This window comes from Pseudomonas putida, assembly GCF_001941965.1.
GTDB classification, from domain to species: Bacteria; Pseudomonadota; Gammaproteobacteria; order Pseudomonadales; family Pseudomonadaceae; genus Aquipseudomonas; species Aquipseudomonas putida_L.
In genome coordinates, this window is record NZ_MKZO01000012.1 from 171,558 (window position 1) to 284,271 (window position 112,714).

Genomic DNA, 112,714 nt, shown 5'->3' on the forward strand with positions numbered 1-112,714 from the left:
AAGGCCTCCTGCCCGGCTATGAAAATGGCTGGACCGGCGCCAACGAATGGCAGAAAGAGATGGAACGTGCCGACGCCAAGTACGGCCCGATCTTCGCCAAGTTCGCCGCCATGCCGGTGGAAGAAGTGGCCAAGGACCCGCAAGCGCTGAAGATGGGCGGTCGTCTGTTCGCCTCCAACTGCTCGGTGTGCCACGGTTCCGACGCCAAGGGTTCCTACGGCTTCCCCAACCTGACCGACAAGGACTGGCGCTGGGGCGGCGAGCCGGAAACCATCAAGACCTCGATCATGCTCGGGCGTCATGGTGTGATGCCGGCCTGGTCGGAAGTCATCGGTGAGCAGGGCGTGGCCGACGTGGCCGCCTTCGTCCTGACCAGACTGGATGGCCGCAGCGTGCCGGAAGGCACCAAGGCCGACCCGGCCAATGGCGAGAAGATCTTCGCCGCCAACTGCGTGGCCTGCCACGGTGCAGAAGGCAAGGGTACTCCAGCGATGGGCGCACCTGACCTGACCCACCCGCAAGCCTTCATCTACGGCTCGAGCTTCGCCCAGTTGCAGCAGACCATCCGTTACGGCCGCCAGGGCCAGATGCCTGCCCAGCAGGACATCCAGGGCAACGACAAGGTCCACTTGCTGGCCGCGTACGTCTACAGCCTTTCGCAGGAAGGCGACAAGACTTCTGCACAGTAAGACTTCAATCCATCTGAGGATTGACTGAAACCGCCGCATCCGACCCGGATGCGGCGGTTTTTTTTGCTGCTGCGACAGAGTGTCGCACCCCTCCGGCGTACCGCCTTGCACCCCCTCCGAACGGGACTAAGCTTGTTGCCTCATGCGGCTTCAGGCGATGTCGGCCCTACACCCCTGTTGGGTAATCTCACTTCGCCATACCCGCGCAAAGGCCGATGGCTCTTTGCTTTCCCCTATTTTTCGCAGGGAGAAAGCGCGGATTGTCGGCAGGTTTCCAAGCCTTGTTGAGCGTGCAATCCACAATAAAAATGGTGCACATAAATAATTGATTATTGTGTACAATTTGCGCGGTAGTTGGGTCGGAAGGGCCGGAACAAAGGCCCGGGAGAGCCGTGGGACGGTACCCCTTGCGTTGCAATACCCACACTCCCTGTAGATACTTGCGCCGATTTCTCTACCTACAAAAACACCTAAAAACCGTGGAACCTTAGAATGAGCACAGCAATCAGTCCGACTGCTTATAACTATAAGGTCGTCCGCCAGTTCGCCATCATGACGGTGGTCTGGGGGATCCTTGGCATGGGCCTCGGTGTCTTCATCGCCTCGCAACTGGTCTGGCCGCACCTGAACCTTGACCTGCCGTGGACGAGCTTTGGACGCCTGCGCCCCCTGCACACCAACCTGGTGATCTTCGCCTTCGGTGGTTGTGCACTGTTCGCCACTTCCTACTATGTCGTGCAGCGAACCTGCCAGACCCGACTGATCTCCGACAGCCTCGCGGCCTTCACCTTCTGGGGTTGGCAAGCGGTCATCGTCAGTGCGCTGATCACCCTGCCCATGGGCTACACCACCACCAAGGAATACGCCGAGCTGGAATGGCCGATCGCCATTTTGCTGGCCATCGTCTGGGTGACCTACGCGGTTGTATTCTTCGGCACCATCGTCAAGCGCAAGACCAAGCACATCTATGTCGGCAACTGGTTCTACGGTGCCTTCATCCTGGTCACCGCGATGCTGCACATCGTCAACCACATCTCGCTGCCGGTGAGCTTCTTCAAGTCGTACTCGGCCTATGCCGGCGCCACCGACGCGATGATCCAGTGGTGGTACGGGCACAACGCCGTGGGCTTCTTCCTGACCACCGGCTTCCTCGGCATGATGTACTACTTCGTACCGAAGCAGGCCGAGCGTCCGATCTACTCCTACCGCCTGTCCATCGTGCACTTCTGGGCGCTGATCACCCTGTACATCTGGGCAGGTCCGCACCACCTGCACTACACCGCCCTGCCGGACTGGGCCCAGTCCCTCGGCATGGTGATGTCGATCATCCTCCTGGCCCCCAGCTGGGGCGGCATGATCAACGGCATGATGACCCTCTCCGGCGCCTGGCATAAGCTGCGCACCGACCCGATCCTGCGCTTCCTCGTGGTGTCCCTGGCGTTCTACGGCATGTCGACCTTCGAAGGCCCGATGATGGCCATCAAGACCGTCAACTCGCTGTCCCACTACACCGACTGGACCATCGGCCACGTGCACGCCGGCGCCCTCGGCTGGGTGGCGATGATCTCCATCGGCGCCGTGTACCACATGATTCCGAAACTCTACGGTCGTGCGCAGATGCACAGCGTCGGCCTGATCAATGCGCACTTCTGGCTCGCCACCATCGGCACCGTGCTCTACATCGCCTCGATGTGGGTCAACGGCATCACCCAGGGCCTGATGTGGCGTGCGATCAACGATGACGGCACCCTCACCTACTCCTTCGTCGAAGCGCTGCAAGCCAGCCATCCGGGCTACATCGTCCGCGCCCTGGGCGGTGCGTTCTTCGCCTCGGGCATGCTGCTGATGGCCTGGAACGTCCTGCGCACCGTGCGCGAGTCGAAACCGGCCGAAGCGGCAGCCGCCGAACAGATCGTCGTCGTGGGAGCGCACTGATGAAGCACGAAGTAGTCGAGAAGAATATTGGCCTGCTGGCCTTCTTCATGGTCATCGCCGTGAGCATCGGCGGCCTGACCCAGATCGTTCCGCTGTTCTTCCAGGACGTCACCAACAAGCCGGTCGAGGGCATGAAGCCGCGTACCGCGCTGGAACTGGAAGGCCGCGACGTGTACATCCGCGAAGGCTGCGTCGGCTGCCACTCGCAGATGATCCGTCCGTTCCGCGCCGAGACCGAGCGCTACGGCCACTATTCGGTGGCCGGTGAAAGCGTCTGGGACCACCCGTTCCTCTGGGGTTCCAAGCGTACCGGTCCGGACCTTGCGCGGGTCGGCGGTCGTTACTCCGATGACTGGCACCGTGCGCACCTGTACAACCCGCGCAACGTGGTACCCGAGTCGAAGATGCCGGCCTATCCGTGGCTGGTGGAAAACAAGCTCGACGGCAAGGACACCGCGAAGAAGATGGAAGTCCTGCGTACCCTCGGCACCCCGTACACCGACGCCGACATTGCCGGCGCTCGTGACGCGGTCAAGGGCAAGACGGAAATGGACGCCCTGGTCGCGTACCTCCAGGGTCTTGGCACCATCATCAAAAGCAAACGGTGACTGCGATGGATATCGGGATGATTCGTGGCCTGGGCACCGTCGTGGTGATGGTGGCCTTCGTGGGCCTGGCGTTGTGGGTGTTCAGTTCTCGGCGCAAGTCCGAGTTCGACGAAGCGACCATGCTGCCCTTCGCGGATGATCCCGAGGCCAGCAAGCACGTCGAGCAAGCGCAAGAGAAAGCGTCTAGGAGTAACAACGAATGACTACCTTCTGGAGTCTGTACGTCACCGTTCTGAGTCTGGGCACCATCTTTGCCCTGACCTGGCTGCTGCTCTCCACCCGCAAGGGCCAGCGCAGCGAAACCACCGAGGAAACCGTCGGCCATTCCTTCGACGGCATCGAGGAATACGACAACCCGCTGCCGAAGTGGTGGTTCATGCTGTTCGTCGGCACCATCATCTTCGCCCTGGGCTACCTCGCGCTGTACCCGGGCCTGGGCAACTGGAAAGGCATCCTGCCGGGCTACCAGTACCTGGATACCGAGAAGCAGGTGCAGTTCGCCAACGGCCAGGCCGGCTGGACCGGCGTGCACGAGTGGGAAAAGGAAATGGCCCGGGCTGATGCCAGGTTCGGTCCGATCTTCGCCAAATTCGCGGCCATGCCGATCGAAGAAGTGGCGAAAGATCCGCAGGCGCTGAAGATGGGTGGCCGTCTGTTCGCCTCGAACTGCTCGGTCTGCCACGGCTCCGACGCCAAGGGTTCCTACGGCTTCCCCAACCTCACCGACAACGACTGGCGCTGGGGCGGCGAGCCGGAAACCATCAAGCAGACCATCATGGCCGGCCGTCACGGCGTGATGCCGGCCTGGGCCGAAGTGATCGGCGAGCAGGGCGTGGCGGATGTCGCCGCGTTCGTGCTGACCAACCTCGATGGCCGCACCCTGCCGGAAGGCACCAAGGCCGACTCGGCGGCCGGGCAGAAGATCTTCGCGGCCAACTGCGTGGCTTGCCATGGTCCGCAGGGCAAGGGCACGCCGGCCATGGGCGCGCCTGACCTGACCCACCCGCAGGCGTTTATCTACGGTTCCAGCTTCGCCCAACTGCAGCAGACCATCCGTTACGGCCGTCAGGGCCAGATGCCGGCGCAGCAGGAAATCCAGGGCAACGACAAGGTCCACCTGCTGGCGGCCTATGTCTACAGCCTGTCGCACAAGGATGAGAAGCCGGCCGAGGCGCAGTAAGGCCCGGCGGTAGACAAGGCCCCGTCAGTGCAGGCTGGTGGGGCCTTTTTTCTTGGCGGGTGGATGCAGTGGTGTTCTTCAGGGCCTCATCGCTGGCAAGCCAGCTCCCACAGGGAACGCGGTGACTGTGGGAGCTGGCTTGCCAGCGATGAGGCCCGAAAGAACACCCTCAATTGACCTGCATCAATTGACATCGCCAATACACCATTGCCCGCCCCAAACCAACGCGACCTAAGGTCGCACCCGCGCCCCGGGGCCCCTGCACAGGCGTATGATGCGGGCCAGAGCAGCAACACTTCTGACTGCGGTTGGCATGCACTGGCCGCGGCATTTTTCCACTGCCGTGGGACTGTAAACGATGAGCAAACAGATTCCTGTACAAGACATCACCCCACCCGCCAAGAATAAAAAAGACACTGGCGTCGACCTCTACGCCGCCCGGGAAAAAATCTACACCCGGGCCTTCACCGGTATCTTCCGCAACCTGCGCATGGCCGGTGGCGCCCTGCTCTTCCTTCTCTATTTCGGCACCGTCTGGCTCAACTGGGGCGGGCACCAGGCCGTCTGGTGGAACCTGCCGGAGCGCAAGTTCTACATTTTCGGCGCAACCATCTGGCCGCAGGACTTCATCCTCCTCTCCGGCATCCTGATCGTCGCCGCCTTCGGCCTGTTCTTCATCACCACCTTCGCCGGACGCATCTGGTGCGGCTACACCTGCCCCCAGAGCGTGTGGACCTGGATCTTCATGTGGTGCGAAAAGGTCACCGAAGGCGACCGCAACCAGCGCATGAAACTCGACAAGGCGCCGATGAGCGCCAACAAGCTGGTGCGCAAGTCGGCCAAGCACAGCCTGTGGCTGCTGATCGGCTTCGTCACCGGGATCACCTTCGTCGGCTACTTCGCGCCGATCCGCGAGCTGCTGGTGGACTTCTTCACCGGCGAAGCGGATGGCTGGTCGTACTTCTGGGTCGGCTTCTTCACCCTCGCCACCTACGGCAACGCCGGCTGGCTGCGCGAACAGGTGTGCATCTACATGTGCCCGTACGCGCGCTTCCAGAGCGTGATGTTCGACAAGGACACCCTGATCGTCTCCTACGACCCGCGCCGCGGCGAGACCCGTGGCCCGCGTAAAAAGGACGCGGACTACAAGGCCCAGGGCCTCGGCGACTGCATTGACTGCACCATGTGCGTCCAGGTCTGCCCGACCGGCATCGACATCCGTGACGGCCTGCAGGTCGAATGCATCGGCTGCGCCGCCTGCATCGACGCCTGCGACAACATCATGGACAAGATGAACTACCCGCGCGGGCTGATCAGCTACACCACCGAGCACAACCTGTCCGGGCAGAAGACCCACATGATCCGGCCGCGCCTGATCGGCTACCTGGTGGTGCTGCTGACCATGATCGGCCTGCTCGCCACCGCCTTCTTCATGCGCCCGCTGGTCGGTTTCGACGTCAGCAAGGACCGCGTGCTGTACCGCGAGAACGCCCAGGGCTGGATCGAGAACGTCTACAGCCTGAAGGTCATGAACAAGGACCAGCACGACCACGTCTACGTCCTCGAAGCCAAGGGCCTGCCGAACCTGCGTCTCGATGGCGCCAGGGAAATCCGTGTCGCGGCCGGCGATATCGTCAGCCTGCCGGTGCAGTTGTCGGTCTCCCCCGAGCAGTTGCCGTCGACCACCAACGAAGTCATCTTCGTGCTTCGTGACGCTGACGACAGCGATTCCGAAGTCGAAGCCAAGAGCCGGTTCATCGGCCCGCAAATCCGTTAAGAGAGCACGCCAATGCCTGCAACGCCCACCGTTCACAGCGTCTGGTACAAGAACCTCTGGCCCTGGATCATCATCGGCATCCTCGCCACCTCGGTGACCCTGAGCCTGACCATGGTCAGCATCGCGGTGAACAACCCGGACAACCTGGTCAACGACAACTATTACGAAGCGGGCAAGGGCATCAACCGCTCGCTGGACCGCGAGCTGCTGGGGCAGACCCTGAAGCTCAAGGCCGATGTGCACCTGGACGAGGTGACCGGTGAAGTGGAACTGCGCCTGAGCGGCGACAGCCAGCCGCAGACCCTGGAGCTGAACCTGATCTCGCCGACCCAGCCGGAGAAGGACCGCAAGGTGGCGCTGACCCTGAGCGGCGAGCCGGGGCGCTACCTGGGGCAACTGGAAGACAAGGTCGAAGGCCGGCGCTTCGTTGAACTGCTGGGGACCGAGAAGGGGCAGACCTGGCGCTTGTTCGAGGAAGAGGATGTGGCCCATGGGGTGACCCTGGTGCTGGGGGATGAAGAGCTGAAGGGAGCCGAGCATCTGGACAAGTGAAATTGTGCTGTTGCTAATGGCCTCATCGCTGGCAAGCCAGCTCCCACAGGTTTTGTGTACACCGCGAACCCTCTGGGAGCTGGCTTACACAGGTTTTGTGCACGCCACGAACCCTGTGGGAGCTGGCTTGCCAGCGATTGGGGTCACCACCGAAAGACCTGCGATAAGACAGTCATGACCACCCCCACGCCTTGCTACCACTGTGCCCTGCCCGTCCCTGCCGACAGCCACTTCACCGCCGTCGTCCTCGGCGAGCCCCGGCCATTCTGCTGCCCCGGCTGCCAGGCCGTGGCCGAGGCCATCGTCGCCGGCAAGCTGGAGAGCTACTACCAGCACCGCAGCGAAGCCAGCGCCAACCCCGACGCCCTGCCCCGCCAGCTCAGCGACGAACTGGCCCTGTACGACCGCGCCGACGTCCAGCAACCCTTCGTCCGCCATGAAGGCGAACTGGCCGAAACTACCCTGCTCATCGAAGGCATCAGTTGCGCCGCCTGCGGCTGGCTGATCGAAAAGCACCTGCGCAGCCTGCCCGGGGTCGCCGAGGCCCGCCTGAACCTGTCCAACCACCGCCTGCTGGTGAACTGGGCCGACAGCCAGTTGCCCCTGTCCAAGCTGCTCGCCGAACTGCGCCAGATCGGCTACGCCGCCCACCCCTACCAGGCCGACCGCGCCGCCGAGCAACTGGCCAGCGAAAACCGCACCGCCCTGCGCCAGCTCGGCGTCGCGGGCCTGCTGTGGTTCCAGGCGATGATGGCGACCATGGCTACCTGGCCCGAATTCAATATCGACCTCAGCCCGGAGATGCACACCATCCTGCGCTGGGTGGCGATGTTCCTGACCACGCCCATCGTCTTCTACAGCTGCGCGCCGTTCTTCCGCGGTGCCGCCCGCGACCTGCGCACCCGTCACCTGACCATGGACGTCTCGGTGTCCCTGGCCATCGGCCTGGCCTATGTCGCCGGGATCTGGACCGCCATCACCGGCAGCGGCGAGCTGTATTTCGATGCGGTGGGCATGTTCGCCCTGTTCCTCCTGGCCGGCCGCTACCTGGAACGCCGCGCCCGCGAGCGCACCGCCGCCGCGACCGCACAACTGGTCAACCTGCTGCCGGCCTCGTGCCTGCGCCTGGATGCCACCGGCAACAGCGAGCGCATCCTGCTGCGCGAACTGCAGATCGGCGACCGCGTACAGGTCCAGCCCGGCGCGGTGATGCCCGCGGACGGGCGCATCGTCGACGGCCAGTCGAGCATCGACGAGTCCCTGCTCACCGGCGAATACCTGCCCCATCCGCGGCAGACCGGTGACAGCGTCACCGCCGGCACCCTCAATGTGGAAAGCGTGCTGACCGTGGAAGTCCAGGCCCTCGGCCATGACACCCGCCTGTCCGCCATCGTCCGCCTGCTGGAACGGGCGCAGTCGGAGAAACCACGCCTGGCCGAGATCGCCGACCGCGCCTCGCAATGGTTCCTGCTGTTCAGCCTGGTCGCCGCCCTCGGCATCGGCCTGCTGTGGTGGCAGATCGACGCTGAGCGGGCCTTCTGGATCGTCCTGGCGATGCTGGTGGCGACCTGCCCGTGCGCCCTGTCCCTCGCCACCCCGACCGCCCTGACTGCCGCCACCGGTACCCTGCACAGCCTCGGCCTGCTGCTCACTCGCGGCCATGTGCTGGAAGGCCTGAACCAGATCGACACAGTGATCTTCGACAAGACCGGCACCCTCACCGAAGGCCGCCTGACCCTGCGGGCGATTCGTCCGCTGGCCGGGCTGGATGCCGATCACTGCCTGCGCCTTGCCGCGGCCCTGGAAAACCGCTCCGAACACCCGATAGCCCGCGCCTTTGGCCGTACCGTGGCGGTGGCCGAAGCGGTCCAAAGCACGCCGGGGCTGGGCCTTGAAGGCCAGGTGGAAGAGCGCTTGCTGCGCATCGGCCAACCGGCCTTCGCTTGTGAATTGAGCGCTGCCGCAGTCCCGCCCATGCCCGACGAGCCCGGCCAATGGCTGTTGCTCGCCGACCGGCAAGGCCCGCTGGCCTGGTTCGTCCTCGACGACCGCCTGCGCCACGACGCCGCCGACCTGCTCGACGCCTGCCGCGCCCGGGGCTGGCAGACCCTGCTGCTGTCCGGCGACAGTTCGCCGATGGTCGCCAGCGTCGCCGCCGAACTGAAGATCGACCAGGCCATCGGCGGCCTGCGCCCCGACGACAAGCTGCAACGCCTGAAAGCCCTGCAGGCCGAAGGCCGCAAGGTGCTGATGCTGGGTGACGGGGTCAACGACGTGCCAGTACTCGCAGCGGCGGATATCAGCATCGCCATGGGCTCGGCCACCGACCTGGCCAAGACCAGCGCGGACGCCGTGCTCCTGTCCAACCGCCTCGACAGCCTGGTGCAGGCCTTCGTCCTGGCCCGGCGCACGCGGCGGATCATCATCGAGAATCTGTGCTGGGCCGCGCTCTACAATGGCCTTATGCTGCCCTTTGCCGCCCTTGGCTGGATTACCCCGGTGTGGGCGGCGATCGGCATGTCGGTCAGTTCGCTGATCGTGGTGCTCAATGCCCTGCGCCTGACCCGGCTGCGCGGCACCGTGGCGGCGCAACCCGCACCCGCCGCGCCCCATGCCGCGACCGCCTGAGGAACTGCCATGCCCGCGCTCTATGTGATGATTCCCGCCGCCCTGGTCCTGGTCGGCATCGCCGTATACATCTTCTTCTGGGCGGTGGACAGCGGCCAGTACGAGGACCTCGACGGCCCGGCCCACAGCATCCTGTTCGATGACCAGGACCCGAAGCACCAGGCTGCGGTGAAAGGCGAGGAAAGCGCCGAAGACGACCAGCCAGAGCCGCCTGCCCGTGGTTGAACTGCTGCCCCTGCTCAGTTCTGCCCTGATCCTCGGCCTGCTCGGCGGCGGCCATTGCCTGGGCATGTGCGGCGGCCTGATGGGGGCCCTGACCCTGGCCATCCCGCCTGAGCAGCGTGGCCGGCGCCTGCGCCTGCTGATCGCCTACAACCTTGGCCGGGTGCTCAGCTATGCCAGCGCCGGTTTGCTGCTGGGTCTTGCCGGCTGGGCCCTGGCCGGCAGCCCGCTGGCCACGGCGATGCGCGTGGTCGCGGCGCTGCTGCTGATCACCATGGGCCTGTACCTGGCCGGCTGGTGGAGCGGCCTGACCCGCGTGGAAAAACTCGGGCGCGGCCTGTGGCGACATATCCAGCCGGTGGCAACGCGCCTGCTGCCTGTCTCCAGCCTGCCCCGCGCCTTGCTGCTCGGTGCGCTCTGGGGCTGGCTGCCCTGCGGCCTGGTCTACAGCACCCTGCTCTGGGCGGCGAGCCAGGGCAGCGCGGTCAACAGCGCCCTGCTGATGCTGGCCTTCGGCATCGGCACCTGGCCGATCCTGCTGGCCACGGGCCTGGCCGCCGAGCGCAGCAACGCCCTGCTGCGCAAGCGCGGGGTGCGGGTGGCCGGGGGGCTGCTGGTGATCCTGTTCGGCCTATGGACCCTGCCCGGGCCGCACCAGCACTGGCTCATGGGCCACTGACGGCGCCCTTGATACAAATCAACACCCATGTACGTGGCGCTCCCTAGACTCCGGACACTGCCGTAATTCCTGGGACTGCCACCATGTACGACGCCCTCCAATGGGACTCTGACCTGATCCGCCGCTACGATCTGGCCGGCCCGCGCTACACCTCCTACCCGACCGCGGTGCAACTGCACAGCGAGATCGGCTCCTTCGACCTCCTCCACGCCCTGCGTGACAGCCGCCGCACGGCGCGTCCACTGTCCCTCTACGTGCATGTGCCGTTCTGTGCCAACATCTGCTACTACTGCGCCTGCAACAAGGTCATCACCAAGGACCGCGCCCGCGCCCAGCCCTACCTGCAACGCCTGGAACAGGAAATCCAGCTGATCGCCTGCCACCTCGACCCCGGGCAGACGGTCGAGCAGCTGCACTTCGGCGGCGGCACGCCGACCTTTCTCAGCCACGTCGAACTGCGCGAGCTGATGGCCCACCTGCGCCAGCACTTCAACCTGCTGGACGACGATTCCGGCGACTACGGCATCGAGATCGACCCGCGCGAGGCCGACTGGTCGACCATGGGCCTGCTCCGCGAGCTGGGCTTCAACCGCGTCAGCCTCGGCGTGCAGGACCTCGACCCGGCCGTGCAGCGGGCGATCAACCGCCTGCAGACCCTGGAACAGACCCGCGCCATCATCGAAGCGGCGCGCACCCTGCAATTTCGCTCGATCAACCTCGACCTGATCTACGGCCTGCCCAAGCAGACCCCGGAAGGCTTCGCCCGTACCGTCGAGGAAGTGATCAAACTGCAACCGGACCGCCTCTCGGTGTTCAACTACGCGCACCTGCCGGAGCGCTTCATGCCCCAGCGGCGCATCGACAGCGCCGACCTGCCGGCCCCGGCGGCCAAGCTGGAAATGCTTCATCGCACCATCGAGCAGCTGACCAACGCCGGCTACCGCTATATCGGCATGGACCACTTCGCCCTGCCCGACGACGAGCTGGCCATCGCCCAGGAAGAAGGCACCCTGCAACGCAACTTCCAGGGCTACACCACCCACGGCCACTGCGACCTGATCGGCCTGGGCGTGTCGTCCATCAGCCAGATCGGCGACCTGTACTGCCAGAACAGCAGCGACCTGGCCGACTACCAGAACGCCCTCGACGCCGCGCAACTGGCGACCCGCCGCGGGCTGATCTGCAACCAGGACGACCGTGTGCGCCGGGCCGTGATCCAGGACCTGATCTGTCATTTCGAGCTGGATTTCGAGCGGATCGAACAGGCCTTCACCATCGATTTTCGTGGCTACTTCAAGGACCTGTGGCCCGCATTGGAAGGGATGGCCAAGGACGGCCTGATCGAACTGCGCAGCGACGGCATCAGCGTGCTGCCGGCCGGGCGCCTGCTGGTGCGCTCGGTGTGCATGGTGTTTGACGCCTACCTGGACCTGACCAATCGCCAGCGTTTCTCGCGGGTGATCTAGGCCAGCAGCTTCATCGCCTTGCCCACCTGGTCCGGTGTCAGAGCGGCCTGACTCATGGCCCGGACCAGTCCGAAGTTGACGGTGTTCAACGACGCGGACAAGGCGCTGACCCGGGCCTGCAGGGCCGCGGTCTTTTTCTGCATTTGTACCGGATCGAGGGATCGATCCCGCATCAACGCCTGGAGCTGGCGGTTGGCCTCGGCCAGTTCCTTTTGCAGTTTGCGAATCATCTTGAGCAACTGACGAACGGACTCGGGCAGCCCGCTTTCGTCGATATCGGCGTCGCCCGTTTGTTTGCTGGCGACTTCCAGGCCCTTGAGGGACAGGTCAACCTTGATTCCCTCGGACGGCACTGCACCGCTCTGCCGGGCGTCTTCAGCCTGATTGGCGCGGTTTTCCGCCTGATTGGCGAGGATCGCCTGGCGAGTGTTCTTGATATCGACGGTCAGCATGGCGAGGCCTGCCTGAGGTAAAGATCCATGAGGTTTTATCGGCAACAAACCCGCGAACTTGAGCGGAGCGCGCACCAGAACAGAGCAAGCTGGCCTACAGTAGCCCGGCTGGGTTACCCTTGCGTTCTATGTGTGCTTTCCCACAAGGATCGATGAAATGTCTGAGCCAGTTAAACTGCGTCCTCACAACCAGGCTCATTGCAAGGATTGCAGCCTCGCGCCCCTGTGCCTGCCCCTGTCGCTGAACCTGGAAGACATGGACGCACTGGATGAAATCGTCAAACGCGGGCGACCCCTGAAGAAAGGCGAGTTTCTGTTCCGGCAGGGTGACAACTTCGGCTCTGTCTACGCGGTGCGCTCCGGCGCCCTGAAAACCTTCAGCCTCAGCGATGGCGGCGAAGAGCAGATCACCGGCTTCCACCTGCCCAGCGAGCTGGTCGGGCTGTCCGGCATGGACACCGAGGCCTACCCGGTCTCCGCCCAGGCCCAGGAAACCACCTCCGTTTGCGAGATTCCCTTCGAGCGCCTGGACGAACTGTCGGTGCAACTGCCGCAACTGCGTCGCCAGTTGATGCGGGTGATGAGCCGGGAGATTCGCGACGACCAGCAGATGATGCTGCTGCTCTCGAAGAAAACCGCCGACGAACGGATCGCCACCTTCCTGGTCAACCTCTCCGCACGCTTCCGCGCCCGGGGTTACTCGGCCAACCAGTTCCGCCTGAGCATGTCGCGCAACGAAATCGGCAACTACCTGGGCCTGGCGGTGGAAACCGTGTCCCGGGTGTTCACCCGCTTCCAGCAGAACGGCCTGATCGAGGCCGAAGGCAAGGAAGTGCGGATCCTCGACCCGATCCAGTTGTGTGCGCTGGCCGGTGGCGCACTGGAAGCCTGACCCTGGCGACAAACGGGTATACTGACGGGCGTTTTGCCCATCAGGATACCCGCTCCATGCCCAGCGAAAGCTTTGACCTCAAATCCCTCATCCGCCCGGTCGTGGACTTCCCCAAGCCCGGCGTGATCTTCCGTGACATCACCCCGCTGTTCCAGTCGCCGCGGGGCCTGCGCCATGTCATGGACCAATTCATCGAACGCTATGTCGAAGCCGACTTCAGCCATATCGGCGCGATGGATGCCCGTGGCTTCCTGATCGGCTCGATCATTGCCCATGAGCTGAACAAGCCGCTGATCCTGTTCCGCAAGCAGGGCAAACTGCCGGCCGACGTGATCAGCCAGGGGTACCAGACCGAGTACGGCGAGGCGTTCCTGGAAGTGCATGCGGACAGTCTGTGCGAAGGGGATCAGGTGCTGATCTTCGACGACCTGATCGCCACCGGCGGGACCTTGCTGGCCGCGGCGAGCCTGGTGCGGCGCATGGGCGCGGCGGTGTATGAAGCGGCGGCGATCATCGACCTGCCGGAGCTGGGTGGCTCGCAGAAGCTGCGGGATGCGCAGGTGGAGACGTTCTGCCTGACCGAGTTTTCGCTTAGCGAATACTGATTGGCTTCAGGGCCTCATCGCTGGCAAGCCAGCTCCCACAGGTTCACTGCAAGGCTCTGGCCTGAGGTGATCCCTGTGGGAGCTGGCTTGCCAGCGATAGGGCCCTGAAGAGCAACACAAGACTCAGAGAGAGATTGGTTTACGCCCGGCAAACGAGTGAGCCAAAGTCCCACCATCCACCAACTCCAGCTCCCCACCCAGCGGCACCCCATGGGCAATCCGCGACGCCACCAGCCCCTTGTCCGCCAGCAACTGCGCGATGTAATGCGCCGTCGCCTCGCCTTCCACCGTCGGGTTGGTCGCCAGGATCACCTCGGCAAAGGTCCCCTGCTCCTCGATCCGCGCCATCAGCTGCGGAATCCCGATCGCCTCCGGCCCCAGGCCATCCAGCGGCGACAGATGCCCCTTGAGCACGAAGTAACGCCCGCGATAGCCGGTCTGCTCCACCGCATACACGTCCATCGGCCCTTCCACCACGCACAGCAGCGTGTCGTCACGCCGTGGATCGGCACACTGCGGGCACAGCTCCTGCTCGGTCAGGGTGCGGCACTGGCGGCAATGCCCGACCCCTTCCATAGCCTTGGTCAACGCCTCGGCCAGGCGCGTACCGCCGCTGCGGTCGCGCTCCAGCAGTTGCAAGGCCATGCGCTGGGCGGTTTTCTGACCCACGCCCGGCAAGGTGCGCAGGGCGTCGATCAACTGGCGAATCAGGGGACTGAAGCTCATGGTAAAAGGCCCGGCAAATCATCGAATGGGAGAAACGACGATGGGAGCGACAGCCTCGCGGCCGTGCTCCCACCGTGGGTACAACAGATGCGGTCTTAGAAAGGCATCTTGAAGCCAGGCGGCAACTGCATGCCAGCGGTCATGCCGCCCATCTTTTCCTGGCTGCTCTGCTCGACCTTGCGCACGGCGTCGTTGACGGCAGCGGCGATCAGGTCTTCCAGCACTTCCTTGTCTTCCTGCATCAGGCTGTCGTCCAGGCTGATGCGCTTGACGTCATGACGGCCGGTCATCACCACGCTGACCAGACCGGCGCCGGATTGACCGGTCACTTCGGCGTTCGCCAGTTCTTCCTGCATCTTGGCCATCTTTTCCTGCATCTGCTGCGCCTGCTTCATCAGGCCGGCCATGCCACCTTTCATCATGAGAATCACCTCGGTAGTTGTCTGACGCACCACGCGCGAAGCGCGGCGCTGGATATAGGGTTATGCGCCTTGGGTCACCACGGCGTCGACAGGTTCAATAGTATCGTGGCGCACGCTGGCACCGAACTTCTGGATCATCTGCTGGATGAACGGGTCGTTGTCGATCGACTCCTCGGCCTCGCGCTGACGGTTGGCCCGCTTGCGCGCCGCGGCCTGGGCCGGGGTTTCCTGCTCGGGGCGGATCAGCTCGATGCTCAGGTTCAGGGTGCGGCCCAGGTGCTGGTTCAGCGCGTCGTTCAGGCGGCGCTGCTGGGTGGCGTTGAACAGGGCGCTGTGGTTCGGGTCCAGGTGCAGCAGCCAGTTGTCGCCTTCAGCGCTGATCAGCGTGCAGTTGGCGGCGATGCTCCCGGTCATGCCGGAAATCGGCAGGTGCGGGAACAGCTCCAGCCATTGCAGGGCCAGGCCGGTGGCCGGCTGTGCGGCCGGCTCGGGCTCCGGTTCAGGCGCGGGCTCGTCGCTGAGTTCGGCGGCGTGCTCGGTGGCCAGCTCGTCCAGGTAGCTGTAGCCCGCCGGGTCGGCTTCGCCCATGTAGTAATCGTCGTCCGGCGGCGGCTCGTCGTCGCGGTCCATGCCGGCCGGGGCGTAGGCCTGGTCGTCGTGGGGCGGTTCTTCACGCGGGGCGGCAGGCGGCGCGGCGGCGACAGGGGCCGGGGCGGGCTCGGGCTCTGGGGTAGCGACAGGCGCGGGAATCGGATCTTCCCAGGGCAGGTCGGTGACTTCCTCGATTTCCGGCTCGGGCTCGGCTGCGACGACGGGCTCGGGTTGCGGTTCGGGTTGCGGCGCTGGCTCGGGCTCAGGCTCAGGCTCGGGCACCGCCTCGACGACCGGAGCGGGAGCACTGGCAGGCTCCGGGGCGGGTGCGGCGATCGCAACCGGGGCCACCGGTGCCGGGGAATCAGTCGTGGCCTGGCTGATCCCCACTGGCTTTAGCGTCGTACCCGGGGCATCGCCGCTGTCGGCCGGACGGAACGCCAGCATGCGCAGCAACACCATCTCGAAGCCGCCCCGCGGGTCCGGCGCCAGGGGCAGGTCGCGGCGACCGATCAGGCCCATCTGGTAGTAGAACTGCACATCCTCGGCCGGCAATGCCTGGGCCAGGGCCAGCACGTTCTCGCGATCGCCCTGGCCGTTGTCCACCGCCTCCGGCAGCGCCTGGGCAATCGCCACGCGGTGCAGGACGTTGAGCATTTCCGACAGCACGCCATTCCAGTCCGGCCCCTGCTCGGCCAGATGGCGCACGGCCTCCAGCAGTGCGCGGGCATCGCCGTCCAGCAGGGCCTGGAGCACGCCGTAGACCTGGCCGTGGTCCAAGGTGCCGAGCATGGCCCGCACATCGGCGGCCAGGACCTTGCCTTCCCCGAAGGCGATGGCCTGGTCGGTCAGGCTCATGGCGTCGCGCATCGAACCGTCGGCAGCGCGGCCCAGCAGCCACAGGGCATCGTCCTCGAACGGCACGTTCTCCACGCCGAGCACATGGCTCAGGTGCTCGACCACGCGCTCGGGGGTCATGTTCTTCAGGGAGAACTGCAGGCAGCGGGACAGGATGGTCGCCGGCAGTTTCTGCGGATCGGTGGTCGCCAGGATGAATTTGACGTAGGGCGGCGGCTCTTCCAGGGTCTTCAGCAGGGCGTTGAAGGAATGGCTGGACAGCATGTGCACTTCGTCGATCAGGTAGACCTTGAAGCGCCCGCGGCTTGGTGCGTACTGCACGTTATCCAGCAGTTCGCGGGTGTCCTCGACCTTGGTCCGGCTCGCGGCGTCGATCTCGATCAGGTCGACGAAGCGGCCCTCGTCGATCTCCCGGCACACCGAGCAGGTGCCGCAGGGGGTCGAAGTGATGCCGGTTTCGCAGTTCACGCACTTGGCGATGATCCGCGCGATGGTGGTCTTGCCGACCCCGCGGGTCCCGGTGAACAGATAGGCGTGGTGCAGGCGCTGGTTGTCCAGCGCGTTGATCAGGGCCTTGAGCACATGGGTCTGGCCGACCATTTCGCGGAACGAGCGCGGACGCCATTTACGTGCAAGGACCTGATAACTCATGAAAAACGTCGCAACCTGAACGAGCGGGAATAGGCTGCTAATGCTAGCGGAGCGGGGGCAAAATTGCATCCTGCCATTCAGGGGTCGGATCTGCGACCGCTGACCCTGTGGGAGCTGGCTTGCCAGCGATTGCTGTAGTGAATTCACCATCGCAATCGCTGGCAAGCCAGCTCCCACAGGGTACGCGGTGTGCTTCAGAGGAGGCATGCCGCCAGGAACAGCCCACAGCCAAACACCGCGTGCGTCATCAAACTCCGCCCCCGGTTCCGCCACGGCGTCGGCGTTTTGCTGGCAAAGAACCCCGCCCCCATGGCCGGCTGCATCACGCACCAAGGCGCCAGCACCGTCACCACACCAAAGATCAAGGCGGGAACCAGCGTCGGCCCGCGCAACCATCCTTCCCCCGCCAGCCCCACCAACCCGGCCGCGAACACCAGCCCGATGGCGTAATGCAGCACCCAGCCCCACACCCGCTCATTGGCGATCGGCTCACTTTTGGCGATCCCCTGATGATGCACACGTCCCTTCAGCAAATGCCCGGCCCAGCGCCCGAGCATCGCGTAGTTCAAGGTCACGACCCCAAGCCGCTTGAGCAACAGCGTCCACAGGTCCATGACCAGCGTGGCCCCTACCCCGATCAACACAATGGAAAACATGGCAAAACCCCCGGCACGTTGACGAAATCGAAACATGCCGCGCAGGATAGAAGTTGAAGTCAACTTCAAGTCAAGGGTCAGCCCATGGACATTGCCGATGTCGCCAAACGCACCGGAGTACCGGCTTCGACGCTGCGTTACTACCAGAAGATAGGTTTGCTCCAGTCCCTCGCCGGGCATGGCCAGCGCCGCCAGTTCGCGGCGGATGTGGAGGACCGGCTGGCGTTGATCGCGCTGGGCCAGGCGGCAGGGTTTTCACTGGATGAGGTCGGGGCGATGCTGGTGGATCTGCAGGTGGACCGGCAGATGCTGGTGGCTCGGGCGGATGAGATCGATATGCAGGTGAAGCGGCTGCAGGCGATGAGCAAGGGGTTGCGGCATGCGGCGGAGTGTCCGGAGAAGGATCACCTGGCGTGCCCGACGTTTCGGCGGTTGATGAAGGTGTCGTTGCTCAAGCGTTAGCCTGATGGCTACCACAGGATCTGTGTGCACCGCAAAACCCTGTGGGAGCTGGCTTGCCAGCGATGAGGCCGGAAGAAACAAAGCTGGACATGGAGACCAGACACAAACACCCCGGCCCCCACTGTCCAGCTTCAATCAAGCAAGAAAATCAGCAAACGCCTTATCCTGCTCCAACAACTCCGGCAGCTTGTCGAACACCGCGTCGAGGTTCACCCCCTCGAACAACGGCCCGCCCACTGCCTCCCGCGCCTCGGCGCCCGGCCCACCGTGCTGCTGCAGCGCATCGCTGATTTCCATGGCCTGGGCCACGACCCCGCGCACCCCGGCGCCGACTTGAACGCCCCGATCCCCGCCAAGGCCAGCATCAGACTCGGTGTGCTAACCTCAAATCCACGTCTTTTTCACACTTCTAGTTACTTTTGCCATGAGCAGCGGCCACCAGCACTCAAAAGACCTTAGCTTTGCGGAAATGATGAGCGTTAAAAGGAGTTCACGTGACCGCTTGGTTGACGCTGTCTATGCCGCTGATCCTCAGATACTTGAAATAAGTGCTGCCCGCGCCAAAGCCGCCCTTCGTGGTCGCGCTGCATCAATCCCTCGCCCACAACGATTCTCTGCGCTTAGCAACTTATGACCTAAAGCGGAAAACGAAGGTGCTCGTTCGTCCGACTTGAATGTTCACCTGATCTCCTTCAACCACTCATTCACTTGCTCACGATCAAAAGCCGCTGGATCGAAGGCTTCGCCGTACCATTCCATCATCGTTTCATGCTCCGGATGATCGGGGTCTGCCATCGCCTCGAGAAACGCGGCATAACCCGGCTCGCCGCCCACATCTTCGGGAGGGCAGGCATTGGCACCCCCGATGCAATACGGCACCTGCGGACAGGCAATTGCAGGCAGTACTTTTTCGACTTTGACCCGGTGATCCCAGCTGTCGCCAAAGTCATACACATAGCGAAATGTCTTCTTCCCGCACAAAGCTTTGACGAGGGTCTTGCGGGCTTCCGGCTTGACGGGCGGGCCCCATCCGTCGGGGGTGGGTATGCCGTAGCTTTCACCGGCAATTTCAAATTCATGAAGATGCCCGTCTTCCCAGCCCATGGCGAGCTGGATCACGGAGTGCAATCTACCCAGGGTGATATTTTCCGGCACAGCCACACGACGCCAAATCGTAGGCTGAACGTATTTCAATTCAATGCGCAGCAACAACAGATCTGCTTCAGGTTTTGGCAAACGAACTGGGTTGGCCATGGATTAATCCGCTTCGCAGTGTGCATTAGGGCTGAGGAAAACGTTCCAAGGCAACAGCTCGTCGAATCCGATTGATCGGGTCCGCGGCGATACACTCCAGGACGTAGGTCAAATAGACTGGCGGGGTCAGGCCTTTCAGCGTGGCCAAATGTACCAGCATGTATAACGCAGCCTGCCCCAATAGCTTTCGCATGGGACAGAAGATTGTCCCAGTTCCGTGATGCCGTTTCGAGCCAATGATGCCTGCTCTCCTACGGCGATCAGGGTAACTGTTACCCCCTGCGGAAAGGTGTCGCATTTAGCCGCAAAACTTCCCCGGTTTCCGACTTTCTTGTAGGCAATTTCCCAAGCATACTGCCAGCCCCCTCCTGGTGGTTGCGTCCCGTGGAAACGGTGCCTAGGCTGCGTCAGTCGTCGCACATTCGACGACCGGATTAGCAGTCCGACATTGGTAACCACCAGCAGCCTTTATGGCGGCTGTACGTGTGGGCACCTCCGGGTGCGCCGGGTTCCCAATGTCCTGGTCTGCTAACTCACGTACGGTCGCCACCCTTCGTCTAGCAGCGACTCGTGGCGACTCCGATCCCGACATTGGAGTTACACCATGAAAAAGCTCGTACCCGATCCACCGCCTACGCTCTGCGTCGGCCCCGGACTCTCCCATGAAGAAGCCATCAAGCGCGCAGCGGAGCATCTCAACAGAGCCATTCTTGACTCTGCTTACCTTCCTGACCCTCCCGATGCCCGCCACAAGGAAATGCTCGACGGCGCACGGCTGAACATGAGGATTACCAAGGCATTGCTGGCGCTCGCGGTAGCGGCATCGCCGGTGACCGTAGCAGTATGAAGGAAGGCCGCGGAGTTCAACTCCGCGGCCTTCTCGCAGTTCGGATTTGCACTGCGAAGCCCAACCATTGGACGGTACCTACATGCTCGACCTCGACACCACCTTATTGATCCTCGCCCTCTTCGCCTTCTGCGGCGGCCTGATCGACGCGGCCGTCGGCGGTGGCGGTCTGGTCCAGGTTCCCGCCCTGCTCCACGCCCTCCCCCAGCAAAGCGTCGCCACCGTCCTGGGCACCAACAAACTGGCCGTGCTGGGCGGCAACCTCGCCTCGATCTTCAGCTACGCGAAACGCATCCGCATCGTCTGGAAGCTGATGCTGCCGACCATGCTCTCGGCCTTTCTGTTCGCCTTCGTCGGCGCCTGGTCGGTGTCCCTGATTCCCAAGTCGGTCATGGAGTCGGTGGTCTTCGTCATCCTGATCGCCATGGCGGTCTACACCTTCGCGAAAAAGGACCTGGGCCAGACCCATGCGGATCTGACGCTGGGCAGGAAACAGGTGCTCCTGGGTGTGTTGATGGGTGGCCTGATCGGTTTCTACGACGGCCTGTTCGGCCCAGGCAGCGGCAGCCTGCTGCTGTTCGCCTTCGTCAAATGCTTCGGCTTCGATTTTCTCAATGCCTCCGCCTCGGCCAAGCTGGTCAACCTCGCCACCTTTACGGCTGCCCTGCTGTTTTTCATTCCGGCAGGTCATGTGCTGTGGGCCATTGGTGGGCTGGTGTGCCTGAGTAATATGGCCGGGTCGGTGACCGGGACCTTTCTCGCGCTGCGCTATGGCAGCGGGTTTATTCGGGTGTTCTTTTTGATTCTGCTGGTTTTCCTGATTGGGCGGATGGCGCTGTCGATCTTTGGTATCACTGCATGACCAGCAGCAGACAGAGCTGCAGCGACGCCGAACGCACCCAACTCATGGATGCCGCTCAGCGCGTACTGGTCGGATGGCAACCCAGCGCCGAACAGCAACCGGTGGAGGAAAAACTGGTCAAGCTGATGCAGGAGCGATTCAAGGGGCGGACCACCTGAATAGCTGATTCCGATCGCCAGAAGATGTCGCATTTAGCGGCAAAACTTCCTCGATTTCCGACTTTCTTGTAGGCAATTTCCCAAGCATACTCCCCGACCCATCTTGGTGGTTGCGTCCCGTGGAAACGGTGCCTAGTCTGCGTCAGTCGTCGCTCATCGACGACACGGATTAGCAGTCCGTCGAAATGATGAAACCACCAGCAACCAGTTAATGGCGGCTGTGCGTGTGGGCACCCTTTGGTGCGCCGGGTTTTCTCATTTCACCGGTCTGCTAACCCACGCGCAGTCGCCACCCTTCGTTTAGCAGCGAATCAAGTGGCGAATTCATCGATGAAATGAGGAAACACGCCATGAAAAAGCTCGTACCCGATCCACCGCCCGTACTCTGCGTCGGCCCCGGACTCTCCCATGAAGAAGCCATCAAGCGCGCAGCGGAGCATCTCAACAGAGCCATTCTTGACTCTGCTTATCTCCCCGACCCTCCCGGTGCTCGCCACAAGGAAATGCTCGACAGCGCACGGCTGAACATGAGGATTACCAAGGCGTTGCTGGCGCTTGCCGTGGCGGCGTCACCGGTGACCGTGGCTGTATAAGTAAAGGCCGCGGAGCTCAGCTCTGCGGCTTTCTTGCGTCTCCGCTCGGCCCAACCGAAGGACCATGGCTGAGAGGGAAACGGGTTAATGTTCCAACTGAAAGTAAATCTGTCCTCGTTTTCTGAAAATAAATCTGTCCCCGTTTTCATGGTCGGCCAGCAAGCCGGTGCCGAATAGCAATCAGCAGCGGAAAGCTGGTCAACCTGATGCAGGATCGATCCAAAGACGTGAGCTATAGGGAGAAAGGCAAGAAGCTGCATGAGGCGATTCTTGCTGACCTGGATAGCTGATCCTGCTAGCCAGAAGATGTCGCATTTAGCGGCAAAACTTCCTCGATTTCCGACTTTCTTGTAGGCAATTTCCCAAGCATACTCCCCGACCCTTCTTGGTGGTTGCGTCCCGTGCAAACGGTGCCTAGTCTGCGTCGGTCGTCGCTCATCGACGACACGGATTAGCAGTCCGTAATGTGGACGCAGCAGCACGCCTGTCATGGCGGCTGTGCGTGTGGGCACCTTCGGGTGCGCCGGTTTCCATGTTCCGGTCTGCTAACCCACGTACAGTCGCCACCCTTCGTTTAGCAGCGATCCGTGGTGCATCCATCCACCAACATGGAGATTCACCATTGAAAAAACTCGTACCCGATCCACCGCCCGTGCTCTGCGTCGGTCCTGGCCTCTCTCATGAAGAAGCCATCAAGCGCGCAGCAGAGCATCTCAACAGAGCAATTCTTGACTCTGCTTATCTCCCCGACCCTCCCGATGCTCGCCACAAGGAAATGCTCGACAGCGCACGGCTGAACATGAGGATTACCAAGGCGTTGCTGGCGCTTGCAGTGGCGGCGTCACCGGTGACCGTGGCTGTATAAGTAAAGGCCGCGGAGCTCAGCTCTGCGGCTTTCTTGCGTCTCCGCTCGGCCAAACCGAAGGACCATGGCTGAGAGGGAAACGGGTTAATGTTCCAACTGGAAATAAATCTGTCCCCGTTTTCCTCTGGGGAAAAGAACTCAGCTTCCTCCTCCTGAAAATAAATCCGTCCCCTTCTCAGTCCCTTCTCAGCGGCCCACTTTTCAGCGGTCCTTCCAGGGAAGAAATATCTCGCAACACTTACAGCATTGAAATGATGGCACACAGTCCCTATGAATTTCTTTTAAATCAGAGGGAGTTGCATATGTCTAGTTTCAAGAAAGGTGACGTGGTGGTGATGCGCAGCGGTGGTCCGAAGATGACTGTTACTGACATCGGGGATTACAGTGGTTCTGGACTCGGCCCAGAGGATGGCGTCAAGTGTCAGTGGTTTGAAAAAACAAAACTCTTCGAAAAAGTTTTTGACGCCGTAGCTTTGAAAATCTATACAGCACCGTCAATAGGAGTTGTGTCGACCCGCGCCTGACTCTATCGTGCGCAACATGTTGCTATCTTGCGCAAAAACGGACGAATTTATTTTACAGCCAACTCTAATACTGAAAAATAAATCCGTCCCTTTTCGGAAGGGCCTTTTGGTAAAACAGAAACAGTATTAAATTAAGCAATCGAGAGCGAAATCCACATACAAAGCCATTCAAATCAAGACACACCCAACCATCTAGACACATCAAAAGGATCTAAAGAATTGAAATATTCATCTAGAGATTATGAACAGTTCACCCAGGCTTTACACCAGCGAATAATCGAAGAAGAAGGCTATAGCAACGTCGACGTCTTGCACAACCAAAACTTCATAGGGAAAAGCAAAGCAAAGCACCAGATAGATGTATGCTGGACGTTAGAAATCGGCAGAATTCAACAACTTTTCTGTGTTGAATGCAAATACTGGAAAAACAAAGTTAAAAAAGATCACATCGCAAGCTTTATTACAAAGCTGGAAGACATCGGCAATGCAAGAGGGATTTTTGTTACAACTAACGGCTTCCAGCTAGGAGCCACTAGACTTGCAAAACATAGCGGAATAACACTGATAAACGCCACCTACACAATAGAAAATAGAGAAGCCACAATGAGCTTCTGCGCGCCTCGATTCCACGACTTTCGCACAACTTTTGAAGATGTATCATCCGAGATACTTGAAGAACTTGGAAGACTAGAAAGGTCGTCAGCCAGTGCAGCCGATGTAAAAATCTTTGACTCCACTGGCGAGCATATTGGCTCACTTACCGATCTAACGGAACAATTTAGCCACGAAAATGACGGTCATTACCAGCAAGCAATAGAAGATAGATTTATATATGTGCTAGGAAACCCGATTCAAATAAAGTACGTGGAATACACATACGAACAAAACATAATAGGAACACCACTAAAAGGCAACTATGAAATAGCCAATGCCAAAGCTCACTACATATTTGATGACAGAGAAATTTCGGCGATATTAAACTCACACAGAAGCCCCTCATTTGACTGAACCAGAGAAGAAAAGAGCGGATCGCACGTTCTGCAGCGTTATTGTCAATCGGCAAATAGCCGTGCTCGACATAGCGCTCCAGCTTGCGCCAGTTGCTGACCAAACTAATGGTTGATTCGAGGTTTTTGACATTGAAACCATGCCGCGGGTTATACCGAATCAGGCGACGCAACGAAGCGTAAAACTTGTCATTGAGCATTGCGCCAGAGATCGAAACCGTCCAGCAACCAATTGAGCTCTTGCATGGTCAGGACGAAGGCCAAGTCTGTGGGGGGACGATTTTGCGAACCGCCCTAAGCCCAAGTGTTTGCCAGAGACTGAAGCCGTTTTGCTCCAGCATAGGACTTTCACTCGATTGCGCAAATTGTTGAGGAAGACGAAAGGCACGGGGTCAAACACCGCCAACTTGACATTGAGTTCGGCTAGGGAAGCCAAGCCACCAATGGGTTTTCGGAAGTGAACGGGCTTGAGGTAGAGATAGACTTTTTGACTTTGGCGTCGTGCCGCATCATGGCTGCGGGCTCCAGAGAGAGATTGGAGCACGGCATTCAGATTCCCGCATGGAGCCTGAATATGGGGTACAGGGACCGCTTAAGTTACTTCCCCAGCTTGCAACCAGACAACACCTTCAATTACGTGAATATCGCGGCGCAGGAGACTAAACACCCACTTCTTACGTGCTAAGCCACTACTAACATTAAGGCTTTTTAGGCAACCATGAAAATACCGACCATACCTTAACCAATTCTTTTTATCTTATAAGCTCTCGGCCCTTTAGCCTCTATTCGAATCTGAAAACGAACTATTTCACCTGGCACCAAGCCCTCCACCCCATCATCAATATCATCGTAAAAAAAGAATACATCTCGCCCCTTATCCCTCCTAATGAAACCGAAACCTTTAAACGAATCATATGTATTCACAACACCTTGACCCATCACATCCTCATCCGACATAGCTACTCCCACATCATTACTTTTGATGGCACACCTGAAAATCTAGCTTTTAGCTGGCGTCGCAAGCTTTTTGCCAACGGCCGATTAGTACGCGTCATGATACCTAGCTTATTAATAAGCCGACGATAAGACTGTATGACAGCTATTTTTTTGTGAGAAGAAAGCGGCCGCCTCAACATCCTATCCGCTTCACGCCATATGCTTGCGATAGCCTTGCTATCATATAGAGGCAGTATCTCACCCATCCTCTCGCGCAGCTTAGGAGCTTGCGAGTGATCTAACCGAGTCAGCTTAGCGACCTGACCAGAAACCTTATTCCACATGACGTGGTACGTATCAGAGAAAGGATCCTTGGAATATTCTTGCTCACAGATGTAAACAGAATGTCGTATCATATCCCGCTCACTTCGGCGTAACTTCGGGATACCATGTCCAACCCAAACACCGGTAACTTTGTAGGGAGCACTCAGGTCATCTGAACGCTCCAACTTAGTTTTACTCTGCCTGAGACGTAGGCCGTGCTCTTTAAAAAGCCCGGCCAAATATCGGATTCGCTGACTTGCTTCATCTTGTGAAATCAGACGAGGCGAGGAGATTGTGACATCATCCAAAAGTCTAGAATAGGAGAATCCTTCGTCACGCATTTTTTTCACGTAACTGTATTCTGAATTGTGAAACACCAAGTTCGCCACATAGCTGGAGGTACACCCTCCTTGCGGAACTCTACCGTCGCGAGTCACGATCCGAGTGAGCACATCACTAACATCATCAGGGAACTTGAAAAAATGCTTAAAAATAGAGATAACGCTTTCCAACGGAATACTATCGTAGAAATTCCGAATATCCAAGCTTATTAGAAACTTCGACCCAGCATGGATTCTGCTGTTCTCGATATAGTCCCTTGGATTAGACTCGTCTTTTATACCACCCTGCAGGTAGCTAGGAAACTGTACCTTTTCAAAGAGACGGGAATTAATTCTCTTCTGTAGTTTTTTAAGCTCATATTTAGGCTCGTATACGTCCCTATCCTTGCCTTTGGTGGAAACCAAGAAATGAGTATACGACTTTGAGGCCTTACTGGCCAAGTCAGTAAGAACCTTAGGATGGACACCTAAGGTTTTAGCCAACATCGCCAAAGAACCAATAGATGCGTGAGGATAGTACGGCTTATCCTTAGCCACAATATGACCTAATCCATTAAGTTTTAAAGCAAAGGTTAAAAGTCAGTTAGATTTCGTCATTCCCCATAAACATGGCAAACAATTTACGTCCAACCCAGCTCAAGAAAGCCATCACGGTCATTCTCAAAACTGCATTCGAGTCAATTCTTTTCCGCGAAGGACTATCTCTAGGCACCCCACGAACGCTCTCTTTGTTACCAGTCACAAGTACAACTATTTTGATTTGAAGCATTGCTTTTTCCTTTCAGAACGCGAAGGTGAGGAATTCACCTCCGACGCCAGACCAATTGGATCAAGCAAATCAGGGAATATTAATATTGACTTGAATGGACTCTTAACTTTTACGCCAGACAACGGTCGCAAGCGCTAGCTTTGGGAGCGAACATCACACCCCAAGCCGTGCGGAGGCCACCGAGACGCCGGTCATGACCCTAAAGGGTCGCCAAGTAAAAGGCATCGATTTCCCTGAAAAATTGTGACTTTAAAGAGCAAGAACAGGTGGATACACCTGCTGATCCAAGCATAAAAAATCGAACGGCATGATGTTAACAGGCCAGCAGAAAAATAACTGAACTTTTTGAACGCGGAAGGACGACGAGGCGTCAAAAAACCTCAAAATTCGCTGACTACTTTGCCAACGACTTGCCAACATTCAATATATGCATGCATTGATGGGACAATCTAACGTAGCAGGAGTTAGAGCGACAGGCGGAGATGATATCCAGCGACCCACACCACCTTGGTGTATCTAAACGCTGTCACTCTCGAGATTTTTAGCTGAGAAATCCTCGATAAATCAAGGACTTTGAGAAAGGAGGCGGCCCCACCAGCCACACCCCGGCACACAATGTTCCCGCTATGGCTGCTCCCTTCCGGGCCTGACCAGGTTTACGGGTAATCGTTGCGGGGGGACCGATGGGGCCACCATTACGCAGCTCGCCATCTGGTGACGAGCCGCGCCATTGTACCGGTCTTAGGCAGAGTTACAACCTTTGGGTGAGAAAAAATCATCATTTCTCAAGGACTTGTCCGAAGCGAGGGGCCAACTGCGGGTCTTTTTGCAATGGGTGACGACGCTGTCGGAGAGCCTGAGCGCCAGTTGCCTCAGGCATACCAAAATGGGGGCTGACTGTGAGGGCGGCGGACCGCTGCGATTACGAGGCTGAATTCAACGACGCAATCGCTGGCAAGCCAGCTCCCACAGGGGTCCGTGTCGCCCATGGGAGCGCGGACACCGCGAGGGGTCTTAGATAGCGATGCCCTGCCCCGCCAGAAACTCGATGAACGCATCCTCATCCAGCACCTTGACCCCCAGCTCATTGGCCTTGGTCAGCTTGGAACCCGCTCCCGGCCCCGCCACCACGCAGTGGGTCTTGCCCGAGACCGAACCCGCTACCTTGGCACCCAGGCCTTCCAGCTTGTCCTTGGCGATATCCCGGTTCATGCGCTCCAAAGTACCGGTGAGCACCCAGGTCTGGCCGGCCAGGGGCAGACCTTCGGCAACCTTTTTCTCGCTGGTCCAGTGCATGCCGAATTCCAGCAACTGCGCTTCGATCGCTCGGGCCAGGTCGCGGTTGGCCTCGATGAGGAAGAATTCGCGCACCGCTTCGGCCTGCTTGGCCGCCAGGGCCTGGCGCAGGTCGATGCCGTCGGCGGCGAAAATCGCGTCCAGGCTGTCGAGCCTGGCCACCAGCTTTTCCGCGCCAGTCGGGCCGACAGAGGAAATATCCAGTTTGGCGATCAGGCCAGCCAGGGTGGTGCTGCGGGCGAACTCGGCCGCCAGGTCGCCTTCGTCCTGCAGGACCATACCGCAGTCCAGCAGTTGCTGGATGACGCTGCGGTTGTGCTCGTCCTCGAAGAAGTTGTGGATCTCGTACGCCACTTCCAGCCCGATATCCGGCAGGTAGGTGAGCACCTGCGGCAGCGCCTTCATGACCCGCTGCAGCGAGCCCAGCGAGCGAGCAAGAACCTTGGCGGTCTCTTCACCGACATCAGGAATGCCGAGCGCGTAGATAAAGCGAGCAAGGCTCGGACGCTTGCTGTCTTCGATGGCAGCCAGGAGCTTGTTGCTGGACACCTCGGCAAAGCCTTCCAGCTCGACCACCTGCTCGAAGGTGAGGCGGTAGAGGTCTGCCGGAGAAGCAATCAGCCCTTCATCCACCAGTTGCTCGACGCTCTTTTCACCCAGACCGTCAATGTCCATGGCCCGACGCGAGACGTAGTGGATGATCGCCTGCTTGAGCTGTGCAGCACAGGCGAGACGGCCGACGCAGCGGTAGACGGCACCTTCGCTGACGGTTTCCTTGCCCTTGCTGCGCTTGACCAGTTGCGTGCGCTCGACTTGTGAACCACACACCGGGCATTCGGTAGGAATCTGCACCGGCCGCACGGCCTCGGGGTCGCGGCGCTCCAGTACCACCTGCATGACCTGCGGGATGACGTCGCCAGCTCGGCGGATGATCACGGTGTCGCCGATCATCACGCCCAGGCGCGCGACCTCGTCCATGTTGTGCAGGGTGGCGTTGGCGACGGTGACGCCAGCGACCTTGACCGGCTTGAGCCGCGCCACCGGGGTCACGGCGCCGGTGCGGCCGACCTGGAATTCGACGTCGAGGACTTCGGTGAGCTCTTCCATGGCCGGGAATTTGTGGGCGATGGCCCAGCGTGGTTCGCGGGCGCGGAAGCCGAGCTCGCGCTGCGAGGCGAGGCTGTTGACCTTGAATACCACGCCGTCGATTTCGTAAGGGAGGTCGTTACGCCGGGCGCCGATGTCCTGGTAGTAGGCGAGGCATTCTTCGATGCCGGCCGCGTGCTTGAGCTCGCGGCTGATGGGCATGCCCCAGGCCTTGAGCTGTTCGAGGATGCCGATGTGGGTGTCGCCCACCGGCGCGGAAACTTGGCCGATGCCGTAGCAGCAGAATTCCAGCGGGCGGCTGGCGGTGATCTTCGAGTCAAGCTGGCGCAGGCTGCCGGCAGCGGCGTTGCGCGGGTTGGCGAAAGTCTTGCCGCCGACTGCGGCCTGAGCGTCGTTGAGCTTTTCGAAGCCGGCCTTGCTCATGAAGACTTCGCCACGCACTTCGAGGACGTCCGGCCAGCCTTCGCCCTGCAGCTTGAGCGGGACGTTGCGGATGGTGCGGACGTTGACGCTGATGTCTTCGCCGGTGGTGCCGTCGCCGCGGGTGGCGCCCTGGACCAGTTGGCCGTTGCGGTAGAGCAGGCTTACGGCGAGGCCGTCGAGCTTGGGTTCGCAGCTGTAGTCGACCGGGGCACCACCGCCGAAGAGGTCGCCGGCCGGGAGGTCGAGGCCTTCGACGACGCGACGGTCGAATTCGCGCAGGTCGGTTTCCTCGAAGGCGTTGCCGAGGCTGAGCATGGGGATTTCATGGCGGACCTGGGTGAAGGCCGAGAGCGCCGTGCCACCGACGCGCTGGGTCGGGGAGTCCTCGGTGACCAGCTCCGGGTGCTCGGCTTCCAGGGCCTGGAGTTCGCGGAACAGGCGGTCGTACTCGGCGTCGGGGATGCTGGGTTCGTCGAGGACGTAGTAGCGGTAGTTGTGCTGGTCGAGTTCGGCGCGCAGTTCGAGGATTCGGGTTTCGGCATTCATGGTTCGGGGTCTCTTGCTATGCGAAGAGCAGTCGGGCGATGGACGGTTGAAATGGAAAACCAGAGAACGGCGCTGACCCTGTGGGAGCTGGCTTGCCAGCGATTGCTGTGGTGAATTCACTGCCGCTATCGCTGGCAAGCCAGCTCCCACAGGGTTCACCGGTGCTCGCACCAGCGCAACAAGCACAAGGGCCGCTAAGCGGCCCCTGTGGTATCAACTGCGTGTTTCAGCGTTTCTGGGTCAGCGCACGGCGCTCGAATTCGACGATGCGCTGGCGGTAGTGCTCGATGGTTTGCGCGGTCATCACACTGCGCTGGTCATCCTTCAGCTCGCCATTCAGTTCATGGGCCAGCTTGCGCGCCGCCGCCACCATCACGTCGAAGGCCTGCTTCGGATGACGCGGGCCCGGCAGGCCGAGGAAGAAGCTGACGGCACGGGTGCTGAAGTGGTCGATGTCGTCCAGGTCGAAGACGCCCGGCTTGACAGCGTTGGCCATGGAGAACAGGACCTCGCCATTGCCGGCCATGCTTTCGTGACGGTGGAAAATGTCCATCTCACCGAAACGCAGACCGCTTTCGAGGATGTTCTGCAGCAGCGCCGGGCCCTTGAAGCCGCCTTCGTCACGGGAGATCACGCTGATCACCAGCACTTCTTCAACCGGTGGCAGTTCCTTGCCTTCAGCGGCAGTGCCGTAGCCGGTGGTCGTGGTGGTGCGGGTGTTCTCGGCGGGGAAGTCGTCCTCTTCGTCGGCGAACAGGTCCGGCTCGCGCTCGCGCGGTTCGGCGCTGAGGTTGAGGTCGCCCTGTTGCGGCTCGCCGCGCTTGCCACGCTTGCTGGCCTTGCCCGCCTTGGGTTCGCGGACCGGGGCGCTCATCGACGGCAGGTCGTCCTCGTCGAGCTGCGGCTCCTGATGCGTATCCAGCACGCGGGACGGGCCGAGCACTTCGGCGTTGTTTTCTTCGTCAGGAAGATTGGAGAAACTGCGGTCCAGACGGAATTTCAACTTGCCCTTGCCACCGCGCATGCGGCGCCAGCCGTCGAAGAGAATACCGGCGATAACTATGATGCCGATGACGATCAGCCATTCGCGCAGACCGATTTCCATGTAATCCCGTGCCTCTGTAAAAAATGCTGAAAAATAAAAGGGTTAAAACCCTTTAAAACGTGGCGCCAACTCTATGTTCTGACTGACGTTTTACCCACGCACGAAAAATTGACATTAAGCTAGCACGACCAAAGATAACTTTACACCGTCTAGGCCACTTGACCGGTGCATTTGCCCAAAGATCGTGCACAAACGCCCGTTTCAGGCGTCGACCATGGCCATCGCCTCCTCCACATCCACCGCCACCAGCCGCGAACAGCCGGGCTCGTGCATGGTCACCCCCATCAGTTGATCGGCCATCTCCATGGCGATCTTGTTGTGGGTGATATAGATGAACTGAACGGTCTGACTCATCTCTTTCACCAGTCGCGCGTAGCGGCCGACGTTGGCATCGTCCAGCGGCGCGTCGACTTCATCGAGCATGCAGAACGGTGCCGGGTTCAATTTGAAAATGGCAAATACCAGGGCCAGGGCCGTCAGCGCTTTTTCACCGCCGGAGAGCAAATGAATGGTGCTGTTCTTCTTGCCCGGCGGGCGCGCCATGATCGTCACCCCTGTATCGAGTAAATCTTCGCCCGTCAGTTCCAAGTAAGCGCTGCCACCACCGAAAACTTTCGGGAAAAGTGCCTGCAATCCGGCATTTATCTGATCGAAGGTATCCTTGAAGCGGTTGCGGGTTTCCTTGTCGATCTTGCGAATGACGTTCTCGAGGGTGTCCAGGGCTTCCACCAGGTCGGCGTCCTGGGCATCCAGATAGCGCTTGCGCTCGGATTGCTGCTGGTATTCCTCGATAGCCGCGAGGTTGATCGCGCCGAGACGCTGGATACGGCCGTCGAGGCGCTCCAGTTCGGCTTCGGCCTCCTGCTCGTTGGCTTCCGCGGTCAGGGTGGCGATCACGCCGTCGAGGTCGTAGCCGTCGGCGTGCAGTTGTTCGTGCAGGGTCTTGCGCCGCACACTGAGGCCCTGCCATTCCATGCGGTGCTGTTCGAGCTGGCCGCGCAGCAGTTGTGATTGCTGCTCGGCCTGGCTGCGGCGCTTCTCGGCGTCGCGCAGTTCGCGGTCGGCGTCTTCCATGTGCAGGCGCGCCTGACGCATTTCCTCGTCGACGCTCATGCGTTTTTCCAGCAGCTCTTCCAGCTTCAGGCGCAGCTCTTCCAAGGGGGCTTCGCCCTCCTCCAGGTTGAGGCTGAGCTGTTCGCGCTTTTCGGTGAGGCGTTCGGATTGCAGCTCCAGGCGCTCGAGGGCCTGGCGCGTGGAGTCGTGCTGGGCACGCAGCGAGCCGAGGCGCACGGCGAGCTGGTGGGCGTGGTCCTTGTGCTGGCGGGCTTCCTGCCGCACCCGGTCGAGGTGCTCGCGCAGGCCATCGCGCTTGGCCAGCAGCAGCTCGCGCTGCTCGGTGTCCTGGGCCATGAGGTCCAGGGACTCCTGCAGGATCAGCCGGGATTCGCCCAGTTGCTCCTGTTCGATGGAGCGCTGTTCGGCGGCTTCGGTGAGTTCGTCTTCGAGACGCTGGCGACGCAGGTTGAGCTGTTCGGCGCGGGCCTTGCCGGCGGACAGCTTGGCTTTCAGTTCGCCCTGTTGACGAGCCTCTTCCTGAGCCCGGCGACGCAATTGCTCGCGGCTGTCTTCGAGATGACGCTGCTGCTCGCGGACATCGTTCAGTTGCTCGTCGAGCTGGGCCAGACGGGCTTCCTGCTCTTCCTGCTCCAGCCCGAGACGCTCCAGCTCCTGACCACGGGCCAGCACGCCGCCCTGGGCATCGCTGGCGCGGCTGACCCGCAGGAAATGCCGGCCGACCCAGTAGCCATCACGGCTGACCAGGCTTTCGCCCTCGCCCAGTTGGGCACGCTGCGCCAACGCCTGGTCCAGGGTTTCCACCGGACGCACCCGGCCCAGCCATGGCGCCAGGTCCACCGCGCCCTCGACCTTGTCCAGCAGGCTGCCCGGCAGGCGGGGCGCGCCGGCCTTGGCGTCGAGCAGGCGCAGCTCGCCCTGGTCGAAGCCGTCGAAGGCCAGGCCGTCGAAGCCATCCACCAGCACCGCTTGCAGATCGGCGCCGAGCACGGTTTCCACCGCCAGTTCCCAGCCGGATTCGACGCGCAGGCCCTCGGCCAGACGCGGGCGCTGTTCCAGGCCATGTTCGCGCAGCCACTCCGCGGCGCCTTTGCCCGGTTCCAGCGCGGCTTGTTGCAGGGCTTCGAGCGACGCCAGACGCCCGCCCAGGCGCTGCAATTCGCCCTGAGCCTGCTGCTGGGCCTGGGTGGCCTGTTGCAGTTGCTCGCGCAGCGTGTCGAGACGCTCCGCAGCCTGTTGTTCTTCCAGTTGCAGGTCTTCCAGCACCAGTTCGCTGCTGGCGACCTGCTCGGCCAGTTCGAGGATGGCCGCGTCTTCCGGGTCGGCGCTGAGCTGGTCACGCTCTTCATTCAGCTTGCGCTGGCGCTCGGACAGCCGCTCGATACTGTTTTCCAGTTGCTGGATCCGCGACTGCTGCACCTCGGCCTGACGCCGCGGTTCGGCGGAGCTGGAGTTGAAGCTGTCCCACTGCTCCTGCCAGCCGTGCATGGTGGTTTCCGCTTCCTCAAGGGTCGCGGAGGCTTCCTCGGCGGCGGCCAGGGTCATTTCCTGTTCCGGCTCGAGCATTTCCAGCTCTTCGCCGAGGGTCGCCAGCAGGGTGCGGTCGTGGCCGAGGTGGGATTCGGTTTCCTGGCGCGAGCGTTCGGCTTCCTTGAGGTCGTCCTGCAACTGGCGCAGGCGCTGCTGGCCGTGCTGGATGCTTTGCTCGATACGAGCGATATCGCCGCCCACCGAATAGAAGCGGCCTTGCACCAGATTGAAGCGTTCGGACAGCTCATGGTGCCCGTCACGCAGCCTTTCGATGCTCGCATCGGCATTGCGCTGGTCCGCCACCAGTGCCTCAAAGGACACTTCCTGGTCGCCGATCACGCTTTCGCGCTGACGCACCTGCTCGTCCAGCGCGCGCCAGCGCAGGGCCGAGAGTTGCGCCTTGAGCTGGCGTTCCTCGGCCTTGTATTCCTTGTATTTCTCCGCTGCCTGGGCCTGGCGGTGCAGGCGTTCGAGCTGGCGTTCCAGCTCTTCGCGCAGGTCGGTCAGGCGCTCGAGGTTTTCCTGGGTGCGGCGAATGCGGTTCTCGGTTTCGCGGCGGCGCTCCTTGTACTTGGAGATGCCCGCGGCTTCCTCGATGAAGTTGCGCAGCTCTTCCGGCTTGGCCTCGATCAGCTTGGAGATCATGCCCTGCTCGATGATCGAGTAGCTGCGCGGCCCCAGGCCGGTGCCGAGGAAGATGTCGGTGATGTCCCGGCGCCGGCACTTGGTGCCGTTGAGGTAGTAGGTGTTCTGCCCGTCGCGGGTGACCTTGCGACGGATCGAGATCTCGGCGTAGGCGGCGTATTCACCCACCAGGGTGTTGTCGCTGTTGTCAAAGACCAGCTCGATGCTCGCCTGGCTGACCGGCTTGCGGCTGGTGGAGCCGTTGAAGATGACGTCGGTCATCGACTCGCCGCGCAGGTTCTTCGCCGAGCTTTCGCCCATCACCCAGCGCACCGCGTCGATGATGTTGGACTTGCCGCAGCCATTGGGCCCGACCACGGCGGCCATGTTGCTGGGGAAGTTGACCGTGGTCGGGTCGACGAAGGACTTGAAGCCCGCCAGGCGGATGCACTTGAGGCGCATGGTCAGTCAGTCACCAGGGCCGAGAGCACCAGTTCGCAGCTGCGGCTGCAATAGGTGCTGAGCACTTCGCGGACCTGGCCCAGGTCGCGGGCGACCACGGCCTGCAGCAACTGCGCGAAGAGCACGAGGAAGTCGTTCATTTCCGCCTTGCGCCGGTCCAGCGCCAGGTAATAGGCGCGGCTCATGGCCGGCTGGAGGTTCTCGACGGTTTCCTGCAGGTACGGGTTGTTGGCGAAGGGATAGGCGGCGCGCATCACGGCGAAGCTTTCTTCGACGAAGGCCTGGATGTCCTTGCGCTCGCAGGCGCTTTTCAGGCGCTGCTGGATGGCCAGGAACGGCGCCAGGTCGGCCTGGGTCTGGTAGCCGGTGGCCACGGTGTTGCCGAGCAGGATGTACAGCTCGCCCATCAGCGCGCAGAGGCTGCGCAGGTGGTGCTCGTTGAGCACGGTCACGTGGGCGCCACGGCGCGGCAGGATGGTCACCAGGTGACGGCGTTCGAGGATCAGCAGGGCTTCGCGCACCGAGCCGCGGCTGACATTCAGGGCCTGGGTGACCTTCTGTTCCTGGATGCGTTCGGCAGGCTTGAGTTCACCCCGGATGATCCGCTCGGCCAGGTAGTGGGCAATTTGCTCGGAGAGGCTGTCCGGCGCCTTGAACGTCATGGTTTTCCTTCGCAATCGTTGAACGGCTAAAAACCCGGAAGTGTACCGCAAATGCCGGGTGTCAGCATGAAAGGCGCCGTCAACTCGCACGAGCGTTTGCTGTCTGGCGTACGACTTTTCATGCGTTTAAGCGCATTCCTCAGCGTACGCCCAACTCCCCGCGAAGGTTTCAGTCAAGGCTAGTCGATGATTGGGCATGTTGCTTGCAGCTGTTCACTCATCCATCTCAGGGTTTTCCTACATGATCAGTGCTTAACTGAAGACAGGGGAAAGCGCTGCGGATGACCGACCGTGGAAAATTTCCTGACCCTTAGGTCAGAAAATCATTGACCGGAAAGTCAAGGCTGAATACATTCCGCCTCAGTCCGCTCAACAACAATAAATTCGCTTGTGAGGCCCTTCCGTGATCCAGTTTCTCTTGAACCAGGAATTGCGCAGTGAGCATGCCCTGGACCCCAACATGACGGTGCTTGAGTACCTGCGTACGCACCTGGGAAAAACCGGTACCAAGGAGGGCTGCGCCAGCGGTGACTGTGGTGCCTGCTCGGTGGTGGTGGCCGAGCTCGATACCGCCGCCGACGGCAAGGAGAGCCTGCGCTACCGCAGCCTGAACTCCTGCCTGACCTTCGTTTCCTCCCTGCACGGCAAGCAATTGATCAGCGTCGAAGGCCTGAAGCACCAGGGCCAGCTGCACAGCGTGCAACAGGCCCTGGCCGACTGCCATGGCTCGCAGTGCGGCTTCTGCACCCCGGGCTTCGTCATGTCGCTGTTCGCCCTGCAGAAGAACAGCGATGCCCCGGACCTGCACAAGGCCCAGGAAGCCCTGGCCGGCAACCTCTGCCGCTGCACCGGCTACCGGCCGATCCTCGCCGCCGCCGAACAATCCTGCTGCCAGGCCAAGCCTGACCAGTTCGATGCCGCCCAGGCGCAAACCATCCAGCGCCTGAAAGCCATCGCCCCGAGCGAAACCGGCGAGCTGAACAGCGGCGACAAGCGCTGCCTGGTGCCACTGACCGTGGCCGACCTGGCCGAGCTGTATGGCTCGCACCCGGAAGCCCGGCTGCTGGCCGGCGGCACCGACCTGGCCCTGGAAGTGACCCAGTTCCACCGTACCCTGCCGGTGATGATCTATGTGGGCAACGTTGCCGAACTGAAGCGCGTCGAACACTTCGACGACCGTATCGAGATCGGCGCCGCCACCCCGCTGACCGACTGCTACGAGGCCCTGAGCGCCGAGTACCCGGACTTCGGCGAGCTGCTGCACCGCTTCGCCTCCCTGCAGATCCGCAACCAGGGCACCCTCGGCGGCAATATCGGCAACGCCTCGCCCATCGGCGACTCGCCGCCCCTGCTGATCGCCCTCGGTGCGCAACTGGTGCTGCGCAAGGGCGACAGCACCCGCACCCTGAAGCTGGAAGACTATTTCATCGACTACCGCATCACCGCCCGCCAGGACAGCGAGTTCATCGAGCGCATCATCGTGCCGAAGGCCCGCAACAACTGGACGTTCCGCGCCTACAAGGTGTCCAAGCGCCTGGACGACGATATCTCGGCGGTGTGCGCGGCGTTCAACCTGCGCATCGAGAACGGTGTGATCGAGCAGGCCCGGGTCGCCTTTGGCGGCATGGCGGCGATCCCGAAACGTGCCCGCGCCTGTGAAGCGGCGCTGACCGACAAGCCGTTCAACCAGGCGACCCTGGAGAAAGCCTGCCAGGCCCTGGCGGAGGACTTCACCCCGCTCTCGGACTTCCGCGCCAGCAAGGAATACCGCCTGCTGGGCGCGCAGAACCTGCTGCGCAAGTACTTCATCGAACTGCAAACACCGCACATCGAGACCCGGGTGACCGCTTATGTCTAACCATCATCATGTGGCCAAGAGCCAGGCCGAACTGGCCGAACTGTTCAGCCAGGACCTGACCACCGGGGTCGGTCGCAGCGTCAAGCACGACAGCGCCGACAAGCAGGTGTCCGGTGAAGCGGTGTATATCGATGACCGCCTGGAATTCCCGAATCAACTGCACGTCTATGCCCGTACCGCCGACCGTGCCCATGCGCGGATCCTCAAGGTCGATACCAGCCCGTGCTACGCCTTCGAGGGTGTGCGCATCGCCATCACCCACGAGGACATTCCCGGCCTCAAGGACATCGGCCCGGTGGTCGCCGGCGACCCGCTGCTGGCCATCGACAAGGTAGAGTTCTTCGGCCAGCCGGTGATCGCCGTGGCCGCCCGCGACCTCGACACCGCACGCCGTGCGGCGATGGCGGCGATCATCGAGTACGAGGACCTGGAGCCGGTGCTCGACGTGGTCGAGGCCTTCCGCAAGAAGCACTTCGTGCTGGACAGCCACACCCACCAGCGCGGCGACTCGGTGAGCGCCCTGGCCAGCGCCCCGCACCGCCTGCAGGGCACCCTGCATATCGGCGGCCAGGAACACTTCTACCTGGAAACCCAGGTGTCTTCGGTGATGCCCACCGAAGACGGCGGCATGATCGTCTACTGCTCGACCCAGAACCCCACCGAAGTGCAGAAACTGGTGGCCGAGGTACTGGACGTGCCGATGAACAAGATCGTCCTCGACATGCGCCGCATGGGTGGCGGTTTCGGCGGCAAGGAAACCCAGGCGGCCAGCCCGGCCTGCCTGTGCGCGGTGATCGCTCGCATCACCGGCCAGCCGACCAAGATGCGCCTGCCGCGGGTCGAAGACATGACCATGACCGGCAAGCGCCACCCCTTCTACGTCGAATATGACGTGGGCTTCGACGACAGCGGCCGCCTGCACGGGATCAACTTCGACCTGGCCGGCAACTGCGGTTATTCGCCGGACCTGTCCGGTTCGATTGTCGACCGGGCCATGTTCCACTCCGACAACGCCTACTACCTGGGCGATGCCACGGTGCACGGTCATCGCTGCAAGACCAACACCGCGTCGAACACCGCCTACCGCGGCTTCGGTGGCCCGCAGGGCATGGTCGCCATCGAGGAAGTGATGGACCGCATCGCCCGCCACCTGGCGCTCGATCCGCTGGAGGTGCGCAAGGCCAACTACTACGGCAAGACCGAGCGCAACGTCACCCATTACTACCAGACCGTCGAGCACAACATGCTCGAAGAGATGACCGCCGAGCTGGAGGCCAGTGCCGACTACGCCGAGCGCCGCGAGTCGATCCGCCGCTTCAACGCCAACAGCCCGGTGCTGAAGAAGGGCCTGTCGCTGACCCCGGTGAAGTTCGGGATCTCGTTCACCGCCACCTTCCTCAACCAGGCCGGTGCGCTGATCCATATCTACACCGACGGCAGCATCCACCTGAACCATGGCGGCACCGAGATGGGCCAGGGCCTGAACACCAAAGTGGCGCAGGTAGTGGCCCAGGTGTTCCAGGTGGACATCGACCGTATCCAGATCACCGCGACCAACACCGACAAGGTGCCGAACACCTCGCCGACCGCGGCGTCCAGCGGCGCGGACCTGAACGGCAAGGCGGCGCAGAATGCGGCCGAGATCATCAAGAAGCGCCTGGTCGAGTTCGCCGCGCGGCACTACAAGGTGACCGAGGAAGACGTCGAGTTCCGTAACAACCATGTGCGGGTGCGGGAGGAAATCCTCACCTTCGAAGCGCTGATCCAGCAGGCGTATTTCGCCCAGGTGTCGCTGTCCAGCACCGGCTTCTATCGTACGCCGAAGATCTTCTACGACCGCAACCAGGCGCGCGGTCGGCCGTTCTACTACTTCGCCTTTGGTGCGGCGTGCTGCGAGGTGATCGTCGACACCCTGACCGGCGAGTACAAGATGCTGCGCACCGACATCCTGCATGACGTCGGCGCCTCGCTGAACCCGGCCATCGATATCGGCCAGGTCGAGGGCGGTTTCGTCCAGGGCATGGGCTGGCTGACCACCGAGGAACTGGTGTGGAACGCCAAGGGCAAGCTGATGACCAACGGCCCGGCCAGCTACAAGATCCCGGCGGTGGCGGACATGCCGATCGATTTGCGGGTCAAGCTGGTGGAGAACCGCAAGAACCCGGAAGACACGGTGTTCCATTCCAAGGCCGTGGGTGAGCCGCCGTTCATGCTCGGGATTGCGGCGTGGTGTGCGATCAAGGACGCCGTGGCGAGCCTGGCGGATTATCGCGAGCAGCCGAATATCGATGCCCCGGCGACACCGGAGCGGGTGTTGTGGGGTTGTGAACAGATGAGGAAGAAGGTGGCGCAGCAGCAGGCCTCGGTCGAGGTCGAGGCGGTCACCGAGTAACAGGCTGGCCTGTTTGTGAAGGCTGCTGGCCCTATCGCTGGCAAGCCAGCTCCCACAGGTATCGCGTACACCGCCGAACCTTGTGGGAGCTGGCTTGCCAGCGATGAGGCCAGCACAAGCACCACAAGATTCTGGAGAGGACATCAATCATGCACCAATGGATCAACGCCCTCGCCGACCTGCAAGCCCAGGGCGAGCCCTGCGTCCTGGTGACCATCATCGAGGAGCGCGGCTCGACCCCGCGCAACGCCGGTTCCAAGATGGTGGTCAGCGCCTTCCAGCTGTTCGACACCATCGGCGGCGGCCATCTGGAATTCAAGGCCATGCACATCGCCCGGCAGATGCTCGCCGAAGGCCGCGAATCCCCGCACCTCGAACGCTTCAGCCTCGGCGCCAGCCTCGGCCAGTGCTGTGGCGGCGCCACCGTGCTGCTGTTCGAACCCATGGGCGCGGTCCAGGCCCAGGTCGCGGTATTCGGCGCGGGCCATGTCGGCCGCGCTCTGGTACCCTTGCTCGCCGCCCTGCCCTGCCGGGTGCGCTGGATCGATTCCCGCGAGCAGGAGTTCCCCGACACGCTGCCCGCCGGGGTCAGCAAGATCGTCGCCGAAGAGCCGGTGGACGAGGTCGACGAACTGCCCCCGGGCAGCTACTGCATCGTCATGACCCACAACCATCAGCTCGACCTGGAACTGACCGCCGCCATCCTCAAGCGCAATGACTTCACCTGGTTCGGCCTGATCGGCTCGAAGACCAAGCGCGCCAAGTTCGAACACCGCCTGCGCGACCGCGGCTTCGATGCCGAACGCATGCAGCGCATGCGCTGCCCGATGGGCCTGGCCGAGGTCAAGGGCAAGCTGCCGATCGAGATCGCCGTGTCCATCGCCGCCGAGATCATCGCCACCTACAACGCCAGTTTCGGCCAGCACAACCCGGCCGTGAACGCCGAACCCATCGCCCAACTGCTGCCGCCGTCGCGGCGCAGCCACGCCATTTGACGAGACCGTTATGAGCGCAACCCGCAAAGCCTACCGTTCCGCCATCCTGCACAGCATCGCCGACCCCGCCGAGGTGGGCATCGAGGCCTCCTTCGAGTATTTCGAGGACGGCCTGCTGGTGGTGGACAACGGCAAGATCAGCCGCGTCGGCCACGCCGCCGACCTGCTGCCGACCCTGCCCGCCGATATCGAAGTGGTGCATTACCAGGACAAGCTGATCACCCCCGGCTTCATCGACACCCATATCCACTTCCCGCAGACCGGCATGATCGGCTCCTACGGCGAGCAACTGCTGGACTGGCTGAACACCTACACCTTCCCGTGCGAGAAGCAGTTCGCCGACAAGGCCCATGCCGACAAGGTGGCGAAGATCTTCGTCGAGGAACTGCTGCGCAACGGCACTACCACCGCCCTGGTGTTCGGCAGCGTGCACCCGGAATCGGTGAACGCCTTCTTCGAAGAAGCCGAACGCCTGGACCTGCGGATGATCGCCGGCAAGGTGATGATGGACCGCAACGCCCCGGACTACCTGACCGACACCGCCGAGTCGGGCTATGCCGAGAGCAAGGCGCTGATCGAGCGCTGGCACGGCAAGGGCCGCCTGCATTACGCGGTGACCCCGCGCTTCGCGCCGACCAGCACCCCGGAGCAACTGCAACTGGCCGGGCAACTGCTGAGCGAGCATGACGGCCTGTACATGCACACCCACCTGAGCGAGAACCTCAAGGAAATCGACTGGGTGAAATCGCTGTTCCCGGAGCGCAGTGGCTACCTGGATGTGTACGACCACTTCAAGCTGCTCGGCGAGCGCTCGGTGTTCGCCCATGGCGTGCACCTGTGTGATGCGGAGTGCCAGCGGTTGGCGGAGACCGGGTCGGCGGTGGCGTTCTGTCCAACGTCGAACCTGTTCCTCGGTAGCGGGTTGTTCAACCTGCCGCAGGCCGAGCAGTTCAAGGTCAAGGTGGGGTTGGGGACTGACGTCGGTGCCGGCACCAGCTTCTCGCTGCTGAATACCCTGAACGAAGCGTACAAGGTGATGCAGTTGCAGGGCGCGCGGCTGCATCCGTTCAAGTCGCTGTACCTGGCGACATTGGGTGGGGCGCGGGCTCTCAGTCTGGATGACAAAATCGGTAGCCTGAAGGCCGGCAACGATGCGGACTTCGTGGTGCTGGACTACAAGGCGACGCCGTTGCTGGATTACCGCCTGCAGCAGTCCAACAGTATCGAGGAGACCCTGTTCGTGCTGACCACCCTGGGTGACGACCGCACCATCAGCCAGACCTTTGCGGCGGGTGTTTGCGTCCATCAGCGCGGCTGAACGCTGAACCTGTGGGAGCTGGCTTGCCAGCGATAGCTATGGTGAATTCACCACTGCAATCGCTGGCAAGCCAGCTCCCACAGGGTTACTCATTGCCCACAAAAAAGGGGCTCATTCATGAGCCCCTTTTCGCATCTGTGCAGTTTTCAGCCCTTGGCTGACACCGCCCCGCCGCGCTTCTTGCTCTGCAACAAATGCGAAAACACCGCATGCAGATCATCCGAAGCACTTTCCTCATCCAGGTTCAGCTTGCTGTCGATGTGGTCCATGTGGTGCATCATCAGGTCCACGGCCTTGGCCGCATCCCGCGCTTCCAGGGCATCGATCAATTGCATGTGCTCGTCATAGGAACAATGCGAGCGGTTGCCGCTTTCGTACTGGGCAATGATCAGCGAGGTCTGCGACACCAGGCTGCGCTGGAAGCTGATCAGCGGTGCATTGCCCGCCGCTTCGGCGAGCTTGAGGTGGAATTCGCCGGAAAGACGGATACCGGCACCCCGATCACCCCGGGAGAAGCTGTCGCGCTCTTCCCGGACCATCTCGCGCAGTTCGTTCAGTTGCTCGGCAGTGGCGTGCTGGATCGCCAGCTCGGTGATCGCGCGCTCCACCATACGGCGGGAGAAGAACACCTGGCGCGCTTCCTCGACCGTCGGGCTGGCCACCACTGCACCGCGATTCGGCCGCAGCAGGACCACGCTTTCATGGGCCAGGCGCGACAGGGCGCGACGAATGATGGTGCGGCTGACGCCGAAGATCTCGCCCAGTGCTTCCTCACTCAACTTGGTACCCGGGGCCAATCGCTGTTCGAGAATGGCTTCGAAGATATGCGCGTAGACAATATCGTCCTGGGTGCCGCTGCGACCGCCGGTCTTGCCGGCTCGCGGGGCTTTCTTGAGGGGTTGTAACTGTTCGTTCATGGGCACTCGCGCACGAAGATTCACCTATCGGGCCTCGACTGTAATACCAGCCAGTGGGGCGATGGCAAGTCCTGGGTAGAAAAATGACGGCATAAGGTATTGCCGCATTGTACACAGCAATCGGCATTTCTGCAGGCGCCATCATTCGTTATAGCCCTTGTGACAAACAAACTGCGCACATCCAATAAAACAGTATTTGCATTCTTTGTATACAAAAGCATAATCCACCGGGCAACTTCCTGACCCGAAAGTCAACTCACGGTCCGGAGTCGCCGACAACCTTCCCTCGCAGAGCCCCCAGTGATCGTGCAGGACCAGCTCTGAAAAACAAGAAAGACTTGAGGAGTACACGCTGTGGAAAGCCGCAAATCCGACGCCCCTACGCTGGATCTTGCTCCACCGCTCGAAACGAGCTGGCTGGAACGGATTTTCAAACTCAAGCAACACGGCAGCACCGTCAAGACCGAGATGATCGCGGGCCTGACGACCTTCATCACCATGGCCTACATCATCTTCGTCAACCCCAACATCATGGCCGATGCCGGCATCGATCACGGGGCGGCCTTCGTCGCCACCTGCATCGCCGCCGCCCTTGGCTGCCTGTTGATGGGGCTGTACGCCAACTGGCCGGTGGGCCTTGCTCCGGGCATGGGCCTGAACGCCTTCTTCACCTACACCGTGGTCGGGACCATGGGCTACACCTGGGAAGCCGCGCTGGGCGCGGTGTTCGTCTCCGGGGTGCTGTTCATGTTCCTGACCCTTTCCCGCGTGCGCGAATGGCTGCTCAACAGCATCCCGGTCAGCCTTCGCCACGCCATGGGCGCCGGCGTCGGATTGTTTCTCGGACTGATCGGCCTTAAAACCGCGGGCATCGTCGTCGACAGCCCGGCCACCCTGATCAAGCTCGGTCACCTCAACGAGCCCGGTCCGCTGCTCGCGGCGCTGTGCTTCCTGATGATCGCGGTACTCAGCTACCACCGGGTGTTCGGCGCAATCCTCATCAGCATCATCACCGTGACCCTGGCCGGCTGGGGCCTGGGCCTGGTGGAATACGGCGGAGTGTTCTCGCTGCCTCCGAGCCTGGCACCGACCTGGATGGCCATGGATGTGGCCGGGGTGTTCAACGTCAGCATGATCGCCGTGGTCCTGGCGTTCCTCTTCGTGCATATGTTCGACACCGCCGGCACCCTGATGGGCGTGGCGCAACGTGCCAACCTGGTGAATGCCGACGGGCGTATCGAAAACCTGTCCCGTGCCCTGAAGGCGGATAGTGCCTCGAGCGTGTTCGGTGCCGTGGTCGGCGTGCCGCCGGTGACCAGCTATGTGGAAAGTGCCGCGGGCGTCGCGGCTGGCGGGCGTACCGGCCTGACGGCGGTGGTGGTCGGCTTGCTGTTCATCGCGGCGATGTTCTTCGCCCCGCTGGCCGGCATGATCCCGGCCTATGCCACCGCGGGTGCGCTGATCTACGTGGCGATGCTGATGATGGGCAGCATGGCCCATATCGAATGGGATGACGCCACCGACAGCATTCCGGCGATCGTCACGGTGATCATGATGCCGCTGACCTTCTCGGTCGCCGACGGTATCGCCCTGGGCTTCATCACCTTCGTGGTGCTCAAGGCCTTCACCGGCAAGCACAAGGAGATCTCGGCCAGCCTGTGGGTGCTGTGTGCGATCTTCATTGCCAAGTTCATCTTCCTGTAAGGGGTGGATGCAGGGCAGGAGCCTCACCTTCGGGTGGGGCTTTTTTGTGGATCAGACACTGCAAACCAGGTAGGAGCGTGGCTTGCCCGCGAAGGAGTGCGAAGCGCTCCCGAAAATGGTGCTGCCATCGAAATCCTGGGACCGCTGCGCGGTCCTTCGCGGGCAAGCCACGCTCCTACGGGGCCTTATACAGCCTTTGAAAAACAGCAGACGAAAAAAAGCCCGCCAGTGTGAGCGGGCCAAAGACCTACGAAGATTCTTCTAGCGACCAACTAGCTTCCGCGATAGGTCGAGTAACTGTAAGGCGAGATCAGCAGCGGTACGTGGTAGTGGTCCTGCTTGTCGTTGATGCCGAAACGCAGCACCACCACATCCAGGAATGCCGGTTCCGGCAGTTGCACACCACGGGCGCGGTAGTAGTCGCCAGCGCTGAATTGCAACTGGTACACACCGCTGCGGTAGTCATCGCCCTGCAGCAGCGGCGCGTCGACACGGCCGTCGCTGTTGGTCAGCGCGGTGGTCACCAGTTCCAGCTGCTGGCCTTCGACCCGGTACAGCTCGACCTTGATCGAGCTGCCAGGGCAGCCATGTGCGGCATCCAGTACATGCGTGGTCAAACGTCCCATTGCTCGATCGCCTCTTGTTCACTCTATGGGCAAAAAATACCCGCCTGCACCAGAGGGAAACACGGCAGCAAGCGGCTGTGAAAGCATTAAGACACTTTATCGAAAAATTGTACACAATTTTTCTGGCAATTTTACGATTCAGCGCTACGGGCCGCCGTGAATCCTCCATTAGTCGCAAAGCCAGGGCCCATAACGACGCCAACGTCATTAGCTGACCAATCAGGCAGGTTTCTTGCTAGACATATAGAGGCACGCACGACGAAGAAATGGAAAAAAACAGGCTTACAAATCGTAAATAAAGTTGTATACAATTGCTTCATCGTCGTGGCCCAACGCAACCTGCGCATTCGCCACCCCCGCATTCACGTACAAGAAGGAAGACTGCAGTGAGCGCTGATTATCCTCGCGACCTGATCGGTTATGGCAATACCCCTCCCCATCCGCACTGGCCGGGGAATGCGCGCGTCGCGTTGTCTTTCGTGCTCAATTACGAAGAAGGTGGCGAGCGCAACATCCTCCACGGTGACAAGGAATCCGAAGCCTTCCTCTCCGAGATGGTCGCTGCCCAGCCGCTGCAGGGCGCGCGCAACATGAGCATGGAATCGCTCTACGAATACGGCAGCCGCGCCGGCGTGTGGCGCCTGCTCAAGCTGTTCAAGGACAGCGGCGTGCCACTGACCATCTTCGCCGTGGCCATGGCCGCCCAGCGCCACCCGGACGTGATCCGCGCCATGGCCGAGGCCGGCCACGAGATCTGCAGCCACGGCTACCGCTGGATCGACTACCAGAACATGGACGAGGCCCAGGAGCGCGAGCACATGCTCGAAGCCATCCGCATCCTCACCGAACTGACCGGCGAGCGCCCGGTCGGCTGGTACACCGGCCGCACCGGCCCGAACACCCGCCGGCTGGTGATGGAGGAAGGCGGCTTCCTCTACGACAGCGACACCTACGACGACGACCTGCCCTACTGGGAACCGAACAACCCGACCGGCAAGCCGCACCTGGTCATCCCCTACACCCTGGACACCAACGACATGCGCTTCACCCAGGTCCAGGGCTTCAACTGCGGCGAGCAGTTCTTCCAGTACCTGAAGGACGCCTTCGACGTGCTCTACGAAGAAGGCGCCACCGCCCCGAAAATGCTCTCCATCGGCCTGCACTGCCGCCTGGTCGGCCGTCCGGCACGCCTGGCTTCGCTCAAGCGCTTCATCGATTACGCCAAGAGCCATGACCAGGTCTGGTTTGCCCGTCGCGTGGACATCGCCCGCCACTGGCACGCCACCCACCCTTTCCAAGCCGAGATTTCGAAATGACCGCTTTCAAGACCCTGACCCCTTCGTCCCTGGACCGTGTCGCATTCGTCGAGGCGTTCGCCGACATCTACGAGCACTCGCCGTGGGTGGCCGAGAAGGCCTACGACCTGGGCCAGCTCGGCGAAGTGGACCAGATCGAGAACCTGCACCAGCGCATGAGCGACATCCTCCTCAGCGCCGATCACGCTGCCCAGCTGGCGCTGATCAACGCTCACCCGGACCTCGCCGGCAAGGCCGCGATCAAGGGTGAACTGACCGAGTCGAGCACCAACGAACAGGCCGGCGCCGGCATCCACCAGTGCACCGCCGAAGAGTTCGAGCGCTTCACCACGCTCAACGACGCCTACAAGGACAAGTTCGGCTTCCCGTTCATCATGGCGGTCAAGGGCAGCAACCGGCACCAGATCCTCGCCGCCTTCGAAACCCGCATCCACAACGATGCCGAAGCCGAGTTCAAGGAAGCCCTGGCGCAGATCAACCTGATCGCCCTGTTCCGCCTGCTGCAACTGTAAGACCCGCGCCGGCCCGGCCGGCGCCACACAGCCTGACGACTTATAAAACACAGAATTCAGAGAATAAAAGCATGCGTACTCTAGTGATCGAGCCCCTGACCAAAGAAGCCTTCGCCCCCTTCGGTGACGTGATCGAAACCGACGGCAGCGACCACTTCATGATCAACAACGGCTCGACCATGCGCTTCCACAAGCTGGCGACGGTGGAAACCGCCCAGCCGGAAGACAAGGCGATCATCAGCATCTTCCGCGCCGACGCGCTGGACATGCCGCTGACCGTACGCATGCTGGAACGCCATCCGCTGGGCAGCCAGGCTTTCATCCCGCTGCTCGGCAACCCCTTTCTGATCGTGGTCGCGCCAGTTGGCGATGCACCTGTATCAGGTCACGTCCGTGCCTTCATGAGCAATGGCAGGCAGGGCGTCAATTACCATCGCGGCGTCTGGCACCACCCGGTGCTGACGATCGAAAAGCGGGATGACTTCCTGGTGGTTGATCGCAGTGGTTCCGGCAACAACTGCGACGAGCATTTCTTTACCGAGGATGAGCAGCTGATCCTCAATCCCCACCAATAAGAGAAGGCTGGCCACCGGATTCCGGTGACCGGCAAGAGGTACAAGACTGTGGAAGCACATCTGTTGGAATGGCTGAACCTGAGCGTGCGCTGGGTTCACATGATTACCGGCGTGGCCTGGATCGGCGCGTCGTTCTACTTCGTCTGGCTGGAAAACAACCTGAACCGCGCCAACCCGCGCGAAGGGCTGTCGGGTGACCTTTGGGCGATCCACGGTGGCGGTATCTACCACCTGGAGAAGTACAAGCTGGCACCGCCGAAAATGCCGGACAACCTGCACTGGTTCAAATGGGAAGCCTACTTCACCTGGATGTCCGGGATCGCCTTGCTGTGCCTGGTGTTCTACTGGCAGCCGACCCTGTACCTGCTGAAACCGGGCAGCACCCTGACCGGCTTCGAAGGCGTGACCATCGGTGTCGCCTCGCTGATCGCCGCCTGGTTCATCTACGACTTCCTGTGCGACTCGCCACTGGGCAAGCACCCTGCCCTGCTCGGCCTGGTGCTGTTCGTCCTGGTGATCGCGGCGTGCTTCGGTTTCAGCCAGGTGTTCAGCGGTCGTGGTGCGTACCTGCACACTGGCGCCATCATCGGCACCATCATGGTCGGTAACGTATTCCGCATCATCATGCCGGCCCAGCGCCAGCTGGTGGCGGCGATCGAAGCCAACACCACCCCCGATCCGGTCCTGCCGGCCAAGGGCCTGTTGCGCTCGCGCCACAACAACTACTTCACCCTGCCGGTGCTGTTCATCATGATCAGCAACCACTTCCCGAGCACCTACGGCAGTGAATACAACTGGCTGATCCTGGCCGGTATCGCCATCGCTGCGGTGTTGATCCGTCACTACTTCAACACCCGCCACGACAGCAACAAGTTCGCCTGGGCCCTGCCCGCCGGCGCACTGGCGATGATCTGCCTGGCCTACGTCACAGGTCCTGCGCGCATGCCGAGCACTGCACCGGAACAGGCCGCCGCCAAGATCGAGTACCAGCCGCTGCCGGAAACCGCGCTGGGTGGCAAGACTGCCGCCGAGAAGGAAGAGGAAGCCAAAGCCGCCGCCTGGCAGGCCGCCCAGGCCAAGCCCGCCGAACCGGCTGCACCTGCCGCCCCGGCCGCTGCCGCCGAAGCCCCGGCGCAAGCGACCGCTGCCGCGACCGGTGGTGGTTTCGAGAAGATCCACAGCGTCATCCAGGAGCGTTGCACCGTGTGCCACTCGGCCAAGCCGACCAGCCCGCTGTTCAGCACCGCGCCGGCCGGCGTGATGCTCGACACCGCGCAGCAGATCCAGGCCATGGCCCCGCGTATCCAGGCCCAGGCCGTCGCCAGCCAGATCATGCCGCTGGGCAACATCACCCAGATGACTGCCGAAGAACGCAAGCTGGTCGGTGACTGGATCGCCAGCGGTGCCAAGGTGAATTGAGCTTCAAGCTTTAAGCCATAAGCTGCAAGTCAGAGCGGTTTTGCTTCGTCTGGAAGTGCGTCGTTCTGGCTTGCGGTAGTGACAAGCAAAAAAACTGCAAGTCCGGTGCACGCGGCTTCTTCTTGAAGCTTGCGGCTTGAGGCTTGCAGCTAAAAACAAGAACAAAACCGTAGAGGTGCTGCATGTCCGAGTCTCGCAAGGCGTACATCCCCGATGCGCCGCCACGACAGCCCCTGCCCCTGCTGCAACTCATCCTGGTGGGTCTGCAACATGTGCTGCTGATGTACGGAGGCGCCATCGCGGTGCCGCTGATCATCGGACAGGCTGCCGGACTCTCCCGAGAAGAAGTCGCTTTCCTGATCAATGCCGATCTGCTGGTCGCCGGTGTCGCCACCATCGTCCAGTCGTTCGGCATTGGTGCTGTGGGTATCCGCATGCCGGTGATGATGGGTGCCAGCTTTGCCGCCGTGGGCAGCATGGTGGCCATGGCCGGGATGCCCGGCGTCGGCCTGCAGGGGATCTTCGGCGCGACCATCGCCGCCGGGTTCTTCGGCATGCTGATCGCGCCGTTCATGTCCAAGGTCGCGCGGTTCTTCCCGCCGCTGGTCACCGGTACGGTGATCACCTCCATCGGCCTGTCGCTGTTCCCCGTGGCGGTGAACTGGGCCGGCGGCGGTGCCGAGGCGACCACCTTCGGCTCGCCGATCTACCTGACCGTCGCCGCCCTGGTGCTGGCCACCATCCTCCTGGTCAACCGCTTCATGCGCGGGTTCTGGGTCAATGTGTCGGTGCTGATCGGCATGGGCCTGGGCTACATCCTCGCCGGCTCCATCGGCATGGTCGACCTGTCCGGCCTGGACGAAGCACCGTGGCTGCAAGTGGTCACCCCGCTGCACTTCGGCATGCCGACCTTCAGCCTGGCGCCGATCCTGTCGATGTGCCTGGTGGTGGTGATCATCTTCGTCGAGTCCACCGGCATGTTCCTCGCCCTGGGCAAGGTCACCGACCGTGAAGTCACTCCGGGCATGCTGCGTCGCGGCCTGCTGTGCGATGCCGGTGCGTCCTTCGTCGCCGGGTTCTTCAACACCTTCACCCACTCCTCCTTTGCCCAGAACATCGGCCTGGTGCAGATGACCGGGGTGCGCTGCCGTTATGTCACGGTGGTGGCGGGTGGCCTGTTGATCCTCTTGAGTCTGCTGCCGAAAGCGGCCTTCCTGATCGCCTCGATTCCGCCGGCGGTACTGGGCGGCGCGTCGATCGCCATGTTCGGCATGGTGGCCGCTACCGGGATCAAGATTCTCCAGGAAGCCGATATCAGCGACCGGCGCAACCAGTTGCTGGTGGCGGTGAGCGTCGGCATGGGCCTGATTCCGGTGGTCCGTCCGGAGTTCTTCGCGCAGATGCCGCAATGGATGGAACCCATCACCCATAGCGGTATCGCCATGGCAACGGTCAGCGCGCTGGTGCTGAACCTGTTGTTCAACATCCTCGGCGGCGCCGAACGCGCCTCGCACAACGAAGCCGCCGCGCACCATTGATGCCTTTTGGGTGGTCCCATGACCACCCGGCAGACCCCGAGCAACATGCAGTACCGCCGACCCGTGGGAGCGGGTCGGTCGGGGCGCTTCGCGCCAAAGAAAGCGCAACGAACAACAATAATTAGCCGGGAATCACAACATGAAACGCACCACCACTTCCCTCCTCCTGGGCAGCAGTTTGCTGGCGAGCCTTCCAGCGGTAGCGGGGGATCTTTTGCTGTGGCAATCCAACAGCCTCAGCTATTTGTACGGCAAGGACTTCCAGGTAAACCCTGCGATCCAGCAGACCATTACCTTCGAACACGCCAACAAGTGGAAATACGGCGACACCTTCCTGTTCGTCGACAAGATCTTCTACAACGGCCAGGCCGACCGCGGCAAAGGCTATCGCACCTACTACGGCGAGTTCACCGAGCGCTTCTCGTTCGGCAAGATTTTCGACAAGAAGATCGAGCTGGGCCCGATCAAGGACGTGCTCCTGGCGGTGAGCTACGAATCCGGCGAAGGCGACAACGAGGCCTACCTGATCGGCCCGGGCTTCGACCTGGCAATTCCCGGCTTCAACTACTTCACCCTGAACATCTACAACCGCCATACCGAGGGCAGCCGTCCGGGCGACAACGTCTGGCAGATCACCCCGACCTTCTCCTACACGATTCCCGTGGGTTCGTCCGACATCCTCATCGATGGCTACATGGACTGGGTGGTGGACAACGACGAGACCAAGCGTCGCGGCACCTACCACGCCAACCTGCAGTTCAACCCGCAGGTCAAGTACGACCTGGGCAAGGCCCTGAAGCTCGGCGCCAAGCAGCTCTACGTGGGTATCGAATACAGCTACTGGAAAGACAAATACGGTATCGAGAACAGCAGTCGCCTCGACACCAACCAGAGCGTCACGAGTGCGTTGGTCAAAGTGCACTTCTAAAAAAACCTGATCTGCGTCAGGTGCTCCCTGGAAGGAGTACTTGAGGGCCAGCGCGCAAGTCAGTAATCTGCGCGCCCCCTCGACCCGGGCGGAGGGATTCCGCCCGCGTTTGCTGACCGTCCAGTCAATGAATACGGGCGGTTGGCAGGCGCAAGCGCTAACAGTCGTAACCGTTTGAACTGTTCAGAAAGATGTCGAGCAGGATTGCTGCACCCTTCCGGGAAGGTTGGCTCAGCTCTTGCCATTTTGCTGTGGCCGGTCGCAAAAACCTGACCCGAAAGACAAACCTTTCATACCGACGGCGCCAACCCAAGAGCGCCGCAAACAGAATCAATCAAGGGAGCAACGCGATGCGTTTCAACAACAGCCTGATCCTCGCCGGGGGCCTGCTGGCCGCCAGTTCCGCGATGGCCGACGACCTGCTGCTGTGGCAGAACAACAGCCTGACCTACCTGTACGGCAAGGATTTCGCCGTCAACCCGGAAATCCAGCAGACCTTCACCTTCGAGCACGCCGATGCCTGGAAGTACGGTGACAACTTCCTGTTCATCGACAAGATCTTCTACAACGGCCAGAAAGACGCGAACAACGGCCCGAATACCTACTACGGCGAGTTCAGCCCGCGCCTGTCGTTCGGCAAGATCCTCGGCCAGGACCTGTCGTTCGGCCCGGTCAAGGATGTGCTCCTGGCCATGACCTACGAGTTCGGCGAAGGCGATACCGAGTCGTACCTGATCGGCCCGGGCTTCGACCTGGACGTGCCGGGCTTCGACTACTTCCAGCTGAACTTCTACAACCGTCAGACCGAAGGCAGCCGCGCCGGCGACAACGTCTGGCAGATCACCCCGGTGTGGGCCTACACCATTCCCGTGGGCAAGTCCGACATCCTGATCGACGGCTTCATGGACTGGGTGGTAGACAACGACGAGAACAAGAACGGCACCTACCACGCCAACCTGCACTTCAACCCGCAGATCAAGTACGACCTGGGCAAGGCCATGAGCCTCGGCGAGAAGCAACTGTACGTCGGTATCGAGTACGACTACTGGTCGGACAAGTACGGCATCAAGGACAGCAAGTTCTTCGATACCAACCAGAACACCGCCAGCCTGCTGGTGAAAGTGCACTTCTAAGTGCATGAGGGTCCGCATCCGGACCCTGGGTTGTTGCTGATGGCCTCATCGCCGGCAATCGGATCGCCGGCGATGGGGACATCAGCGGCAACTCAGCTTCCCCGAACCGCTTTCCACAGCTTGCCCACCACACTGACCACCGCCAGCACCACGGCCCCGGCCATCACGCCCAGCACACCGTTGATCAAGGCAGCGGTCACCGCTCCGCCATTGGCATCGCTGAAGCCCTGCACCGCATGGTGCAGCGGCTCGATGCCATGCACGAGAATGCCACCGCCGACCAGGAACATCGCCGCCGTGCCCACCACCGACAGGGTCTTCATCAGGTACGGCGCGGCACGCAGGATGCCGTGACCAACACTTTTTCCGACACCCTTGCAGGTCTCGGTCATCCACAGCCCCAGGTCATCCAGCTTGACGATCCCGGCCACCAGGCCATACACGCCGATGGTCATGACCAGGGCGATGCCGGAGAGCACGATGATCTGCTGGGTCAGTGGCGCATCGGCGACGGTGCCGAGGGTAATGGCAATGATTTCGGCGGAGAGGATGAAGTCGGTGCGGATCGCGCCCTTGATCTTGTCCTTCTCGAAGGCCACCAGGTCCAGGGCCGGGTTGGCGGCAGCTTCAGTCAGCGCCGCATGGTCGGCCTGCTTTTCCTCGGCGCCATGGAGGTACTTGTGCGCCAGCTTCTCGAAGCCCTCGAAACACAGGTAGGCGCCGCCGAGCATCAGCAGCGGCGTCACCGCCCAGGGAATAAAGGCGCTGATCAGCAGCGCCGCCGGCACCAGGATCAGCTTGTTGAGCAGTGAGCCCTTGCACACCGCCCATACCACCGGGATCTCCCGCTCGGCGCGCACGCCGGAGACCTGTTGCGCATTGAGCGCCAGGTCGTCACCCAGTACACCGGCGGTTTTCTTGGCCGCCACCTTGGTCATCACGGAAACGTCATCGAGTACTGCGGCGATATCGTCGATCAGTAAAAGAAGGCTGCTTCCTGCCATGTTCTGTGACTCTCGTGTAAGGGGATGTTGCCAAAGAATAGCTGCTTGCCTGACTGAAAACATCCGCTATTACTGGCACAGACGTGCTGCAAGCCCCCGCCTTGAGCGCCCTGCGAGCCCGGTGCTACCATGCGCCACCGCCTGCCCGGGCCTGCCTGGGGCGGGCCGAGACCAAGGAACAGCGCCAACCATGAGCAGCATTCGCGAGCGCAACAAAGAACTGATCCTGCGCGCGGCCAGTGAAGAATTCGCCGACAAGGGTTTCGCCGCCACCAAGACCAGCGATATCGCGGCCAAGGCCGGCTTGCCCAAGCCCAACGTCTACTACTACTTCAAGTCCAAGGAAAACCTCTACCGCGAGGTGCTCGAGAGCATCATCGAGCCGATCATGCAGGCCTCGACGCCGTTCAATGCCGAGGGTGATCCGGAAGAAGTGCTGAGCGCCTACATCCGCTCCAAGGTGCGCATCTCCCGCGACCTGCCCTTCGCCTCCAAGGTGTTCGCCAGCGAGATCATGCACGGCGCCCCGCACCTGAGTACGCGCCAGGTCGAGCAATTGAACGTCCAGGCCCGGCACAACATCGCCTGCATCCAGCGCTGGATCGACAACGGCCAGATCGCCCCGGTCGACCCGCACCACCTGATGTTCAGCATCTGGGCCGCGACCCAGACCTACGCCGATTTCGACTGGCAGATCTCGGTGGTGACCGGGAAGGCGAAGCTGGACGAGAGCGATTATGAGGCGGCGGCGCAGACGATCATTCGGCTGGTGTTGAAAGGTTGTGCGCCGGACGCCTGACCGCGCTTTTTGACGCTGTTTCCCTCCTGATATAGGCTCAACTCAATTTTCCAGAAATTGAGTTGAGCATGCCCCGCATCAGCAGACCCAAGCCCTACACGGAGATTTTCGCGCGCCATGCCGGCGAGATTCTGGGGCTCATCTCGACATTTTCCGCCGTCGACGACAAGGGCCGTTATCTGCACTGGCACGACTTCCGCCACCGGGTGCCCTCCGGCATCAACGCGGAAGCGGCCTGGTGCACGGTGAAGCTGTCCAGAACCCTGATGCAGAGGTTCATCGGGCTGCGCGCCGAGGATGATTCCCCGTTCAAGTACTGCCTCCCCGACTACGCCCAGACGGTCATCCACGCCATCGAGCACATCAACGCCCGGCTAGGGCTGGTGGTGTCGAAGGACTCGCCCGTCAACGAGAACAACCTGTTCCTGGTCGAGTCGCTGATGATGGAAGAAGCGATTTCCAGCGCACAGTTGGAGGGCGCGGCAACCACCCGCAAAGTCGCCAAGGAAATGCTCGAAAAGGAACGCGAGCCGGTCAACGACGACGAGCGGATGATCTTCAACAACTTCCTGCTGATGAAGCTGGCCAAGCACAGCAGCGAGCAACCGCTGTCCCTCGAGTTGATCAGGCGCTTTCACGCCGAGGCCACGCGTAGCGTCCAGGAAGAGCACGCCTGCCCGGGAGAAATCAGAAGGACCAATGACATCCACGTCAAAGGCCGTGACGAGGAAATCGTCCATCAACCGCCGGATGCCGCCCTGCTCCTGGAGCGCCTGGAGAGACTCTGCGATTTCGCCAACCAGCAGCATGACGGCCACGACGGGCGAACCTTCATCCACCCCGCCGTGAAGGCGATCATCCTGCACTTCATGATCGGCTACGAGCATCCCTTCAACGATGGCAACGGCAGGACGGCAAGGTGCCTGTTCTACTGGTACATGCTGAAAAGCGGCTATTGGGCGTTCGAGTACATCTCGATCAGCGCGCTGTTGAAGCAGGCGCCGGTGCAGTATGGCGAGTCGTACCTGTTCACCGAGACCGATGAGTTCGACCTGACCTATTTCGTTTACCACCAACTGAAAATCATCGAGCGGGCGATGGACGGGTTCCTGGTCTACATCGAGAACAAGCGCAACGAGCTGCGTGACGTCATGGGGCTGCTGATGCAGTCCGGCTTCGACAAGGACCTGAATTTCAGGCAGGTGCAGTTGCTGAAAAAGGTACTGCGAGACCCCGGTCGGCTGTTCGTCGCCAAGGAAGTGAAGAATGACTTCGAGGTTTCGGAGGGGACTGCCCGGGCTGATCTGGAGAAGCTGGTGAAGCTCAAGCTGCTGGCCAAGGTCAGGGAGGGCAAGACCTGGTGCTATGTGGCTAGAGGGGACGCAGCGGACCAGATCAGAAAAAAGTGAGGGCCCCATCGCTGGCAAGCCAGCTCCCACAGGGTTCAGCGGCGCCGCGGACACTGTGGGAGCTGGCTTGCCAGCGATGAGGCCAGTGGTTACACCACAAGCTTCAGATCAAGCAGCAACCCCCGCATCCGCCCGCAGCCCCGCCTCTTCGATCGCACTGATCGCACACTGCTCATCGATATCCGAGGTATCCCCGCTGATCCCGATCGCCCCCAGCACCACGCCCGCCTCGTTGCGAATCAGCACGCCACCCGGCGCCGGCACCACCGGGCTCTGACCCAGGCCATTCAGCGCGGCAAAGAACGCCGGCCGCTGCTGCGCGTCCAGCGCCAGCAGGCGCGAGCCCTTGCCCAGGGCAATCGCACCCCACGCCTTGCCCATCGCCACCTGCGGCCGCAGCAGGCTGGCGCCATCTTCCCGTTGCAAGGTCAGCAGGTGACCACCGGCATCCAGCACCACCACGGTCAGGGGCGCGGCGGAGATCTTGCGACCCGCGGCCAACGCGCCATTCACCAGGCTGACGGCGACTTTCAAGCTCAATGCGTTCATCAAAAGGTCCTCTTGTTGTTATGAAGCCCTGTGGGCAAGTGAAAAATTGATAGACCAAATAGAACACAATGGCGAATATTTTTGTATACAATAATTCGATTCCATCCACCTGATCGTCCGCCGAGCCCGTTTCCACGGCATTTCGACGAAAGCGCAGGCCACGGACGAAAATGGATTGACCAGAGCTGCATCCCGTGAATACACTCTGGCAAAAGCTGTTTTGTATACAATTACAACATCGATGAGGCACAAAGCCATGAGCAAAATGAGAGCAATTGATGCAGCCGTTCTGGTGATGCGCCGCGAAGGTGTGGAAACCGCGTTTGGCATTCCGGGTGCAGCGATCAACCCGCTGTATTCGGCCCTGAAGAAAGTCGGCGGTATCGATCACGTCCTCGCTCGCCACGTTGAAGGCGCCTCGCACATGGCCGAGGGTTACACCCGTACCAAGGCCGGCAATATCGGCGTGTGCATCGGCACTTCCGGCCCTGCCGGCACCGACATGGTCACCGGCCTGTACAGCGCCTCCGCCGACTCCATCCCGATTCTCTGCATCACCGGCCAGGCTCCACGTGCCCGCCTGCACAAGGAAGACTTCCAGGCCGTGGACATCACCAGCATCGTCAAGCCGGTGACCAAGTGGGCAACCACCGTTCTGGAACCGGGCCAGGTGCCTTACGCCTTCCAGAAAGCCTTCTATGAAATGCGCACCGGCCGCCCAGGCCCCGTGCTGATCGACCTGCCGTTCGACGTGCAGATGGCCGAGATCGAATTCGACATCGATGCCTACGAGCCCCTGCCGGTCACCAAGCCAGCCGCGACCCGCAAGCAAGCGGAAAAAGCCCTGGCCATGCTCAATGAAGCCGAGCGTCCGCTGCTGGTCGCCGGTGGCGGCATCATCAACGCCGACGCCAGCGCCAAGCTGGTCGAGTTCGCCGAACTGACCGGCGTGCCGGTAGTCCCGACCCTGATGGGCTGGGGCACCATCCCTGACGACCACGAGCTGATGGTCGGCATGGTCGGCCTGCAGACCTCGCACCGCTACGGCAACGCGACCATGCTGAAATCCGACCTGGTGTTCGGCATCGGCAACCGCTGGGCCAACCGTCACACCGGTTCCGTCGACGTCTACACCGAAGGCCGCACCTTCATCCACGTCGATATCGAACCGACCCAGATCGGCCGCGTGTTCACCCCGGACCTGGGCATCGTGTCCGACGCCGGCTCCGCACTGGATGCCTTCCTGGAAGTGGCCCGCGAGTGGAAAGCCGCCGGCAAGCTGAAATGCCGCGGCGAATGGCTGAAAGACTGCCAGGCCCGCAAGTCGAGCCTGCAGCGCAAGACCAACTTCGACAACGTTCCGGTCAAGCCACAGCGCGTGTACCAGGAAATGAACGAAGTGTTCGGCAAGGACACCACCTACGTCAGCACCATCGGTCTGTCGCAGATCGCCGGCGCCCAGTTCCTCCACGTGTACAAGCCACGCCACTGGATCAACTGCGGCCAGGCCGGCCCGCTGGGCTGGACCATTCCGGCTGCCCTGGGCGTGGTCAAGGCCGACCCGAGCCGCAAGGTCGTCGCGCTGTCGGGCGACTATGACTTCCAGTTCATGATCGAAGAGCTGGCCGTGGGCGCGCAGTTCAACCTGCCGTACGTCCACGTCCTGGTGAACAACGCCTACCTGGGCCTGATCCGCCAGGCGCAGCGTGGTTTCGAGATGGATTACTGTGTACAACTGGCGTTCGAGAACATCAACTCGCCAGACCTCAACGGTTACGGCGTCGATCACGTGGCCGTGGTCGAAGGCCTGGGTTGCAAGGCGCTGCGCGTGTTCAACCCGTCCGAGATCGCCCCGGCGCTGCTCAAGGCCCAGAAAATGGCCGAAGAGTTCCGCGTACCGGTGGTGGTCGAGGTGATTCTCGAGCGCGTCACCAACATTTCCATGGGTACCGAAATCAACGCGGTCAACGAGTTCGAAGACCTGGCGCTGGTCGGCAACGACGCGCCAACCGCGATTTCGCTGCTCGACTGATTGCCTGTGCGGCCCCGCGCTTCACCGCGCGGGGCCCAACCCAGCAAGGAGACACACATGCCACGCTTTGCCGCCAACCTGTCCATGCTGTTCACCGAACAGGACTTCCTGCCGCGCTTCAAGGCGGCTGCCGACGCCGGCTTCAGCGGTGTCGAGTACCTCTTCCCGTACGACTACGCCGCCACCGAGATCAAGCAGCAGCTCGACGCCCATGGCCTGACCCAGGTGCTGTTCAACCTGCCGGCCGGCGACTGGGCCAAGGGTGACCGCGGCATCGCCTGCGACCCGGCCCGGGTCGAGGAATTCCGCAGCGGTGTCGACCTGGCCATCGCCTACGCGCAAGTGCTGGGCAACACCCAGGTCAACTGCCTGGCCGGTATCCGTCCACAGGGTCCGGACTGCGCCACCGTGCGCAAGACCTTCGTGGAAAACCTGCGCTTTGCCGCCGACAAGCTCAAGGCTGCCGGGATCAAGCTGGTCATGGAAATGATCAACACCCGCGACATCCCGGGCTTCTACCTGAACACCACCCAGCAGGCCCTGGAGATCCAGGCCGAAGTGGGCAGCGACAACCTGTTCCTGCAGTACGACATCTACCACATGCAGATCATGGAGGGCGATCTGGCCCGCACCATGGAAAGCAACCTGGCGAAGATCAACCACATCCAGCTGGCCGACAACCCGGGCCGTCACGAACCGGGCACCGGCGAGATCAACTACCGCTTCCTGTTCGAGCACCTGGACCGCATCGGTTACCAGGGCTGGGTGGGCGCGGAGTACAAGCCCAAGACCACCACTGAAGAAGGTCTGGGCTGGTTGAAGACCCATAACGCGATCTAACAAGCACCGCCCTCCCCTGTGGGAGCTGGCTTGCCAGCGATAGGGCCGGCAGCAGCAATGATGTTGTCAGTTCTGGCCTCATCGCTGGCAAGCCAGCTCCCACAGGGACTGCGGTGACCCCAATTACAAGAGGCAAATTCTCATGGCTAAAATCGGTTTCATCGGCACCGGCATCATGGGCCGCCCAATGGCGCAGAACCTGCAGAAAGCGGGTCACAGCCTGTTCGTTTCCACCCACCACGATGCCGCCCCGGCCGACCTGATCGCCGCTGGCGCCGTGGCCCTGGCCAATCCGAAGGAAGTGGCCCAGGAAGCCGAGTTCATCATCGTCATGGTCCCGGACACCCCGCAGGTCGAAAGCGTCCTGTTCGGTGACAACGGCGTGGCCCAGGGCGTTGGCCCGAACAAGGTGGTGATCGACATGAGCTCGATCTCCCCTATCGCTACCAAGGCCTTCGCCGAGAAGATCAAGGCCACCGGCGCTGCCTACCTGGACGCCCCGGTCTCCGGCGGCGAAGTCGGGGCCAAGGCCGCGACCCTGAGCATCATGGTCGGTGGCTGCCCGAAAGCCTTCGAGCGCACCCTGCCGCTGTTCCAGGCCATGGGCAAGAACATCACCCGCGTCGGTGGCAACGGTGACGGCCAGACCGCCAAGGTCGCCAACCAGATCATCGTCGCCCTGAACATCCAGGCCGTCGCCGAAGCCCTGCTGTTCGCCGCCAAGAACGGCGCCGATCCGGCCAAGGTCCGCGAGGCACTGATGGGCGGCTTCGCCTCGTCGAAGATCCTCGAAGTGCACGGCGAGCGCATGATCAAGGGCACCTTCGATCCAGGCTTCCGCATCAGCCTGCACCAGAAGGACCTGAACCTGGCCCTGCAAGGCGCCAAGGAGCTGAACATCAACCTGCCCAACACCTCCAACGCCCAGCAAGTGTTCAGCACCTGCGCGGCCATCGGTGGTGCCAACTGGGACCACTCGGCGCTGATCAAAGGCCTGGAACACATGGCCAACTTCTCGATCCGCGACGACAAGTAAGCAACGCCTGCCAGCCCGCGGATTGAAGAGACCGCGCATCGATCTCTTCTGCCCTTGAGGCTGGCAGTTGCAACCGCGCAACACCGCCCCTGGTTCAGCCTGCACGGAGGCCGTTCCAGGGGCGTTTTTGATTCTGCAGAACAATAAGATTTGGAGGCCTGAGATGTCGGTCGATCCGCAACACTTTCTCCGCGACCTGTTCGCCACGGCCATCGACGCCGCGCACCCGCGTCAGGTCCTTGAAGCCCATCTGCCCGCCGACCGTACCGGTCGGGTAATCGTCATCGGCGCCGGCAAGGCCGCCGCCGCCATGGCCGAAGTGGTCGAGCGCGCCTGGCAGGGCGAAGTCCGCGGCCTCGTCGTGACCCGCTACGGCCACGGCGCCAGCTGCTCGAAGATCGAGGTGGTGGAAGCCGCCCACCCCGTCCCCGACGCCGCCGGCCTGGCCGTGGCCAAGCGCGTGCTGGAAATGGTCAGCGACCTGAGCGCCGACGACCGGGTGATCTTCCTGCTGTCCGGCGGCGGTTCGGCCCTGCTGGCCCTGCCTGCCGAAGGCCTGACCCTGGCCGACAAGCAGCAGATCAACAAGGCCCTGCTCAAGTCCGGCGCAACCATCGGCGAGATGAACTGCGTGCGCAAGCACCTCTCGGCGATCAAGGGCGGCCGCCTGGCCAAGGCCTGCTGGCCGGCCACCGTGTACACCTACGCGATTTCCGATGTGCCGGGCGACCTCGCCACGGTCATCGCCTCCGGCCCCACCGTGGCCGACCCGAGCACCTCGGCCGAAGCCCTGGCGATCCTCAAGCGCTACAACATCGACGCGCCCAAGGCCGTGATCGACTGGCTGAACAACCCGGCTTCCGAGACCGTCAAGGCCGACGACCCGGCCCTGGCCCGCAGCCACTTCCAGCTGATCGCCCGGCCCCAGCAGTCGCTGGAAGCCGCTGCGGTGAAAGCCCGGCAAGCCGGCTTCAGCCCGCTGATCCTCGGCGACCTGGAAGGCGAATCGCGGGAAGTGGCCAAGGTCCACGCCGGCATCGCCCGCCAGGTGGTCCTGCATGGCCAGCCGCTAGCCGCGCCCTGCGTGATTCTCTCCGGCGGTGAAACCACCGTGACCGTGCGCGGCAATGGCCGTGGCGGGCGCAACGCCGAGTTTCTCCTGAGCCTGACCGAAAGCCTCAAGGGCCTGCCTGGGGTGTACGCCATCGCCGGCGACACCGACGGCATCGACGGTTCCGAAGACAACGCCGGCGCCCTCATGACCCCGGACAGCTACGCCCGCGCCGCGGCCCTGGGCCTGTCGGCCACCGACGAGCTGGACAACAACAACGGCTACGGCTACTTCGCCGCGCTCGACGCGCTGATCGTCACCGAGCCGACCCGCACCAACGTCAACGATTTCCGCGCCATCCTCATTCTTGAGACTGCCCACCATGACGCCTGACAAAAAAGTCAAAATCCTCGCCACCCTCGGCCCTGCGATCAAGGGCATCGACGATGTCCGCCAGCTGGTGGAAGCCGGGGTGAACATCTTCCGCCTCAACTTCAGCCACGGCGAGCATGAAGACCATGCGATGCGCTACCAGTGGATCCGTGAAGTGGAGGCCCAGCTCAACTATCCGCTGGGCATCCTCATGGACCTGCAAGGGCCGAAGCTGCGCGTTGGCCGCCTGGCCGAAGGCAAGGCCATGCTCCAGCGTGGCCAGGCCCTGCGCCTGGACCTCGACCCGACCCCGGGCGATGCCACGCGGGTCAACCTGCCGCACCCGGAAATCATCGCCGCGCTGGAGCCGGGCATGGACCTGCTGGTGGATGACGGCCGCCTGCGCCTGCGGGTGACCGCCAAGCACGCCGACGCCATCGACACCGAAGTGCTCAACGGCGGCGAGCTGTCCGACCGCAAGGGCGTGAACGTGCCGCAGGCGGTGCTGGACCTCAGCCCGCTGACCGCCAAGGACCGCCGCGACCTGACCTTCGGCCTGGAACTGGGCGTGGACTGGGTGGCGCTGTCGTTCGTCCAGCGTCCCGAGGACATCGCCGAAGCCCGCGAGCTGATCGGTGACCGGGCCTTCCTGATGGCCAAGATCGAGAAGCCGTCGGCAGTGACCCAACTGCGCGAAATCGCCGAGCTGAGCGACGCGATCATGGTTGCCCGTGGTGACCTGGGCGTGGAAGTGCCGGCCGAGGCCGTGCCGCAGATCCAGAAGAACATCATCGCCACCTGCCGCCAGTTGGGCCGGCCGGTTGTGGTTGCGACGCAAATGCTCGAGTCGATGCGCTTCTCCCCTGCCCCGACCCGCGCCGAGGTCACAGACGTGGCCAATGCCGTGGCCGAAGGCGCCGATGCGGTGATGCTGTCGGCGGAAACCGCCTCTGGCGACTACCCGCTGGAAGCCGTGCAGATGATGAGCAAGATCATCCGCCAGGTCGAAGCCGGCCCGGACTACCAGACCCAGCTCGACGTCGGCCGGCCGAAAGCCGAGGCAACCGTTTCGGACGCCATCAGCTGCGCGATCCGCCGGATCAGCGGCATCCTGCCGGTGGCGGTGCTGGTCAACTACAGCGAATCGGGCAACTCGACCCTGCGCGCCTCCCGCGAGCGGCCACGGGCGCCGATCCTCAACCTGACCCCGAACCTGGGCACTGCCCGGCGCCTGAGCGTGGTCTGGGGTGTGCACTCGGTGGTCAACGACCGCCTGCGCCAGGTCGACGAGGTGTGCTCCACCGCGCTGGAAATCGCCCAGGCCCAGGGCATGGCCAACCGCGGCGACACGCTGCTGATCACCGCCGGTGTGCCTTTTGGCCAGCCGGGATCGACTAACTCGCTGCGTATCGAAACCCTGCTTTGACGTCTTCGCGAGGCAGGTTGGCGGCCATCGATTCATCCGCGTGAATCCGTGATCACCCGCCTGCTTCGCGATCCATAACCGTGGGACAAGACCCGCCCAAAGAGGCGACCCACTTCATTCAGACCTACTGCCATGTACACGAAAAACTTCGTCAATCCGTGCCCGGACTGGGCGACCGCGTTGCTCAACGGTTTCAGTCAGGTGCTGCTGCAGCGTAATCCGCTGTGCGGCCTGTGCTGCCTGCTGGCAATCCTTATCACGGCTCCACAACTGATCGGTGGTGCGCTGCTCGGCGCCCTCGCCGGCCTGCTCACCGCCCAGCGCCGCGGCTACAACCGCGCCGACCGCCAGGCCGGGCTGTACAGCTACAACGGCGTGCTGATCGGCGTGCTGTTCAGCTACCTGCTGCCCTGGTCGCCGATTCTCCTGCCGCTGATCATCGCCGTTGCCGGGCTGAGCAGCATGCTGGTGCATCAATGGCTCAAGCGTGGCGGGTCGGTGTTGTTGCCGGCCTATACCCTGCCCTTCGTCCTGGCGGGCTGGGCCTTGCTGCTGGTGGCTGAACCGGAGGCACAGGCCAGCGCGCCGGTGCAGGCCAATGCCCTGGACGCCCTCGCCCGGGGGCTGGGGCAGATCTTCCTGCTGGACCAGCCGCTGGCCGGGTTGCTGATTGCCCTGGGGCTGCTGCTGTCGGACCGCTATGCGGCGGCCTGGGCCTTCGTCGGCGCGGCGATTGGCGGCAGCGTTGCGCTGATCGGCGGGGAAGCCACGGCGGCGTATATGGGGCTGTATGGCTTCAATGCAGCGCTGGCGGCCCTGGCCTTCAGCGGCACCCGTGCGCAACCGTGGAAGCCGTTGCTGGCGATCGTTCTGGCGATCGCGGTGCAGCCGCTGTTCAATATGTTGCCGATTCCGGGGCTGACGGCGCCGTTTATCGTGGCGTGCTGGGTGGTGCGGCTGGGGGATGTGAAAGGGACCGGGGTGCAGAGTCGCTGCATCTGAAGTCATCGCTGGCAAGCCAGCTCCCACAGGTTCGGGAGCGACGCGGACACTGTGGGAGCTGGCTTGCCAGCGATTAGGCCCTGGAAACTTGCACAACTGCCGGATCCCACCCTAGGCTTCGCATCACCACCCGCCTCGGAACCACCACCTTTATGGACACCCCCCAGAGCCTGCGCCAGCGGCTCTTCGTCATCGTCTTCCAGACCGACACCGTCGCAGGACGCCGCTTCGATACCATCCTGCTGCTGATCATCCTCGCCAGCCTGGTCACCGTGATCCTCGACTCCATCGACGAGGTCCACCAGAGCTACGCCGGCCTGCTCGCCGCCATCGAGTGGGGCTTCACCGCGGTCTTCCTGGTCGAGTACCTGCTGCGCCTGTACTGCTCGCCCAAGCCGCTGCGCTATGCCTTCAGCTTCTACGGCCTGGTCGACCTGCTGGCGATCGTGCCGGGGATCATCGCCCTGTACTACAGCGACGCCCAGTACCTGCTGATCGTCCGGGTCATCCGCATGCTGCGGATCTTCCGCGTGCTCAAGCTCAGTCCGTACCTGAAGCAAGCCCACTACCTGCTCGACGCCCTGCGTGGCAGCAAGCAGAAGATCATCGTGTTCCTGGTCAGCGTGTCGACCCTGGTCACCGTGTTCGGCACCCTGATGTACGTGGTCGAAGGCCCGGAACACGGCTTTACCAGCATCCCCAAGGGCATCTACTGGGCCATCGTCACCCTGACCACCGTCGGCTTCGGCGATATCGTGCCCAAGACCCCGCTGGGCCAGGTGATTTCCTCGATGGTGATGATCACCGGCTACTCGATCATCGCCGTGCCCACGGGTATCTTTACCGCCGAACTGGCCAATGCCATGCGCGGCGAACAACTGCGCCACGACTGCCCGGTATGCCGCAAGAACAGCCACGAACACGGCGCCGCCTTCTGCTCGCGCTGTGGTAATGCGCTGTTCCGGAAGCTGGAATAAGCAAAGTCGTTTTTAATCTTTTTGTGCCTAAGGGCCATTGGCTATAGTCGCTGGCACAATGCTTTCAATCCAACCAAGTCCAACAAGGAATGCACAGTGAAAAAACTCTTTGGTGCCTCGCTCCTCGCCGCGAGCCTGGTCGTGGGCAATATCGCCCAGGCCGCGCCCGCGCCGCTGCTGAACGTCTCCTATGACGTGATGCGCGACTTCTACAAGGACTACAACGTTGCCTTCCAGAAGCACTGGGAAGCCGAGCACAAAGAGAAGATCACCGTGCAGATGTCCTTCGGCGGTTCGAGCAAGCAGGCGCGCTCGGTGATCGACGGCCTGCCGGCGGATGTCATCACCATGAACATGGCCACCGACATCAACGCCCTGGCCGACAACGGCAAGCTGGTCCCGGACAACTGGGTTACCCGCCTGCCGAACAACAGCGCGCCGTTCACCTCGGCCACGGTGTTCATCGTGCGCAAGGGCAACCCGAAAGCGCTGAAGGACTGGCCGGACCTGCTCAAGGATGGCGTCCAGGTGATCGTGCCGAACCCGAAGACTTCGGGTAACGGCCGCTACACCTACCTGTCGGCCTGGGGCTATGTGCTGAAGACCGGTGGTGACGAGGCCAAGGCCAAGGACTTCGTCGGCAAGCTGTTCAAGCAGGCGCCGGTGCTGGACACCGGTGGCCGTGCCGCCACCACCACCTTCATGACCAACCAGATCGGCGACGTGCTGGTGACCTTCGAGAACGAAGCGGAAATGATCGCCCGCGAGTTCGGTCGTGATCAGTTCGAAGTGATCTACCCGAGCGTTTCCGCTGAAGCCGAGCCGCCGGTGAGCGTGGTGGACAAGGTGGTCGACAAGAAGGGCAGCCGTGCCACCGCCGAGGAATACCTGAAGTTCCTGTGGTCGCCTGAGGCCCAGGAGATCGCCGCCAACAACTACCTGCGTCCGCGGGACCCGGCGGTGCTGGCCAAGTACACCGACCGCTTCCCGAAAGTGGAATTCCTCTCGGTGGAGAAGACCTTTGGTGACTGGCGTACCGTGCAGAAGACCCACTTCAATGATGGCGGGGTGTTCGACCAGATCTATACCGGCAAGTAAGCCCGGCATCGAGGCCTGACTTTCGGGCCTCATCGCCGGCAAGCCAGCTCCCACAGGGATTTGTGTGCACCACGGACCCTGTGGGAGCTGGCTTGCCAGCGATAGGGCCCTCACAGATTGCAAATCCCTCGCAGAAAAACCCCAAAGATCATTGTCTACCCTTTCCGTCACCCCACGGCTGAAGGAGTACCCCGTGATCCGCCCCCTGCTCACTCTCCTCTTCTGCACCCTGCTGAGCCTGCAGGCATTGGCCGGCCCGCTGGCCGCCGTCACCGAGGAACAACCGGCCAAGGAGCCGGAACCGGTCGTCCAGGGCGGTCTGCTCGGCACCCTCGCCAGCGGCCTCGACGACGTCTCCCAGGAACTCAATATCGACCACCACCTGCTCGACAGCTGGCGCCTGCGCACCGATCGTGCAGCCAAGGAGGTCAACCAGCTGGTCGACCGCCATGACGCCGGCGACCTGATGTCGATGACCTGGGACTTCCTGATCCTCACCGCCACCTGGGCCGCAACCTTCGCCGTGCTCTGCTACCTCGGCCGCCTCGCCGCCCGTGCCAGCCAGCGCAGCCGCCTGCTGCGCGAGCGCCCGCGCCCGCAAAAGCTCCTCGGCTACCTGCTGCCCTACACCCTGCCGGCCATCGCCAGCCTGCCCGCCGCGCTGTTCATCAGCCGCCAGCTCGATCCGTCGGTGGGTCGCGCCCTGGGCATGAGCCTGGCCTATGCCACCAGCAGCGGGATCTTCTCCACCACCCTCATCCTGTGCCTGATCACCCTGTTCGATGTCGGCCACAAGCGCACGGCGGTGCGCATCATCCGCGAGGCCGCGCCGCGGCCGCTGTTCATGATCGGCTTCCTCGCCGCCTGGAGCGACGCCCTGACCAGCCCGCAGATTTCCCGTCAGATCGGCGGCAACCTGACCAGCAGCATCGCGGTGATCACCGGCCTGCTGGCGACCCTGATCTTCGCCGTGGTGGTGCTGCGTTCCCGGCGCCCGGTGGCGCACCTGATCCGCAACCGCAGCCTCAAGGACCGCCTGCAACACCGCGCGGTGCAGGAGACCCTGCGGATCTTCTCGGCGATCTGGTACCTGCCGATCCTGATGATGATCATGGTCTCGGGGATCAACCTGATCGGCGCCGGCGAAGAAAGCCAGCGCGCCCTGCAAAAGGCCCTGCTGACCACGGTGCTGCTGATCGGCACGGTGTTCCTGAGCATCACCCTGCAGCATTTCCTCAACCCGCCGCGCAACCCGGAACAGCGCCTGCGCCCGTACAAGGAGCTGCTCTACAGCCTCGCCCACGCCCTGCTGCGCATCGCCATGGCGGTGGCCTTCATCGAACTGCTGGGGCGTATCTGGGGCTTCTCGGTGCTGGACTTCGCCCTGCGCAACAGCTTCGGCCGGGCGATCAGTGATTCGCTGAGCAGCATCGGCCTGATCCTGCTGGTGACCTGGCTGCTCTGGGTGGTGATCGACACGGCGATCCAGGAAGCGCTCAAGCCGACACCGGGCCGGCGCAACACCCGCCAGCCGAGCACCCGCACGCGGACCATCCTGCCGATGCTGCGCAACGCCACCAAGGTGGTACTGGTGGTGATCTGCACCATCACCACCATGGCCAACCTGGGGATCAATGTCGCGCCGTTCCTCGCCGGTGCCGGGGTGGTCGGCCTGGCCATCGGCTTCGGCTCGCAGCAACTGGTGCAGGACGTGATCACCGGGCTGTTCATCCTGATCGAGGACACCATCGCCATCGGCGACTGGGTGGTGCTCGACTCCGGGCATGCCGGTACCGTGGAAAGCCTGACCATCCGCACCCTGCGCCTGCGCGACGGCAAGGGCTTCGTGCACTCGGTGCCGTTCGGGCAGATCAAGGCCGTCACCAACCAGTCGCGGCAGTTCGCCTACGCGTTCTTCTCGGTGCAGTTCAGTTATGACTCGGACGTGGATGCGGCGCTCAAGCTGATTCGCGAGGCGGGGCAGTCGATCAGCGAGGACCCGATCCTGCGGCACAATTTGCAGGGGCCGTTGCAGGTGTTCGGGGTGGACAGCATGAACCTGAACGGGATGACCCTGACGGCGCAGTTCAGGACGACTTCGGGCGGGCAGTACGCGGTGAACCGGGCGTTCAACGAGCGCTTGAAGAAGCTGGTGGACAAGACGGACGAGGTGAGTTTTGCGCAGTACAGTCCGGTGCCGGCAACCCAGTAATTGATGGTGCTCTCAAGGGCCTCATCGCTGGCAAGCCAGCTCCCACAGGGTTCGCGGCGCACACATACCCTGTGGGAGCTGGCTTGCCAGCGATAGGGCCCTCAAACTCACCGAAAAACCAGGGCCTTGAGCCCCCCAGCCACATCCACATCCGGAAACTCCGGCGCATTCTCCAGCCGCTCGACGAACTTCAACCCCGGCGCCTGCTCCGCCATCCCCTCGATCAGAAACTCCGCCCCGATCCCCGGATCATTGACACAAGCCAGCACCGTCCCGCCCTCGCTCAACAGCTCCGGCAGACGGCGGAGGATCTTCGCGTAGTCCTGGGTCAGGGCAAAGCTGCCCTTCTGGAAGCTCGGCGGGTCGATGATGATCAGGTCATAAGGCGCCGTCTTGCGCACCTTGCCCCAGGACTTGAACAGCTCATGCCCAAGGAAGCCGACCTTGCCCAGGTCATGCCCGTTGAGCCGGTGATTGTCCCGCCCCCGGGACAGCGCCGCCTTCGACATATCGAGGTTGATCACCTGCTCAGCCCCGCCGGCAATCGCTGCCACCGAAAAGCCGCAGGTATAGGCGAACAGGTTGAGCACCCGCTGCCCCGCCGCCTGCGCACGCACCCAGCGCCGGCCGTAGCGCATGTCGAGGAACAGGCCGTTGTTCTGCTTCATGCCCAGGTCGAGCTGGTAGCGCAGACCGTCCTCGTCGATGACCTTGTGTGTGCAAGGCTCACCCCGCAGCCAGTAACCGGGACTGTCCGGCAGATAACGATGCTGGATCAGCACCGCCATATCCCCGGTCGCCAGGTCGCGCAACATGGCTTGCAGTTCGTCCAGTTGGCCCTCGGGCGGCTCGCGGAACAGCGCCACCAGCAGCACGCCCTGCAGCCAGTCCACGGTGATCTGCTCCAGCCCCGGCCAGCAGCGCCCGCGGCCATGGAACAGCCGCCGGGTTTCAGCCGGCGGTGGGTTCAGGGCGTTGAGCAGGTGGTGGTGCAGGGTTTCGATGGCGGAGGTCATGGCGGGTTTTCGGTGAACTAAAGCGGCGCATTCTACGCTTTTGCACCGCTGGCGCGGGCAGCGGATTTGAACCACCAGCCCCGCTGCATCCCGGCCGCCGCCAGCAGGATCGCCGCCACGCCCAGCCATTGCAGAGGCTCCAGGCGATGGCCGAAGGCGACCCAGTCCACTGCGATCGCCGCAATCGGGTAGATGAACGACAACGCGCCGGTCAGCGCCGTCGGCAGTTTCTGGATGGCGCCGTAGAGCAGCACGTACATCACGCCGGTATGCACGATGCCCAGGGTGACCAGGCTACCCAGTTCACCCGGCACGGTGGGCAGGCCGCCGAGATTGGCGAACGGCGCCAGCAGCAACACCCCGGTACTCACCTGGACCAGCGCGATCAGGTGCGGTGGCGTGCCACTCAGGCGCTTGATGATCAGCGCGGCCACCGCATAGAGGAACGCCGCACCAAGGGCCAGGGCGATGCCCATCAGGTAGTCCTCGCCACTTTCGCCCTGGCTGCCATGGGCACTGACGATGGCCAGCATCCCGGCGAAGGAAACACCAAGCCAGAACAGCTTGGGCACGGTGATCTTCTCACCGAGAAACAGCGCCGCCAGCCCCACCAGCATGAACGGCTGGACGTTGTACACCGCCGTGCCGATGGCGATGGACGCCCGCGAGTAGGAGGCGAACAGCAGCACCCAGTTGCCGACGATGGCTACGCCGCTGAGCACGGCCAGGGCGAAGGTCATGCGGGTCAGGAGGCCTGGGCGCAGGAAGCCCATGGCGGTGCAGATCAGCAGCAAGGTCCCGGCGCCGAACAGGCAGCGCCAGAACACCACGTCCAGCACCGGTTGCTCGGATACCAGGACGAACCAGCCAATGGTGCCGGAAATCAGCATGGCGCCGATCATTTCCAGGGAACCGCGACGTATCGAATTGTCCATCACTCACCTCCAGGCAGATGTGACAAAGTATGCCGAGGGTGCCTGGGACCATTCCAGTGGATAAATCAGGCAGGAATGATCTTCGACCTTTCTTATCAAGGTGATTTCATTGAATCGCCTAACCGGAGCCTTTTCATGACCGATGCCATCGACCAACTGCTGCTCAATGCCCTGATGGAGGATTCGCGGCGCTCGCTGAAGGCGCTGGCGAGCCTGACCGGGTTGTCCTCACCCAGCGTCAGCGAGCGCCTGCGCCGCCTGGAGGAACGCGGTGTGCTCAAGGGCTACACCGTGGAAGTGGATGCCCGCAGCTTCGGCTACCAGTTGCAGGCCATCGTGCGCATTCGCCCGCTGCCGGGGCAGTTGCATGAGGTGGAGCGGCAGATCATCGCCATTCCCGAGTTCACCGAGTGCGACAAGGTGACCGGGGATGACTGCTTCATCGCGCGCCTGCATGTGCGCTCGATGGAGCAACTGGACACCTTGCTGGACAAGCTCAACAGCCAGGCCGAGACCAGTACGGCGATTGTGAAGAAGACCCCGGTGAAGCGGCGGTTGCCGCCGATGGATTGAGATCTGGAAGCTGGACGCGAACCCTGTGTGTCCAATCCAATATCCATACAAACAAAAATTGTACACAAGCATGTAACCGAAAGTGCCTTTTTTGTGTGCAATCACCCCACACCCTGCCCCATATCGTTACATCCTCCCGCTCTATTAACTTGACCAATCAATCAGAATTTAACTAAGCGAAAAAATAAAACCTGTTTAATTGGTCAATTTATAAATTCTAGCTTTCAATAACTTACAAAAATCCTAAGCAACTTCAGCAAGATACGACTTCTGCCTACGAACTTCCCGTGGCATGGATCTGGCTTGAGTGGTCTCGCTCTTTGTATACAACTCAACGAAATCAAGAGCACACTTCAGATCCGCCCACCTGCCGTCGCCGGGTAGCGGAATGCCCCTAACCAATTGGTTCTCGTGGTTGATGACCAGGCTTCCCCACGCCACGAGTATCAGGAGCACGCCGGAATGAGCATGAGTCTCTACAACAAGACAGAACTGGACTTTTCCTCGGCTATACCCGAATCGACGACGCAACCGCAGCAACCCGTGACCCTGAGCCCGCGCCTGCACAACCACGACCTCGCCCCGACCAAGGCCGAGGGCCGCCGCTGGGGGCGCTACAGCATCTTTGCCCTGTGGACCAACGATGTGCACAACATCGCCAACTACTCCTTCGCCATGGGCCTCTACGCCATGGGCCTGGGCGGCTGGCAGATCCTGCTCTCGCTGGGGATCGGTGCCGCACTGGTGTACTTCTTCATGAACCTGTCCGGCTACATGGGCCAGAAGACCGGCGTGCCGTTCCCGGTGATGAGCCGGATCGCCTTCGGTATCCATGGTGCGCAGATCCCGGCGCTGATTCGCGCAGTGATCGCCATCGCCTGGTTCGGTATCCAGACCTACCTGGCCTCGGTGGTCCTGCGCGTACTGCTGACGGCCGTCGCGCCGGGCATGGCCGCCTATGACCAGGACTCGATCCTCGGCCTGTCGAGCCTGGGCTGGGTGTGCTTCGTGGCGATCTGGCTGGTGCAGTTGGTGATCCTCGCCTACGGCATGGAGATGGTGCGGCGCTACGAAGCCTTCGCTGGCCCGGTGATCCTGCTCACCGTGACCTGCCTGGCGGCGTGGATGTACGTCCAGGCCGACTTCGCCATCGCCTGGTCGGTGCGCGAACCACTGACCGGCGCGGCCATGTGGCACAACATCTTCGCCGGCGGCGCGCTGTGGCTGGCGATCTACGGCACCCTGGTACTGAACTTCTGCGACTTCGCCCGTTCCTCGCCGTGCCGCAAGACCATCCGCTCGGGCAACTTCTGGGGCCTGCCAGTGAACATCATCGCCTTCGCGGTGATCAGCGTGGTGCTGTGCGGTGCGCAGTTCAAGATCAACGGCCAGATCATCGACAGCCCGACCCAGATCATCGCCAGCATCCCTAGCACCTTCTTCCTCGTACTCGGCTGCCTGGCCTTCCTGATCGTCACCGTGGCGGTGAACATCATGGCCAACTTCGTCGCCCCGGCCTTCGTCCTCAGCAACCTGGCGCCACGCCTGCTCAACTTCCGCCGTGCCGGGCTGATCAGCGCCACCCTGGCCGTGCTGATCCTGCCGTGGAACCTCTACAACAGCCCGCTGGTGATCATGTACTTCCTCTCCGGCCTCGGCGCCCTGCTCGGCCCGCTGTACGGGGTGATCATGGTCGACTACTGGCTGATTCGCCGCGGTCGCATCAACGTGCCCGAGCTGTACAGCGAAGACCCCAAGGCGGCCTATCACTACCGCCGCGGCGTCAACCCGCGAGCACTGATCGCCTTCGTCCCGGCCGCGCTGCTGGCCATTGTCCTGGCCCTGGTGCCCAACTTCGAAACCATCGCACCGTTCTCCTGGATGATCGGCGCCGGTATCGCCGGCCTGCTCTACCTGCTGTGCGCCCCGCGCAACCAGCAGTACCAGGACGTGAGCGGCGAATCCATCGCCGTTGACAGCGTCAGCCACTGATTGCCTCTTGCGACCCGGCGCTGCCGGGTCGGTCTACTGCCTAGCGAGTCCCGATATGCGAATCCTGATAGTCAACGTCAACACCAGCGAAGCCATTACCGAAGCCATCGCCCGCCAGGCCCAGGCCGTCGCGGCGCCGGGCACCGAGATCATCGGCCTGACCCCGTACTTCGGCGCGGAATCGGTGGAGGGCAATTTCGAAAGCTACCTGGCGGCCATCGCGGTGATGGACCGCGTGCTCGCCTACGACGGCCCGTACGACGCGGTGATCCAGGCAGGTTACGGCGAGCACGGCCGGGAAGGCCTGCAGGAACTGCTCGACGTACCGGTGGTGGATATCACCGATGCCGCCGCCAGCACTGCCATGTACCTCGGTCATGCCTACTCGGTAGTCACCACCCTGGATCGCACCGTGCCGCTGATAGAAGACCGCCTGAAGCTGTCCGGCCTGCTCGACCGCTGCGCCTCGGTGCGCGCCAGCGGCATGGCCGTGCTGGAGCTGGAAGCGGAGCCGGAGCGCGCCCTGGAAGCCATCGTGCGCCAGGCCGAACTGGCGGTCAGCGAAGACAAGGCGGAAGTGATCTGCCTGGGTTGTGGCGGCATGGCCGGGCTCGACGAGAAGATTCGCCAGCGTACCGGCGTGCCGGTGGTGGATGGGGTCAGTGCGGCAGTGAAGATGGCTGAATCGCTGGTGCAGCTCGGGCTGTCCACCTCGAAGACCCGCACCTACGCCAAGCCGCGGCCCAAGCGCGTGATTGGCTGGCCGGCGCAGTTCGGTCGGTAAAACGTTAGTCCCTTTTGCGAGGCGCGATCAACGGTGCCAGGACCTGAACAGGTCATCTCCCCTGGTACCCGCGCCTCGGTTTTTTCCGTTCTCCCGGGGCCAACTCGATCCCTGTGGGAGCTGGCTTGCCAGCGATGAGGCCGGCAGGAACAAAGATGTTGTCAGATAGGGCCAAATCGCTGGCAAGCCAGCTCCCACAGGGATCAATGTCAACCCTGAGAGAGAGTATGCGGGCAGCTCAAGTCCCCGCCATCCAGCCCCTGCTTCACATTCCGGCTCAGCATCGTCGCCTTGCCGTCGCGCCAGGTCAGGGTCAGCACATACAGCGAGTCGAAATCGCTGTTCTCCCAATCCTCGGTAATCACCCGCTCCTCGCCCAGGGCCTTGCCGGCCACGGCGTTGATCAGTTCGGGCAGATAGCCGTGGGACCAGGCGGTATACACCGTCGAATTCCGGTACTTGTTGCTGGTCAGCTCGCGGGCCAGGGCGTTGGTGTCATTGGCGCCGTATTCGATATTCACCGGCAAGCCGAGCTTGATCGCGCTGGGGCTGATGGTCATCAACGGCCGCAGGTAGCTGTAGCTGTCGTCATTGGCGCCCTCTTCCACTTCACGGGTCGGGTCGGCGGCGAACACGTAGTCGGCGTCGCCGAACTTCTCCGGGAGCAAGGTCGCCAGGTCGAGGGCGCGGTTAAGGCCCTGGCAGTTCAGTTGGCCAAGCCCTTCGCCGGGCTTTTCCGCATGGCGCAGGAAGACCAGGGTCTGGGTGCCATCGACCGGTTTGGCCAGGCTGTCGAAGGTGGTGAATCCAAGGAGGGCGGCGCCTGCTACGAGCACGGTGCCGAGCAGCGCCTGACGGCGCGAAGGCAGGAATGCGGGGAACTTCATGATCAACCCTTAAGGACAAAAGACTGTGAACCAACCCGCCAGTGCTGCCCCGCGGCCGGAGCCGCGGAGCATCCCTGTCTATCACTCCATCCGTGGATACGGGCGTCCTTGAGAGTGCAGCAAGCCCGATTGGTTCTGTCCTTGGGGTGCTTGTCCTTAAGCTGGGAGTGAATTTACCGCTCCCCTGTTACGAAATTAAGACGGCGTTTTCAGTCGTCGCGGGTCAGCACTTCCAGTACTTCAATCTCGAAATACAGGTCCGAGCCCGGCGGGATGGCGCCCACGGCACGCGTGCCATAGCCCAGATGCTGGGGCACGAACAGCTTGCGCTTGCCGCCGACCTTCATGCCCATCAGGCCGAGGTCCCAGCCCTTGATCACCCGCCCGGTGCCGATCACGCACTGGAACGGCTTGCCGCGCCGGTGCGAGGAGTCGAAGACCGTGCCATCGGCCAGGGTGCCGGTGTAATGGGTAGTGATCAGGGCGCCCTTGACCACTTCCTTGCCGTCGCCGAGCTGGACGTCGGTGACCAGGAGTTCATCGTTAAGGATATTCATGACAACCTCTTTTGCGCAGCTGTGACGTATGTCGCAGCGTTTTCTCAGGATTATCAGTAATTTGCAACAAGAGCATGGACAAACTCCGACCGTTGGGAACCTGCGTCAAAGCAGATTCATCGCAATCAGCTAGGATCACCCGGACAAGCGTCACAAGGACATAACAATGAACGAAAAAAGCAAGGCGCTGTGTGAAGAGCTGGGGATCAGCGAGGAACTGCTGATTGCCCGTGGCTTCGTCGAGTACCCGGAAGCGCGGGTGCTGGCGAGCGCCGAGGTCGATGAGGACGGGCGCCGCTTCGAGCTGGAACCGGAGGCGGCGGCCGCCTGGAAGCAACTGCGGGCAGCGGCGGCGCGGGATCATGTGGAACTGCGCCTGGTGTCGGCGTATCGCAGTGTCGAGTACCAGGCCGGCATCGTGCGGCGCAAGCAGCAACGCGGGCAGAGCCTGGAGCAGATCCTCGCGGTCAACGCACCACCCGGCTTCAGCGAGCATCACACCGGCCGGGCGGTGGATATCAACTCCCTCGAAGCCGAATTCGAGCACAGCGGGGCCTATGCCTGGTTGCTGCTCAATGCCGAACGCTTCGGTTTCCACCTCTCCTACCCGCGAGATAACGCCCAGGGCTATGCGTTCGAGCCCTGGCACTGGTGCTACCGGGCAACTAGCTGAACTGCGCGACCACTTCGGCGCCAGTCATGTTTTTCGTCTGGTTGGAGAAGCAGTAGAAGGACGGTTTTTCGTCGATATAGACCTGCAGGTCCAGGCTCCAGGCCTGCTCGCCGTCCAGCAAGCCCACCGGGATGGCGAAGAAGTTGCCGCCCTTGAGGCGATAGAACAGATGGCTTCCGCATTTGGCGCAGAAGCCGCGCTCGGCCCAGTCGGAGGAGCCGTACACCGCAGGTGTGGCGCCGCTGAACTGCGGGGCGCTGCTGCTGTGCACGGTGAGCAGCGGGCCGCCGTTCCACTTGCGGCACATGCTGCAATGGCAGGCGCCGACGCTGGCGTCGTCGAGGGTGACGCTGAGCTGGATGGCGCCGCAGAGGCAGGCGCCCTGATGGGTTTGGCTGGACATGGGGAGAGCTCCTTGCAGGCTGAGGTTGCTGAGTGTAGCCAAGATCCATCGAACACCCGAGAACCCTGTGGGAGCTGGCTTGCCAGCGATTGCTGTAGTGAATTCACCATAGCTATCGCTGGCAAGCCAGCTCCCACAGGGTATGCGGTGCTCTTAAGCATTCACCGGGGTCAGCACCGGTTCGCCGGCGAAGAAGGCCTGCAGGTTCTTGAGCACCAACGCCACCATATCCCTGGCCGCTTCCGGCGTCTGCGCCGCCACATGCGGCGTCAGCACCACATTGCCCAGCGCCTTCAACTCATCCGGCACCGACGGCTCGTCATCGAACACATCCAGCCCCGCCCCGGCGATCCGCCCTTCGCGCAGCGCCGCGACCAGCTCGGCCGTGGACACCACGCTGGCCCGCGAGATATTCACCAGGAACCCCTGCGGCCCCAGCGCATCCAGCACTTCACGCCCGACCAGGGCCCGGGTATTGGCCCCACCCGGCGTGGCGACGATCAGGAAATCCGACACCCGCGCCAGCTCCAGCACGCTCTCGCAGTACTGATACGGCACGCCCTCGCGCGGCGAACGGTTGTGATAACGCACGTCCATGTCGAAGCCAAGCGCGCCACGCCTGGCAATCGCCATGCCCACCGCGCCCAATCCGAGAATCCCCAGGCGCTTGCCCGCCAGCGACGGGCTGATTACCCGGTTCCACTGGCCCTGGCGTGTGGTCGCATCGGCGCGGCAGATATCCCGGACCACGGCGAACAACAGGGCCATGGTGTGATCCGCCACCGCCGAGGCATTGGCCCCGGCACCGTTGGTGACGACGATGCCCCGCGCCGCAGCGGCGGCCAGATCCACGGCCTCGTAGCCGGCGCCGATCACACAGATCAGCCGCAGCAACGGCAGCGCAGCGATTTCCTCGGCCGTGATCCCCAGCGGCCCGCGGGTCAGCACCACATCGATCTCGCCAGCATGCCGGGCAATCGCTTCGGCGCGCAGCGCCGGCGTCTTCGCGCGGATCAGGCGGTAACCGTGGTCTTCCAGCAAGGGCAGGTAGTCATCGACCGTTTCGACCAACACCAGTACCGTCTTCGTCATCTTATGCTCCCAGGCGTTCAGCGAGGGGGCATTATGCCGGCATTACTGGGCGAACGCGCGGCCCAGACCGCCCGGGACGCCACTGGAATCGGTGTCCTGCCACGGCCCTTCGGGGTTGGTGGCCCAGCTCCAGCCGTTGTTCCAGCGGTAATAGGTGCGCTGGCGGTAGAAGGTGTTGGTCTTGCCTTCGAGCACGTAGACCCCGAGTTTCGGGTCCCAGTGGCTGGCGCCGCCCGGTGGCGGGGCGAAGCTGGCGGAGGTACGCGGCATGGGTTTCGGCGTCGGGGTGACGGAAGGCTTGGGCACGCTTGGGCCCGGCTTGATCACCGGGCCCGGCGGGGGTGCAGTCTCGATCGGCGGCAGCGGTTCTCGCTCCGGCTCCCGAGGCTGATGCACCGTACATGCGCTCAACCCCAGGGCCAGTGAAATCAGGGTCAGGCGTACGGTGCTGTTCATGGGGGCGCTCTCTTCTACTGGTCCGGACTGTCGATGATGAGGTGTTGCGGCGCCTCGGTGTTGCTCGCCAGCGGCGAACCGCGGCCGATCCACTCGCCCTTGCCGGGCTGACCGGCACGGGAGACGCGCGCCATCAGTTGGACTTCAGGGAAGTTCGACAGTTTCATGTTCGGCATCATCGCGTCGCTGTCACTGAGCACCACCTCGATCGGCAACTGCGCCACGGTGATGCGCTTGGCCGCCAGCGGCAGGCTCGGACCGGACGCAGCACGGGCGAAGATGAACACCACATCGTCCGGCTTGACCTTGTCCTTCAGCGCGTCGGCCAGTTCGACCTTGACGGTGAGCTTCGCACCCGAAGGTGCGGTGGCCGCCGTGGAAGCCTTGCCCTCGCCCGCCGCGAGCTTCTCCTTGGCCCGCTCGATACCGCCCACCAGGGCATTGCGCGAGCTGTCTCCCTCCGGCAACTGCACCAGCAGACGGTTCCAGTAGTCCACGGCGTCCTGGTAGCGCTCATCCTCGAACGCGGCGATACCCAGCAGGCCGAGGCTGGTGACTTCGTTCGGATCGCCTTTCAACGCCTCGTCGGTCAGCGCCTGGATCTGCGGCGTCCACTGTTTGTTGTTGGCGAAGTAGCGCGCCTGGGCCAGTTGCCCCAGCAGCTCCGGTGCGCGACCGGCCACCACCGTGGCGCGCTCGAAGACCCTGGCCGCATCCGCCGCGCGCTCCTGGGCCATGTAGGCACGCCCGAGGAAGTACAGGCCTTCGGCATTGTCCGGCTGGGCCTCGACACTACGCTCCAGGCGCGAGGTCATCTCTTCGATGGACTGCGGCGCACTGGCGAACTCCTGGGTCAGGGCGACCTTGTCGCTGGCGCCGAAATGCAGGTACAGCCCCACCGCCATGGCCGGTACCAGGAATGCCGCGACGATCGGCAGCGCCTTGCCCAGCCGCGCACTGCGGGTCGGCTCGGCGTTCTCGGTGTCGTCCAGCAGTTCGCGGGCCGCTTCATCGCGACCGCGGGCCAGTTGCTCGCCGTTGAGCACACCGGCGGCCTCCTGGGCCTGGAGTTCGGCAACACGCTCCTGATAGAGCGCAACGTTAAGGGCAGTACGGTCTTCTTCCTGTTGCGCACGACGGCCACGCAACACCGGAATCAGCAAAAAGCTCAGGGCTACCAGCAACAGCAGGCCTGAAGCGAGCCAGAAATCAGTCATGGGTCTGTTCTTTGTCCAGCAGTTTGGCGAGGCGCTCACGCTCCTCGGGGGAAAGGTCGGCCGAGGTGGCGCCCGCCGGCACGCGGCGCTTGCGCACGATCACCGCCATGACGCCGATACCGCCCAGCAGCAGCGCCGCAGGGCCGAACCAGAGCAGCCAGGTTTTCGCGGTCAGGGCCGGCTTGTAGCGGACGAAATCACCGTAGCGATCAACCATGAAATCGACGATCTGCTGGTTGCTCTTGCCTTCGCCGAGCATGCGGAATATTTCCCGGCGCAGGTCGGCGGCGATCGGCGCGTTCGAGTCGGCAATGTCCTGGTTCTGGCACTTGGGGCAGCGCAGTTCCTTGGTCAGCTCGCGGTAACGCTCGCGCTCGGCGTCGTCGGCAAACTGGTAGGTGTCGATGGCCGCCTTGGCCACGCCGGTCAGGCTCAGGCCGAGGACGGCGGCAGCAAGCCAGCGCTTCATTGTTTGGCCTCGTCCACCAGGCCTTGGTAGACCGGCGCCAGCTTCTCGCGCCAGACGGTTTCGTCGATCACCCCGACGTACTTGTCGCGGATCACGCCCTTGGCGTCGATGAAGAAGGTTTCCGGCGCACCGTACACACCCAGGTCCAGGCCGAGGGTGCCCTGCTCGTCGCGGATGTCCATCTGGTAGGGGTTATGGAACTCGGCCAGCCATTTCAGCGCCGAGGCGTTCTCGTCCTTGTAGTTGACCCCGTAGATGGTCACGCCCTGCTGGGCCAGCTTGTTCAGCACCGGGTGCTCGACCTTGCACGAGATGCACCAGGTGGCCCAGACGTTGACCAGCGCCGGCTTGCCCTTCAGGTCCGCCTCGGTCAGGGTGCGATCACCCTGCACATTGGCCAGGGAGAAGGCCGGGAACGGCTTGCCGATCATCGCCGAGGGCAACTCGGCGGGATCGAGGAACAGGCCGCGGTAGAGAAACACCGCCACCAGCAGGAACACTGCCAGTGGCAGCACCATGATCCAACGCTTCATGCAGTGGCTCCTTGCAGACCGAGGACATCACGCACCTTGGTCTTGACCTTGATTCGATAACGCCGATCCAGCGCCGCGAGGAAACCGCCGAGGCCGGTCAGCAGGCCGCCCAGCCAGATCCAGCGCACGAACGGCTTGACGTGCACACGTACCGCCCAGGCGCCGTTTTCCAGGGGCTCGCCGAGGGCGACATAGAGGTCGCGGGTGAACCCGGCGTCGATACCGGCCTCGGTCATCATCGACTGCTGCACGGTGTACAGTCGTTTTTCCGGGTGCAGCACGCTGATCTCGCGGCCGTCCTTCAGCACCCGCACGGTGCCCTTGTCGGAAGTGAAGTTCGGGCCTTCGTGGTGCTTGGCGCCCTCGAAGACGAAGTGATAACCGGCCAGTTCCACCGACTCGCCCGGCGCCATGCGCAGGTCGCGCTCGGCGCTGTTGTTGCTCGACAGCACCACGCCCATGGCACACACCGCCAGGCCCAGGTGGGCGACATGCATGCCCCAGTAGCTGCGGTTCAGCCCGCGAAGGCCCTTGAGCAGGCCCTTGTGACGGGTCTTGTCGAAGATATCGCGCAGTCCGCCGAGGATGATCCACGCCGCCAGGGCGAAGGTGGTCAGCACTTGCCAGTCGAAGTCGTCCACCAGCAGGCCGCAGATCGGCGCCAGCACCGCGCTGCCCACCAGCACCGGGGTCAGCATGCCGGCCAGCCAGCGGCCGGGGGTGTCTTTCCAGCGCACCAGCACGCCCACCGCCAGCACCAACATCAGCAGGGCCATCAGCGGGATGAACAGCGCGTCGAAGTACGGCGGGCCGACCGACAGCTTGGCGCCGCTCAGGGCATCGAGAATCAGCGGGTAGAGGGTGCCGAGCAGGATCATCGAGGCCGCCACCACCAGCACCAGGTTATTGGCCAGCAGCAGGGTCTCGCGGGACCACAGGGCGAAGCCGACCTGGCTCTTGACCACCGGCGCGCGCAGGGCGAACAGGGTCAGCGAGCCGCCGACCACGATCAGCAGGAAGAACAGGATGAAGATGCCGCGCTCAGGATCGGAGGCGAAGGCATGCACCGAGGTCAGTACGCCGGAGCGGACCAGGAAGGTGCCGAGCAGGCTGAGGGAGAAGGCGGCGATGGCCAACAGCACGGTCCAGCTCTTGAACACGCCACGTTTTTCAGTGACCGCCAGCGAGTGGATCAGCGCCGTGCCCACCAGCCAGGGCATGAACGAGGCGTTTTCCACCGGGTCCCAGAACCACCAGCCGCCCCAGCCGAGTTCGTAATAGGCCCACCAGGAGCCGAGGGTGATACCGATGCCGAGGAAGGCCCAGGCAACGATGGTCCACGGCCGCGACCAGCGCGCCCAGGCAGCATCGAGGCGACCACCGAGCAGCGCGGCGATGGCGAAGGCGAAGGCCACCGAGAAGCCGACATAGCCCATGTACAGCATCGGCGGGTGAACGATCAGGCCGATGTCCTGCAGCAGCGGGTTGAGGTCGCGGCCATCACCCGGCATCTGCGGCAGCAGGCGGCTGAACGGGTTGGAGGTGACGATCAGGAACGACAGGAAGCCGACGCTGATCATGCCCATCACCGCCAGCACCCGGGCGAGCATGACCTGCGGCAACTGCCGGGAGAAGATCGACACGGCGAAGGTCCAGCCGCCGAGGATCAGCGCCCAGAGCAGCAGCGAGCCTTCGTGGGCGCCCCACACCGCACTGAACTTGTAGTACCAGGGCAAGGCGCTGTTGGAGTTGCTGGCGACGTAGGCGACCGAGAAGTTGTCGGTCATGAAGGCGTGGGTCAGGCAGGCGAAGGCAAAGGCCAGGAAGGCGAACTGCCCCCAGGCCGCCGGGCGCGCCAGGCTCATCCACAGGCTGTCGCCGCGCCAGGCGCCGAGCAGCGGGACCGTGGCCTGCACGCAGGCGAAGCAGATGGCCAGGATCATCGACAGCTGGCCGAGTTCGGGAATGATCAGTGCAGCATTCATTGCGCTTGTGCTCCGCTGGCCGCTTGCCCGCTTTCTTGGAGAGCCTTGGTGACCTCCGGCGGCATGTATTTCTCGTCGTGCTTGGCCAGCACTTCATCGGCCACCACCACGCCCTCGGCGTTCAGCTTGCCGAGGGCGACGATGCCCTGGCCTTCGCGGAACAGGTCGGGAAGGATGCCGCGGTAGGTGATCGGCACGGACTTGTTGAAGTCGGTGACCACGAAGCGCACGTCCAGCGAGTCGCCGGAACGCTGCACCGAGCCCTTCTCGACCATGCCGCCGGCACGGATGCGCGTGTCCAGCGGCGCTTCGCCGTTGGCGATCTGGGTCGGGGTGTAGAACAGGTTGATGTTTTCCTGCAGCGCGCTGAGGGCCAGGCCCACGGCGACACCGAGGCCGGCGAGCAGGCCGAGGATGATGAACAGGCGCTTCTTGCGTTGCGGATTCACTTGGCGTTCTCCCGGCGCAGGCGGCGCGCCTCTGCTTGCAGGTAACGACGACGGGCCATCAGCGGCGCGGCGACGTTGATGGCCAGCACCGCCAGGCAGATGCCGTAGGCCGACCAGACATACAGGCCGTGATGGCCCATGGCGAGAAACTCGCCGAAGGATGCGAAGCTCATCGGGTGCCTCCCAGGCTGTTCAGCACTTCGTCGCGGACCCAGCTGGCACGGGCTTCGCGCTTGAGCACTTCGAGGCGCATGCGCATCAGCAGCACGGCGCCGAAGAAGCAGTAGAAGCCCAGCACCGTAAGCAGCAGCGGCAACCACATCTCCGCCGGCATCGCCGGTTTCTCCGTGAGGGTGAAGGTCGAGCCTTGGTGCAGGGTGTTCCACCACTCCACCGAGTACTTGATGATCGGGATATTGATCACGCCGACGATGGCCAGCACCGCGCAGGCCTTGGCCGAGCTCTCACGATTGCTGATGGCGTGGCCGAGGGCAATGAGACCGAAGTACAGGAAAAGCAGGATAAGCATGGACGTAAGGCGGGCATCCCAGACCCACCAGCTGCCCCAGGTCGGCTTGCCCCAGATGGCCCCGGTGACCAGCGCCACGGCGGTCATCCAGGCGCCGATGGGCGCCGCGCTCTGCAGGGCGACGTCGGCGATCTTCATCTTCCAGACCAGGCCGACCACCCCGCACACCGCCAGCATCACATAGCAGGACTGGGCCAGCATGGCCGCCGGCACGTGGATGTAGATGATCCGGAAGCTATTGCCCTGCTGGTAGTCCTGCGGGGCGAAGGCCAGGCCCCAGACCACGCCGGTGCCGATCAGCAGCACGGCGGCGACCGCCAGCCAGGGCAGCATGCGCCCGCTGATGGCATAGAACCATTTGGGGGAACCGAGCTTGTGAAACCACGTCCAGCTTATTGCGCTGCTTTTCATCACGGTACATCCAGGGTCTTTCTGGGCGTGGCCCAGACCTCATTATTCGCCGACGCTAATCTTCAGGCCGGCGGCTATCGCGAAAGGTGCAAGGGTGACTGCCAGGGCGGCCAGACTGCCGAGCCAGAGCAGGTATCCGGTTGCGGGCATAGCTTGCACTGCTGCTTGTAAGGCGCCACTGCCCAGGATCAATACCGGGATATATAACGGCAGAATCAGTAGCGCCAGAAGCAGACCACCACGTTTCAAACCAACGGTCAGGGCCGCTCCCACGGCGCCCAACAGACTCAGTACCGGGGTACCGAGCAAGAGCGATGCCAGCAAAACCGGAAGGCATTCCACTGGCAGGCCAAGCATCACCGCCAGCAGCGGCGACAACAATACCAGCGCAAGCCCGGAAAAAATCCAGTGTGCCAGCACCTTGGCCAGCACCAGAAGCGGTAGGGGGTGCGGCGAAAGGACCCACTGTTCGAGGGATCCGTCCTCGAAATCACTGCGAAACAGCCCGTCCAGCGAGAGCAGGACCGACAAAAGTGCGGCGACCCAGACTAACCCTGGAGACAAGATTTGCAACAATTGTGTCTCAGGACCGACCGCAAGTGGAAACAATGCGATGACGATCGCGAAGAAAACCAGCGGATTGGCCAGTTCTGCCGGACGTCGGCAGAGCAGACGCGCTTCGCGGCGCAACAACAGGACGAAAACACTCATGCGGCCCACTGCCCCAGGTTGATATCGCGATAGCCGGAGGGCGTGCGCTCCAGCGTGTGGTGGGTGGTCAGCACGACCATGCCGCCCTGCTCGCAATGCCGGGCCAGGTGCGCTTCGAGCTGGGCCACGCCCTGTTTATCGAGGGCGGTGAAGGGTTCGTCGAGGATCCACAGCGGCGGGCTGTCCAGGTACAGCCGGGCCAGGGCCACGCGGCGCTGCTGGCCGGCGGACAGGGCGTGGCAAGGCACGTCCTCGAAGCCGCGCAGGCCGACCGCTTCCAGGGCCTGCCAGATCGCGTCGCGGCTGGCCGGACGGTGCAGGGCACAGAGCCAGGTGAGGTTTTCCTCGGGGGTGAGCAGGTCCTTGATCCCGGCGGCGTGGCCGATCCACACCAGGCTGCGGGCCAGTTCCGCGCCCTGCTCGGCCAGCGGCTTGCCGTTGAGCAGGATCTCGCCCTGGGTCGGTTGCATCAGGCCGGCCAGCAGGCGCAGCAGGCTGGTCTTGCCGCTGCCGTTGGGACCGCTGATCTGCAGCATGTCGCCGGCTGTCACCTGCAAGTGCAGGTGTTCGAAGAGCATTCGCCAGTCGCGCTCGCAGGCCAGGCCCACGGCTTGGAGATGAGGAGTCACAGATTCGCCTTATTGGTTCGGGACTGTCTCAAGTCGGTTCGACCCTGGCCGTTATAGAGACAACGAAAACCTGGCCGACCGGTCTGGTCGCGCGCGCCCGGATCCTGCGCTCGCGGGAGAAATCGGGCGGCATTATACATGCCATGTCCTACTGTAAAGAGGGCTATTTGAACAGGTCGCAAGAGCAATGACGGGCGAAATCAACAGCCTTGGCCCACAGGCATCGGCCAACCCGCAGGTCCGCGCCGCGGCCATGACCGGCGAGATGGTCAAGCTGCTGGAAGCGCAGCCGGACCTGCTGGCAAAGGGCGAAACGGCCAAGGGTGAAGTGGTGTCCCTGCGCCAGGTGGGCGAGGAGTTCCAGATGCTCCTGCGCCTGCTGCGCGCCGGTGGCCAGCAGACCCTGGTGCAGGCCAGCGCCAGCCAGCCACTGCCCCTGGGCACCCAGGTCACGGTCAGCCAGCCCAATGCCAGCCAGTTGAACCTGGCGGTGCAGCAAGCGGCGGCCAACAACGTCAACACCCTGACCAGCCTCGATACCAAGCAACTGCCGGTCGGCACCTTGCTGCAAGGCAAGGTGCTGACCACGCAACTGCAAGCCCAACCGGGCAACCTGCCGCCGGTGTACCGTTCGCTGGTGACCCTGCTCAACACCTTGCAGGCCGGCGCCACCCTGAGCATCGACTCCCCTCGCCCGCTGCCGCTGGGCAGCCTGCTCAGTGCCCGGGTCATGGGCGACCAGCAGATCGCCTTCGTGCCGCTCAGTGGCCGCCAGGACCAGATGGCCATTGCCCAGAACCTCAGCGTCCAGCAGAACCGCCAGGCGTCCTTGCAGAACCTGCTGGCGGCGATGCAGCAGCTCAGCCGCAGCGACGACTCGCCGGCGGATGTGCGCGCCAGCGTCGACAAGCTGCTGGCCAGCCTGCCGGATATCCGCCAGTTCAGTGATTCACGCTCGGTGGCCCAGGCCCTCAATAACAGCGGCGCCTTTCTCGAAGCGCGGTTGCTCAACGGTGCAGGCAGCCAACTGGCCCCGGACATAAAGGCGCAAGTGGTGCGCCTGATCGCGCAACTGCTGCCCAACGTGCCGGGGGGCACGCCGTTTTCCCCGACTATCCAGACCAGCCTGGCCCAGGCCTTGCCGGGGATGGTCCGCAGCTACCTTGGCGCCCTCGGCCAGGTCGCGCCCAAGCCGCACCCGACGGGCTTCCCGCTGCCAACCCGGCTATTGCAGGCGGCCGAGGAAGAAGGCGACCTGCAACACCTGTTGCGTCTTGCCGCAGCCGCCATCTCGCGGATGCAGAGTCATCAATTGGCGAGCCTCGACCAGACCGGCAGCACTCCGGACGGTAACCTGCAGACCACCTGGCAACTGGAAGTACCGTTGCGGGTCGGTCCGGAGTTCATGCCGCTGCAGGTCAAGGTACAGCGCGAGGAGACCAGGGAACAGCAGGCCGACCCCGAACGGGAGCGTCGTGATCCGCTGGAGATGCTCTGGCGCGTGGACCTGGCGTTCGACCTGCATCCACTGGGGCCGCTGCAGGTGCAGGCGCAGATTGCCCGGGGCAGCCTGTCCAGCCAGCTCTGGGCCGAGCGGCCGGAAACGGCCGAGCTGATCGAGCGGGAACTGGGTGGCCTGCGGGCGCGGCTGGTGGCGCGCGGGGTCAATGTCGGCGAACTGCATTGTCATCAGGGTGTGCCACCGCAGGGTCCGAGGACGCATCTGGAACAACGCTGGGTGGATGAAAACGCATGAGCAAACGACCACCGCGCCAGGCCATCGCTCTCAGCTACGACGGCGCCCAGGCCCCGACCCTCACCGCCAAGGGCGACGACGACCTGGCCGAAGCCATCCTCGCCCTCGCCCGCGAGCACGAAGTACCGATCTACGAGAATGCCGAGCTGGTCCGGTTGCTGGCGCGCATGGAACTGGGGGACAGCATTCCCGAGGCGCTGTACCTGACCATTGCCGAGATCATCGCCTTCGCCTGGCAGTTGAAGGGCAAGATGCCCATGGGCTTCCATGACGAACCGATCGCAGAGCGGGATATTACGCCGGAGCTGAAAAGGTTGCCCGGGCCGGAGTGATCGGGCGCCTTCGAGGGCCTCATCGCTGGCAAGCCAGCTCCCACAGGTTCCTCGACCAGCCGCAGGTTTTGTGTTCGATGCGGTCACTGTGGGAGCGGGTTTACCCGCGATTGCGATGCTGCAGCCACTACTGCAATCGCGGGTGAACCCGCTCCCACAGGTTCCTCGACCAGCCGCAGGTTTTGTGCCCGGCACGGACCCTGTGGGAGCTGGCTTGCCAGCGATGAGGCCCGGATGAACGACAAATAACTAACACTGCTGCACAGGTGCAAGCCCCTACCTTGACCGGCCCCACCGCCAACACGAGGCAGGCAACCATGCGCCATCCGCAGATCAATCCCCAGGGCCGACTCTTCGCCCGCGAACACTTCAACCACTTCCCGCGCCCCGACCAGGCCGCCAACCACGCCCTCATCCAATGGGCCAGCCAGCACGGGCTGGACATCGACCCTGGACAACTCGACGTGGTTACCCTGCGCTACCAGTGGTGGCCCGGACGCGGCTGGCAAGGCGTGATCATGCAGAAACTCGGGCTGACCGACGCCATGCTGAGCAACTGGCAAGGCGAGTCGGCCAACAACTGGCTGGGCGCGCTGGTCCACCAACCCTGGGGCGGCCACCTGCCGGGGCGCATCAACCTGGTGGATGCCCTGCTTCCCGGCCCCTATTCGGTGTACAACGGCCTGTTCCAGCGCAGCGATCCGCAGCAGTACGGGCCCGAGACCCGGGTCAACGTCGCCATCGAGGCCCTGCAGCGTTTTATCTGGAACCTGGATTTCCACGCCACCTACCGCACCCAACTGGACCAGTACTGGGCGCAAGCCCGCAGCGGCCACCGCAGCCTGGCGCTGATGGCATTCATCGCGGCCTGCAACCATCAGGTCGTCGAAGGCACGCTCGACGAGCCCGGCCGCCTGCTGGCCTGGCAGGCGGCGGACCTGTTGCCGCGCAACCAGGGATTCCACGCCCGGCCCCTGAATATCTATGGCTACGCGGCCACCGACATCCTCTGCCTGCAAGACGGGCAGTCGCCACACGTCTTGCTGTACATCCCGGGCAATGCCTCGCCGCTGCACAGCTTCGCCAGTGAAGACGCGCTGAAGACCTGGGTCGCCCGGCAGTGCCAGGCACCGGCGCGGCGCGACAGCCTCGCCCGCCACTTCGCCCTCGCCGACCAGCCCGACGGCCTGGATTTCAGCGGCCTGCACACCGCCCTCGAAGGCCTCGGCGCCTGGCCCGCCATCCACCACCTGTCACCCGACCGGCCGGGCTTCACCACCGACGGCCGCTGGTCTCCGGCCGATTACGTCAACTACCGTCCAGACACCTATAGCCCGCTGCTTGGCGACGACCTGTTCGCCGCCCTGACCGAGCGCCAGCACCAGCGCACCCTGGCCGACGCCGGCAGCCTGATCACCACCCGCAGCGATGTGCGCAAGGCCAACTGGCGCGACTACATGGTCTGCACCAGCAACATCCTGGCGCCATTGGTGATCGTGGTACCGGAACTCGGCCTGCTGTTCGCCTCCAGCAGCCTGGCGCAGTTTTCCCTGGCCCTGGACCGGGTGGTCAACGGACACAACCTGGAAGATCAGGCCGACAACGTGGAAATCGCCACCTACGGCCTGCTCAATGCGCAGCCACTGATCCTCGACGGCGCACGCCGGGCCAGCGCGCTGCTGCGTCTGTATGCACCGGAGTTCGTGGTGCCGGGGCGCGTCAACGGGCGCCTGGGCTACCGCCTGAGCCCCCTGAAACCGCCGCACCTACGCCCGGAGCCGGCACTCGACTACTTCCACATCCCCGCCGACATTGCGCCCCTCGCCGAGTGCGACAGCGCCATCGCCGGCGCAGTGATCCGCACCCCGCGCTTCGATGGCGGGCTCGACCTGCTGCGCGCCAGCGTCAATGGCTACCTGTCCGAAGTGGTCTACGACCTGGAGAGCGACGGGTTCTTCTGCGCCAGCGACCTGAACCAGATCGACCCGCCGGCCTACGTCGCCCGCCCCGGTAGCCGGGCGCTGGTGCCGGCGCCGGAAGGACGCCTGATCGACCACTCGACCCGCACTGCCAGCCTGCGGGCGCTGGGGGTCGACCTGCCGTTGCCGGTGACCATCCCCGCGCCCTTGCCCGCCGCGCAACTGCGCGAGATTCCGCGCCACGCCATGAGCCTCTGGCTCGGCCACAAGACCCTCGACGAAGAACTGCTGGCCAATATCGCCAACAATGCCGAGCGCCTGCACGAAGCCGGCTATGCCTACCGCTTCTACCTGTCGCGGGCCTGGCCCGAGGCCTTCGAGGAAAACCTGCGTTTGCTCAGGCAGCGGGCACCGACCCTGACCGTGCTGCCGCTGGAGGACCAGGCCGTGTACGAGTCCTTCACCCGCACGCCCGGCTTCGAGCAATACCAGGCGGCGATCGATGGCAATGGCGGCTTGGCCCGCAACTACTCGGCAGCGTCGGACGTGCTGCGTTACCACCTGCTCTATCACGAGGGCGGGCTGTACATGGACGTGGATGACACGCTGCTGGCGGAAGGCTTGCGCAGCGTGCTGATCGCCGGCGTCGAGCAGCAGGTACACGGCGAGTCGCTGCGCACGGTGCCGCTCAGGACCACGGCAGATGGCCTGCTGCTGCACCCGCCGGTCTCCAATGAACTGCTGGGAATGAACATCGAATACAACGGCAGCATGATCGGCAGCCATCCCGGCAATCCGGTGCTGGTGGAGGTCATGAAGGAACTGCGTAGCCGCTACCTGGCCAACCCGACGTTCTTCGACAGCCGCCCGGACCGGGCGCTGGACCCACAGGCCTTCCACCAGTACAGCACGACCCTGAACCGCCTGTGCGGGCCGGGCATGTTGTCCGATACGGCGATGCGCGAGCTGCCGGTGTTGCGGCGCCTGCGGGAGATCAACAACTTCTTTGTGATGCCGAACTTCAATGCCACGCCGTTCATCGATTTGCCGGCGTATGAAGCGGCGGTGCGGGAATGGCTGCCGCTGAACCGCATTGCGCGGATCGGCAGTGCCAACACCTGGGTGAACACCTGAACCTTTGATGTGATATTCAAGGGCCCTATCGCTGGCAAGCCAGCTCCCACAGGTTACGCGGTCCCTGTGGGAGCTGGCTTGCCAGCGATAGGGCCCTGAAGAACGCTACAGGATCAGCTTTTGTGCAACTTGCGCATCAACTCCGCCTCCGCCTGGGTCAAGCCACAGGTCTGGGTCAGTTCGTCGACGCTCGCGCCCATCCCCACCAGCCGCGCCGCCTGAGCAAACGACAGGCTGTTGGGATCACGCTGTTCCAGTTGCAGCAACTTCTCCGGCAACGGCGAAACCGTCGCGCGCAGTTCGTGCAAGGCATCGCCCATGGACACCGACAGGTTCTGGTAATCGTCCAGGCGTTTGTGCAGGTCCTTGATGCGCTGGTCGCGCAGCGCATCACCCTGGGCCTGTTGCGCGGCGATCTCGCGCTGGCGCTTGCTGTAGTTCAGGAACAACCAGGCACTGGCTGCCCACAGCACCGCCAGGAATACGACCGCAACCTCCAGGATCAACTCAGATGTTCTCCAGCTCGGACCATTCTTCCTCGGTCATCATCTTGTCCAGCTCGACCAGGATCAGCAGCTCGCCGTTCTTGTTGCACACGCCCTGGATGAACTTGGCCGATTCCTCGTTACCGACGTTCGGCGCGGTTTCCACTTCGGACTGACGCAGGTAGACCACTTCGGCCACGCTGTCGACCAGGATACCCACCACCTGCTTGTCCGCCTCGATGATGACGATGCGGGTGTTGTCGGTGACGTCGCTCGGCACCAGGCCAAAACGCTGGCGGGTGTCGATCACGGTGACCACGTTGCCGCGCAGGTTGATGATGCCCAGCACGTAGCTCGGCGCGCCCGGGACCGGAGCGATCTCGGTGTAGCGCAGCACTTCCTGGACCTGCATCACGTTGATGCCATAGGACTCGTTGTCCAGGCGGAAGGTAACCCACTGCAGGATCGGATCTTCGGAACCTTGTCCAGACGTCTTTTTCATTCCCCTAACCCTCAAAAACCGCCGTCGGCGGAGTGCTCAGTGCGATCGCGCAGGTAGGCGCGACCGATCATTTATGTCCCAGTTGCATGTTCTTGACGGCACCACTGGCGATCAGCTCGGCCAGCTCGGCGACATCCAGCAACGCGCACATGTGTTCGATGACGGTGCCCGCCAGCCATGGCCGCTGGCCACGCTGGGAACGCCATTTGATCTCGCTCGGGTCCAGGCGCAGCGAGCGGCTGACCTGATGCACCGCCAGCCCCCATTCGTAGCCCTGCACCGAAATCACGTATTGCAGGCCTTCGCGGAAATCGTCGCGATAGCGCTCGGGCATGACCCAGCGCGCCGTGTCCAGCACCTTCAGGTTGCCGGCATGGCTCGGCAGGATGCCGAGGAACCAGTCCGGCTGGCCGAACAACGGGGTCAGTTCCTGGCCGGCCAGGGCATAGATCGAGCCCAGGCACACCAGCGGCACCGCCAGGGTCAGCCCGGCGACGTCGAACAGCAGGCACTCGAACGGCTCGGCAGCCCATTCCGGACGGCCATCGACCGTCTTCGGCGGCTGCGGTGGTGCCGGCAGGTGGACTTCCACCAGCGGCTCGACCTTGGCAATCACCGGCTCGGCGATCTTCTCTACCACCGGTTCGACGACAGGCGCTACCTTCAGCACCGGCGGCGCCACCGGCACGCGAACCGGCGCCGGCTCGGCGAAGATCACCGGCGCGCTACGCGCCGCAATGGTTTCGCGGCGGGCATCACGGGCCTGCTCTTCCAGCACGGCGGCCTGGAATTCGTCGAGGACTTCGCTGGTGACCGGTACTTCCACCGGCACGTCCACCGGCTTGACGACGACCGGTGCAACGACAACGGGAGCCGGTGCAACCACCGTCTCCACGACAATTTCTTCGGTGGCCTCCTGCAGCAGTCCGTCGAGGTAGGACTGCAGGGCCAGTTGCGGCTTGGTCGCCAGGGGTTGCGGTCGATTCATCAAGCCACCTGCGCCACGGCTTTCTGCTGGGTCAGCAGGTGCTTGAGCAGCGCCCGGTAGGCCACCACGCCGCGGCTCTTCGGATCGTATTGCGACGGCGTCACCCCGGCCCGGCTGGCATCGCGCAGGCGGGTATCGACCGGGATATAGCCCTGCCAGATGTTTTCCGGGTAGGCGTCGCGCAGCACCTTGAGGGTGCCCATGGAGGCCTGGGTACGGCGGTCGAACAGGGTCGGCACGATGTGGTACGGCAGCGCCTGGCGGCGCGAGCGGTTGACCATGGCCAGGGTACTGACCATGCGCTCCAGGCCTTTCACCGCGAGGTATTCGGTCTGCACCGGGATCACCAGTTGCTGGCTGGCGGCCAGGGCATTGACCATCAGCACGCCGAGCAGCGGCGGGCTGTCGATGATGGCGTAGTCGAAATCCTGCCAGAGCTGCGCCAGACTCTTGGCGATCACCAGGCCCAGGCCGTTCTGTCCCGGGGACTGGCGCTCCAGCACCGCCAGCGCGGTGCTGGACGGCAACAGCGAGATCTTTTCGTTGCTGGTGGGCAGCAGCAGTTGCCCGGGCAGCCCGTCGGGCACCGTGCCCTTGTGCTGGAACAGGTCGAAGCTGCTGTGCTCCAGGGTGTCGGGGTTATGGCCGAAATAGCTGGTCATCGACCCGTGCGGGTCGAGGTCGACGACGACCACGCGCCGGCCGGCGTCGGCCAGCAGGCCTGCCAGGGCGATGGACGTGGTGGTCTTGCCTACGCCACCTTTTTGATTGGCTACTGCCCAGACTCTCATGCGCTGCTTCCTCCCGGTCAGACCGTGGCCAGCCGGGATCGATTAAAAGGTCGACGACGACGGGGTTTTGACGCTGTTGTTGCCCGAGGTCGGTGATACCGTGGGCGGTGCAGTTTGTGTGCCAGCCCGCTTCAATGCCGCATCCGGCTGCGCATTGGCGGTCCCGGTGCCGGTCAGGCTGCGACGCACATCCAGGTTGCGCGAGATCACCAGCACCACCCGGCGGTTCTTCGCCCGGCCATCGGCGGTGGTGTTGCTGGCGATCGGCTGGAACTCACCGTAGCCCACGGACGCCAGGCGCGCCGGGTTGACCCCTTCCATGGCCAGCAGGCGGACGATGCTCGCCGCCCGGGCCGACGACAGCTCCCAGTTGGTCGGGTACTGCGCGGTGCGGATCGGCTGGTCGTCGGTAAAGCCTTCGACATGCACCGGGTTGGCGAACGGCTTGATGATGTTCGCCACCTTCTCGATCAGGTTGAACGCGATATCGCTGGGCATGGCATCGCCACTGCCGAACAGCAGCGAGGAGTTGAGCTCGATCTCGATCCACAGCTCGTTGCCGCGCACCGTCATCTGGTCGCTCTTGATCAGGTCGCCGAAGGCTTCCATGACCTGGTCGGTGATGGTCTTCAGCGGATCGGCGGTGGACTGGGCGAGACCTGCGTCGGTCTGCTCGCTGTCCTTGACCAGCGGCTGCGCCGGCCGGGTGCTCAGCGGGCGCTCCTCGCCGATGGGGATCGGCCGGGTGCTGCGCTCGGACTCGCTGAACACCCCGATCAGCGCCTGCGACATGATCTTGTACTTGCCCTCGTTGATCGAGGAAATCGAGTACATCACCACGAAAAAGGCGAACAGCAGGGTGATGAAGTCCGCGTAGGACACCAGCCAGCGTTCGTGATTCTCGTGTTCCTCGACCTTGCGACGACGGGCCATGCCTACTCCATGAAGCCTTGCAGCTTCAGTTCGATCGAGCGCGGGTTCTCGCCTTCGGCGATGGACAGAAGCCCTTCCAGGAGCATTTCCCGATAACGCGACTGGCGCATGACCTGGGCCTTGAGCTTGTTGGCCACCGGCAGCAGGATCAGGTTGGCACTGGCCACGCCATAGATGGTGGCGACGAAGGCCACGGCGATACCGCTACCCAGCTGGGACGGATCGGCCAGGTTGCCCATCACGTGGATCAGGCCCATCACCGCACCGATGATGCCGATGGTCGGCGCGTAGCCGCCCATGCTCTCGAACACCTTGGCCGCCTGGATATCCCGGGATTCCTGGGTCAGGAAGTCCACTTCGAGGATGCTGCGGATGGCCTCCGGCTCGGAGCCGTCCACCAGCAGTTGCAGGCCCTTGCGCGCATACGGATCGGGCTCGGCGTCAGCCACCCCTTCCAGGCCCAGCAGGCCTTCCTTGCGGGCGGTGAGGCTCCAGTTGACGACACGATCGATGCCACCGGCCAGGTCGACCCGTGGCGGGAAGAGGATCCAGCCGACGATCTGCAGGGCGCGCTTGAACGAGCTCAGCGGCGATTGCAGCAGTGCCGCCGCCAGGGTACCGCCGAGCACGATCAGAGCCGCCGGGCCGTTGACCAGGGCGCCGACGTGACCGCCTTCGATCAGGTTGCCACCGATGATCGCGACGAAGGCCAGGATAATGCCGAGAAGGCTGAGAACATCCATCAGACGCAGGCCTCGACCAGGTGACGGCCGATATCGTCGAGCCCGTAGACCGCGTCGGCCAGGTTGGCCTTGACGATGGCCATGGGCATTCCGTAGATCACGCAGCTGGCCTCGTCCTGGGCCCAGACCTGGCTGCCGCCCTGCTTGAGCAGGCGCGCGCCTTCGCGGCCATCGGCGCCCATGCCGGTGAGGACCACCGCCAGGACCTTGTCACCGAAGGACTTGGCCGCCGAACCGAAGGTGATGTCCACGCAGGGCTTGTAGTTGAGACGCTCGTCGCCCGGCAGGATCTTCACCATGCCGCGGGCGTCGACCATCATCTGCTTGCCGCCAGGGGCCAGCAGGGCCAGGCCGGGACGCAGCATGTCGCCGTCCTCGGCTTCCTTGACGTTGATCTTGCACAGTTTGTCGAGGCGTTCGGCGAAGGCCTTGGTGAAGGCCGCCGGCATGTGCTGGATCAGCACGATGGGCGCCGGGAAACCGGCCGGCAGTTGGGTCAGGACCCGCTGCAGGGCCACCGGACCACCGGTGGAAGTACCGATGGCGAGCAATTTGTAGGCCTTGCGCTTGGGCGCCGGCGAGTGGCTGGCCGCCGGGGCTGGCGCGGGCGCCGGAGCGGCGCTGCGGGTCGGCAGCGGCGACGGTGCACGGGCCGAACCCAGCGACGACACCGGGCTGGACGAGGTGGTGCTGACCGCGGGCAGCGGGCTGGAATAACTGCTGAAACGGCGGTTGCTGCGGGAGATGGTGTGGACCTTCTCGCACAGCATCTGCTTGACCTTGTCCGGGTTGCGCGAGATGTCCTCGAAGTTCTTCGGCAGGTAATCCACCGCGCCGGCGTCCAGGGCATCCAGGGTCACCCGGGCGCCTTCGTGGGTCAGCGAGGAGAACATCAGCACCGGGGTCGGGCAGCGCTGCATGATGTGGCGAACCGCGGTGATGCCGTCCATGGTCGGCATCTCGTAGTCCATGGTGATGACGTCGGGCTTGAGCGCCAGGGCCTGGTCGATCGCTTCCTTGCCGTTGGTGGCGGTACCGACCACCTGGATGGTCGGGTCCGCCGAGAGAATTTCCGAGACGCGGCGGCGGAAGAAACCGGAATCATCCACCACCAGGACCTTGACTGACATAAACACTCCATTAGGCGGCGCAACCGCGAGGTCGCGCCGCCGGGATCAGATTCGCCGAGCGGCGTAACGCTTGAGCATGCTCGGTACATCGAGGATCAGCGCGATGCGCCCGTCACCGGTGATGGTGGCGCCCGACATGCCCGGGGTGCCCTGGAGCATCTTGCCCAGCGGCTTGATGACCACTTCTTCCTGGCCCACCAACTGGTCGACGACGAAGCCGATGCGCTGGGTGCCGACGGAAAGGATCACCACATGGCCTTCATGCTGCTCTTCGTGAGCGGCGGAACTGACCAGCCAGCGCTTGAGGTAGAACAGCGGCAGCGCCTTGTCGCGGACGATCACCACTTCCTGGCCGTCGACCACGTTGGTGCGCGACAGGTCGAGGTGGAAGATCTCGTTGACGTTGACCAGCGGGAAGGCGAAGGCCTGGTTGCCCAGCATCACCATCAGGGTCGGCATGATCGCCAGGGTCAATGGCACCTTGATGACGATCTTCGAGCCCTGGCCCTTGGCCGAGTAGATGTTGATCGAGCCGTTGAGCTGGGAAATCTTGGTCTTCACCACGTCCATGCCGACGCCACGGCCGGACACGTCGGAAATCTCGGTCTTGGTCGAGAAACCCGGGGCGAAGATCAGGTTGTAGCAGTCCGATTCGCTCAGGCGGTCGGCCGCATCCTTGTCCATCAGGCCCTTTTCCACGGCCTTGGCGCGCAGCACCGCCGGGTCCATGCCCTTGCCGTCGTCGGAGATGGACAGGAGGATATGGTCACCCTCCTGCTCCGCCGCCAGGATCACCTTGCCGCCACGGGGCTTGCCCGAGGCTTCACGTTCTTCAGGCGTCTCGACGCCGTGGTCGACCGCGTTGCGCACCAGGTGGACCAGCGGGTCGGCCAGGGCTTCGACCAGGTTCTTGTCGAGGTCGGTCTCTTCGCCGACCAGCTCCAGGGCGATCTCTTTCTTGAGCTGGCGGGCCAGGTCGCGAACCAGGCGCGGGAAGCGCCCGAAGACCTTCTTGATCGGCTGCATGCGGGTCTTCATGACCGCGGTCTGCAGGTCGGCAGTGACCACGTCGAGGTTGGACACGGCCTTGGACATGGCCTCGTCGCCGCTGTTCAGGCCCAGGCGGACGAGGCGGTTACGCACCAGCACCAGCTCACCGACCATGTTCATGATCTCGTCCAGCCGCGCGGTATCGACGCGCACGGTGGTTTCTGCCTCGCTGGCCGGCGGGTGCTTGTCGCCACCGGCAGCGGCAGGCGCGGCAGCCTGGCGCGCAGGTGCAGCGGCAGGCGCCGGCTTGGCCACGGGCGCCGGAACGGGCCTGGCGGCCGGCTTGGCCACGGCCGCAGCCGCAGGCGCCGCCGCGACCGGCGCAGCAGTGCCGCCCAGCGCATCGGCGGCGAACTTGCCCTTGCCGTGCAACTGGTCGAGCAGTGCTTCGAATTCGTGTTCGGTGATTTCGTCGCCACCCGCGGCAGCGGCAGGCAACGCGTCGACCGCGGCGACAGCGACCGCGTCCGGCAGCGCATCGGCAGAGAACGAACCCTTGCCGTGCAACTGGTCCAGCAGGGCCTCGAACTCGGCATCGGTGATTTCGTCGCTCGGCTCGGCGCTGGCCTCGCTATTGGCTTCGGCAACCGGCGCCGGCGCGCTGGCCGCCGACAGGTTGTCGGCGGCGAACTGGCCCTTGCCGTGCAACTGGTCGAGCAGGGACTCGAATTCGGCGTCGGTGATCTCGTCGCTGCCGGCGTCGGCGGCAGGCGCCTCGTCAGGCATGGCGCCGAGGGAATCGAGCAACTGCTCGAACTCACTGTCGGTGATATCACCCGAGGCCGCCACCGGCTCCGCGGCGGCGACCACGACAGGCTCGGGCGCGGCGACCGGCGCCGCCGGCGCGGCACCCGCAGGTTCGGCCAGGCGCGCCAGGGCGCCCAGCAACTCAGGGGTGGCCGGGGTGATATCGGTGCGCTCGCGCACCTGGCCGAACATGCTGTTGACCGTGTCCAGGGCTTCCAGGACCACGTCCATCAGTTCGGAATCGACCCGGCGCTCTCCCTTGCGCAGGATGTCGAAAACGTTCTCGGCGATATGACAGCACTCCACCAGCTCGTTGAGCTGGAGGAAGCCGGCGCCCCCTTTTACAGTGTGAAAACCGCGAAAGATTGCATTGAGCAGGTCCGCATCGTCCGGACGGCTTTCCAGCTCGACCAGTTGTTCGGACAGTTGCTCAAGAATTTCGCCGGCCTCTACCAGGAAATCCTGAAGGATTTCTTCATCGGCGCCGAAGCTCATCAAACGTGCTCCCTAAAAACCCAGGCTGGACAGCAGATCATCGACATCGTCCTGACCGGACACGACATCTTCACGTTTATCGGCATGAATCTGTGGTCCTTCACCCCGAGTCGGATGTTTACTTTCGTCTTTTTCAGCATGTAGCTCGCGGCGGTCATGCTCGATCCCGGCGAAGCGATCGACCTGGCTGGCCATCAACACCAGCTTGAGCAGGTTCTTCTCGACTTCGGTGACCAGCGAGGTCACCCGCTTGATCACCTGGCCGGTCAGGTCCTGATAGTCCTGGGCCAGGAGAATATCGTTGAAGTAGCCACTGACGGTGTGACTGTCCTCGACGCTGCGCGCCAGGAACCTGTCGACACGCTGGACCAGATCACGGAACTCCGACGCTGCCACTTCCCTGCGCATGAAGCGCTGCCAATCGGCGTGCAGCGCCTTGGCTTCGTCACCCAGCTCGTGGAGCACGGGCGTCCCTTGTTCGACCAGGTCCATGGTGCGGTTCGCCGCCGCCTCGGTGAGCTTGACCACATAGGCCAGGCGCTCGGTGGCGTCGGTGATCTGGGAAATTTCCTCGGCCTGCGGCATGTGCGTGTCGATCTGGAAACTGACGATCGCACTGTGCAGCTCGCGCGTGAGCTTGCCGACTTCCTGGTACAGGCCGCGGTCACGGGTCTGGTTCAGCTGATGGATCAGTTGCACCGCGTCGCCGAACTGGCCTCGCTCGAGGCTCTCGACCAGCTCCTGGGCATGTTTCTTCAGGGTGACTTCGAAGTCGCCCAAAGATGATTCTTTATGGTCCATAGCGCCCCCGTTCACGCATCAAGCGTTGACGCGTTCGAAGATCTTTTCGATTTTCTCTTTCAGCACCTGGGCGGTGAAAGGCTTCACGACGTAGCCGTTGACCCCGGCCTGGGCGGCTTCGATGATCTGCTCGCGCTTGGCTTCGGCGGTCACCATCAGCACCGGCAGGTGCTTCAGGCGCTCGTGTGCACGGACGGTGCGCAGCAGGTCGATACCGGTCATGCCCGGCATGTTCCAGTCGGTGACCAGGAAGTCGAAATTACCGCTTTCAAGCATGGGTAGCGCGGTCGTGCCGTCATCCGCCTCGGACGTGTTGGTGAAGCCCAGGTCACGCAGCAGGTTCTTGATGATCCGCCGCATCGTCGAAAAGTCGTCGACGATGAGGATTTTCATATCTTTGTTCAATTAGACCTCCAAGCAGTCTTTAACGCGCCCAGCGCTGAGCGCGCATTCAATCAATTCCGGCTACCACGTTGTCACGACTGCATCGAACCAGGTTCAACGCGCCCGCCACTCCCCCAGCCGGCTGCGCAGACGGGCCGCGCACTGGCTATGCAACTGGCTGACGCGCGATTCGCTGACCCCCAGGACCTCACCGATTTCCTTGAGGTTCAGCTCTTCGTCGTAGTACAGGGCCAGGACCAGACGCTCGCGTTCCGGCAGGTTGGCGATGGCATCGGCCAAGGCTACCTGGAAGCGCTCGTCTTCCAGATCGCGCGAAGGCTCGAGCTGGGCACTGGCACCATCCTCGTGCAGCCCTTCATGCTCGCCGTCCTGCAACAGGTCGTCGAAACTGAACAGGCGGCTGCCCAAGGTATCGTTCAAAATCCCGTAGTAATCATCGAGACTCAATTGAAGTTCGGCAGCAACCTCGTGATCTTTAGCGTCACGGCCGGTTTTTGCTTCAATTGCACGAATCGCGTCGCTGACCATGCGGGTATTGCGGTGTACCGAGCGCGGTGCCCAGTCGCCTTTACGGACTTCGTCGAGCATGGCGCCGCGGATACGGATGCCGGCATAGGTCTCGAAACTGGCGCCCTTGCTCGAGTCGTACTTGTTCGAGACTTCGAGCAGGCCGATCATCCCGGCCTGGATCAGATCCTCCACCTGCACACTGGCCGGCAAGCGCGCCAGCAGGTGGTAGGCGATACGCTTGACCAGCGGTGCATAGCGCTCGATCAGCTCGTACTGGGCGTCACGCGAAGACTTGCTGTACATCCGGTAGCCGCTGGCGTTCATAGCACGGGTCCTGCACTGGTCGGCTGTACCAGACGCTCGACGAAGAACTCCAGGTGGCCGCGCGGGTTGGCCGGCAGCGGCCAGGTATCGACCTTCTGGGCGATCGCCTTGAACGCCAGCGCGCACTTGGAACGCGGGAAGGCTTCATAGACCGCTCGCTGCTTCTGCACAGCCTTGCGCACGCACTCGTCGTAGGGCACGGCACCGACGTATTGTAGGGCGACATCGAGGAAGCGATCCGTGACCTTGGTCAACTTGGCGAACAGGTTGCGCCCTTCCTGCGGGCTTTGCGCCATGTTGGCGAGGACGCGGAAACGGCTCATGCCGTAGTCGCGGTTGAGCAACTTGATCAGGGCATAGGCGTCGGTGATCGAGGTGGGTTCGTCGCAGACCACCAGCAGGACTTCCTGGGCCGCACGGACGAAGCTGACCACCGAGTCACCGATACCCGCGGCGGTGTCGATCACCAGCACGTCGAGGTTGTCGCCGATTTCGCTGAAGGCCTGGATCAGGCCGGCGTGCTGGGCCGGGGCCAGGTGCACCATGCTCTGGGTGCCCGACGCTGCCGGAACGATGCGCACGCCGCCGGGCCCCTGCAGGAGCACGTCGCGCAGCTCGCAGCGGCCTTCGATGACGTCGGCCAGGGTGCGTTTGGGGGTGAGCCCGAGCAGTACGTCGACATTGGCCAGGCCAAGGTCGGCGTCCAGCAGCATGACGCGACGGCCGAGCTCGGCCAGTGCCAGCGAGAGGTTCACCGACACGTTGGTCTTGCCAACGCCACCTTTGCCGCCGGTCACGGCGATCACCTGTACGGGATGCATGCTACCCATATTTGTTCTTTACCTTGTCTTGCTTAGACCGAGGCCACATGACGGGACGCGCTGGCGACAACCTTGAGCTGCCACGCGAACCCTGTGATGTAGGTACTTTGCAACTGATACATCTCCACCTCAGCCGACTCGCTTGCCGTCACTGTGGTACAGGTCGGCGAACATGTCGGCCATGGCCTCCTCGCTCGGATCGTCCTGCATCTGCACACTCACCGCGCGGCTCACCAACTGGTGCCGCCGCGGCAGGTGCAGGTCGTCAGGAATGCGCGGGCCATCGGTGAGATAGGCCACCGGCAGTTCCTGGTTGATCACCAGGCTGAGGACTTCTCCCAGGCTGGCGGTTTCATCGAGTTTGGTCAGGATGCAACCGGCCAGGCCGCAGCGCTTGTAGCTGTGGTAGGCGGCGGTCAGCACCTGCTTCTGGCTGGTAGTGGCCAGGACCAGGTAGTTCTTGGCATGGATGCCACGGCCAGCCAGGGTTTCCAGCTGCATGCGCAGGGCCGGGTCGCTGGCCTGCAGGCCGGCGGTGTCGATCAGTACCACGCGCTTGCGCAGCAGCGGCTCCAGCGCCTGGGCCAGGGACTGGCCGGGGTCGACGTGGGTCACCGAGACGTTGAGGATGCGGCCCAGGGTCTTGAGCTGCTCCTGCGCGCCGATGCGGAAACTGTCCATGCTCACCAGGGCCAGGTTCTGCGCGCCGTACTTGAGCACGTAGCGTGCGGCGAGCTTGGCCAGGGTGGTGGTCTTGCCCATGCCGGCCGGGCCGACCATGGCGATCACCCCGCCCTCCTCGATCGGTTCGACTTCCGGGACGTGGATCATCCGCGCCAGGTGCGCCAGCAACATGCGCCAGCCGTGGCGTGGGTCGACGATCTCCTGGGTCAGGTCGAGCAGGTCGCGGGCCAGCGGACCGGACAGGCCGATGCGCTGCAGGCGGCGCCAGAGGTTGGCCTGGTGTGGCTTGGCGCCTTGCAGCTGGGTCCAGGCCAGGGAGCCGAGCTGGACTTCCAGCAGCTCGCGCAGGCCCGACAGCTCGGAGCGCATGGAATCGAACAGGCGCCGGTCGATGGCCGAAGGCGCCGGGGCCGCCGGAGCCGGTGCGGGCTCTTCGTGGCGCGCCTCGACCAGCGGCTCGGAGGCGGTCAGCGGCAGGCCGGCGAACAACTGGCGATTGCCGGTCTCGGTATCGTCGCGGGTGTTCAGCTCGGCCTGGGCGGTGGCGATGCGCGACTGGGTCTTGCGCAGCTCGTCTTCCAGCTCGGCGTTGGGCACCCGTGGCGCCAGGGCGGACAGCTTGTAGTCCAGCGCAGCCGTCAGCTCGACACCGCCAGCAATCCGTCGGTTGCCGATGATGGCGGCGTCGGCCCCCAGCTCATCGCGAACCAGCTTCATGGCCTGACGCATATCGGCGGCGAAAAAACGCTTAACTTGCATAACCCACTACCTCAGCCGTTGGGGCCCACTGTGGCAACGATGGTGACTTGCTTGTTGTCAGGTATTTCCTGATACGCCAAAACATGCAAATTCGGTACGGCCAGGCGACCGAAACGCGAGAGCATCTGCCGGATCGGTCCTGCTACCAGCAGGATGGCCGGCTGACCTTGCATCTCCTGACGCTGGGCAGCCTCGATCAGCGAACGCTGAAGCTTTTCAGCCATGCTTGGCTCAAGAAGAACACCGTCTTCCTGACCTTGCCCGGCCCTTTGCAGACTATTGAGCAAAATCTGTTCCAACCTTGGCTCAAGGGTGATCACAGGCAGCTCGGACTCAGTGCCGACAATGCTTTGCACGATAGCGCGACACAATCCGACGCGGACCGCGGCGACCAGCGCGGCGGTATCTTGACTCTTGCTCGCATTGTTGGCGATCGCCTCGGCGATACTGCGGATATCCCTGACGGGAACCTGTTCCGCCAACAGGGCCTGGAGCACTTTCAACAGGCCGGACAGGGGCAGGACCCCCGGGACGATTTCTTCCGCCAGTTTCGGCGAGCCCTTGGCCAGCACCGCCAGCAACTGCTGGACCTCTTCATGGCCGATCAGCTCGTGGCAGTGCTTGTAGAGAATCTGGTTGAGGTGGGTGGCGACCACGGTACTGGCATCCACCACTGTGTAGCCCAGGGACTGCGCCTGGCTGCGCTGGGCCACGTCGATCCACACCGCCTCCAGGCCGAAGGCCGGGTCCCGTGCGGCAATGCCGTTGAGGGTGCCGAACACCTGGCCCGGGTTGATGGCCATTTCCCGCTCGGGGAAGATCTCCGCCTCGGCCAGGATCACGCCCATCAGCGTCAGGCGGTAGGTACTCGGCGCCAGGTCGAGGTTGTCGCGGATATGCACGGTGGGCATGAGGAAGCCGAGATCCTGGGAGAGCTTCTTGCGCACGCCCTTGATCCGCGCCAGCAACTGGCCGCCCTGGTTGCGGTCGACCAGGGGAATCAGGCGGTAGCCCACTTCCAGGCCGATCATGTCGATCGGGGTCACGTCGTCCCAGCCCAGTTCCTTGGTTTCGGCGGCGCGCGACGGCGACGGCAGGGCTTCCTGCTGGCGCTGGAGCTCCTGGGCGACCTTGACCTTGACCTGGTTCTGCTTCTTCCACACCAGGTAAGCGCCGCCGGCGGCCATCAGGCCGAGGCTGAGGAACGCGATATGCGGCATGCCCGGGACCAGGCCCATGACGATCATGATCGCCGCGGACACCGCCAGGGCCTTCGGCGAATCGAACATCTGCCGGTTGATCTGCTTGCCCATGTCTTCCGAGCCGGAAGCACGGGTCACCATGATCGCCGCAGCGGTGGACAGCAGCAGCGATGGCAGCTGCGCCACCAAACCGTCACCGATGGTCAGCAGGGCGTAGACCCGGCCGGCATCGCCGAAGGTCATGCCGTGCTGGACCATGCCGATGGCCATGCCGCCGATCAGGTTGATGAAGAGGATCAGCAGGCCGGCGATGGCGTCACCGCGGACGAACTTGCTGGCACCGTCCATGGAACCGTAGAACTCGGCTTCCTGGGCCACTTCGGCGCGGCGGGCCTTGGCCTGGTCCTGGTTGATCAGGCCGGCGTTGAGGTCGGCGTCGATGGCCATCTGCTTGCCGGGCATCGCGTCGAGGGTGAAGCGCGCGCTCACCTCGGAGATGCGTCCGGCACCCTTGGTCACCACCACGAAGTTGATGATCATCAGGATCGCGAACACCACGATACCGACCACGTAGTTGCCGCCGATGACCACGTCGCCGAAGGCCTGGATCACCTTACCGGCAGCGGCGTGACCGTCGTGGCCGTGGAGCAGGACCACCCGCGTCGAGGCGACGTTCAGCGCCAGGCGCAACAGGGTCGCCACCAGCAGGATGGTGGGGAACGCGGCGAAGTCCAGGGGGCGCAGGGCGTAGACGCAGACCAGCAGGACCACGATCGACAGGGCGATGTTGAAGGTGAAGAACACGTCCAGCAGGAACGGCGGGATCGGCAGCATCATCATGGCAAGCATGATCAGCAGCAGTACCGGCACCCCGATATTGCCCCGGCCCAGGCTGCCAAGGTTGCTGCGCGCGCTGTTGATTAACTGAGAGCGGTCCACCGGTCTTCCTCTTCAAGCAAAACTTTGACGCCACGCAGGCGCTTGGCGCTGCTCTTTGCAAGAAGCTTTCCAACTTTGCGGTGAACATGAGGGCCCCATCGCTGGCAAGCCAGCTCCCACAGGGACCGCGTGCACCGCCAAACCCTGTGGGAGCTGGCTTGCCAGCGATGAGGCCCGGGAGAACGATAGAGAAATCAGGAATCGCGCCGCAGGTCCGGCGGAATCGGCAGGTCCTTGAGCGGCTCCGGCGCCTTGCCCTTGCCCGCCTGGTACTGGCGGATCTGATAGACATAGGCCAGCACCTGGGCCACGGCGAGGTACAAGCCGGCCGGAATCTCCTCCTCCAGCTCGGTGGAGTAGTAGATCGACCGCGCCAGCGCCGGCGATTCCAGCAGCTGGATATTGTTCTGCACGGCGATCTCGCGGATCTTCAGGGCAATGAAATCCGTACCCTTGGCCAGCAACAACGGCGCCGAGCCCTTCTCCGGGTCGTACTTGAGCGCCACCGCATAGTGGGTCGGGTTGGTGATGATCACGTCGGCCTCGGGCACCGCCGCCATCATCCGCCGCTGGGAAATCTCGCGCTGCACCTGGCGAATGCGCTGCTTGACCTCGGGCTTGCCCTCGGTGTCCTTGTATTCGTCGCGCACTTCCTGCTTGGTCATCATCAGCTTCTGCTTGGCCTGCCAGAGCTGGATCGGTACGTCCACCGCAGCGATCAACAGCAACCCGCAGGCCATCCACATGGCGCTCCAGCCGACCACCTGGACGCTGTGGATGATCGCCTGGTCGATCGGCTCGTTGGCGATCGCCAGCAGGTCGTCGCGATCGGCCGAGAGCACCGCCAGCGCCACGATCAGGATCACACTGAACTTGGCGATGGCCTTGAGCAACTCGACCAGCGAGTGCACCGAGAACATCCGCTTGATCCCCGCCAGCGGGTTCATCCGGCTGAATTTCGGTGCCAGGGTGCCGGTGGCGAACAACCAGCCGCCCAGGGCGATGGGCCCGAGCAACGCGGCCAGCAACAGCACCAGCAGCACCGGCTGGGTCGCGAGGATCGCCAGCTTGCCCGAAGCGAGCAGGAAGATGCCCATGTAGCGCTCGTCCATCAGCACTTCGCGGGACAGGCTGAAGTTGCTGCGCATGATCTCCATCAGCGCCTCGGCCAGGTAGCCGCCGAACGCCAGCAGCCCCCCTGCCCCGGCAATCATCACGGCAACCGTGTTGAGCTCCTTGGAACGGGCGATCTCGCCCTTCTCCCGGGCGTCCGTCTTGCGCTTGTCCGTGGGGTCTTCTGTCTTGTCCTGACCGCTATCGCTCTCTGCCATGCTCAGCGCGCCCGTGCCAGTTCACGCAGCCATTGCAGCGCTTCGGACGCCAACGACTGGTAGTGGGAAAGAATGTCCGCCAGGCCGACCCAGAACAGCACCATGCCGATCACCAGGGTCAGCGGGAAACCGATGGAGAAGATGTTCAATTGTGGCGCGGCCCGGGTCATCACGCCAAAGGCGATGTTGATCACCAGCAGCGAGGTGATCACCGGCAACACCAGCAGCAGCGAGGCGCCGAGCACCCAGCCCATGCGCCCGACCAGGTCCCAGAAGTGATTGACCATCAGCCCGCTGCCCACCGGCAGGGTGGTAAAGCTTTCGGTGAGCACTTCGAAGACCACCAGATGGCCGTTCATCGCCAGGAACAGCAAGGTCACCAGCATGGTCAGGAACTGGCTGATCACCGTGGTATTGACGCCGTTGGCCGGGTCGACCATGGAGGCGAAGGCCAGGCCCATCTGGATCGCGACGATCTGCCCGGCGATCACGAAGGCCTGGAAGAACAGTTGCAGGGACAGGCCGAACAGCGCGCCGATGATGATCTGCTCGCCCACCAGCAGCATGGCGCTCATGTCCAGCGCCTCGACCGGCGGCATCGGTGGCAGCGCCGGAACGATCACCACGGTAATGGCCACGCCGAAATACAGGCGGATGCGCTGCGGCAACAACGAGGTACCGAACACCGGCATGGTCATCAGCACCGCCAGCACGCGAAACAGCGGCAGGATGAAACTGGCCACCCAGGTGGAGATCTGCGTGTCGGTCAGTTCGAGCACGGCGGGGTCAGCCGATCAGCTGCGGGATGCTGCCGTACAGGTTCAGGATGTACTCCATGAACTTCTGCACCAGCCAGGGCCCGGCGACGATCAGGGTGACCAGCATCACCAGCAGGCGCGGGAGGAAGCTCAGGGTCTGTTCGTTGATCTGGGTGGCGGCCTGGAACATCGCCACGATCAGGCCCACCAGCAGGCTCGGGATCACCAGCACCGCCACCATCAGGGTGGTCAGCCACAGGGCATCGCGGAACAGGTCGACTGCGACTTCTGGGGTCATCTTGTTCTCCCGGGCGCTAAACGCCGCCGAAACTGCCGGCCAGCGTGCCGATGATCAAGGCCCAGCCATCCACCAGGACGAACAGCATGATCTTGAACGGCAGGGAAATGATCAGCGGCGACAGCATCATCATACCCATGGCCATCAGCACACTGGCCACCACCAGGTCGATGATCAGGAACGGGATGAAGATCATGAAGCCGATCTGGAACGCGGTCTTCAGCTCCGAGGTGACGAAGGCCGGGACCAGGATGGTCAGCGGCACCTGGTCGGGCCCGGCGATGTCGGTGCGCTTGGACAGGCGCATGAACAGGTCGAGGTCGCTTTGCCGGGTCTGCGCCAGCATGAAGTCCTTGAGCGGCACCTGGGCCTTTTCCAGGGCCTGTTGCGCGGTCAGGGTTTCGGACAGGTAGGGCTGCAGGGCATCGCGGTTCACCCGGTCGAACACCGGGCCCATGATGAACATGGTCAGGAACAGCGCCAGGCCGATGAGGATCTGGTTCGACGGGGTCTGCTGCAAGCCCAGGGCCTGGCGCAGGATCGAGAAGACGATGATGATCCGGGTGAAACTGGTCATCAGGATGACGAACGCCGGGATGAAGCTCAGCGCGGTCATGATCAGCAGGATCTGCAGGCTGACCGAGTACTCCTGCTGGCCGTTCGCCCCGTTGGACAGGGTGATCGCCGGGATCGACAGCGGATCGGCAGCCAGGGCCATTGGCGCGGCCAGCAGCAACAGCAGCGTCAACATCGTTCGCAATGCGGCCATCAAGGCTTGTCCTTCTGGTCCTTGCCCAGCAGTTCCATCAGGCGCTGGGCGAATTCCGGGGTGGCCGGACGGGTGCTGGCCGGCGCCGCGACGGGCGCGCTCATGACATGCAGGGTGGTCAGGCTGCCGGGGGTATGGCCGACGAGGATCTGCTCATCGCCCACCTGCACCAGCAACAGGCGGTCACGGGGGCCGACCTGGCGGCTGCCGACCACCTGGATCAACTGGTTGGCGTTGGGCGCGGCGTTCTGCACCCGGCGCAACAGCCAGGCGAGGAAGAAGATCAGCCCCAGCACCAGCAGCAGGCCGAGGACCAGTTGGGTCAGTTGGCCGGCCACGCTACCGGAAGTCGCCGGCGCCACCGGGGCCGCCGCCGGGGCAGCCCCCACGGTGGCGGCCAGGCCCAGCGGCAGCCAGCACAGGCTGGCTGCGGCCGTCAGCAGAGCAAGAAAACGCTTCACTCAGCGCAGCTTCTTGATACGTTCGCTCGGGCTGATCACGTCGGTCAGGCGGATGCCGAACTTCTCGTTGACCACCACCACCTCGCCATGGGCGATCAGCGTGCCGTTGACCAGCACGTCCAGCGGCTCGCCGGCCAGGCGGTCGAGCTCGATCACCGAGCCCTGGTTGAGCTGCAGCAGGTTGCGGATGCTGATTTCGGTGCTGCCCACTTCCATGGAGATGTTCACCGGGATGTCAAGGATCACGTCCAGGTTCGGACCTTCGAGGCTGACCACCTCGTTCGGACGCGGCGAGCTGCCGAACTCTTCCATCGGCAGACGGCTCGCGCCGCCGCCGGAGGCACCGCTGTCGCCGGCCATCAGCGCGTCGATATCGGCCTGGCCGCCGTCGCCGCTTTCGTTCAGGGCAGCGGCCCACTCATCGGCCAGCGCCTGCTCTTCCATCGAAGTAATGTCGTTTTCGTTAGCCATCTTGTCCTCGACAAGCAATCAAATCGGTTAATGAGGGTCGGGCGATCAGCGCCGCTCGATCGGCGCCTTGATCTGCAGGGCCAGGGTGCCTTTGTGCGAGCCCAGGCTGGCCTTGAACGACGGCACGCCGTTGGCGCGCACCACGAGATCTTCCGGCAGTTCCACGGGAATCACGTCACCCGGCTGCATGTGCAGGATGTCGCGCAGCTTCAACTGGCGACGGGCAACGGTCGCACTGAGCGGCACGCTGACGTCCAGGACGTCTTCGCGCAGGGCCTTGACCCAGCGCTCGTCCTGGTCGTCGAGGTCGGACTGGAAACCGGCATCGAGCATCTCGCGCACCGGCTCGATCATCGAATACGGCATGGTCACGTGCAGGTCGCCGCCGCCGCCGTCGAGTTCGATATGGAAGGTGGACACCACTACCGCCTCGCTCGGGCCGACGATGTTGGCCATGGCCGGGTTGACCTCGGAGCTGATGTACTCGAAGTTGACCGGCATGATCGCCTGCCAGGCTTCCTTGAGGTCGACGAAGCACTGGTCGAGGACCATGCGCACCACGCGCAGCTCGGTCGGGGTGAACTCGCGGCCCTCGATCTTGGCGTGACGGCCGTCGCCGCCGAAGAAGTTGTCCACCAGCTTGAACACCAGCTTGGCGTCGAGGATGAACAGCGAGGTGCCGCGCAGCGGCTTGATCTTCACCAGGTTGAGGCTGGTCGGCACGTACAGCGAGTGCACGTATTCGCCGAATTTCATCACCTGCACACCACCCACCGCCACGTCGGCGGAGCGCCGCAGCAGGTTGAACATGCTCACGCGGGTGTAGCGGGCGAAACGCTCGTTGATCATTTCCAGGGTCGGCATGCGACCACGGACGATCCGGTCCTGGCTGGTCAGGTCATAGCTTTTGACGCTGCCGGGATCGGCACTGGATTCGGTTTGCACCAGGCCATCGTCGACGCCATGCAAGAGGGCATCGATCTCATCCTGGGACAGCAGGTCCTGCACGGCCATCTTCGGCTCCTACTGCAATACGAAATTGGTGAACAGCAACTGGTCGATGACCAGCTTGCCGACTTCCTTCTGCGCCACTTCCTGGACACTGGCGGTGGCCTTCTGACGCAGCATTTCCTGGCCGACCGGCGTCGCCAGCGTCTCGAAGGACTGCCCGGAGAAGAGCATGACCAGGTTGTTGCGGATCACCGGCATGTGCACCTTCAGGGCATCCAGTGCGGCCTGGTCGCGGGCCTGCATGGTGATGCTCACCTGCATGTAGCGCTGGCGGCCGTTCTGGTTGAAGTTGGCGACGAAGGCCGGCGCCATCGACTCGTAGATGGCCGGCTGCTTGACGTTGGCCGCAGCGGCAGCCGGCTCCGCGGCCGGTTTGCTGTCGGACTTGTGCAGGAAGAACCAGGTCGCGCCCACGGAAAGGCCGATCGCCAGCAGCAGCGCCAGGACCAGCAGCAGGATCAGTTTCAGTTTGCCTTTAACGGCGGGGTCTTTGACTGCTTCGCTCTTCGCCATGCCAATAATCCGTCACTTACAGGAGGTTTGTTCCACTATGGCGTGTGGGCGAGCAAGTGTTATGCCAGTTTCAGGAAGCAACGGGCCGCCACGGACCCTGTGGGAGCTGGCTTGCCAGCGATGACGGCGGTGAATTCACCATCGCAATCGCTGGCAAGCCAGCTCCCACAGGGCTCCGCGTCAGCTTTTAAACGACGTAGTCGACGGTGCTGGAGCCGATGACGGTCTGCGGTTCTACCGCAGCAACATCACTTTCCACGGTCTCGGCATTGCGCCGCCCCGCTACGCCACTCATCTTCGGCGAATCATCCTGGGTGCCGTTCTGCTGCTGGCGTTGCTGGTCGGCGACGTTCACGTCCGGTTGGGCCAGGCCCTGCTGGTTGAACAGCTCGCGCAGGCGGTGCACCTGGCCTTCGAGGGCATCGCGCACCCCGGCATGACCACTGGCGAAGGTGATCTGGGTCGCGTCGGCGGCCATGTTCACCTTGATATCCAGCCGCCCGAGTTCCTTGGGCTCCAGCTGGATATCGGCGGACTTGAGGTTCTGGCTGGACAGGTACATGACCCGGTTGACCAGGCCCTCGGTCCAGCCGCCCTGATTCATCGCCAGCGGCTGATGCAACGGCGCAGGCGCCACGGCATTGGCGGTCTTCGGCGTGGCGGCCTGGGTCAGGCTGGCCAGGCGGTTGGCGAAATCATCGACCCGGGTGTCACTGCTGGCGCCCTTGAGGTCCTTGAGACCATCGTCGATCAGGCCGGCAAAGGCCTTGTCGCCGCTTTCGGTCTGCCCGGCATCGGCGTCAGCCGACTGCAGCATCTGCGCCAGTGTATTGACAGCCGGTTGCTGGGCCTGGGCGCCCTCCTGGCCCGAGGTCTTGCTGGCATGGGCGGACGTGGTGCCCTGGGCCTGGGCATTCTGCTCCAGGGCCAGGCGCAGCACCGGCAGGTCGGCCAAAGCATCGCCATCCGGATCAAAGCTTTCCTCGTCGGCGGCAGGTGACGCGATGGCCGGCAGCGGCGACTGGGTGGCGGCCTGGATCACCGGCGCCATGGTCTGCGCCTGGGCCTGGAGCAATTGCGCGCCCTGGGTCGCGTCGGTCAATTGACCGGCAACCAGGCTGGCATCCAGCGACGGCTGGGCATCGGCGACATCGCCAGCGTCGACGGCCGGGTCGGCAGACCCGGCCTGGACGTCGCGCTCGTCAGGCAATTGTTTGCCGCCATCGGCAACCCTGGCGGAATCATGGCCATCTGCCTTGCCGCTGTTTGCCGCCGATTTGTCGACGCCATCACGCTCCCGGGCCGGCGTGTCGACCTTGTTGCCGGCCACGTCGCGGGATTGCTGCGAGTAGACCTTGGAAAAGTCCGGGCCCTTGTCGGTCAGGCCTTGCGTGGCCTTGTCCAGGGTGCTGGCCTGGCTCCGCGTGCTCTTGGCGGCGGCACTGGATTGCAGCAACGGGTTTGATGCGACGGGCATGAAAAAGGTCTCCGCTACAGAAGCTCGTCATCACGAATAGCGAAGCCTACGCAAAAGTCGCGCCAGGTTGCTCCCGACGCGACCTTGGGGAAAGGAATTCAGCTGACCTGCACGCGCTTGCATTCATCGCGGAAGATCTTGCGAACCTCGACGAACTCACGGCGGACCTCGTTGATCAGGTGTTCGATGGCAAACAGCGAATGGTTGTGCACCCGCTCCTCCACCTGCCGGCACAGCTCGGCCAGTTCATGGGCGCCCATATTGCTGGCGCTGCCTTTGAAGCTGTGCGCCGCCAGGCGCAACCCCTCGGCATCGCGCGCGCGATAAAGACTTTCCAGCCGCCCTTCGGAATCGTAAAGGAAGGTTTCCAGCAGTTTGAGATAGTCGTCCCCCATGACGTCCTGGAGGTCGCTCAACACCTTGCGGTCAACATGAGAATCGGACACTTGTTCACTCCTTGATCAAGGTTGCGATTATGCCAGAGCATCCCAGGCGAACTCCACGCGCGCCCGCCGCCCGCCATCGCTCCATTCGGCATGCCGGCTCAGGCGCCGGACCAGATTCAGGCCACGCCCGCTCAGGCGCTGTTCGGCAGCCGGCGGTCCCTGCACTTTACCCATATCGAAGCCAACACCGCTGTCTTCGACGTCAATAATGAGACGCCCGCCTCCCTTCCAGGGTTCCACCCGCAGATTCAGCCGGACATAACCGCTGTCCAGGACCTGCAGGCGTCGGTTGCGCTCTTCGTAATAGGCGGTGAAACCCAGGGCATCGCGCTTGAGCGCGGAGTCCAGTTGCAGCACGCCATGTTCGAGGGCATTGGAGTACAACTCGGCGAGCACGCTGTACAGGGCGCCACTCTGCTTGCGCAGGCCATGTACTTCCTGCAGCACCTGCATCAACCAGGGCAGCGGGTTGAACCGTTTCAGGGTCTGGGCGCGAAACTCGAAGGACAGCGACCAGTCCAGCGGGCTCGACTGGCCGCTGTCGGAGTAGATCAAGGGCGGCGGCAACACCTGCTCCGGGGCGACCACGCTGATCTCCAGCATGCTGACGTCGTCCCGCGAGCGCCCGCGGAAGCCTTCCAGGGCCTGCAGCACATCCTCGAACAGATGCTGCGGGTCGAGGTTGTCGGCGAACACCTGCTTCAGACGCTCCACCCCGAACAACTGATCGTTGTCGTCGCAGGTATCCACCACCCCATCGGTCAGCAGGAACAGACGGTCGCCCATGGCCAGGGGCAGGACATCGGTACGCTCGTCGAAGCGCTCGGCCGACAGTACGCCCAGCGGCAGGTGCCGCGACACCAGGGGCAAGGGTTTGCCACCAGCCACCGGCAACAGGTAACCATCCGGCATGCCGCCGTTCCACACCTCCACCAGGCGCCGCTCGAAGCTCAGGTTGAGCAGCAGCGCGCAGCAGAACATGTCCACCGGCAGGATGCGCTTGAGCTTGGCATTCATCTCGCGCAGGATC

Annotated in this window: 110 protein-coding genes, 1 other RNA gene and 1 pseudogene (2 of these 112 only partly in view); 51 read left to right on the forward strand and 61 right to left on the reverse strand. The window is 63.0% G+C overall.

Annotation, left to right across the window (positions count from 1 at the left end):
- The 11 genes from ccoP (PSEMO_RS07800) to hemN form a co-directional block, all read left to right on the forward strand.
- Positions 1-689, forward strand: the 3' portion of a protein-coding gene (gene ccoP / locus PSEMO_RS07800) for a cytochrome-c oxidase, cbb3-type subunit III (protein ID WP_075802540.1). It extends 247 nt beyond the left edge of the window; only the last 689 of its 936 coding nucleotides appear in the window; its start codon lies off the left edge, out of view; it ends in the stop codon at positions 687-689.
- Between the two features lie 492 nt (positions 690-1,181).
- Positions 1,182-2,624 (forward strand): cytochrome-c oxidase, cbb3-type subunit I, encoded by a 1,443-nt coding sequence (gene ccoN / locus PSEMO_RS07805; RefSeq protein ID WP_075802541.1) that lies wholly within the window; start codon positions 1,182-1,184, stop codon positions 2,622-2,624.
- On the forward strand, positions 2,624-3,232 hold the full coding sequence (ccoO, locus tag PSEMO_RS07810) for a cytochrome-c oxidase, cbb3-type subunit II (RefSeq protein ID WP_075802542.1): 609 nt from the start codon (positions 2,624-2,626) through the stop codon (positions 3,230-3,232). The genes ccoN and ccoO overlap by 1 nt, the downstream gene beginning before the upstream one ends.
- 5 nt (positions 3,233-3,237) lie before the next feature.
- Positions 3,238-3,435 (forward strand): CcoQ/FixQ family Cbb3-type cytochrome c oxidase assembly chaperone, encoded by a 198-nt coding sequence (locus PSEMO_RS07815; RefSeq protein ID WP_009396218.1) that lies wholly within the window; start codon positions 3,238-3,240, stop codon positions 3,433-3,435.
- Positions 3,432-4,412, forward strand: a complete 981-nt coding sequence (gene ccoP, locus PSEMO_RS07820) for a cytochrome-c oxidase, cbb3-type subunit III (RefSeq protein ID WP_075802543.1) — start codon at positions 3,432-3,434, stop codon at positions 4,410-4,412. Before PSEMO_RS07815 ends, ccoP (PSEMO_RS07820) begins: the two co-directional genes overlap by 4 nt.
- Before the next feature lie 358 nt (positions 4,413-4,770).
- Complete coding sequence (gene ccoG / locus PSEMO_RS07825) at positions 4,771-6,189, forward strand: cytochrome c oxidase accessory protein CcoG (protein WP_075802544.1); 1,419 nt, start codon at positions 4,771-4,773, stop codon at positions 6,187-6,189.
- Between the two features lie 12 nt (positions 6,190-6,201).
- Complete coding sequence (locus tag PSEMO_RS07830) at positions 6,202-6,741, forward strand: FixH family protein (RefSeq protein WP_075802545.1); 540 nt, start codon at positions 6,202-6,204, stop codon at positions 6,739-6,741.
- 174 nt (positions 6,742-6,915) lie between these two features.
- A complete protein-coding gene (locus tag PSEMO_RS07835; protein WP_075802546.1) occupies positions 6,916-9,369 on the forward strand; it encodes a heavy metal translocating P-type ATPase in 2,454 nt (817 codons plus the stop codon).
- A gap of 9 nt (positions 9,370-9,378) precedes the next feature.
- Complete coding sequence (gene ccoS, locus PSEMO_RS07840; protein ID WP_075802547.1) at positions 9,379-9,594, forward strand: cbb3-type cytochrome oxidase assembly protein CcoS; 216 nt, start codon at positions 9,379-9,381, stop codon at positions 9,592-9,594.
- Positions 9,587-10,270, forward strand: a complete 684-nt coding sequence (locus PSEMO_RS07845; protein ID WP_075802548.1) for a sulfite exporter TauE/SafE family protein — start codon at positions 9,587-9,589, stop codon at positions 10,268-10,270. The genes ccoS and PSEMO_RS07845 overlap by 8 nt, the downstream gene beginning before the upstream one ends.
- An 83-nt stretch (positions 10,271-10,353) precedes the next feature.
- Entirely contained in the window at positions 10,354-11,736 is a 1,383-nt protein-coding gene (hemN, locus tag PSEMO_RS07850) for an oxygen-independent coproporphyrinogen III oxidase (RefSeq protein WP_075802549.1), read from the forward strand.
- Here the strand turns inward: hemN and PSEMO_RS07855 are convergent.
- Positions 11,733-12,188, reverse strand: a complete 456-nt coding sequence (locus PSEMO_RS07855) for a hypothetical protein (RefSeq protein WP_075802550.1) — start codon at positions 12,186-12,188, stop codon at positions 11,733-11,735. The genes hemN and PSEMO_RS07855 overlap by 4 nt on opposite strands.
- A 157-nt stretch (positions 12,189-12,345) precedes the next feature.
- Here PSEMO_RS07855 and fnrA point away from each other — a divergent pair, with 157 nt between their 5' ends.
- Positions 12,346-13,080, forward strand: a complete 735-nt coding sequence (gene fnrA / locus PSEMO_RS07860) for a Crp/Fnr family transcriptional regulator FnrA (protein ID WP_009396203.1) — start codon at positions 12,346-12,348, stop codon at positions 13,078-13,080.
- A gap of 56 nt (positions 13,081-13,136) precedes the next feature.
- Entirely contained in the window at positions 13,137-13,685 is a 549-nt protein-coding gene (locus PSEMO_RS07865; RefSeq protein WP_075802551.1) for an adenine phosphoribosyltransferase, read from the forward strand.
- A gap of 123 nt (positions 13,686-13,808) precedes the next feature.
- Here PSEMO_RS07865 and recR read toward each other — a convergent pair whose 3' ends face one another.
- From recR to PSEMO_RS07885, 4 genes are all read right to left on the reverse strand, one after another.
- A complete protein-coding gene (recR, locus tag PSEMO_RS07870) occupies positions 13,809-14,411 on the reverse strand; it encodes a recombination mediator RecR (protein ID WP_075802552.1) in 603 nt (200 codons plus the stop codon).
- 95 nt (positions 14,412-14,506) lie between these two features.
- The gene (locus PSEMO_RS07875; protein WP_075802553.1) at positions 14,507-14,833 is read right to left on the reverse strand and encodes a YbaB/EbfC family nucleoid-associated protein; all 327 of its coding nucleotides are present in this window, start codon (positions 14,831-14,833) and stop codon (positions 14,507-14,509) included.
- Between the two features lie 60 nt (positions 14,834-14,893).
- A complete protein-coding gene (gene dnaX, locus PSEMO_RS07880; protein ID WP_075802554.1) occupies positions 14,894-16,933 on the reverse strand; it encodes a DNA polymerase III subunit gamma/tau in 2,040 nt (679 codons plus the stop codon).
- Positions 16,934-17,127: 194 nt separating this feature from the next.
- The gene (locus PSEMO_RS07885; RefSeq protein ID WP_086937214.1) at positions 17,128-17,589 is read right to left on the reverse strand and encodes a DUF2938 domain-containing protein; all 462 of its coding nucleotides are present in this window, start codon (positions 17,587-17,589) and stop codon (positions 17,128-17,130) included.
- Positions 17,590-17,673: 84 nt separating this feature from the next.
- Between PSEMO_RS07885 and PSEMO_RS07890 the strand changes: the two genes are divergently transcribed.
- Positions 17,674-18,051, forward strand: a complete 378-nt coding sequence (locus PSEMO_RS07890) for a helix-turn-helix domain-containing protein (RefSeq protein WP_075802556.1) — start codon at positions 17,674-17,676, stop codon at positions 18,049-18,051.
- A 135-nt stretch (positions 18,052-18,186) separates the two neighbouring features.
- Here the strand turns inward: PSEMO_RS07890 and PSEMO_RS07895 are convergent, their stop codons facing one another.
- Together PSEMO_RS07895 and PSEMO_RS07900 are read right to left on the reverse strand one after the other, a co-directional pair.
- Positions 18,187-18,348, reverse strand: a complete 162-nt coding sequence (locus tag PSEMO_RS07895; protein WP_256721036.1) for a hypothetical protein — start codon at positions 18,346-18,348, stop codon at positions 18,187-18,189.
- A gap of 381 nt (positions 18,349-18,729) precedes the next feature.
- Positions 18,730-19,305, reverse strand: coding sequence for a plasmid pRiA4b ORF-3 family protein (locus tag PSEMO_RS07900; protein ID WP_075802557.1), 576 nt, complete (start codon positions 19,303-19,305; stop codon positions 18,730-18,732).
- Positions 19,306-19,909: 604 nt separating this feature from the next.
- Here PSEMO_RS07900 and PSEMO_RS07905 point away from each other — a divergent pair.
- The 7 genes from PSEMO_RS07905 (at position 19,910) to PSEMO_RS07930 (ending at position 24,162) form a co-directional block, all read left to right on the forward strand.
- Positions 19,910-20,152 carry a hypothetical protein gene (locus PSEMO_RS07905; protein WP_075802558.1) on the forward strand — a complete coding sequence of 81 codons (243 nt, stop codon included), beginning with the start codon at positions 19,910-19,912 and terminating at the stop codon, positions 20,150-20,152.
- An 82-nt stretch (positions 20,153-20,234) separates the two neighbouring features.
- A complete protein-coding gene (locus PSEMO_RS07910; RefSeq protein ID WP_075802559.1) occupies positions 20,235-21,014 on the forward strand; it encodes a sulfite exporter TauE/SafE family protein in 780 nt (259 codons plus the stop codon).
- Positions 21,011-21,172 (forward strand): hypothetical protein, encoded by a 162-nt coding sequence (locus PSEMO_RS33440; RefSeq protein ID WP_178391975.1) that lies wholly within the window; start codon positions 21,011-21,013, stop codon positions 21,170-21,172. The genes PSEMO_RS07910 and PSEMO_RS33440 overlap by 4 nt, the downstream gene beginning before the upstream one ends.
- Positions 21,173-21,522: 350 nt before the next feature.
- Positions 21,523-21,765: a hypothetical protein gene (locus tag PSEMO_RS07915; RefSeq protein ID WP_075802560.1), complete on the forward strand. Its 243-nt coding sequence runs from the start codon at positions 21,523-21,525 to the stop codon at positions 21,763-21,765.
- Between the two features lie 622 nt (positions 21,766-22,387).
- Positions 22,388-22,630, forward strand: a complete 243-nt coding sequence (locus PSEMO_RS07920) for a hypothetical protein (protein ID WP_075802561.1) — start codon at positions 22,388-22,390, stop codon at positions 22,628-22,630.
- 302 nt (positions 22,631-22,932) lie between these two features.
- Positions 22,933-23,154 carry a YodC family protein gene (locus tag PSEMO_RS07925; protein WP_075802562.1) on the forward strand — a complete coding sequence of 74 codons (222 nt, stop codon included), beginning with the start codon at positions 22,933-22,935 and terminating at the stop codon, positions 23,152-23,154.
- A gap of 219 nt (positions 23,155-23,373) precedes the next feature.
- Positions 23,374-24,162: a restriction endonuclease gene (locus PSEMO_RS07930; RefSeq protein ID WP_075802563.1), complete on the forward strand. Its 789-nt coding sequence runs from the start codon at positions 23,374-23,376 to the stop codon at positions 24,160-24,162.
- A 4-nt stretch (positions 24,163-24,166) separates the two neighbouring features.
- Here the strand turns inward: PSEMO_RS07930 and PSEMO_RS07935 are convergent.
- The 9 genes and pseudogenes from PSEMO_RS07935 to PSEMO_RS07980 all read right to left on the reverse strand — a co-directional run.
- A pseudogene (locus PSEMO_RS07935) lies at positions 24,167-24,265 on the reverse strand (IS66 family transposase); the annotation flags it as partial.
- 56 nt (positions 24,266-24,321) lie between these two features.
- Complete coding sequence (tnpB, locus tag PSEMO_RS07940) at positions 24,322-24,705, reverse strand: IS66 family insertion sequence element accessory protein TnpB (protein WP_256721037.1); 384 nt, start codon at positions 24,703-24,705, stop codon at positions 24,322-24,324.
- 194 nt (positions 24,706-24,899) lie between these two features.
- Positions 24,900-25,118, reverse strand: coding sequence for a retron Se72 family effector protein (locus PSEMO_RS07945; protein WP_075802564.1), 219 nt, complete (start codon positions 25,116-25,118; stop codon positions 24,900-24,902).
- Positions 25,119-25,120: 2 nt separating this feature from the next.
- Positions 25,121-26,299 (reverse strand): reverse transcriptase family protein, encoded by a 1,179-nt coding sequence (locus PSEMO_RS07950; protein WP_075802565.1) that lies wholly within the window; start codon positions 26,297-26,299, stop codon positions 25,121-25,123.
- Positions 26,300-27,120: 821 nt separating this feature from the next.
- Positions 27,121-27,217: signal recognition particle sRNA small type (gene ffs, locus PSEMO_RS07960), an RNA gene on the reverse strand.
- A 328-nt stretch (positions 27,218-27,545) separates the two neighbouring features.
- Positions 27,546-29,903: an NAD-dependent DNA ligase LigA gene (ligA, locus tag PSEMO_RS07965; RefSeq protein ID WP_075802567.1), complete on the reverse strand. Its 2,358-nt coding sequence runs from the start codon at positions 29,901-29,903 to the stop codon at positions 27,546-27,548.
- A 226-nt stretch (positions 29,904-30,129) separates the two neighbouring features.
- A complete protein-coding gene (gene zipA / locus PSEMO_RS07970; RefSeq protein WP_075802568.1) occupies positions 30,130-31,008 on the reverse strand; it encodes a cell division protein ZipA in 879 nt (292 codons plus the stop codon).
- Between the two features lie 201 nt (positions 31,009-31,209).
- Positions 31,210-34,698 (reverse strand): chromosome segregation protein SMC, encoded by a 3,489-nt coding sequence (smc, locus tag PSEMO_RS07975; RefSeq protein ID WP_075802569.1) that lies wholly within the window; start codon positions 34,696-34,698, stop codon positions 31,210-31,212.
- A 2-nt stretch (positions 34,699-34,700) separates the two neighbouring features.
- Complete coding sequence (locus PSEMO_RS07980) at positions 34,701-35,360, reverse strand: GntR family transcriptional regulator (protein ID WP_075802570.1); 660 nt, start codon at positions 35,358-35,360, stop codon at positions 34,701-34,703.
- A 403-nt stretch (positions 35,361-35,763) separates the two neighbouring features.
- On the opposite strand from PSEMO_RS07980, the gene xdhA reads away from it, so the two are divergent.
- The 4 genes from xdhA to guaD all read left to right on the forward strand — a co-directional run bounded on the left by xdhA (position 35,764) and on the right by guaD (position 41,923).
- On the forward strand, positions 35,764-37,218 hold the full coding sequence (gene xdhA, locus PSEMO_RS07985) for a xanthine dehydrogenase small subunit (protein ID WP_075802571.1): 1,455 nt from the start codon (positions 35,764-35,766) through the stop codon (positions 37,216-37,218).
- Positions 37,211-39,610 carry a xanthine dehydrogenase molybdopterin binding subunit gene (gene xdhB / locus PSEMO_RS07990; RefSeq protein WP_075802572.1) on the forward strand — a complete coding sequence of 800 codons (2,400 nt, stop codon included), beginning with the start codon at positions 37,211-37,213 and terminating at the stop codon, positions 39,608-39,610. The genes xdhA and xdhB overlap by 8 nt, the downstream gene beginning before the upstream one ends.
- Positions 39,611-39,759: 149 nt before the next feature.
- The gene (xdhC, locus tag PSEMO_RS07995; RefSeq protein WP_075802573.1) at positions 39,760-40,605 is read left to right on the forward strand and encodes a xanthine dehydrogenase accessory protein XdhC; all 846 of its coding nucleotides are present in this window, start codon (positions 39,760-39,762) and stop codon (positions 40,603-40,605) included.
- A 10-nt stretch (positions 40,606-40,615) separates the two neighbouring features.
- Complete coding sequence (gene guaD, locus PSEMO_RS08000; protein WP_075802574.1) at positions 40,616-41,923, forward strand: guanine deaminase; 1,308 nt, start codon at positions 40,616-40,618, stop codon at positions 41,921-41,923.
- Between the two features lie 146 nt (positions 41,924-42,069).
- Here the strand turns inward: guaD and PSEMO_RS08005 are convergent, their stop codons facing one another.
- Entirely contained in the window at positions 42,070-42,840 is a 771-nt protein-coding gene (locus PSEMO_RS08005) for a GntR family transcriptional regulator (RefSeq protein WP_075802575.1), read from the reverse strand.
- Between the two features lie 468 nt (positions 42,841-43,308).
- Here PSEMO_RS08005 and PSEMO_RS08010 point away from each other — a divergent pair, with 468 nt between their 5' ends.
- Positions 43,309-44,544 carry an NCS2 family permease gene (locus PSEMO_RS08010; RefSeq protein ID WP_256721059.1) on the forward strand — a complete coding sequence of 412 codons (1,236 nt, stop codon included), beginning with the start codon at positions 43,309-43,311 and terminating at the stop codon, positions 44,542-44,544.
- Between the two features lie 272 nt (positions 44,545-44,816).
- Here the strand turns inward: PSEMO_RS08010 and uraH are convergent, their stop codons facing one another.
- Complete coding sequence (gene uraH / locus PSEMO_RS08015) at positions 44,817-45,170, reverse strand: hydroxyisourate hydrolase (protein ID WP_009396156.1); 354 nt, start codon at positions 45,168-45,170, stop codon at positions 44,817-44,819.
- A 386-nt stretch (positions 45,171-45,556) separates the two neighbouring features.
- Between uraH and puuE the strand changes: the two genes are divergently transcribed.
- The 7 genes from puuE (at position 45,557) to PSEMO_RS08050 (ending at position 52,591) form a co-directional block, all read left to right on the forward strand.
- Positions 45,557-46,486 carry an allantoinase PuuE gene (puuE, locus tag PSEMO_RS08020; protein ID WP_075802577.1) on the forward strand — a complete coding sequence of 310 codons (930 nt, stop codon included), beginning with the start codon at positions 45,557-45,559 and terminating at the stop codon, positions 46,484-46,486.
- The gene (gene uraD, locus PSEMO_RS08025) at positions 46,483-46,998 is read left to right on the forward strand and encodes a 2-oxo-4-hydroxy-4-carboxy-5-ureidoimidazoline decarboxylase (protein ID WP_075802578.1); all 516 of its coding nucleotides are present in this window, start codon (positions 46,483-46,485) and stop codon (positions 46,996-46,998) included. The genes puuE and uraD overlap by 4 nt, the downstream gene beginning before the upstream one ends.
- Before the next feature lie 71 nt (positions 46,999-47,069).
- Positions 47,070-47,573 (forward strand): ureidoglycolate lyase, encoded by a 504-nt coding sequence (locus tag PSEMO_RS08030; protein WP_075802579.1) that lies wholly within the window; start codon positions 47,070-47,072, stop codon positions 47,571-47,573.
- 48 nt (positions 47,574-47,621) lie between these two features.
- The gene (locus PSEMO_RS08035; RefSeq protein WP_075802580.1) at positions 47,622-48,992 is read left to right on the forward strand and encodes a urate hydroxylase PuuD; all 1,371 of its coding nucleotides are present in this window, start codon (positions 47,622-47,624) and stop codon (positions 48,990-48,992) included.
- Positions 48,993-49,174: 182 nt separating this feature from the next.
- Complete coding sequence (locus PSEMO_RS08040) at positions 49,175-50,530, forward strand: nucleobase:cation symporter-2 family protein (protein WP_075802581.1); 1,356 nt, start codon at positions 49,175-49,177, stop codon at positions 50,528-50,530.
- Between the two features lie 139 nt (positions 50,531-50,669).
- Complete coding sequence (locus PSEMO_RS08045) at positions 50,670-51,458, forward strand: outer membrane protein OmpK (RefSeq protein WP_075802582.1); 789 nt, start codon at positions 50,670-50,672, stop codon at positions 51,456-51,458.
- A gap of 350 nt (positions 51,459-51,808) precedes the next feature.
- Complete coding sequence (locus tag PSEMO_RS08050; RefSeq protein ID WP_075802583.1) at positions 51,809-52,591, forward strand: outer membrane protein OmpK; 783 nt, start codon at positions 51,809-51,811, stop codon at positions 52,589-52,591.
- A 92-nt stretch (positions 52,592-52,683) separates the two neighbouring features.
- On the opposite strand, the gene PSEMO_RS08055 is transcribed toward PSEMO_RS08050, so the two are convergent.
- Positions 52,684-53,595: a DUF808 domain-containing protein gene (locus PSEMO_RS08055; protein ID WP_075802584.1), complete on the reverse strand. Its 912-nt coding sequence runs from the start codon at positions 53,593-53,595 to the stop codon at positions 52,684-52,686.
- Positions 53,596-53,785: 190 nt separating this feature from the next.
- Here PSEMO_RS08055 and PSEMO_RS08060 point away from each other — a divergent pair, with 190 nt between their 5' ends.
- A complete protein-coding gene (locus PSEMO_RS08060; RefSeq protein WP_075802585.1) occupies positions 53,786-54,394 on the forward strand; it encodes a TetR/AcrR family transcriptional regulator in 609 nt (202 codons plus the stop codon).
- A gap of 68 nt (positions 54,395-54,462) precedes the next feature.
- Complete coding sequence (locus PSEMO_RS08065; protein WP_075802586.1) at positions 54,463-55,803, forward strand: Fic family protein; 1,341 nt, start codon at positions 54,463-54,465, stop codon at positions 55,801-55,803.
- A gap of 108 nt (positions 55,804-55,911) precedes the next feature.
- On the opposite strand, the gene PSEMO_RS08070 is transcribed toward PSEMO_RS08065, so the two are convergent.
- A complete protein-coding gene (locus PSEMO_RS08070; RefSeq protein ID WP_075802587.1) occupies positions 55,912-56,352 on the reverse strand; it encodes a GlcG/HbpS family heme-binding protein in 441 nt (146 codons plus the stop codon).
- Positions 56,353-56,608: 256 nt separating this feature from the next.
- Here PSEMO_RS08070 and gcl point away from each other — a divergent pair, with 256 nt between their 5' ends.
- From gcl to PSEMO_RS08115, 9 genes are all read left to right on the forward strand, one after another.
- Entirely contained in the window at positions 56,609-58,384 is a 1,776-nt protein-coding gene (gene gcl / locus PSEMO_RS08075; RefSeq protein WP_075802588.1) for a glyoxylate carboligase, read from the forward strand.
- 57 nt (positions 58,385-58,441) lie between these two features.
- Positions 58,442-59,224 carry a hydroxypyruvate isomerase gene (hyi, locus tag PSEMO_RS08080; protein WP_075802589.1) on the forward strand — a complete coding sequence of 261 codons (783 nt, stop codon included), beginning with the start codon at positions 58,442-58,444 and terminating at the stop codon, positions 59,222-59,224.
- Between the two features lie 136 nt (positions 59,225-59,360).
- On the forward strand, positions 59,361-60,260 hold the full coding sequence (locus PSEMO_RS08085) for a 2-hydroxy-3-oxopropionate reductase (RefSeq protein ID WP_372239103.1): 900 nt from the start codon (positions 59,361-59,363) through the stop codon (positions 60,258-60,260).
- 163 nt (positions 60,261-60,423) lie between these two features.
- Positions 60,424-61,704 (forward strand): glycerate kinase type-2 family protein, encoded by a 1,281-nt coding sequence (locus tag PSEMO_RS08090; protein WP_075802591.1) that lies wholly within the window; start codon positions 60,424-60,426, stop codon positions 61,702-61,704.
- A complete protein-coding gene (gene pyk / locus PSEMO_RS08095; protein WP_075802592.1) occupies positions 61,694-63,109 on the forward strand; it encodes a pyruvate kinase in 1,416 nt (471 codons plus the stop codon). Before PSEMO_RS08090 ends, pyk begins: the two co-directional genes overlap by 11 nt.
- Before the next feature lie 132 nt (positions 63,110-63,241).
- Entirely contained in the window at positions 63,242-64,111 is an 870-nt protein-coding gene (locus PSEMO_RS08100) for an urea transporter (protein ID WP_075802593.1), read from the forward strand.
- A gap of 152 nt (positions 64,112-64,263) precedes the next feature.
- Positions 64,264-65,088 (forward strand): ion transporter, encoded by an 825-nt coding sequence (locus PSEMO_RS08105; RefSeq protein WP_075802594.1) that lies wholly within the window; start codon positions 64,264-64,266, stop codon positions 65,086-65,088.
- Between the two features lie 96 nt (positions 65,089-65,184).
- Positions 65,185-66,186, forward strand: a complete 1,002-nt coding sequence (locus PSEMO_RS08110) for a sulfate ABC transporter substrate-binding protein (RefSeq protein ID WP_075802595.1) — start codon at positions 65,185-65,187, stop codon at positions 66,184-66,186.
- Positions 66,187-66,379: 193 nt separating this feature from the next.
- The gene (locus PSEMO_RS08115; protein WP_075802596.1) at positions 66,380-68,398 is read left to right on the forward strand and encodes a mechanosensitive ion channel family protein; all 2,019 of its coding nucleotides are present in this window, start codon (positions 66,380-66,382) and stop codon (positions 68,396-68,398) included.
- A gap of 107 nt (positions 68,399-68,505) precedes the next feature.
- Here PSEMO_RS08115 and PSEMO_RS08120 read toward each other — a convergent pair whose 3' ends face one another.
- A complete protein-coding gene (locus PSEMO_RS08120) occupies positions 68,506-69,414 on the reverse strand; it encodes a class I SAM-dependent methyltransferase (protein ID WP_075802597.1) in 909 nt (302 codons plus the stop codon).
- A gap of 32 nt (positions 69,415-69,446) precedes the next feature.
- Complete coding sequence (locus PSEMO_RS08125) at positions 69,447-70,349, reverse strand: DMT family transporter (RefSeq protein ID WP_075802598.1); 903 nt, start codon at positions 70,347-70,349, stop codon at positions 69,447-69,449.
- A 135-nt stretch (positions 70,350-70,484) separates the two neighbouring features.
- On the opposite strand from PSEMO_RS08125, the gene PSEMO_RS08130 reads away from it, so the two are divergent.
- The 3 genes from PSEMO_RS08130 (at position 70,485) to PSEMO_RS08140 (ending at position 73,698) form a co-directional block, all read left to right on the forward strand.
- Positions 70,485-70,922 (forward strand): Lrp/AsnC family transcriptional regulator, encoded by a 438-nt coding sequence (locus tag PSEMO_RS08130; RefSeq protein ID WP_075802599.1) that lies wholly within the window; start codon positions 70,485-70,487, stop codon positions 70,920-70,922.
- Positions 70,923-71,384: 462 nt separating this feature from the next.
- Positions 71,385-72,914, forward strand: a complete 1,530-nt coding sequence (locus PSEMO_RS08135; protein ID WP_075802600.1) for an NCS1 family nucleobase:cation symporter-1 — start codon at positions 71,385-71,387, stop codon at positions 72,912-72,914.
- A gap of 55 nt (positions 72,915-72,969) precedes the next feature.
- The gene (locus PSEMO_RS08140) at positions 72,970-73,698 is read left to right on the forward strand and encodes an aspartate/glutamate racemase family protein (RefSeq protein WP_075802601.1); all 729 of its coding nucleotides are present in this window, start codon (positions 72,970-72,972) and stop codon (positions 73,696-73,698) included.
- 209 nt (positions 73,699-73,907) lie between these two features.
- On the opposite strand, the gene PSEMO_RS08145 is transcribed toward PSEMO_RS08140, so the two are convergent.
- Both PSEMO_RS08145 and PSEMO_RS08150 read right to left on the reverse strand, forming a co-directional pair.
- Positions 73,908-74,585, reverse strand: coding sequence for a histidine phosphatase family protein (locus tag PSEMO_RS08145; RefSeq protein ID WP_075802602.1), 678 nt, complete (start codon positions 74,583-74,585; stop codon positions 73,908-73,910).
- Positions 74,586-74,794: 209 nt separating this feature from the next.
- Complete coding sequence (locus PSEMO_RS08150; protein ID WP_075802603.1) at positions 74,795-75,142, reverse strand: FKBP-type peptidyl-prolyl cis-trans isomerase; 348 nt, start codon at positions 75,140-75,142, stop codon at positions 74,795-74,797.
- 166 nt (positions 75,143-75,308) lie between these two features.
- Here PSEMO_RS08150 and PSEMO_RS08155 point away from each other — a divergent pair, with 166 nt between their 5' ends.
- On the forward strand, positions 75,309-75,815 hold the full coding sequence (locus PSEMO_RS08155; RefSeq protein WP_075802604.1) for a M15 family metallopeptidase: 507 nt from the start codon (positions 75,309-75,311) through the stop codon (positions 75,813-75,815).
- Here PSEMO_RS08155 and PSEMO_RS08160 read toward each other — a convergent pair.
- From PSEMO_RS08160 to ccmA, 12 genes are all read right to left on the reverse strand, one after another.
- On the reverse strand, positions 75,808-76,218 hold the full coding sequence (locus PSEMO_RS08160) for a GFA family protein (RefSeq protein WP_075802605.1): 411 nt from the start codon (positions 76,216-76,218) through the stop codon (positions 75,808-75,810). The genes PSEMO_RS08155 and PSEMO_RS08160 overlap by 8 nt on opposite strands.
- A gap of 153 nt (positions 76,219-76,371) precedes the next feature.
- Positions 76,372-77,310, reverse strand: coding sequence for a 2-hydroxyacid dehydrogenase (locus tag PSEMO_RS08165; RefSeq protein ID WP_075802606.1), 939 nt, complete (start codon positions 77,308-77,310; stop codon positions 76,372-76,374).
- Positions 77,311-77,352: 42 nt separating this feature from the next.
- Positions 77,353-77,766, reverse strand: a complete 414-nt coding sequence (locus PSEMO_RS08170; protein ID WP_075802607.1) for a hypothetical protein — start codon at positions 77,764-77,766, stop codon at positions 77,353-77,355.
- Positions 77,767-77,780: 14 nt separating this feature from the next.
- A complete protein-coding gene (gene ccmI / locus PSEMO_RS08175) occupies positions 77,781-78,983 on the reverse strand; it encodes a c-type cytochrome biogenesis protein CcmI (RefSeq protein WP_075802608.1) in 1,203 nt (400 codons plus the stop codon).
- Positions 78,976-79,452, reverse strand: a complete 477-nt coding sequence (locus PSEMO_RS08180) for a cytochrome c-type biogenesis protein (protein WP_075802609.1) — start codon at positions 79,450-79,452, stop codon at positions 78,976-78,978. The genes ccmI and PSEMO_RS08180 overlap by 8 nt, the downstream gene beginning before the upstream one ends.
- Entirely contained in the window at positions 79,449-79,985 is a 537-nt protein-coding gene (locus tag PSEMO_RS08185) for a DsbE family thiol:disulfide interchange protein (protein WP_075802610.1), read from the reverse strand. Before PSEMO_RS08185 ends, PSEMO_RS08180 begins: the two co-directional genes overlap by 4 nt.
- Positions 79,982-81,955 carry a heme lyase CcmF/NrfE family subunit gene (locus PSEMO_RS08190; RefSeq protein WP_178391979.1) on the reverse strand — a complete coding sequence of 658 codons (1,974 nt, stop codon included), beginning with the start codon at positions 81,953-81,955 and terminating at the stop codon, positions 79,982-79,984. The genes PSEMO_RS08185 and PSEMO_RS08190 overlap by 4 nt, the downstream gene beginning before the upstream one ends.
- Positions 81,956-81,966: 11 nt before the next feature.
- A complete protein-coding gene (gene ccmE / locus PSEMO_RS08195; RefSeq protein WP_075802612.1) occupies positions 81,967-82,419 on the reverse strand; it encodes a cytochrome c maturation protein CcmE in 453 nt (150 codons plus the stop codon).
- On the reverse strand, positions 82,416-82,592 hold the full coding sequence (gene ccmD, locus PSEMO_RS08200; RefSeq protein WP_075802613.1) for a heme exporter protein CcmD: 177 nt from the start codon (positions 82,590-82,592) through the stop codon (positions 82,416-82,418). The genes ccmE and ccmD overlap by 4 nt, the downstream gene beginning before the upstream one ends.
- The gene (locus PSEMO_RS08205) at positions 82,589-83,359 is read right to left on the reverse strand and encodes a heme ABC transporter permease (RefSeq protein WP_075802614.1); all 771 of its coding nucleotides are present in this window, start codon (positions 83,357-83,359) and stop codon (positions 82,589-82,591) included. The genes ccmD and PSEMO_RS08205 overlap by 4 nt, the downstream gene beginning before the upstream one ends.
- A 42-nt stretch (positions 83,360-83,401) precedes the next feature.
- Positions 83,402-84,070, reverse strand: a complete 669-nt coding sequence (gene ccmB / locus PSEMO_RS08210) for a heme exporter protein CcmB (RefSeq protein WP_009399927.1) — start codon at positions 84,068-84,070, stop codon at positions 83,402-83,404.
- Positions 84,067-84,699: a cytochrome c biogenesis heme-transporting ATPase CcmA gene (ccmA, locus tag PSEMO_RS08215; protein WP_075802615.1), complete on the reverse strand. Its 633-nt coding sequence runs from the start codon at positions 84,697-84,699 to the stop codon at positions 84,067-84,069. Before ccmA ends, ccmB begins: the two co-directional genes overlap by 4 nt.
- Positions 84,700-84,886: 187 nt before the next feature.
- On the opposite strand from ccmA, the gene fliK reads away from it, so the two are divergent.
- The 3 genes from fliK to PSEMO_RS08230 all read left to right on the forward strand — a co-directional run bounded on the left by fliK (position 84,887) and on the right by PSEMO_RS08230 (position 89,840).
- A complete protein-coding gene (gene fliK, locus PSEMO_RS08220) occupies positions 84,887-86,455 on the forward strand; it encodes a flagellar hook-length control protein FliK (RefSeq protein WP_075802616.1) in 1,569 nt (522 codons plus the stop codon).
- Positions 86,452-86,787, forward strand: a complete 336-nt coding sequence (locus PSEMO_RS08225) for an EscU/YscU/HrcU family type III secretion system export apparatus switch protein (protein ID WP_075802617.1) — start codon at positions 86,452-86,454, stop codon at positions 86,785-86,787. The genes fliK and PSEMO_RS08225 overlap by 4 nt, the downstream gene beginning before the upstream one ends.
- A gap of 317 nt (positions 86,788-87,104) precedes the next feature.
- The gene (locus PSEMO_RS08230) at positions 87,105-89,840 is read left to right on the forward strand and encodes a dermonecrotic toxin domain-containing protein (protein WP_075802618.1); all 2,736 of its coding nucleotides are present in this window, start codon (positions 87,105-87,107) and stop codon (positions 89,838-89,840) included.
- 113 nt (positions 89,841-89,953) lie between these two features.
- On the opposite strand, the gene PSEMO_RS08235 is transcribed toward PSEMO_RS08230, so the two are convergent.
- The 25 genes from PSEMO_RS08235 to PSEMO_RS08355 all read right to left on the reverse strand — a co-directional run.
- On the reverse strand, positions 89,954-90,346 hold the full coding sequence (locus PSEMO_RS08235; RefSeq protein ID WP_075802619.1) for a DUF2802 domain-containing protein: 393 nt from the start codon (positions 90,344-90,346) through the stop codon (positions 89,954-89,956).
- Between the two features lies 1 nt (position 90,347).
- Positions 90,348-90,827 carry a chemotaxis protein CheW gene (locus tag PSEMO_RS08240; protein ID WP_042123150.1) on the reverse strand — a complete coding sequence of 160 codons (480 nt, stop codon included), beginning with the start codon at positions 90,825-90,827 and terminating at the stop codon, positions 90,348-90,350.
- 67 nt (positions 90,828-90,894) lie between these two features.
- A complete protein-coding gene (locus PSEMO_RS08245; protein ID WP_075802620.1) occupies positions 90,895-91,815 on the reverse strand; it encodes a CheW domain-containing protein in 921 nt (306 codons plus the stop codon).
- Complete coding sequence (locus PSEMO_RS08250) at positions 91,815-92,606, reverse strand: ParA family protein (RefSeq protein WP_075802621.1); 792 nt, start codon at positions 92,604-92,606, stop codon at positions 91,815-91,817. The genes PSEMO_RS08245 and PSEMO_RS08250 overlap by 1 nt, the downstream gene beginning before the upstream one ends.
- A 42-nt stretch (positions 92,607-92,648) precedes the next feature.
- On the reverse strand, positions 92,649-93,539 hold the full coding sequence (gene motD / locus PSEMO_RS08255) for a flagellar motor protein MotD (RefSeq protein ID WP_075802622.1): 891 nt from the start codon (positions 93,537-93,539) through the stop codon (positions 92,649-92,651).
- A gap of 2 nt (positions 93,540-93,541) precedes the next feature.
- Positions 93,542-94,282, reverse strand: coding sequence for a flagellar motor protein (locus PSEMO_RS08260; protein WP_075802623.1), 741 nt, complete (start codon positions 94,280-94,282; stop codon positions 93,542-93,544).
- Positions 94,282-95,412, reverse strand: coding sequence for a protein-glutamate methylesterase/protein-glutamine glutaminase (locus PSEMO_RS08265; RefSeq protein WP_075802624.1), 1,131 nt, complete (start codon positions 95,410-95,412; stop codon positions 94,282-94,284). The genes PSEMO_RS08260 and PSEMO_RS08265 overlap by 1 nt, the downstream gene beginning before the upstream one ends.
- A 45-nt stretch (positions 95,413-95,457) precedes the next feature.
- Positions 95,458-97,704 (reverse strand): chemotaxis protein CheA, encoded by a 2,247-nt coding sequence (locus PSEMO_RS08270; protein ID WP_075802625.1) that lies wholly within the window; start codon positions 97,702-97,704, stop codon positions 95,458-95,460.
- Between the two features lie 12 nt (positions 97,705-97,716).
- Entirely contained in the window at positions 97,717-98,505 is a 789-nt protein-coding gene (locus tag PSEMO_RS08275) for a protein phosphatase CheZ (RefSeq protein WP_075802626.1), read from the reverse strand.
- 18 nt (positions 98,506-98,523) lie between these two features.
- Positions 98,524-98,898 (reverse strand): chemotaxis response regulator CheY, encoded by a 375-nt coding sequence (locus PSEMO_RS08280; protein WP_178391976.1) that lies wholly within the window; start codon positions 98,896-98,898, stop codon positions 98,524-98,526.
- Positions 98,899-99,003: 105 nt separating this feature from the next.
- On the reverse strand, positions 99,004-99,744 hold the full coding sequence (fliA, locus tag PSEMO_RS08285) for an RNA polymerase sigma factor FliA (protein WP_075802628.1): 741 nt from the start codon (positions 99,742-99,744) through the stop codon (positions 99,004-99,006).
- A complete protein-coding gene (gene fleN / locus PSEMO_RS08290) occupies positions 99,741-100,574 on the reverse strand; it encodes a flagellar synthesis regulator FleN (RefSeq protein WP_075802629.1) in 834 nt (277 codons plus the stop codon). Before fleN ends, fliA begins: the two co-directional genes overlap by 4 nt.
- 120 nt (positions 100,575-100,694) lie before the next feature.
- Positions 100,695-102,008, reverse strand: a complete 1,314-nt coding sequence (gene flhF, locus PSEMO_RS08295) for a flagellar biosynthesis protein FlhF (RefSeq protein ID WP_075802630.1) — start codon at positions 102,006-102,008, stop codon at positions 100,695-100,697.
- A gap of 11 nt (positions 102,009-102,019) precedes the next feature.
- Entirely contained in the window at positions 102,020-104,149 is a 2,130-nt protein-coding gene (gene flhA, locus PSEMO_RS08300; protein WP_075802631.1) for a flagellar biosynthesis protein FlhA, read from the reverse strand.
- 194 nt (positions 104,150-104,343) lie between these two features.
- Positions 104,344-105,480 carry a flagellar biosynthesis protein FlhB gene (gene flhB / locus PSEMO_RS08305; protein ID WP_075802632.1) on the reverse strand — a complete coding sequence of 379 codons (1,137 nt, stop codon included), beginning with the start codon at positions 105,478-105,480 and terminating at the stop codon, positions 104,344-104,346.
- A gap of 2 nt (positions 105,481-105,482) precedes the next feature.
- Complete coding sequence (fliR, locus tag PSEMO_RS08310; RefSeq protein ID WP_075802633.1) at positions 105,483-106,259, reverse strand: flagellar biosynthetic protein FliR; 777 nt, start codon at positions 106,257-106,259, stop codon at positions 105,483-105,485.
- 7 nt (positions 106,260-106,266) lie between these two features.
- On the reverse strand, positions 106,267-106,536 hold the full coding sequence (gene fliQ, locus PSEMO_RS08315; protein ID WP_075802634.1) for a flagellar biosynthesis protein FliQ: 270 nt from the start codon (positions 106,534-106,536) through the stop codon (positions 106,267-106,269).
- 16 nt (positions 106,537-106,552) lie between these two features.
- Positions 106,553-107,305 carry a flagellar type III secretion system pore protein FliP gene (gene fliP / locus PSEMO_RS08320; RefSeq protein ID WP_075802635.1) on the reverse strand — a complete coding sequence of 251 codons (753 nt, stop codon included), beginning with the start codon at positions 107,303-107,305 and terminating at the stop codon, positions 106,553-106,555.
- Complete coding sequence (gene fliO / locus PSEMO_RS08325) at positions 107,305-107,766, reverse strand: flagellar biosynthetic protein FliO (protein WP_075802636.1); 462 nt, start codon at positions 107,764-107,766, stop codon at positions 107,305-107,307. The genes fliP and fliO overlap by 1 nt, the downstream gene beginning before the upstream one ends.
- Positions 107,767-108,237 carry a flagellar motor switch protein FliN gene (gene fliN / locus PSEMO_RS08330; protein ID WP_075802637.1) on the reverse strand — a complete coding sequence of 157 codons (471 nt, stop codon included), beginning with the start codon at positions 108,235-108,237 and terminating at the stop codon, positions 107,767-107,769.
- Positions 108,238-108,282: 45 nt separating this feature from the next.
- Positions 108,283-109,251, reverse strand: coding sequence for a flagellar motor switch protein FliM (fliM, locus tag PSEMO_RS08335; RefSeq protein WP_075802638.1), 969 nt, complete (start codon positions 109,249-109,251; stop codon positions 108,283-108,285).
- Between the two features lie 9 nt (positions 109,252-109,260).
- On the reverse strand, positions 109,261-109,761 hold the full coding sequence (fliL, locus tag PSEMO_RS08340; protein ID WP_075802639.1) for a flagellar basal body-associated protein FliL: 501 nt from the start codon (positions 109,759-109,761) through the stop codon (positions 109,261-109,263).
- A gap of 187 nt (positions 109,762-109,948) precedes the next feature.
- Positions 109,949-111,238 (reverse strand): flagellar hook-length control protein FliK, encoded by a 1,290-nt coding sequence (locus PSEMO_RS08345; protein WP_075802640.1) that lies wholly within the window; start codon positions 111,236-111,238, stop codon positions 109,949-109,951.
- A gap of 98 nt (positions 111,239-111,336) precedes the next feature.
- Positions 111,337-111,684, reverse strand: a complete 348-nt coding sequence (locus PSEMO_RS08350) for an Hpt domain-containing protein (RefSeq protein WP_075802641.1) — start codon at positions 111,682-111,684, stop codon at positions 111,337-111,339.
- 27 nt (positions 111,685-111,711) lie between these two features.
- A protein-coding gene (locus tag PSEMO_RS08355; protein WP_075802642.1) for an ATP-binding SpoIIE family protein phosphatase crosses the window boundary here: on the reverse strand, positions 111,712-112,714 show its 3' portion. It continues 701 nt past the right edge of the window; 1,003 of the gene's 1,704 nt are visible here — the last part of the coding sequence; its start codon lies off the right edge, out of view — the gene reads right to left on this strand; its stop codon occupies positions 111,712-111,714.

What these genes read in the sequence shown, in the direction of transcription:
- pyk (WP_075802592.1), top strand. Translation starts at nt 61,694, where the DNA reads ATGACGCCTGACAAAAAAGTCAAAATCCTCGCCACCCTCGGCCCTGCG.
- PSEMO_RS07915 (WP_075802560.1), top strand. Translation starts at nt 21,523, where the DNA reads ATGAAAAAGCTCGTACCCGATCCACCGCCCGTACTCTGCGTCGGCCCC.
- PSEMO_RS07980 (WP_075802570.1), bottom strand. Translation starts at nt 35,360, where the DNA reads ATGACGTTCAAGGCGCCGGACAGCCTCTCCGAGCAAATTGCCCACTAC.
- zipA (WP_075802568.1), bottom strand. Translation starts at nt 31,008, where the DNA reads ATGGAAATCGGTCTGCGCGAATGGCTGATCGTCATCGGCATCATAGTT.
- gcl (WP_075802588.1), top strand. Translation starts at nt 56,609, where the DNA reads ATGAGCAAAATGAGAGCAATTGATGCAGCCGTTCTGGTGATGCGCCGC.
- PSEMO_RS08165 (WP_075802606.1), bottom strand. Translation starts at nt 77,310, where the DNA reads ATGACGAAGACGGTACTGGTGTTGGTCGAAACGGTCGATGACTACCTG.
- ligA (WP_075802567.1), bottom strand. Translation starts at nt 29,903, where the DNA reads ATGAATGCCGAAACCCGAATCCTCGAACTGCGCGCCGAACTCGACCAG.
- ccmB (WP_009399927.1), bottom strand. Translation starts at nt 84,070, where the DNA reads ATGAGTGTTTTCGTCCTGTTGTTGCGCCGCGAAGCGCGTCTGCTCTGC.
- PSEMO_RS07945 (WP_075802564.1), bottom strand. Translation starts at nt 25,118, where the DNA reads ATGTCGGATGAGGATGTGATGGGTCAAGGTGTTGTGAATACATATGAT.
- fliP (WP_075802635.1), bottom strand. Translation starts at nt 107,305, where the DNA reads ATGGCCGCATTGCGAACGATGTTGACGCTGCTGTTGCTGCTGGCCGCG.
- recR (WP_075802552.1), bottom strand. Translation starts at nt 14,411, where the DNA reads ATGAGCTTCAGTCCCCTGATTCGCCAGTTGATCGACGCCCTGCGCACC.
- PSEMO_RS07835 (WP_075802546.1), top strand. Translation starts at nt 6,916, where the DNA reads ATGACCACCCCCACGCCTTGCTACCACTGTGCCCTGCCCGTCCCTGCC.
- PSEMO_RS07910 (WP_075802559.1), top strand. Translation starts at nt 20,235, where the DNA reads ATGCTCGACCTCGACACCACCTTATTGATCCTCGCCCTCTTCGCCTTC.
- PSEMO_RS07925 (WP_075802562.1), top strand. Translation starts at nt 22,933, where the DNA reads ATGTCTAGTTTCAAGAAAGGTGACGTGGTGGTGATGCGCAGCGGTGGT.
- PSEMO_RS08060 (WP_075802585.1), top strand. Translation starts at nt 53,786, where the DNA reads ATGAGCAGCATTCGCGAGCGCAACAAAGAACTGATCCTGCGCGCGGCC.
- PSEMO_RS08170 (WP_075802607.1), bottom strand. Translation starts at nt 77,766, where the DNA reads ATGAACAGCACCGTACGCCTGACCCTGATTTCACTGGCCCTGGGGTTG.
- PSEMO_RS08160 (WP_075802605.1), bottom strand. Translation starts at nt 76,218, where the DNA reads ATGTCCAGCCAAACCCATCAGGGCGCCTGCCTCTGCGGCGCCATCCAG.
- PSEMO_RS08005 (WP_075802575.1), bottom strand. Translation starts at nt 42,840, where the DNA reads ATGAACGAACAGTTACAACCCCTCAAGAAAGCCCCGCGAGCCGGCAAG.
- PSEMO_RS08045 (WP_075802582.1), top strand. Translation starts at nt 50,670, where the DNA reads ATGAAACGCACCACCACTTCCCTCCTCCTGGGCAGCAGTTTGCTGGCG.
- fnrA (WP_009396203.1), top strand. Translation starts at nt 12,346, where the DNA reads ATGTCTGAGCCAGTTAAACTGCGTCCTCACAACCAGGCTCATTGCAAG.
- flhF (WP_075802630.1), bottom strand. Translation starts at nt 102,008, where the DNA reads ATGCAAGTTAAGCGTTTTTTCGCCGCCGATATGCGTCAGGCCATGAAG.
- PSEMO_RS08180 (WP_075802609.1), bottom strand. Translation starts at nt 79,452, where the DNA reads ATGAAGCGCTGGCTTGCTGCCGCCGTCCTCGGCCTGAGCCTGACCGGC.
- PSEMO_RS08270 (WP_075802625.1), bottom strand. Translation starts at nt 97,704, where the DNA reads ATGAGCTTCGGCGCCGATGAAGAAATCCTTCAGGATTTCCTGGTAGAG.
- PSEMO_RS07875 (WP_075802553.1), bottom strand. Translation starts at nt 14,833, where the DNA reads ATGATGAAAGGTGGCATGGCCGGCCTGATGAAGCAGGCGCAGCAGATG.
- fliK (WP_075802616.1), top strand. Translation starts at nt 84,887, where the DNA reads ATGACGGGCGAAATCAACAGCCTTGGCCCACAGGCATCGGCCAACCCG.
- PSEMO_RS08065 (WP_075802586.1), top strand. Translation starts at nt 54,463, where the DNA reads ATGCCCCGCATCAGCAGACCCAAGCCCTACACGGAGATTTTCGCGCGC.
- PSEMO_RS07905 (WP_075802558.1), top strand. Translation starts at nt 19,910, where the DNA reads ATGAAAAAGCTCGTACCCGATCCACCGCCTACGCTCTGCGTCGGCCCC.
- fliM (WP_075802638.1), bottom strand. Translation starts at nt 109,251, where the DNA reads ATGGCCGTGCAGGACCTGCTGTCCCAGGATGAGATCGATGCCCTCTTG.
- flhB (WP_075802632.1), bottom strand. Translation starts at nt 105,480, where the DNA reads ATGGCAGAGAGCGATAGCGGTCAGGACAAGACAGAAGACCCCACGGAC.
- smc (WP_075802569.1), bottom strand. Translation starts at nt 34,698, where the DNA reads ATGCGCCTCAAGTGCATCCGCCTGGCGGGCTTCAAGTCCTTCGTCGAC.
- PSEMO_RS08280 (WP_178391976.1), bottom strand. Translation starts at nt 98,898, where the DNA reads ATGAAAATCCTCATCGTCGACGACTTTTCGACGATGCGGCGGATCATC.
- PSEMO_RS08345 (WP_075802640.1), bottom strand. Translation starts at nt 111,238, where the DNA reads ATGCCCGTCGCATCAAACCCGTTGCTGCAATCCAGTGCCGCCGCCAAG.
- ccoO (WP_075802542.1), top strand. Translation starts at nt 2,624, where the DNA reads ATGAAGCACGAAGTAGTCGAGAAGAATATTGGCCTGCTGGCCTTCTTC.
- PSEMO_RS07865 (WP_075802551.1), top strand. Translation starts at nt 13,137, where the DNA reads ATGCCCAGCGAAAGCTTTGACCTCAAATCCCTCATCCGCCCGGTCGTG.
- PSEMO_RS07895 (WP_256721036.1), bottom strand. Translation starts at nt 18,348, where the DNA reads ATGGAAATCAGCGATGCGCTGCAGCAGCACGGTGGGCCGGGCGCCGAG.
- PSEMO_RS08120 (WP_075802597.1), bottom strand. Translation starts at nt 69,414, where the DNA reads ATGACCTCCGCCATCGAAACCCTGCACCACCACCTGCTCAACGCCCTG.
- uraD (WP_075802578.1), top strand. Translation starts at nt 46,483, where the DNA reads ATGACCGCTTTCAAGACCCTGACCCCTTCGTCCCTGGACCGTGTCGCA.
- xdhB (WP_075802572.1), top strand. Translation starts at nt 37,211, where the DNA reads ATGTCTAACCATCATCATGTGGCCAAGAGCCAGGCCGAACTGGCCGAA.
- PSEMO_RS08250 (WP_075802621.1), bottom strand. Translation starts at nt 92,606, where the DNA reads ATGAGAGTCTGGGCAGTAGCCAATCAAAAAGGTGGCGTAGGCAAGACC.
- PSEMO_RS08130 (WP_075802599.1), top strand. Translation starts at nt 70,485, where the DNA reads ATGACCGATGCCATCGACCAACTGCTGCTCAATGCCCTGATGGAGGAT.
- fleN (WP_075802629.1), bottom strand. Translation starts at nt 100,574, where the DNA reads ATGGGTAGCATGCATCCCGTACAGGTGATCGCCGTGACCGGCGGCAAA.
- xdhC (WP_075802573.1), top strand. Translation starts at nt 39,760, where the DNA reads ATGCACCAATGGATCAACGCCCTCGCCGACCTGCAAGCCCAGGGCGAG.
- PSEMO_RS08105 (WP_075802594.1), top strand. Translation starts at nt 64,264, where the DNA reads ATGGACACCCCCCAGAGCCTGCGCCAGCGGCTCTTCGTCATCGTCTTC.
- dnaX (WP_075802554.1), bottom strand. Translation starts at nt 16,933, where the DNA reads ATGAGTTATCAGGTCCTTGCACGTAAATGGCGTCCGCGCTCGTTCCGC.
- PSEMO_RS08090 (WP_075802591.1), top strand. Translation starts at nt 60,424, where the DNA reads ATGTCGGTCGATCCGCAACACTTTCTCCGCGACCTGTTCGCCACGGCC.
- PSEMO_RS08030 (WP_075802579.1), top strand. Translation starts at nt 47,070, where the DNA reads ATGCGTACTCTAGTGATCGAGCCCCTGACCAAAGAAGCCTTCGCCCCC.
- PSEMO_RS08240 (WP_042123150.1), bottom strand. Translation starts at nt 90,827, where the DNA reads ATGAAAAAGACGTCTGGACAAGGTTCCGAAGATCCGATCCTGCAGTGG.
- fliQ (WP_075802634.1), bottom strand. Translation starts at nt 106,536, where the DNA reads ATGACCCCAGAAGTCGCAGTCGACCTGTTCCGCGATGCCCTGTGGCTG.
- PSEMO_RS08260 (WP_075802623.1), bottom strand. Translation starts at nt 94,282, where the DNA reads ATGGATGTTCTCAGCCTTCTCGGCATTATCCTGGCCTTCGTCGCGATC.
- PSEMO_RS33440 (WP_178391975.1), top strand. Translation starts at nt 21,011, where the DNA reads ATGACCAGCAGCAGACAGAGCTGCAGCGACGCCGAACGCACCCAACTC.
- fliN (WP_075802637.1), bottom strand. Translation starts at nt 108,237, where the DNA reads ATGGCTAACGAAAACGACATTACTTCGATGGAAGAGCAGGCGCTGGCC.
- PSEMO_RS08265 (WP_075802624.1), bottom strand. Translation starts at nt 95,412, where the DNA reads ATGTCAGTCAAGGTCCTGGTGGTGGATGATTCCGGTTTCTTCCGCCGC.
- guaD (WP_075802574.1), top strand. Translation starts at nt 40,616, where the DNA reads ATGAGCGCAACCCGCAAAGCCTACCGTTCCGCCATCCTGCACAGCATC.
- PSEMO_RS08100 (WP_075802593.1), top strand. Translation starts at nt 63,242, where the DNA reads ATGTACACGAAAAACTTCGTCAATCCGTGCCCGGACTGGGCGACCGCG.
- PSEMO_RS07830 (WP_075802545.1), top strand. Translation starts at nt 6,202, where the DNA reads ATGCCTGCAACGCCCACCGTTCACAGCGTCTGGTACAAGAACCTCTGG.
- ccoN (WP_075802541.1), top strand. Translation starts at nt 1,182, where the DNA reads ATGAGCACAGCAATCAGTCCGACTGCTTATAACTATAAGGTCGTCCGC.
- ccmD (WP_075802613.1), bottom strand. Translation starts at nt 82,592, where the DNA reads ATGAGCTTCGCATCCTTCGGCGAGTTTCTCGCCATGGGCCATCACGGC.
- fliL (WP_075802639.1), bottom strand. Translation starts at nt 109,761, where the DNA reads ATGGCGAAGAGCGAAGCAGTCAAAGACCCCGCCGTTAAAGGCAAACTG.
- PSEMO_RS07815 (WP_009396218.1), top strand. Translation starts at nt 3,238, where the DNA reads ATGGATATCGGGATGATTCGTGGCCTGGGCACCGTCGTGGTGATGGTG.
- hemN (WP_075802549.1), top strand. Translation starts at nt 10,354, where the DNA reads ATGTACGACGCCCTCCAATGGGACTCTGACCTGATCCGCCGCTACGAT.
- PSEMO_RS07885 (WP_086937214.1), bottom strand. Translation starts at nt 17,589, where the DNA reads ATGTTTTCCATTGTGTTGATCGGGGTAGGGGCCACGCTGGTCATGGAC.
- PSEMO_RS07900 (WP_075802557.1), bottom strand. Translation starts at nt 19,305, where the DNA reads ATGGCCAACCCAGTTCGTTTGCCAAAACCTGAAGCAGATCTGTTGTTG.
- PSEMO_RS08275 (WP_075802626.1), bottom strand. Translation starts at nt 98,505, where the DNA reads ATGGACCATAAAGAATCATCTTTGGGCGACTTCGAAGTCACCCTGAAG.
- PSEMO_RS08155 (WP_075802604.1), top strand. Translation starts at nt 75,309, where the DNA reads ATGAACGAAAAAAGCAAGGCGCTGTGTGAAGAGCTGGGGATCAGCGAG.
- PSEMO_RS08125 (WP_075802598.1), bottom strand. Translation starts at nt 70,349, where the DNA reads ATGGACAATTCGATACGTCGCGGTTCCCTGGAAATGATCGGCGCCATG.
- PSEMO_RS08245 (WP_075802620.1), bottom strand. Translation starts at nt 91,815, where the DNA reads ATGAATCGACCGCAACCCCTGGCGACCAAGCCGCAACTGGCCCTGCAG.
- ccoG (WP_075802544.1), top strand. Translation starts at nt 4,771, where the DNA reads ATGAGCAAACAGATTCCTGTACAAGACATCACCCCACCCGCCAAGAAT.
- ccoP (WP_075802543.1), top strand. Translation starts at nt 3,432, where the DNA reads ATGACTACCTTCTGGAGTCTGTACGTCACCGTTCTGAGTCTGGGCACC.
- PSEMO_RS08040 (WP_075802581.1), top strand. Translation starts at nt 49,175, where the DNA reads ATGTCCGAGTCTCGCAAGGCGTACATCCCCGATGCGCCGCCACGACAG.
- PSEMO_RS08140 (WP_075802601.1), top strand. Translation starts at nt 72,970, where the DNA reads ATGCGAATCCTGATAGTCAACGTCAACACCAGCGAAGCCATTACCGAA.
- uraH (WP_009396156.1), bottom strand. Translation starts at nt 45,170, where the DNA reads ATGGGACGTTTGACCACGCATGTACTGGATGCCGCACATGGCTGCCCT.
- PSEMO_RS08135 (WP_075802600.1), top strand. Translation starts at nt 71,385, where the DNA reads ATGAGCATGAGTCTCTACAACAAGACAGAACTGGACTTTTCCTCGGCT.
- PSEMO_RS07890 (WP_075802556.1), top strand. Translation starts at nt 17,674, where the DNA reads ATGGACATTGCCGATGTCGCCAAACGCACCGGAGTACCGGCTTCGACG.
- motD (WP_075802622.1), bottom strand. Translation starts at nt 93,539, where the DNA reads ATGGCCCGTCGTCGCAAGGTCGAGGAACACGAGAATCACGAACGCTGG.
- fliA (WP_075802628.1), bottom strand. Translation starts at nt 99,744, where the DNA reads ATGAACGCCAGCGGCTACCGGATGTACAGCAAGTCTTCGCGTGACGCC.
- PSEMO_RS07855 (WP_075802550.1), bottom strand. Translation starts at nt 12,188, where the DNA reads ATGCTGACCGTCGATATCAAGAACACTCGCCAGGCGATCCTCGCCAAT.
- PSEMO_RS08010 (WP_256721059.1), top strand. Translation starts at nt 43,309, where the DNA reads ATGATCGCGGGCCTGACGACCTTCATCACCATGGCCTACATCATCTTC.
- PSEMO_RS08050 (WP_075802583.1), top strand. Translation starts at nt 51,809, where the DNA reads ATGCGTTTCAACAACAGCCTGATCCTCGCCGGGGGCCTGCTGGCCGCC.
- PSEMO_RS08185 (WP_075802610.1), bottom strand. Translation starts at nt 79,985, where the DNA reads ATGAAGCGTTGGATCATGGTGCTGCCACTGGCAGTGTTCCTGCTGGTG.
- PSEMO_RS08055 (WP_075802584.1), bottom strand. Translation starts at nt 53,595, where the DNA reads ATGGCAGGAAGCAGCCTTCTTTTACTGATCGACGATATCGCCGCAGTA.
- ccoS (WP_075802547.1), top strand. Translation starts at nt 9,379, where the DNA reads ATGCCCGCGCTCTATGTGATGATTCCCGCCGCCCTGGTCCTGGTCGGC.
- PSEMO_RS08145 (WP_075802602.1), bottom strand. Translation starts at nt 74,585, where the DNA reads ATGAAGTTCCCCGCATTCCTGCCTTCGCGCCGTCAGGCGCTGCTCGGC.
- PSEMO_RS08070 (WP_075802587.1), bottom strand. Translation starts at nt 56,352, where the DNA reads ATGAACGCATTGAGCTTGAAAGTCGCCGTCAGCCTGGTGAATGGCGCG.
- hyi (WP_075802589.1), top strand. Translation starts at nt 58,442, where the DNA reads ATGCCACGCTTTGCCGCCAACCTGTCCATGCTGTTCACCGAACAGGAC.
- PSEMO_RS08225 (WP_075802617.1), top strand. Translation starts at nt 86,452, where the DNA reads ATGAGCAAACGACCACCGCGCCAGGCCATCGCTCTCAGCTACGACGGC.
- PSEMO_RS08230 (WP_075802618.1), top strand. Translation starts at nt 87,105, where the DNA reads ATGCGCCATCCGCAGATCAATCCCCAGGGCCGACTCTTCGCCCGCGAA.
- PSEMO_RS08205 (WP_075802614.1), bottom strand. Translation starts at nt 83,359, where the DNA reads ATGAAAAGCAGCGCAATAAGCTGGACGTGGTTTCACAAGCTCGGTTCC.
- PSEMO_RS08150 (WP_075802603.1), bottom strand. Translation starts at nt 75,142, where the DNA reads ATGAATATCCTTAACGATGAACTCCTGGTCACCGACGTCCAGCTCGGC.
- ccmI (WP_075802608.1), bottom strand. Translation starts at nt 78,983, where the DNA reads ATGACTGATTTCTGGCTCGCTTCAGGCCTGCTGTTGCTGGTAGCCCTG.